The sequence below is a fragment of the Psychrobacillus sp. NPDC096389 genome (assembly GCF_044762855.1).
GTDB lineage: Bacteria > Bacillota > Bacilli > Bacillales_A > Planococcaceae > Psychrobacillus.
The window spans coordinates 1-115,343 of sequence record NZ_JBIWFB010000001.1; the positions used below are offsets into that span (position 1 = coordinate 1).

Genomic DNA, 115,343 nt, shown 5'->3' on the forward strand with positions numbered 1-115,343 from the left:
CTCAAAGACGATGAGGTAGATAGGTTCGGGGTGGAAGCGTGGCGACACGTGCAGCTGACGAATACTAATCGATCGAGGACTTAACCAAAATGTATGTATTGTAGTAAATGTCTGTTTATCCAGTTTTGAGTGAACAAGCACTCATCGTCTAGTGATGATGGCAAAGAGGTCACACCCGTTCCCATACCGAACACGGAAGTTAAGCTCTTTTGCGCCGATGGTAGTTGGGGGTTTCCCCCTGTGAGAGTAGGACGTCGCTGGGCACAATAAAAAAGTCGTTACCGAGTAATCGGTAGCGACTTTTATTATCTATTGAAAAAGATGACTATGGGTAGCTTATAGGTTTTTTTGCCAGAAACTTCATATCTTCATTGTATTTTTAATAAATTTTATAACTCAGTATTGACATATTGATAATAATAGAGTAATATTATTCGAGTCGCCAAAAGAACAAATAGTTTGGCTGACAAACATGAACATTAAATTGTCTAGTGATGATGGCGAAGAGGTCACACCCGTTCCCATACCGAACACGGAAGTTAAGCTCTTCAGCGCCGATGGTAGTTGGGAGTTTCCCCCTGCGAGAGTAGGACGTCGCTGGGCTTGTAATAAATACATATAATAAATCAAAAAAAGTTCAAATTAACAATGAATTGAATTAAAAAATCGATGTAGAAATACTTTACTTATTATGATTTATTATTTACCCAGGAGGATTAGCTCAGCTGGGAGAGCATCTGCCTTACAAGCAGAGGGTCGGCGGTTCGAGCCCGTCATCCTCCACCATAATTCTATAATTGCCGGAATAGCTCAACTGGTAGAGCAACTGACTTGTAATCAGTAGGTTGAGGGTTCAAGTCCTTTTTCCGGCACCATTTTTCGAGCCATTAGCTCAGTTGGTAGAGCATCTGACTTTTAATCAGAGGGTCGTAGGTTCGAATCCTACATGGCTCATCACTTGTTAAGTAAGTAATATAAATGCGGGTGTGGCGGAACTGGCAGACGCACAGCACTTAAAATCCTGGGGTAGGTGACTACAGTACCGGTTCTATTCCGGTCCTCAGCACCATTTTTTAAAAAAATATATGCGCTCGTAGCTCAATTGGATAGAGCACTTGACTACGAATCAAGAGGTTGCAGGTTCGAGTCCTGCCGAGCGCACCATAATATATGACGGGAAGTAGCTCAGCTTGGTAGAGCACTTGGTTTGGGACCAAGGGGTCGCAGGTTCGAATCCTGTCTTCCCGACCAGTTATTTATTTGGGGCCTTAGCTCAGCTGGCTAGAGCATTCGGTTCATACCCCGAAGGTCACAGGTTCAAATCCCGCAACCAAAACGGTCCCGTGGTGTAGCGGTTAACATGTCTGCCTGTCACGCAGAAGATCGCCGGTTCGATCCCGGTCGGGACCGCCATTTTATTTATTAGTTCGAAATTTGAGATAAGCGAGAGATTCGTAGCTTAGCACAAATCAAAGTTGGCTCAGTAGCTCAGTCGGTAGAGCAAAGGACTGAAAATCCTTGTGTCGGCGGTTCGATTCCGTCCTGAGCCACCATAGTAATGCGGGTGTAGTTTAGTGGTAAAACCTCAGCCTTCCAAGCTGATGATGAGAGTTCGATTCTCTTCACCCGCTTCCAATAGTGGGCCTATAGCTCAGCTGGTTAGAGCGCACGCCTGATAAGCGTGAGGTCGATGGTTCGAGTCCATTTAGGCCCACCACTATTCCGAAGTAGCTCAGTGGTAGAGCAATCGACTGTTAATCGATTGGTCGTAGGTTCGAGTCCTACCTTCGGAGCCATATAAAGGCCCCTTGGTCAAGCGGTTAAGACACCGCCCTTTCACGGCGGTAACACGGGTTCGAATCCCGTAGGGGTCATAATAAACTTTAAAGAAAAAAAGACAATCATTCATTTGATTGTCTTTTTTTAGTGCGCCAGGCATGCACATGAACTATAGGGTGCGAGTCCCGAACCCCGAAGACAGCAGTAACAATAAATGATTTTGTCATCCTTATCGATACTTAGAAAATGTTAGTTATTATACTAAATGATTAGAGTTCTTCTATTAAAAAAAATACAATTACAGGCTTTCTTCATATTCACTGACTAGTTTATAAAAAGTTGTATTTTTTACTCCAATTTCTTGCTTTGCTTTCACTTCTCTTATATCTCCTGACTTCCACTGAGCATACGCAACTTAAAACTCAGTAACCTTTGGTCGACCCAAAACTGTGCCATTTTGCAAAGCTACATCAATTCCTTCGTGTTGAAATCTAAATATAGCGATAATAGACGTTATAAAAACATACTAATAAACACCATTAAAACAATGATTATTAAATGATTTACAATATTTTCTATAACGTTTGAGAAGTGGTGGTTTAAAAGTTTCTTATTTAAAGTACGGCAAAGGCGGCTTATTTAAAAAGCTTATGATAGCAAGGTTTATAGAGCACTCCTTCCAGAAATGGTTGGGGTGTTTTTTTGAGGAATAAGATCTATTTGATTTTCTTAAAATAAGTCGAACATTCCTGACTATCCAATATTTCATTTATGAAAACGAGCTAAAAATAAAAAATTGTCGAAAAGTCAATCTTCGACAATTTTTTATATATTACAGTATGCAGAGTATAGAAATAAACAGTTATCAACTTACTCTAATTTAGTTTTCAAATAGTGAATGATTGTATCAGTGACTTCTTTTGTAGTAGCTTGACCTTTTAAATCACGAGTTTTGGTGCCTTGTACTAGGCTATATTCTATTGCTTCAAGTAAATGATCTCCTAGTCTAGCATAGCCTAGATAATCTAACATTAGTTTTCCGGTCCAAATTTGACCTAATGGGTTAGCGACTCCTAAACCTGCGATATCAGGAGCAGAACCGTGCACTGGTTCAAACATGGAAGGGAATTCATTAGTTACGTTAAGATTGGCTGCTGGCGCAATGCCGATACTCCCCATAATTGCTCCACCGATATCTGTCAAAATATCACCGAACAAATTGGAAGCTACGATCACATCAAACTCAGAAGGCTTCATAATCATATACGCTGCCATAGCATCGATATGAACACTGTTTTGATCTAGCTGCGGATAGTTAGCTACGATATCATGGAAAACATCATCCCAAAAAGGCATACTATGAGAAAGGCCGTTTGATTTTGTAGCGCTCGTCACTTTTTTACTTCTTTGATTAGATAAGTCACATGCGTAACGCATTGCTCTTTCTGTGCCTTTTCGAGTGAAAATAGCATTTTGAATGGCAATTTCATCCTCATCTGAGTGAATTCTACCACCGCTATCCGAGTATTCCCCTTCAGAATTTTCACGTACAACAATAATATCGAATTCTCCAGGGCTTTTTAATGGTGAATCAAGTCCTTTTAATAATTTAGCAGGGCGGATATTAATAGTTTGTTTAAGACCTCTTCTAATTTTTATGAGCAAGCCCCATAGTGAAATATGATCAGGAACTAGTTCAGGCATACCTACTGACCCCAGAAAAATTTGGTCGAAATTTTTTAGAATTTCGAGACCATTTTCAGGCATCATCTCGCCATTTTTTAAATAGTAATCACAACCCCAAGATAGTATTTCCCATTCAAATTTTAAATTACCATCTAATTCCGCTAAAGTATCCAGTACTCGCATTGCTTCAGGTACTACTTCTTTTCCAATACCATCACCTGGTATTGTAGCGATTTTATAAGTTTTCATTTAAAAACCTCTTCCCTTTAATGGAGATTGATAATTTCATAATGAACGCCCATCTTTAGGTAGATGAGGGTATACAATAACCTTTATCGTATCTAACTGCGTTTCACAAGCCTTTTCCATCGCAACACTAATATCATCAAGAACATAAGTAGATGTAATAATATTTCCAATAACATCTTTTAATTCAGTTAATATATTTATGGCTAACGGAAATGTATTGGCATATCTATATACAGTTAACAAATCGATTTCCTTTTGTAACATAGTCGTTAAATCTAACGTAACGTTTTGGTGGTGTGGAAACCCAATGCTAACTAATTTACCGCCTTTTTTAAGAGAGTTAATAGCTGTGGCTAGCGCTTGTTCTGCTCCTGAAGTTTCAAGTACTAGATCAAAATAGTTTTCAGCAATTTCTTGTTTTGCTACTTCAAACGTTTGAGTAGCCCCCAAACTTTTTGCTACTTCTAGTTTATGTTTGACAATATCTGTTACTGCTATTTCTTCTGCATTAAAATAACTTGTCGCTGCAACTGCCATTAAACCAACTGGTCCCATACCCATTATTAAGACTTTCATTCCAGGTTTTAAGTTTGCACGATTTAAGGCGTGAATACCTACAGAGAGAGGTTCAGCTAAAGTAGCCTCCTCAAAAGTTAAAGAATCGGGTATCAAAAATACATAATCTTCTGGATGGCTAATATATTGTCGCAATGCTCCTTTATAAGGAGGAGTAGATAAAAATATTACTTTATCACAAAGGTTATATTTCCCACTTCTGCATTTTTCGCATATTCGACATGGGACACCTGGTTCCACAGCGACTCTATCACCAATCGAAAACTTAGTTACATCGCTACCAATTTTGACAATAGTTCCTGCACATTCATGACCTTGAATGTGGGGGTATTGTACGGTTCTTTTTCCGATATGCCCATGTTTATAATAATGAATATCAGATCCGCAAACACCAACGGCATTTATCTTTATTAATACTTCATTAGGAGAGATAGAAGGGATTTCTTCATAACCGACTTCCACTTTAGAGATTTCTACTAAATTTGCGACTTTCATTTCTAATGTGTTCAATTCGTATCACCCCAATATTGGTTGATTTTCATATTTAAGTAGAACTTTACCGCATTTTTTATCTTCACATAGTTGGAATGCAGAATCCCATTCTTCTAAAAGCATCGTATGCGTAATAATTGGTTTCAAATTAATTTTATTTTGCTCGTATAATTTTATTACTCTTTCCCATGTTTCATAGGAATGTGCGAGAGAACCATATACTTGTAATTGTTTGTATAAGATAACATCGTAATCCATCGTAAAGGGTTGGCCTGCTATCCCAACCTGGATATGTTTTCCCCGATTTTTTAGTTGTTTAAAGCATTCATTGATCGCTACAGGTACACCCGTGCAATCTACCGTAATGTCTACTCCTAAACCATTTGTTTCTAATGCAACAATCTCTGATAAATTTTCTTGTTGAACATTAATAACTCTATCTGCGCCTAATTCCTGCGCAATTTCTAGACGTTGTACATCAACATCTGTACCTGTAACAAGTATCTTGCAACCCTTCAAAGCCAATAAAGACAGACAAATAAGCCCAATTGGACCAGGTCCCGATAATAAGACAACATCACCGCTCTTAATATCTGTAAGTTCTTCAATTGCTTGGACACCGCAAGCTAAAGGCTCCGCTAATGCCCCTTCTTGAAGAGATACATGGTCAGGTAATTTATAGACAACATGTTCTTCTATTGTTAAATATTTGGTAAAACTCCCATTTACGCCATGTCCCATGCCACGGCGGTGTTCACAAAACATATAGTAACCCGTTTTACAATGAATACATGTTCCACAAGTAAGCTGAGTGGATCCCAACACCGCAACGCGATCGCCAACAGTTACATTAGTTACTTCGGGACCAGTTTCAACTACTACTCCCGAACATTCATGACCTAAAACGACTGGTGGGTAGCTTTTAAATGTATCATGGAATATATGCAAATCTGTTCCACAAATTCCGGTATAAGCCACTTCTATTTTCACTTGGTCAGCTTTACATACAGGTTCTTCAATGGTCACAATTTCAATATTTCCAACACCAGGTTTTGTTTTTTGTAGCGCTTTAATATAGATCCACTCCTCGTAAAATGTTTTTTAATTATTCCATTCCAATTGAAATGAATTTCACTTCTAAAAATTCCTCAATCCCCCAAAGTCCACCTTCACGACCTAATCCACTTTCTTTAAATCCACCAAATGGGGCTTGTGCTGTCGAAGGCACACCATCATTTAGACCAACAATTCCATATTCCAATTTCTCAGAAATATGAATTGCTTCTGAAAGCCTTTCAGAAAATACATAGGCAGCTAAACCAAATGGCGTATCATTTGCTCGGCTAATCACTTCTTCTACTGTTTTATATGTTGTAATTGGTGCGAGGGGTCCAAATGTTTCTTCATACATACATTCCATATCGTCGGTTACATTAACCAGGACAGTTGGTGTTAAGAAGAAACCGTTCGAATTTGTAATTTCTTCGCCCCCAGTAATAATTTTAGCGCCTTTATTCACAGCATCTTCTAATTGGGATTTCACTTTATCAACTGCATGTTGGTCAATTAAAGGTCCAATATGAATACCCTCTTCCAGACCATTACCGACTTTTAGTTTCTGTACTTCATCTTTAAATATATTAGTAAATTCCTGTTCAACACTTTCATGAACATAAATACGATTAGCACATACGCATGTTTGACCAGCATTTCGAAACTTCGATTTTATTAAACGTTCAGCAGCTAATTGCAAATTTGCATTTTCTGTAATGATAAAAGGTGCATGCCCGCCAAGCTCTAGTGATAATTTTTTTACATTATAAGAAGCTTGAGCCATTAACTTTTTTCCAACTTCTGTAGAACCGGTAAATGTAATTTTTCGAATTCTACTATCATTCATCCATTCTCCAACGATTGCACTTGAGTTACCAGTTACTAGATTAAGTACACCTTTTGGAATCCCTGCTTCATGGGCTAACTCAATTAATTTTATGGCAGTTAACGGTGTTAAAGAGGCTGGTTTTATTACTGCTGTACATCCTGCTGCTAGTGCCGGTGCTACTTTACGTGTAATCATTGCAGCTGGGAAATTCCATGGTGTAATAGCTGCAATCACTCCAACTGGATGTTTTGTAACGAGTAAGCGCTTAACCACGCTAGAAGAAGGGAGTGTTTGACCATAAATGCGTTTTCCTTCCTCAGCGTACCAGGAAATAAAGCTATTTGCATAATCAACTTCACCAATGGCTTCTGCTAATGGTTTACCTTGTTCTTTCGTCATAATTTCCCCAATAATTTCCTTGTTCTGATCAACTAAATGAAACCATTTATATAATAAATCAGAACGTTGACTAGCAGTTAATGCAGACCATGATTCCAATGCTGCAAAGGCAGCGTCCGTAGCCAATAGGGCCTCTTTTTCGTTGCCGTTTGGTATGCTACCAATCGTTTCTTGTGTAGCTGGGTTTATAACGTCAATTTGATCAATGGTTGTAACTGTTTCACCATTAATAATCATATGTCCTTTAATAATCATGAATAGTTCCTCCTTTGAATATTTAAAATATATTGATTAATTAAGATTATAGATAGCCAAAAGAAAAAAAGTCAATGTGAAAATATTTTCAGTAATAAAATTTTAATAAGATTGACTTGTATAATATGCTATTATGGCTAAATATTAGAGATGGAACCTATTCTACGTAGTTTATGGGAGAGAAATTATTTACGTTTACTCATCAAACGAACTAAACTGTGGAACTAAGGGTAAAAGTGTTAAAACTAATCTATGAGGAGAATTATTATGAAAGTCAATATTTACGATGTTGCTAAGGCAGCCAATGTTTCTATTGCTACGGTGTCAAAAGTTATTAATAATACCGGTCGAATAAGCGATAAGACTAAAAAAAAGGTGAATGATATCATTAGAGAATTGGATTACAAACCAAGTTTAATTGCCTCTGCTTTAATGGGGAAAAATACTCGAACGATAGGGTTTATCCTTCCAGATTTAGCAAACCCGTTCTTTTCGGAGTTGGCTAGATACATAGAAGATAAAGCCAATGAATATGATTATAATGTTGTAATTTGTAGTACAGATTATTTAAAGGAAAAAGAGGATATGTATATTTCCTTATTGATGCAAAAAAATGTGGATGGCTTTATTTTAGCTTCTGGTTTTGAACATTTTGAAACAGTTCAAAAATTAATGGATGAGGAAGTACCGGTCGTAATTGTAGCTAGAAATTATCCCGAGGTACCAGTCAATTTAGTAGCTATTCATGATTATGAAGCAGGGTATCAAGCAACTTCATACTTAATTCAACAAGGACATAAAAGAATTTCGATTATTGCTAGAGATATTTGGAGTAATAGAGAAAGGTTTAGAGGTTACTCTGATGCAATGAAAGATCATCAATTACCCATTCCATCGGAAATTTATTACGCAAAAGAATCTACTATTCAAGCAGGACATGATAGCTTGCAACAAATAATGCAAGAATCAAAAATAGCTCCCACAGCCATTTTTGCTTGTAATGATATGATGGCGGTAGGAGCTATTAAAGCGAGTCAAAAAATGGGGTTAGTTGTTCCAGATGATATATCTGTGATGGGCTTTGATGATACACTCATAGCTCAAATTATTAATCCGGCTTTAACAACTATTGCTCAACCTAAAAAAAAGATAGCTAATGAAGCAGTAGATTTACTTATGAGTGCAATAGATGGGGATACTAAAAACCACACGATTATTCTAAAAACGGAGTTAATTGAAAGGGAAAGTGTAAAAAAAATTTAAATTTATAGTTGAAAATTCCGAAAAATTGATTTATATTAATTTGCAAGAAGGTTAAGCGCTTAACTTTTAGTGGAGGTGATTATTATTTTAAATGGAAATGCTATTATCATCCAATCTGGAGGACCGACAGCTGTTATAAACAGTTCTTTGGTGGGGATTGTAGAGGCAATTTTGGAATTTAATAACCCAAATATAAAAATTTTCGGGGCAAAGGGTGGAGTGAAAGGATTACTGAATAACTCTTTAGTGCGATTGGATACTTTGTCAAAAGAAAAACTCCGGTCAATTAAATACACTCCCGGTGCTGTGCTTGGAACATGTCGTTTAAAAATAGAGGAATTTCATCTGCAAGAAATAATCAGAATATTTAAAGTGTACAATATAACCCATTGTTTTTATATTGGTGGAAATGGATCTATGTATGTTGCGGAGCAAATTAGTATCTACGCGAAGGAACTAAATTATCCACTTTGTACTATTGGTGTTCCTAAATCAATAGATAATGATTTGGCTGGAATTGACCATTCTCCTGGATATGCGAGTGCCGCTAAATTTTTAGTAGCATGTACGGAAGATATAACACTGGATATCGTCAGTTATGAGACGCCTAAAAAGGTAACCATTATGGAAACGATGGGACGTAATACAGGATGGCTTGCAGGTTCATGCTCGCTAGCGGAACAGAAATCTTCAAATTGCAAACAATTAATATATATTCCAGAGAGCCCGTTTAGCTTGAGTAATTGTCTTGAAGCTATTGAGCATAATTATAATAATAATTATCATACTTTACTAATTGTTTCAGAGGGAATAAGAGATGAGCAGGATGAGCTCATTATATCAAATACATTACAATTTGATAGTTTAAATAGACCAAAGTTGGGCGGGGTATCTTGGTTTTTAAAAGATGAAATTGAGAACAATTTAAATATTGGAACTCGCTGTATAGACACAAGTATTTGGCAAAGAAGCAGTTCTAGATACATTTCTTTAACTGATGTGAACGAAGCATATAATTTAGGGTATAAAGCATGGCAATTAGCACTAAATAGTAGAAACAATGTAATGGTTACACTTTCTAGATTAAATATACCAGAATATAACGTTGTATATAGTTCAGTTCTTTTAAGTAAAGTCGTTGGAATCGAGAAAAAAGTTCCGATGCATTGGTATGATGAGCAAAAAAAGGTAATGAAAGAAGAGTTTCTAGATTATATTAAACCATTAGTAAAAGGCGATATCGTTCATCCGAAATTTGACTTAGAAGAGCAGCATATTAGTATTTTATAATATTTGGTTGTGATTTGAGAGTGAGTTTAAAAACGAATAGGGTGTAAATAAAATCACCGTGTAATAGAATTTTTTTAAAAAATTTGGTTAAGCGCTTTCTTTAGAGATGATGAGGAGGATTTATATGTCAAGTAACAATACATTACTAAAAGAAAAATCGAAAGCTGCTCGAAAAAGTTTATTAAAAGTTGTTCACCATGCGGGGGCTGGTCACATAGGAGGTCCACTATCGGCAATTGATGTATTAACAGCTCTTTACTTTCAAGAAATGAATGTTGAACCTTCTAATCCATATAAAGTGGATCGTGATCGCTTTGTTTTGTCAAAGGGGCATTCAGCTATAGGGTTATATGCCGTATTGGCAGAAAAAGGTTATCTTGATCAAAAGGAACTGTACACTTTTGACTCATTAGATTCAAGGCTACAAGGTCATCCAGATATGAAAATATTACCTGGTATTGAAATGTCGACTGGATCTCTAGGTCAAGGTATATCGGCTGCGGTTGGAATGGCACTAGGTGCGAAAGTGCAAGGTCAATCATTTAGAACTTATTGCATGATTGGTGATGGCGAGTCCCAAGAAGGGCAAGTATGGGAAGCCGCGTTTATAGCTTCAAAATATGAGTTAGACAATCTCGTAGTTATTCTAGATTACAATAAACTTCAACAATATGGTTGGGTAGGAACAAATACCGAGCGAGCTGTTCCAAATGACTTGGTAGAAGAAAAATGGGGGGCCTTTGGATGGAATGTTATTCGAATAGATGGGCACTCATTTGAAGAAATTTTAGAAGGCTTTAGACAGGCGAAGTTAGTAAAACAAAAACCGACGATCCTTATTGCAGATACAGTAAAGGGTAAAGGAATTAGTTTTATGGAAAATAATTATTTATGGCATTCTAGAATTCCTACAGACGAAGAATTATCAGTGGCATTAAAAGAATTAGACGAAAGTGGTGACTTATAATGCAAGCTTCCCAACTTAAAACGGCATCAATGCGTGACAGTTTTAGTGAAACACTTTACCAGTTAGCTGTAAACGATCCTAGAGTTTTTGTATTGGACGGAGATTTAGCTACTTCAACTAAAATTGAAAAGGTAGCGAAAGAACGTCCACAAAAGTTTTTACAAATGGGGATAGCTGAACAAAATATGTTAAGTGTTGCTGCCGGTTTAGCAACAACTGGACTTCAGCCATGGGCAGTAACCTTTGCCGCATTCATGTCAAAGCGTGCTTTAGACCAGATTCAAGTGCAAATCGCACAACCTAAGTTAAATGTAAAAATGATTGGTGCTTATAGCGGATTGTTGACAGGGGTTACAGGAAAAACACATCAGGCGTTAGAGGATATCGCAATCTTTAGAAGTTTAGCTAATATGACGGTTCTAGCACCAGCAGATTCAGTTGAAACAGCCAAAATGATGGAATGGGCTAATCAATATGACGGACCAGTATATATTCGATTGGCTCGAGATAATTATCCTATCTTATTCGATGATTCGTACGTTTTCAAACCAAATAAAGGAGTTGTCCTAAAAGAGGGGACGGACTTAACTATTATCTCTACTGGAACTGCGACAAGTCGCGCTCTTGAGGCTACCAAAATATTAAAACAAAAAAATATATCATCTGCGGTAGTTCATTTACCTTCCATAAAACCAATCGATCAAGAACTAATTATCGAAATGGCTGTAAAAACGAAAGCAATTGTTACTGTAGAAGAACATAGCATTTATGGAGGGTTAGGTGGTGCGATAGCAGAAATATTAGCAGCAAATGTACCAACCCCTATTGAATTTGTAGGTGTGAAAGATCGTAATTCAGAATCTGCTAGTAACGAAGCATTGTTGGAGAAATACGAAATTTCGACAAAGTTTATTGTTGAAGCAGCACAACGAATTAACTTGAGAAAAAAATAGTGAGTCTATTTGATACATTGAAATAAATATAGTCGAGAATTTCATTGATTATGTTGAAATGAAAGGCTTCCAAGTTCATCATTTCATTATGTAAGAGTTTCCATTAATAAACGGTTCAGTTCTTTCGAACAGTATGTGTTCAATTATAAAAAAAAGTGCTATAAACGTAAAATTGAAGTCCAAGAAGATATTTTAAGGCAGATTTATCTGTTTGAAGATATAAATTTTATTTCACAAATATGGGGGGATATGGATGAAGAAGTTTTTAGTTTTACTAGTCGTCCTAATGGGCAGTTTTATGGCTGGTTGTAGTTCTGAAGAGGGAGAAGCAAAGGGACAGGGCAAAGGGGATGCCGGGAACAATGGTGATCAATTAATATTAGATTTAAGTATTCCAGAACCTGAAGATGCAAAATTTGGGCTAACGGCTACGGCATTTAAGGAAGAATTAGAAGCACTTACAGATAATAAAATGACTGTAAAAATACACGGTAATAACTCCCTTGGCGGTGAAAGGGAAGTGTTTGAACTGATGGGTCTAGGTTCAGTAGATATGGCAATTCAATCCGCGGGGCCTATGGGGAATTGGGTTCCAGAGTTTAATATTTTTGACTTGCCATTTCTATTTGATAATACGGATCACGTTTACAGTGTGTTAGATGGTTCGATTGGTGAAGAATTAAATGAAAAGTTCGAAACTGCAACGAATGTAAAAATATTAGGTTGGGTTGAAAACGGTTTCGTAGCAACTACATCAAATAATATTATCAATAGAGTAGAAGATGTTAAGAAAATGAAAATTCGTGTTCAAGAAAATGAAATTCAAATTGATACGTGGAAAGCTTATGGAGCTGAGCCAACTCCAATGGCTTGGACAGAAGTATTTACAGGTTTACAGCAAGGTGTAATAGATGGACATTCGAACTCTGCCGCTACTATTAAATCTTCTAAAATTTACGAAGTACAAGACTATGTAGCGGAAATAGAAGATCGTTTTAGTGCAGCACCAATTTCTATAAGTACAGCAACATTCGATCGTTTAACTGAAGAGCAACAAAATGCGGTATTAAAGGCGGCGGAAGTAGCAGAAGTAAAAGGTAGAGAATTTAACAAGCAAAAAGTTGAAGAGGCCTTAGAATTTTTAAAATCAGAAGGAATTACAATTACTTCTCCAGATAAAGAGTCATTTAAAGCGAGTGCAGAGAGTGTTTATACTAAGTGGGCACCGAAGCTTGGCGAAGAGCTTATCGATAAAATCCGAAATACATCATATTAAAACGAATTTACCGAAGCGAGTTCATTTTTTTGATCTCGCTTCGGTAAAGTAATAAGACCTTTAGAAATATCTATTTTACACACCATTGAAAGCATTTTCATTTTGGAGGAAGACATTTTCCAAAGTTTATTTGAGAAAATTGTATTTTAAATAATAAATTAGCAACGAATAAGATCTTTTTATAAATACATAAGGGGTGTGAAGAAATTTGGAATCCATTTTAAGGACTTACTTACGTTTTATTGATCGATTAAATAAAGTAATGGGCTACATATTAACTCTTCTATTAGCTATAATGACAGCAATTATTTTTTGGCAAGTGTTCTCTCGTTTCGTAGTAGGTTCTTCTTTATCCTGGTCAGAAGAACTATCTAGATTTTTGATGATTTTCATGATTTTAATTGGTTCCTCAATTGCTCTAAGAAACAATGAATTAATTGCAATAGAGATTTTATTAGAAAAAGTAGAAAATTTATCAAAAAAGATTGTTGTAATTACCATTCACGTTATATCACTGGTATTTTTTGTAATTTTAATCAAATACGGTTATTCTATGGCCCAAAGTTTTACTAATCAAATGGCACCGGGATTAGGTATCTCAATGAAATATATTTATTTAGCATTACCACTTGGTGGTGTATTACTTCTATTAAATTCATTAGCTTGTATAGTTGAAGAAATCATTGGGAAGGGGGAAAATAAATGTTAATCATATTCTTTATTTCATTATTTGTACTCATGTTTTTAGGAGTGCCAATAGCGATATCACTAGGTTTGTCAACCGTTTTAGGGATATCTCTTCATGAAACCCTTCCAATGGAAATTGTTCCTCAAAGAATTTTTGTTTCACTAAATTCATTTCCGCTAATGGCTATTCCTTTTTTTATATTAGCCGGGAATATTATGGGTATTGGTAGTATGTCTAAAAGACTTGTTAATTTTGCTAGTTCACTAGTAGGTCACTTCTCAGGTGGACTTGCTATGGTTGCAATTGTAACGTCCATGTTTTTTGCTGCAATTTCTGGCTCGGGGGCTGCAACTACTGCTGCGATTGGTTCCATCTTAATACCGGCAATGGTCGCTAAAGGCTATAAAATTGAGTATGCCGCAGCCAATCAAGCAGTAGCTGGTGCTTTAGGGATTATTATACCGCCGAGTATCGCGATGATTCTTTATGGTGTTGCAGCAGAGGTATCCATAGGCGATCTATTTATTGCTGGAATTATTCCAGGGTTGCTAATTACTTTTTCTTTATTAGTTAGTGCAATTATTATTGCAAAAAGAAATGGTTATGTAGGGGAAGAAAAACAGAGTTTCCCTAGTGTACTGAAATCTTTTAAGGAAGCGATATTGGCAATCTTAATGCCACTCATTGTATTGGGTGGGATTTACACGGGTGTCTTCACTCCAACGGAAGCTTCAGTAGTAGCTGTTGTGTATTCGCTAGTTGTAGGTATGTTTATATATAGGGATATTACACCGCAACAACTAGGAAAAGTGTTAAAGGATAGTGCAGTAAATAGTTCCGTTATTATGTTTGTAATTGGTGGAGCTGGCTTATTTGGATTTTTTATTGGTATTAATAGCGTTCCTGATATGATCTACGAATCGATTTCATCATTAGTTTCAAGCAAATATGCGTTCTTATTCCTTGTTAACATCATATTATTTGTTGCAGGTATGTTTTTAGAGGGTGGCGCAGCAATTCTAATTTTAGTTCCATTATTGCTAGGCACCGCGATTAACTTAGGGATTGATCCTGTCCATTTCGGGGTTATTATGGTGTGTAACTTGGCTATCGGATTAGTGACACCTCCTGTTGGAATAGATTTATTTGTAGTTTCCAAATTAACTAATGTTAGTATTATGCGAATTGCCAAGTATGCAATCCCACTAATTTTAATACTGATTTTAGATGTACTCATTATTACTTATGTTCCGATTTTATCTACTTGGTTACCGTCATTATTGAAATAAAGAGATGGTTTTATAATGGGATGAATGAAGGAAGTGTATGCTATTAATAGATTAGCAGTTATTGGTGCTGAAACGATGGGATTGGATATTGCCAAGTTTTTCATTACGAAAGAATGCCAAGTGGTTTTGTTTGATAAAGAGCAAGGTATCCTTGAAAAAAATTTAGTTGTTTGTAAAATAAAACTGGACAGAGGAAGAATGTTCAAGATTAGTAATGCAACAGATCTTCAACGATTAAATGACGTTTCACTTATTGTAGAAGCCATTCATGAAAATGAGCGAAAAAAAGGAACTATACAAAGAATTGGAAGCGCTGTTATCTAGTAAAGTGGTTATAGCAACCAATACCTCAGGAATACCAATTAATCAGTTGTACAGTGAATTGAAATATCCTAATCGATTTATCATGTCTATATGACAGATAATCGGACGGTACTGTCGAAACTACTCCAAGAAAAAGTGGCTGGTGGAGACTTAGGTGTCAAAACTGGCAAAGGATTTTATGAGTGGGCACTGCCTTCTAAAGAAATTCGAAAGCAAAATAGTCAAGACTTAGAATCACTAGTTCAATGGATTGAAAGAATCTAATTGTATTTAAGCATTCAAAAAGGAAGGAAGGCTAATTTGGAACTCCACACGTCTAATTTTAATAGTTTATTAGCAACAAATCTAATTTTCGGTGAAGATTGCGTTAATAAGAACCTACCACTTATTTTGCAAGAACAAGGTTATTCGAAGATTTTTATTGCTACTGATCCAGGTATTGTGTCTTCCGGTATCTTAAATAAAGTGATTGATATACTGGAGGGTAATAACATTACATATGAGATATTTTCAGATGTAGAGACGAACCCGCTAGACTTCACTGTTATGGAAGGTATGGGGGTTTATGTAAAGGGTAATTGTGAACTCATTATCGCATTAGGTGGAGGAAGTGCGATGGATTTTGCTAAAGGGGTGAGTGCAGTAGTCGGTAATGGCGGACATATTTTAGATTATAGGAGAGGAAAAGAAACGTTATATCAGAAGTGTCCAACTATTATTGCAGTCCCAACGACTGTTGGGACGGGATCTGAAGTTACTCCTGTGTCTGTGATTACCGATCCGCAAGCAAAAAGAAAATACATTATCGCTTCCCCATATATTCAACCAAGATATGCAATGGTGGATCCAACTTTCACATATACATTACCACCACATATTGTTGCTTCTACTGGTATGGACGCACTAGTTCATGCAATAGAATCCTATACATCGAATGTGGCAAATCCTTTTTCTGAAAGTTTTTCTGTGCAAGCAATGAAAATGTTAGTAAACAATTTACCACCTAGCTTTAGGAACATTGAAGATCGTGAGGCACGTGCACAAGTACATCTAGCAAGTACGTTAGCTGGTTTTGCCTTTAACTACGGGAAGTTAGGTATCGTGCATTCTTGCTCGCATCCGATGTCAGCTAGATATGGTGTTCCACATGGCGTAGCAAATGCTGTTATTTTACCTTACGTTTTAGAATTTAACAAAGTAACTAATATAGAGAAGTTTGCCGAAATAGCTAGACTTTTTGATCCAACTCTTATAGCTACTGATGATAAAGAAGCAGCAAGTCAAGTTTCAAATGTTGTTCATAGATTCAATGCAGAACTGAATATTCCTTCCAACTTCAAGTATTTAAACATCGATTTTACGCAACAAATGATTGAAGAGCTAGCAAAAGATGCGATGGATGATGTAGGGACTTTTCCGTTTAATCCAAGACAAGCGAACGAGGATGATATCGTTTCAATATATCAGAAAGTATTAATTTAGTATAAAGTTGGTTCGCGATATGTATGTTTATTAGCTTAACTATCGAATATAGGCGAAAACGAAAGCGAAGGGCTATGAAACCCTTCGCTTTCGCTTATTTCAACCCAATATTCGCTTTGACATCCACTTCCGCATATTTTTTCAAATCTGCACGTGCTCCTACTAAAGATCCTATCCAACCAGCGACAAAACCAGCGGGAACGGAAATTATTGCAGGGTTCGTTAATGGGAATATTGCTTCTCCTGTAAAGAATAAGGAGCCATCGGAAGCCCATACGTTTGGACTTAATAATACGAGAACAAGTGCAGTAACAAGACCTGTAACAATCGCAGATAAAGCACCTGTTGTATTAAAGTTTTTCCAATAGATCGTATAAATAATTACTGGTAAATTTGCACTTGCTGCAATACAGAAAGCGAGTGAAACTAAGAATGCAACGTTCATCGTTTGTGCACCTAATGCTAAAAGAATAGAGAATACAGAAACCCCAACGGAAGCAAGGCGAGCTGCGTTCATTTGCTCTTTTTCAGTTGCTTTTCCTTTTTTAATAATTTGCCCATATAAATCATGCGCAAATGCAGAAGCACCTGATAACACTAGTCCAGCTACAACAGCTAGGATTGTTGCAAATGCAACTGCTGAAACGAATGACATAAGCAAGTCTCCACCTAAAGCTTGTGCGAGGAGAGGGGCTGCCATATTACCAGCGGGATTTGCTGCAATAATTGTTTCGGAGCCTACGAATGCAGCTGCACCAAACCCGAGGAAAATAGTTAGTATATAGAAAGCACCTACAATCCATGTTGCAAACACAACAGAACTACGGGCAGTCTTTGCATCTTTTACCGTGAAGAAACGCATTAAAATATGTGGTAAACCGGCCGTACCTAATACCAATGCGATCATCATGGAGATGGTATCTAAACCATTCGTATATTTTACACCAGGGTGTAAATATGCTTCCCCATGGGCTGTTACTGATTTCATTTCTGTGAACATACCAAAAATATTAAAGTTGAATTTCCACAATACAAGGAATGAAATAATGACAGTACCAACCATTAATAACACAGCTTTAATAATTTGTACCCAACTCGTCGCAGCCATTCCACCCCATAATACATAGATGGTCATCATAATACCAACGAGTAATACAGCGATCCAATAATCGATTCCTAATAAAAGTTGAATAAGTGCACCTGCACCTACAAGCTGTGCAATCATGTAAAATAAAACAATTGTTAACGTACTAACAGCAGCAGCGGCACGAATCTTCTTTTGGTCAAAACGAGCCATAATCATATCTGCTAATGTATAACGACCTAAGTTTCGAAGTGGTTCTGCAACAATATATAGCACAACTAAGTAAGCTACTAAATAACCGATACTATAAAAGAATCCATCAAATCCAAAAAGTGCAATAGCTCCAGCTATCCCTAAAAATGATGCGGCAGATAAATAATCTCCCGCAATAGCAATTCCGTTTTGCCAACCCGATAAACCGCCACCAGCTGTATAAAACTCACTTGCCGAGTTTGTTCGTTTAGAAGCGATATATGTTACGAATAATGTTAGTGCGACAATTCCTACAAAGAATGATAATCCTAGTGCATTCACTCATAGCCACCAGCCTTTTCTTTTTCGAAAATCTCATCTGCCTCTCGGTCAAATCCGTTTGCCTTGCGGACATAAATCATACATAATGCCCATGTCATGATGAATAGGGCGATGGAGTATACCCATACCCATGCCACATCCCCAAATGCATTTGTATTTAAGATCGTTGTGTAAGAAGTCAAAATAGGTAAGGAGATATAACATAATAGAAAAAAGATTGCGATTGGTAATATAAATTTTCTTTTTTTCGTTTTTAAAGATTTAAACTCTGGACTTTCTGCAATTGCTACATAATTCGGTGATGCAGATATTTTGGGATGAGTATGTACTCGTTCACCCTTTGAAAGTGTTTTATCTTGCTGATTGAAAACGCTTTCGATTTTTTTCGCCAATTCCATTCCCCCTATAAAGTTAGTATTATTTCTGAATATTCCGTTCTATTCTTAGATGTAGATTAATGATATTAGAATATTAATAGGATAGCAACTAAAAATTCACAAAATGTTCAAAATTAAATTGCTCTATTAGTAAATGGTTAAGTGAATTGTTTTAGATTCATTCGTTTTCATAGTATTGTCAGTTCTTTTTTGCTCATTTAGGGGTATAATAAAACATATGCAGAGTACCCGATTTTTTAAAAAATCGAGATGGGTACTCTTTTGTTTTGTTAATCGTCCACCCTTTTGAAAGGAGGCATGTGCATGAGACAAGTGTCAATCCCAGTAACAACAATGCGCTGTAATCTGATGGTGACGAATAAAGCACGTAGTGGAATCAAGGAATGGGCTGTTGATGAACATGCCTTTTTTAGAATGCAACATTCCTTTAAAGTGCATATCGAAAAACGTCCAATGAATGCCCATGGAAATACATCCGTATCACTTTACTTCGATAATGATTCGAACGAGGCTTTGGCGGGAAAACTAGAAGGTAGGGTAGGTGTCATGGAGTGTGTACTTCAAAATGACGGACTACTCGCTACTAACTTTTATGTACGAGGCACGAGAGTTCCAGTAAAGACAAATAGACGTCTTTCCGTAGATTTGGATTTTGTAACTGCCCGTAATAATGGAGCAGGAATGCCGATTCAATTACATACGAGCATACGAGAATTACCCGTAGCAGAAGAAAGATCGGAGTACGTGAAAAAACGAATTTCTAGTTGGGAAGGGTATTTGAAAATACAAGAACGAAATGCCGATATTGCGGATATAACGGCGGATTTTTCAAAATTCATATTCAATGAAGACTTTACAAGACTGACGCTTATTGGAAGTAATGTGAAAGAAAATGAATGGAATAAATTAAAAGGACTTAGCACTTCCATTAAAGGTTTTCAAAACGACATAGGAGAAGTGCTGAAAGTTGATCGAGCGAAGAAAACAATAGAGATTGAGATGAAACCGAGATTTCAAGAAATGGCAAGACGAAATCAGTGGCAACCAAAATGGAAAGAAGCAGTGTTTAGCAACTTTTCTACCTTGAGTCAGATCCGAAGACTTCGAAAAGGATTTGAAGATTTACAAAATGGGCTAGCAGCTAATGCTAATTTAGAAAATATTCTATTTGAAAAACGTCCCACTATACAAGTAAAGAATAAGCAAAAGCATTTAGAATTTCATAATCAGTTAAACGAGTTTCAACAAGAAGCAGTTGTTGGAGCAATGTCAGCAGAAGATTTATATGTCATTCAAGGTCCACCAGGAACAGGGAAAACTACCGTAATTTCTGAAATCTGTCAGCAAAATGCAAAAGCTGGGCTCAGAACGCTAGTTGCTTCCCAATCCAATCTTGCCGTTGATAATGCACTAAGCCGACTACTTTCCAATAAGGACATTCGCATATTACGATTTGGTCGAACGGAAAGCATTGAAGAAGAAGGAAAAAGATTTATCGAAGAAAATGTTGGCGAGTATTGGAAAGACCAAACATTAAATGCTCTGCAAGAAGAAATCAGTAGCCATCCACTAAAAGAAAAACAGTTAACAGAAGAAATTGCCCTTTATAAAGAACAATCCGTTTCTCTTGGGAAGCAAGTAGAATTATTAAAAGAAAAAATCGAACAAAAACAGCTGGCTCAAATCGAATTCGAAGAAAGAATGAAGGAAATTAAAGAGCTGAAAAAACGTTTAATCCTGCTAAAGAAAGAACGGGAAGAACTAGAAAAGAATTATCATCATTTGAAACAAATTACGGATGAACGCTCCAACGAAGTCGAACAGATGGAACAATTTATCGCGGATAACCCTACAAGTGAAGAGTTAATAAAAAAGATAGAACGACTTAGAATGGAAATTGCCCAAACTACACATCAAATAATCTACCAACAAACATTACAAGAGAGCAGGAATGTGGAAGGGTTATTAATAGAAACGAGAAATGCCTATCAAGTTGCCCAATCTAAAGTCAATCGATTGGAGCAATTTTCAAGTGAACTACATTCCATTTCTAAAATTGATTCGCTCAAAGTTCGTATGAGTGATTATGAAATCTCTCCTTCTTATATGCTCGAGCAGCAAATCATCAATTTGGACAAGCTTATTGAAACTATTATCTCTTTCACCGAGTGGGAAGACTTAAATAAACGACTGCTATCTGCAATTGGATACATAGAAGGTTTATTAACAAAGAATAATGTTTCCCTCGAGAATGTAAAAAGCCATGTAAATAGTAGTGGGGTAATATTTGATTCAACCTATTCTGTCAAAGAAATTCATCAGTTCATCGACAGTATGAAACGGCTATTAACTTCGGGTTCAGCGAATATTGAGCGTTTAGAAGTCTATTTAGAAGGCTTAAATGTAAGAAAGAAATTCGTTTGGAAGCAAGGGGCAATTTTTCAAAAAGCGAAATCGGATTCTGCTAATTTATTCATCTCGATAAAAGCAGAACTTACAGAACAAGTAAAGCAAGATATACGAATAACCGAACAAACGAAAAACGAGTGGAAAAACAAAGGAATTATTCAAAATGAAGAACTGCAACAGCTGCAAGGGAAAGTTGCGGAACTACATAGCCAAATAGGTAGTTCTGATAATATTCCCGATTTACAACAGCTACAACTACAATTGCAAGAAAAAGAAAACAGTCTTCTTGAGTGGGATAAAGTAAAAGCTACACTTGCACAAAATAATTCTCAACTTGAAGAGAAAAAGCATGCACTCAAAGTTTCAACAGAAAAGCTAGATGGAGTCTTTAAGCAATTAGAACAAAATAAGCAAGAAACGAAACAAGTGAATTCGGAAGGACTAGAGCAAGAAAAACAATTAAAGGTCTTAGAAGAGTTGTTGCGGCAAAATCCAGAAGAAGAACGTGCAAATGCCTTATTAAAAATAGAAGAGTTGAAAGAAAAAATAACCATTACACAGCAAGCAAAAGATCGTTTACCAATAACTCAGTCCCTTCAAAGTGAATGGTTTACGATGCTGACTGAAGCAAATGAACATGACTTAGATGAGATACGTAAATTGTATGTACGACATGCAAACGTTATTGGAACAACATGTGTAGCATCTGCACGAAAAGAGTTCATGGACAATTATCCAACTTTTGACGTCGTTATTATCGACGAAGTATCAAAAGCTACTCCACCAGAGCTATTACTCCCTATGTTAAAAGGTAAGAAAATCATTTTAGTTGGAGATCATCATCAACTGCCACCACTTGTAGGGGAAGATACACTGGAAGAAACCCTTCAAGCTATTTTAGAGGAAAGTGACAGTTTTGAAGAAAAAGATGAATTGAAGAAGCTTTTGAAAGAGTCATTGTTTGAACGATTATTTAAAAATTTACCTAAGACAAATAAAACAATGCTTGCTATTCAATATCGAATGCATGCAAACATCATGGAAACAATTACACCATTTTATGAAGAAGAAAATTATCGCCTGCAATGTGGCTTAACAGATTCCGATGCGATGCGTGATCATTCACTCGATTCCCATTATGTAAAAAGACAAGACCATCTGTTATGGCTAGATATGCCAAATGAAAAGCAGTATTTTGAAGAGCGAATGAAAAACGGGAAAAGCCGTTTTAACCAGGCAGAACTTAATACAATTAGGGAAGTATTAATTGACTTAAACCGAGCTACTGAGATTGCTAAAAAGGAAGGTAGATTAGCAAAAGAGGAACGAAAAAGTATCGGGGTCATTAGTTTTTACGGAGAACAAGTGAAACGAATTGACCGTTTAATACAGCAAGAAACAAACTTTCAACATTTACACTTCCGAACCGGAACGGTAGATAAGTTCCAAGGAATGGAAATGGACGTTATCATATTGAGTATGGTTCGCAACAATCAAGATAAGAGCGGAGATATTGGATTCGCCAATGACTATCGACGACTGAATGTCGCACTATCCCGTGCAAGAGAATTGCTTGTTCTAGTCGGAAGTGCCAATATGTTCACTACACGTGCCAAGCATAAAGATTCTAGAGAGATGTATAGTCGATTACTTCATACCGTCAAAAAACAGAATGGTTACCGAGATCAGCATGGTCAAAAGAAAAAGTAGTATAGAGGTATATATGATATGCAAAATTTAGAAAAACGCTTAAAAAATGAACTACAACAAAATAATAAAGTGAAAATAGTACATGCTGCTAGATGGAGTTTGCCAATTCATTCTATTGAAGTCGAGTACAAACCTGTGAAACGGACAAAAATGGATGTTCTGATGAAAATGATGCTCATTGCATTTCAAAAAGCAGAGATTGCGGGAGCAGATCAACTAAGTGAGTTATTACTAGTGGAGCAACTTTTTGTAGAAGATTTAATTAACATCATGGGTAGAACTGGATTAATAGAGAAAAAAGGTGATTTTTTTGCCTTAACTTCTAAAGGAAATCAACAGCTGGAAAATGGAGTTTTTGAAGAGGAACAAGAGATGGAATCACAGATTGTCCTATATAGCACTAGTCACGAAGCATTTTTATCCGGAGATATTAAACCTGCGATGGACGGGGAGGGTGAGCTTGCAATCTTTCGATATGTAAAAGAAGGTTATTTGGATGCCGAGCTTTCATTTGAGGCTGAGCAAGTGATTGATGCTCTTCAAACTAAAGTTGTGGAAACGGATATGAAAGATATACAACTAGTTATATCAGAAATACAGAAGACGACAGAACTGTATGTCGATGATATTCCATGTTTTGAATTTATTCTTCATAATAAAGAGGAGGATATTTTCTACGCTCGTGTTTGGAATACATTACTCGAAAGATGGGATGAAGTATTGGAAAACATGTTGAATGAAAAAGAGCGTTTAGCTTGGCGAGAAAAATATTTGTCCTAGTAAATAAATGCGCAGGTAGAAAATGAATCGTTTTCTACCTGCGTATTATCTATTCCAAAGAAGTATTTTCCTTGTAATACTCCTCAATCGGCACAAAAAGACCAACTTTTCCATGCTTTTTATGATCCATGGTGGCAAATACGACGCCAACTACTCGACCTTCATTATCTAAAACAGGACTACCACTATTTCCACGATAAACTGGTGCTTCTATCATCATAACAGGTACATCCCAATCACTTAGCCGATAGTAATCAATAATTTTCCCTTCGTTTGCTATGCCTGTAAAGCTTAAAGGGTTCCCGATAAATATAATAGGATCTCCATCCTTATAAGTCGGCTGTTCGGCAAGATCAAGATAAGGTAAATTTTCCCCATCTATTTCTAATACTGCAAGGTCTATGGATGGATATGTATGTACAACGTTTGCTTTAAAACGACCATCCTCCGGGAAACCAACAGTTACTGTATCATTTCCTTCGACGACATGATAGTTAGTTAAAATTGTCCCATCGCTCGCTATGGAAAATCCCGTTCCTTTGCTATCATCCGTTAATACGATGACAACTGATTTTTTATATAGTGCAATATCTTCTTGGGCCGATAATCTTGCAGAAGTCTTTATAAATTCAATTGCTGGTATGGAGTAAATTTGAAAGATCACTGCAAATGTATTGACGAATAATACAGTTGCCATTATCCAAAAGATCCATCTAGGAAAGCGATGCTTTGGTTTAGGATTGTTTTTATTTTGTGCTTCTTTAGCCAGTGCTTCTTGTTGTGCCTCTAAGACAAATTCGAGGAATTCTTCATCTACTTCTTCTTCCAAATTTCGTTCAGTTGAATTCATTCGATCACACTCCCATCGTTACATGTATTATACACAACTAAAAGAGTCCTAGGTTAAGTGGAATGCTAATGATAAGGGTTCTTTTTCACGCCTTACTAGGTAATTAGGAATCATTGATCCATGCTTTGATTCCTAATTATCTAAATCGTAAATAATTATTTATAATCAAATAATCATTTCAATAATAATAGTAAGAAATACTTATAATTAATCAAAGTTAAAGTGTAAAGTCTCTTATAATAGTATAAATTCAACAAATATATAGTCTTAAATAATCGGTTTATTAAATAGAAATTGAATAGACAATTGACCCTTATCTAGTTTAATAGGATTAATTCATTATTTTTCAAAAAAGTAACAAATTATAACTCGCTGTATGTAAAACTGTATTTATTTACGAAATGAGTAATACCAGTATTTTGTGTTCTTTTTACTAACTCTGTTTTTGGAATTAGAACGACTTTTTACCTAACTCGAAAAATGATAGGAATAGTAAATAACTATTAATTTAGAATATTCTTATATTTTTCGACTGAATTAGACAAAAACTGCAGTTCATTTCATCTATAGTGGTAATAACAACTAGAGATCCACGGATGACACCATTGATTCTGTTTACCTAAATGATTATTTGGGAAAGGAGGCGAAGGTGTTTTTGTATGGTCTTTTTTAGAGTATCAAAAAGGCTATCAGATTTTCGCTAGGTACTAAAATCGTTGGAAAATTCAAAGGAGGAAAGAAAATGGGGAGGAAAAGTAGTTCAAACAAAGCACTAAGTATTGCTGCAAGTTTACTAATGACGTTTACACTAGTTGCACCCAATGTTGTTAGTGCAGAAACAACGAACAAGCTTCACCAATCTTTCAGAGAAGCTAGCTCACAAACAATTTCTGTGACAGAAAAGTTGAGTAGTCGACTACTGGAAAATTTCAAAGAAGATGAAAAGGTAACATTCCTTATCAAATTCAAAGAAAAAACGGATGTAGAAGCAATAGCGGTTGAAGCTCGCAAAAGTGCGGCCGATGCAAATTTATCTGCGCATAATACGAAGCTCATTCAGCGGTCTGCTGTTGTATCCGAATTAAAGACGACTTCTCTTGAATCACAACAATCAGTAAAACAATTCTTAGATCAGGAAGCAGCAAAAGGGAATGCTAAAGATATAACTTCGTATTACATTGTTAATGGAATGGCGGTAACCGCTACGAAAGAAGTTGCTGAAAAAATTGCTACATTCCCTGAGGTTGAAAAGGTTTTACCGAATGAAACCCGTCAATTATTTACGACAAAAACAGAAAATGCCGTTGTTCCTAAAGCAGAAACAGCAAACATTGAGTGGAATGTGGAGCGTGTTAAAGCACCAGATGTCTGGGCAATGGGCGTTGACGGAGCGGGAACAGTTGTAGCAAGCATTGATACTGGTGTTCAGTGGGATCACCCAGCTTTAAAAGAAAAATATCGAGGCTACAATAAATCGACTGGACAAGTTTCCCACGATTTTAACTGGTTCGATGCGACAACAGCTGGACGGGCTACCCCGTATGATGATATTGATCACGGAACGCATGTAACAGGAACAATGGTTGGTAGCGAACCAAATGATACGAATCAAATTGGTGTTGCTCCTGGTGCTAAATATATTGCGGTAAAAGCATTCACTGCAAACGGTGGAACAGACACTGACTTATTAGAAGCGGCACAATGGATTTTAGCACCGACCGACGCGAACGGAAATGCGCGTGTTGACATGGCTCCGGATGTTGTAAATAACTCTTGGGGTGGCGGTCCTGGTCTTGATGAGTGGTACCGTGAAGTTGTCACTAACTGGCGTGCTGCAGAAATTTTCCCTGAGTTCTCGGCAGGAAACACAACGCTTACAAACCCAGGGGGAGCAGGATCTGTTGCGGCACCAGCAAATTACCCTGAGTCATTTGCAACTGGTGCAACTGATATCAATAACAAAGTAGGCGGTTTCTCTCTTCGTGGTCCTTCTCCATATGCAGAGATTAAACCGGATATCTCCGCACCTGGTGTGAACATTCGTTCATCCGTACCGGGCGGTAATTATGAAGGTGGCTGGAACGGTACATCTATGGCAGGTCCTGCTGTTTCGGGAGTAGCGGCACTTCTTCGCCAAGTGAACGCTAACTTGACAGTTGATGAAATGGAAGAAATTCTTCTTAATACAGCAAACCCATTGACTGACACACAATATCCAACGACTCCTAATCATGGCTATGGATATGGCTTAGTCGATGCTTATGAAGCTGTATCTTCCATCGCTACTGGACTTGGGACACTAAAAGGTCAAGTAACGCAACAAGGTGACGATAACGAAGCACCAGTATTCGAACATTCAGCGCCTAGAGAAACGTATGCTGGAATGGATTTAGATTTGACGGTTGCAGTTAGTGATAATATCAGTGTTTCATCAGTTGTATTAAACTATAAAGATGCAAATGGTACTTGGCATGCAATCGAAGCCGGACATAAATCTGGTGATTATAAATCCGGAGAGTATGGCGTCGTAATTCCAGGTGACATTATTACGGGTGACGCATTTACTTACAAATGGACTATCAATGATTTCGGAAATAATGAAGTGAGCAGTGAAGAATATGTTGTAGCAGTGAAGCCGGGAATTACAGTTGGTTATTCTGAAGACTTTGAAGGACAACCTGTTGGCTGGTATTCTTTTGGGGATGCTAACAGCTGGGAATGGGGGGCACCAACATCAGGACCTGGAAATGCGGCATCTGGTGAAAAGGTGTATGCTACAAACTTGGCGGGCAATTATGATAGTAGAATGAACGCTACATTAGTGATGCCTCCAGTTGATTTGCCAGAAGGGAACTCTTATTTACAGTTCAAACAATGGCATAACTTTGAGGAATCTTCAACCGGAAGAGCTTGGGATTATGGTCATGTCTTTGTTTCAACCGATCAAGTAGAGTGGACACAATTACTGATGGTTCAAGGTGCATCAAATGGTTGGATCGATGCAGAAGTAGACTTGTCAGCTTATGCTGGAGAGCGCATCTATATCGGTTTTAATGCCTTTTCTGATGGAAGCGTTGTAAGAGAAGGATGGTATATCGATGATGTTGTACTTGCTGATGTTGCACAAACCGGCAAAGTGGCTAAAGGAATAGATAACAATATAAATAAAATAAATAGCGTTAACAATAATAAGGCAATTAACAAATTGATTATCGGAGATGGCCAAGATAAACTAGCTAAAAAAGAAGATATTGATCCAACGACAATCCGACCTGTATTACCAATTAAAGAAGCACCACCAGTGGTAGAAAAAGTTGTAAATCCTACACTATTACCATTAGGTGCTCAAGTAAGTGTACTGGAATCGGGACGTTCGGTTTATACAAACCCAGCTGACGGTTCTTATTCACTGACGCATGGTGCAGGAACATTCACGGTGAAGGCGGAAGCATATGGATTTACTTCTGAAGAACAGTCAGTTTCCATTGAAGCAGATGGAACAGCAACAGCAAACTTCACTTTAGATGAAGTTGCACAAAATATAGTAAGCGGTACGATTACGGATCAAGCGACAGGTGAAGGTGTATCTGGGGCAACTCTATTACTCGTAGAAGATGCGAATATCACACCGGTAGCAACAGATGCTGCTGGTAATTATTCACTTACAGCTTATGAAGGCGATTACACATTAAAAGTAATCGCACGTGGTTATCACAGTCAAGAAGTAAATATTACGATTGGTTCAGAAGCAATCACTCAAAACATTGCACTTGAGCCGTTCTACACATACCCAGGTGGCGAAATTGGCTACGACGACGGTAGTGCTGAAAATGCACGTGCTTTCAACGCAGCTGGTAATGCTTGGGCAGTGAAAATGTCTCTACCAGAAGGAAAAGAAAACGGTATCGTAACAGACGGGGTATTCCGTTTCTGGGATACTGAATGGCCGGTACCTGGTGGAACTGCATTTGCTGTAGAAGTATGGGATGCAACAGGTGCTGATGGGGCTCCAGGTAAAATGCTTGCTGGTCCAATTGATGCAACAGCTAAACGTAATGGTGACTGGACGGTTGTAGATTTAACCGAGCACAATATTATTGTGAATGGTGACTTCTTTATGGTATATCGCCAAACATTCGCAAATCCAAATACTCCAGGTCTTGCGACAGATGAGAATGGAACGAATGCAGGCAGAAGCTACCAAGGAGTTTCTGGCGCATGGTCACCATCACCAACCGCTGAAGGGAACTACATGATTCGTGCTCGTGTCAGCTATGAAGTAAATGGTCCAATTATAACTGCACCGGTAGCTGATACTGTGACAAACGAAAAATCGATTACGGTAGAAGGAACTGCATCACCGACAACTACTATTGAGTTAAAACAAAATGGTGAAGTTGCAAGTTCAGTTGTCGTAGGAGAAGATGGCAAATTTGCAATTCCAGCCGAATTAACAGAAGGTATAAATGAATTTACAGCAGTTTCTAATCTTGATGGACGCGTAACAGGTGAATCTACTCCGGTTTCCGTTATTCTAGATACATTGAAACCTAAACTTACAATCGATAGCCCGAAAGATGGGGAGAAAACAAATCGTGAGTCAGTAACTGTAGAAGGAACTATTGAAGATGCAAACCTTGACACTGTTAAAGTTAATGGGCAAAATGCATCTGTAGTTAATGGCAAGTATTCTAAACGAGTTCTTCTAGAGAATGGCGCCAATGAAATTAAAGTAGTCGCTAAAGATAAAGCAAATAATAGTGTAACTCAAAAAATTACGGTAACAGCACAATACGACGCACCTGCCATTGAAAACTTATTACCAGTTGAAGACTTATATTTAGCTACAGGTAAAAGTGTGAAGATTGAATTTGATAGTGCACCTGGAATGAAAGCAACATTTGTCATCCATATGCCACTAACGAATTTAGGCGGTCAAGTTCAAAATGCGACTGAATTACCAATGATGGAACAAGGAGACGGACATTATGTTGGCTATTGGACGGTGCCAGCAGAAACTGTAGCGAATGGTGCAGTTCTTGAAGTTAAAGTTGTAGACAGCTTTAATAACGAGACACGCCAAAAAGCGGCAGGTAAACTGTACATCAATGTACCGGCACCATCTGAACAACCATCAGTCGAAGAAACACCTGAAACATCCGAAGAGTTACCAGTAGAAAAAACTTTAGAATCATTTTAAAGTGAGATGAACTAGATGCTAAAGAGAATATTTCTCTTTGGCATCTTTTTTTGTATGAAATGAGCATCTAACAGAAACTTTACAAAATATGATTAAAACGTACGTTTACCCGCATATGATATTAATAATGAATGTAAATGGGGGGTACAATGGGCGATTATATAAATACGCTACAGAACTTTTTGCCGCTTGGGGCAACCATTCTAGAATTACAACAACCCCAAAAGAGAGCGGCTATATTGCTTGCAGATATTGATGGGGATCAAATGGATGAATTAATTGGTGCATATAGGTATGAACAACAGAACTATATTATATTGTTAAAAAAACATGATAATCAGTGGTTACCTTTAAAACATATTGATGGAAAAGGAAACGGTATTTCTGACTTAAGAGTAGCACCAATTACGGAAAACTGGGTGAATACATTAATTATCGGTTGGCGGATAGACAACATGCAGTCGCAACTAGACTTGTTACAATGGACAAACGGTGGAATTATAAGGTTACCTACAAATAATGTTATTTACAGTAAATTGGAAGTAGAAGATATGCCTGATTACTACGGAAAAGATGGTCAGTACGAACTTGCTATATGGGTACATGATACCGGAGATGCTTATAAAGTGGACGTTTACCGTTTTAGTGAAGGGGAACTAGTACGAGCAAAAGATGTGTATCCATATTATTTTAAAAAAGTGGCAGCTTACTATGAAAAATTATTGCAAACAAATGACTTTTCCTATTACTGGTATTACTTATCCGACGCTCAAAGGAAAGCAGGAAACTTGGAGCAGAATCTGACTTCCATTGATAAAGCGCTATCGTTCCGTTCACCCTACCCATCGAAGGAACAGTTATTAGATAAAAAACAGCAAGTATTAAGTCGTTTAACGCATGCTAGAACGAACGGTCAAACGGTAATCGATAAAAAAAGAGGAGATATTACCGGCGATAGTTTTAGGGAAACTGTTTACTTAACAGGAAGTATGACGGAGAAAAGTTCTTACTGGGAAGATATTACCTTAAATATTTTAAATAAGAAAGTAGATTTGTATGAAGGATTTTATTTAAAAGAAACTGTTGGATATAATCCGCGCTTATTCCTTGGAGATTTTACTGGTAATCAACTGGATGACATTTTAGTTTTGATAGATACAGGCGAAAATGAAAGCACGATAAAGGCATATTTGTTTTCTTTTTTAGAAGGGGAAATGCGACAAATTTTTGATTCGGAAGAATATAATGATACGACGGATTATAAAATCAACTATCAAGATCAATTTAAGGTGACAATAGTCAGCTCTGATCCCAAAAAGAAATATACGCTAGATTTAATGTATAAAGGGAAAGAATATTTAACGGAAATCTATGATGAAAATGGAGCTTTGAAAGAGCCGATTGAAAGTTGGGTAGAACCAATTAGTGGGCTATATCCAATTGACTATGCAGGAGACGATGTGTATGGACTAGTTGCGCTGCAAGAAATAGCAGGAAGATACCAGGCGGAAGTCTTAGGATATGTGCAAAATATGTTGAGATGGAATGGACGAGAATTTATAACTGAACGACAAAGTGTCATTATTTTTGGAGAAAATATAGAGTCGGAGTGAGTTGAAAGAAGAACTGCTACAAAGTCATTTGGCAGAGAAGCAGTTCTTTTTCATATGCAATATAGGGAAAATGTGTTGTAGTGAGTTTAATTAGGAGACCGCTATACCGCCGCCGGACGAGCGACGAGCCACTACGTCGCTAACGCTCTTGCACGAAGATTCTCAAACCTTCGTGCAAAATTCCAAAGAATGGCTAAGGGCACTCAAAAAGCTATTGAAAGCAACTAATTTTAGTACGAAAGCAACTAGAATTAGCATGAGAGCAACTAAAATGTCGATGAAAGCAACTAATTTGTTACAATAACAAGTTTGCTAGGATTGAGACGACCAAGATTTATACATATTATAGGAATAATATGTATAAAATTCCGCTGAACTTGTCTAACCGGCATCTGCACGACTATTTTGTTGTGTTCACAGTGTATATTGTCTCGTTCAATCACTTATTTTTATTTCGGACATTGGTAAGTAAGCAATCTCCAATGGATTTTCGCAGCAGGGCGGCGACTCCGAAGGAGGCCAACAGGATGTTGGTCACAAAGGCGTTGCCACACGATGTGGCGTTCTTAGCCTTTGTTCCTCTGTTTGAGTAAGATGAGACTTCACAACGTACGCGCGTAGGCGCGGCGGTGAAGGCTCATCACTCACCCCACGGAAAGCGTCCGCCCTGCTGCGAAAATCCCTGCGGACACTTCATGCAACTCACTACGACAAACTTTCCCTATATTACGAAAGAAAACAAACGCTTCCTTACATGTGTCAAGAAAAAAATGTGGCTAAAAAACAAAATTTGTTTGACAATATTGTGAACAAGATGAATAATATATATAAAGAGAGGATGAGTGAAATGGAATCAAACGTGAAAATGTTTCATGCTACAAAATACGTAGGAGCAACAGTGCTTGCTATTGGAATTGCCATTTTCTTATACGGTATTTTTGTAAGCGAATACAGTACAATGATGGGAATCGGTATTGGAACAGTAATGGGGGCTGTTTTTACTTTCCTAATAGGTATGTTTTTAGTAGCATCTGAAGAAATGATTGCGAACTCTAGAAAATGTAAAAAAGAGAGCGCCTAAAAAGACGCTCTCTTTAAAATGCTTATTTACATATCCCAAACTAGTATTAATAGTGTTCCAAAAATGGTGACAAGCGCAATGATTAAACCGTAATATACGTTTGTATAAATGGATTTTTTGTCATTAGTCTCACCAGCATGCATGAATACAACTAGTTGAAGACCAGCTTGTATAAATGCAGTTACTAGAAGAATTGTCATCCCAATAGTAAATGACATATCCGTAAAGTAAACCATTAGTGCCACTACTGTAAGGACCAACGAAAAGACAAAGCCCATTACTTGTTTTACAGGGAATAATTCTTTCATGTTACATCATTCCTTTCAAGTAGATGAAGCTAAAGATGAAGATCCAGATTACATCTAAGAAATGCCAATAAAGCGAAAAGATGAAAGATTTATTTGTTGTCTCAGGAGTTAATCCACGCTTTTTAACTTGAATAAGGATAGCTAATCCCCAAAACAAACCAAATGTTACGTGCAATCCATGTGTTCCTAATGTAGTTAACAGAGCGGCAGTGAATGCACTAGTTTGTAGTGCTGCACCTACATGAACATAGTGAATGAATTCAAATATTTCAAAGCCTAAAAATCCAGCACCAAGTAGTAGGGTGATTGAAAAGAAGACCATCATTGCCTTTTTGTTACCTAAACGCATAGCATGAATCCCAAGTCCGATAACAAAACTACTTGTTAAAAGTAAAATTGTTTCAACTAATACTGGTGTAATTTCAAAGATTTCTGCACCAGATGGTCCATGGCCAATACGATTTTCTAAAGTGAAATACATAGTGAACAGTGTTGCGAAAAGCATTATTTCGGCACCTAGGAAGATCCAAAAACCTAAAATTTTCAAGTTATTTTCTTCCGTACTATATTCAAGCGGAAGCGAGTTATCTATCTTCATTTTTTTACACCTCGCAATTTTGCTTCAGTTTCTTCAATTTCCTCAACGGAGATATATCGACCATGGTCTTTCTCAAACGAACGATAAACTAGGCAAACTAAAATACCGATTAACGTGATGATAGCAAGTGGCCATATGCTAAATACCATCGCAAATCCAAAGACGAAGAAAATACAGCCTAGGATAAATGGCCAACCACTGTTATTTGGCATATGAATTTTTTCGATTTTACCTTTAAATAATTCATGTCCATTTTTCTTCGCATCCCAAAATCCTTGTGTGGATGCAACTTGTGGTGTAATAGCAAAGTTATATTCTGGTACTGGAGTATGAGTAGCCCATTCAAGTGAACGTGCATCCCATGGGTCACTACTAATATCTCTTGAAGCATAACGAATACTATAGTAAATATTGTAGACAAGTAAAGCAAAACTTACTGCCATAATTCCTGCACCGATAAATGCGACCATGTTTAACATACTAAAACCAGTAGATTCAGAGTATGTGTACATACGGCGTGCTTGCCCATCTAATCCAGTAATATACATTGGAATAAAGGCTAAAACGAACCCAACTGACATCAACCATGCAGTCCATTTACCAATTCTCTCATTTAACATGAAACCAAACATTTTTGGCCAATAGAAAGTAAGACCTGCAATCATAGCGTAAACTACTCCTGGAATAATTACGTTATGGAAGTGAGCAACTAAGAACATCGTATTATGATATTGGTAATCAGCAGCTGACATCGCAAGCATAACTCCAGTAACTCCGCCTAATGTAAACAGTGGAATAAAGAGCATGGAGTATAACATTGGCGTCGTAAATACAATTTTCCCTTTCCAAAGCGTGAATAACCAGTTAAATATTTTAACTCCGGTCGGAATAGCTATCGCCATTGTTGTGATCGAGAAAATACTATTTGTTAATGGACCTTGACCCATTGTAAAGAAGTGGTGAGTCCATACTAAAAATGAAAATACTGAAATGATTACCATCGAGAAAACCATTGACTTATAACCATAAAGATTACGGCGTGCAAAGGTAGAGATTATTTCACTATAAAGACCGAATGCCGGCAAGATTAAGATATATACTTCAGGATGTCCCCAAACCCAGAACAAGTTAGCCCAAAGCATATCCATACCGCCATTGCCAGTTGTAAAGAAGTTTGTTCCAAATAATCGATCCATAGTCCCCATTGCAAGAAGTACTGTTAATACAGGGAAGGCAAAAACAACGATTACGTTTGCGATAAATGCAGACCATGTGAACATAGGCATTTTCATTAACTTCATACCTGGTGCTCTCATTTTAAGAATAGTCGTTATAAAGTTAATACCAGATATTAATGTACCCATACCTGCTATTTGAATAGCGATCATATAATAATTGGTCCCTACAGATGGACTGAATTCATTGTTCGCAAGTGGGAAATAAGAAGTCCAACCTGCATCAGGTGATCCACCTATGATGAATGAGATGTTGAATAATCCCATACCCATAAAGAATAACCAAAAACTTAGTGCATTTAAGCGCGGGAATGCTACATCACGAGCTCCGATTTGCAACGGAATAAGGTAGTTAAAGAAAAATGTGATGAAAGGCATCGCCATAAATAGGATCATAACAACCCCATGTGTTGTGAAAACTTCATTATAATGTTGTGATTCTAGAAATTTGTTATCAGGCATTGAAAGCTGATAACGCATCATTATTGCGTCTACTCCTCCACGGAATAGCATAAGTAAAGCGACTAGTAAATACATAATACCAATTCGTTTATGATCTACTGTTGTAATCCATTCGCGCCAAAGGTATCCCCATTTTTTAAAATAGGTAATACCTAAAACGATTGCAACCATTGTTAGACCGATACCGACCATGGACGCGTATATTAAAAAGCTTGGATGTGGGACTGCAAAACGATCAAAGAAATCCATACTTTTGTAACTCCTTTCGAAAATCTATTGTTTGTTACGATACTGAAATTATTTTATCAATGATGAGAATGCTCTGATTCTTCATCAGAATGGTTAGAATCATGTTGTTCATGTTCTGAGTGATCTACTCCAGGCTCAGTGGAACCATGGTTATGTTCAGGAGCTGGTGCGAATTCTAAATGTGTTCCTGTATAAGTAGAACGTCCAAGATGCCCTGGTTCTATTAACTCTTCAAACTTTTCTTCTGTAAGAGGTTTAGCTGTTTCATGAACTTCTTTTACCCATTCGTCAAAATCAGTTTGAGACATCGCTGTAACTTCAAATGTATTTTCAGCAAATCCTGCACCACTGAAGTTTGCGTTTCTTCCCATGAATTCACCTGGATTGTCTGCTGCTAAGTGTAAAGTTGTGACCATGTCAGCCATCGCATATTTTTGACCACCTAGTTGCGGTATCCAAAAACTTGTAATAGGCCCATACGAATATAGTTTAAATTCAATGGCACGACCTGCTGGTATATATACGTAATTAACTGTCTCAATATCCTCTTCCGGATAACTGAAATGCCATTTCCAATTGGAAGAAGAAGCATAAACAACTAACGGTTTTGTATCCTCATACCCTGCTGGAGTTGCCTCTACCTCGTAATTACTTTTAACCGAAACGAAAGAAAGGAAAATGACGATAATAATTGGAATACCAATACATATTGCTTCCACAAGTGGACTTCCTTCAATATGAGGAGGCTCGTAATCTTCCTTTTGGTTGGAAGCACGATATTTTACTAACACGAATACTAATATTGCAAGTACCGCAATTACAATACCTGACATAAGCAAGATGGATAACATAATATCATCAGCTTGCGTTTTTGCTTGAGGACCTTTTGGATCTAAAACTAATAATGGTTCACAACCAGTTAGCACAGTGGCTATAGTGAAAATCATCGTAAGTAAAGCCCATTTCACTTTTAATTTCATAGTTGTACCCCTTTCGATTATTTGAGTGTAATAAACATGTACGAAGTTATTCGTATTCCGTTGCCTCTATCATATTTACAAGCTGCGCTAAACACAATGGCAAAAAGTCGCCTTCACAAAACGTTCATTTAGATTTCTATTTTATTTCGATATTTGTTAACAAAGTTGTAACGAACGTCAATAATTTGTCAATCTTATGGACAGATATGTAAAAAGAAAAAGAGCTTGGAAACAGTTCCAAGCTCTTTTTCTTGTTAAAACATATAAGGGAATTGCATGATGATTGCATGCGAAATCATATCGGACATTTCCAAAACTTCTGCTTCAATTTGGTCAAATACTTTAATATCCTCTTTGTAATTTTTTTGAATCATTAATACCGCTTCTTGTTTTGTTAATGCCAAATGCGTGTAGAACATCTTTTGTACTTCTGCTTTTCTTAAGTATGGGTTAATACTACTTAAAAAGATTGCGATATCATCTGCATTACGGTACCATTCTTTTTCTTTTTCCTCTGCTTTTTTCATATCACCTTTTACCGCCGCTGTTACTAATTCTGCTGCTAATACTAAGTGTTCTTTTATGAGTTCAGCGTATCTGTCTGCGATTTGATCGCCATAAAAAGGACGAATACAATTTCCTAAGTCGGTTGCGTTTTGCAGAAGCCGTTCTTGCACAGATGGTAGATCGGGTAAATTGAATACAATACTTGTAATGGTCATTCTGGTCCAATTAACATGCTCCAGCCAAAGAAGTCGGTTCATGCTTTCGAAGTCAACAGCTGCTTTACTTATATAATAGTGTTGGTTATAAGTAGATGATTTGTTTAAAATGTATCTAACGGGTGCGGTATATTGAGAGTATGGCATTTTATAAACAGCATTATGGGGACGAGAGGAAAATTCATTTGAGTGAAAGTGCATACTGAGACCACTCCTTTTTCCCCTAGTTTACGTTTGTTCTTTCGTTCGTGTGAAGGATTCATACAAAAATAAAATGAGCGCACCTTACTGCGCTCATTTTATTCAAATATATCCGTTTATACGTGATTTAGCTTCTGCAAGTATTTCCGCACGTAAGCCATCGATACTTTCTTCTCGGCGTTCATTTTTCTTTTTAATAGCAGTAAGTTCTTCACCTTCTGCAAATTCCATTGCCATTTCTGCCGCTTCTTTATTACGAATAGTTTTCTTCAATCTTTCAACGTTTTTAGCCGAATCATTTGGACCAGGTTCGTGTATAGACATTATTTTACCCTCCTTGATCTTCATAATAACTTTCATATTTTATTGTTCCCAAAATCATCGATATTATTGAAGCTTTTTAATTCAAAATGAATAATACTGGCGTGGTTTTGCCATAGTAAAGACGTATTGGTTACGAAGAAAAGTGAAGGAGGAATTTACATTGGAAGATCACACACAAATGAGTTGGAAAGAAGATAATGTTATTGGCCAATTACACAATTCGGTGGACAATGTTACATTAGCCGTAGGACAGGCGCTTACAAATCCCTCTGAACAATCCATTCAAAATGCAAAAAACATGATTGAACGTGCGGATCGTTCCGTCACCATGGCTCTTGAAAGTAGAGGAGATTTGGGGCCAATTAATATGCTTCAGGAACAATTGAAACAGGACAAGGAGAAATTAAACAACATACATTAAGTTGTGAAACAATATAAAGCACTTTCGATAATGGTACACTAAGAAAAGTACTAAGATCGGAGGTGTTTTTGCATGAGCAAAGACGTAGAAATTTCAAATGTAAAAGAAATAGAGCTCGATAATAAAATCATTAAAGTGAATCATTATAAAAAAGAAAAAGTAAATGATTTACACCTAATTTATGTTGATTTTTATGTGACAAGTGAAGAATATCATGATATTGCGACATTGTTGTATAAAGGCATGTTCGACGTGAAAGTACCAGCGCAAGGTTTAGCATTTAAAGGGACCATTCATCAATATTCCACTTCGATCACAAATTTATACGAAAAAGGGCAAGTTGGAGAGTATAAGCTGAGTCTATTGGAAGTGCAAAGTTAAGGAGGGAGGTAAGAAGAGATGAAGTTAAGTATATTGGATCAATCCCCGATTTCCTTCAATCAAACTGCGAAAGAGGCATTAAATGAGTCGATGGAGTTAGCAAAGCTTGGCGAATCGTTAGGCTATACTCGCTATTGGATTACAGAACACCACGACTTAGCGGGACTCGCCAGTTCAGCTCCCGAAGTGATGCTAGCGTACATTGGGGCGAATACTAATACAATCCGTATTGGCTCAGGAGCTGTATTGTTGCCTCACTATAAACCATTCAAAGTGGCAGAAGTTTATAACACACTCGCTACTTTATTTCCTGATCGTGTGGATGTGGGGCTAGGACGAGCCCCGGGTGGATCTGCGGAAGCTACGAATGCATTGTCGGATAATTTCTTGCAAAACGTATATAAGATGCCTAGTTTGGTGAAAGAATTTCTTCATTTTCTAAATGGGGATTTCCCTAATGATCATGAGTTTTCGAAAGTTTCTGCTGCCCCAGTTCCAGATGTATTGCCAGCGCCATGGCTTCTAGGAACAGGAAAAAAGAGTGCTTTGCTTGCTGCGCAAAATGGACTTTCTTATGCATTCGGTCAATTTATGAGTGAGGTGGATGGGGCGGCTATTATTCAAGCATATTTGGATGCTTTTAAGCCTGGAAAACAAGGACAAAAACCCGAAGTAATTGTAACAGTTTCGGTTATTTGTGCGGAAACGACTGAGAAGGCGAATGAGGTAGCGAACAGTGCGCTTGTATGGTCCATACAAAAGGCAAAAGGGGAGGGAAAGGAAGGAGTTCCTTCTATTAAAGATGCACAACAGTATATATTAAACAATGTAGAGAAAGAAACATTGGAAAATATGAAAAAGAAATTTATTATTGGTAGTCCCACAGATGTGAAAAAGAAGCTGATGGAAATGCAAGCTTACTATAAAGCGACTGAAATCATGTTAAATACGATCACCTATTCTGCGAAAGATCGGTTTAATTCGTATAGATTAATAGCTGCGGCAATGCTGTAGATTGGTTAAAGTACTTCCATTTCTTTAAGAACCGTACGGATTTCATTTTCTGCTAATTTATCCGATATTTCATCTTTCAAGTGTTGAATGAAGGCTTCTTCGAAGTCTTCTGAATCTACTTCAAATTTATCTAATTCAATTTGAACATCTTGGCTAACATCTGAACTTACTTCTACTAGTTCAGTGAAGAAGAGCCAAAACTTATTTTCTTTAAATAGTTTTCCATTAATATGGACAATGGTGGAGGATATTTTGGAAGATGGAACAGAGTAGTTATTTTTTATGCGAATGAAAGTTTCATCATTATTTGCAGCAAATATCATTTCTGGATATCCAATATCAAAAGCTTTTTTGAAATCTACCTTATTCAAAATGTTCCCTCCAAACTAACTTCATGTTTAAGTATATAAATAGGAAAGAAAGATTATGACTAAGTATTTTGAGATTTAAAAAAGAGAGTCAAGAATCTGACTCTCTTTCAAATGTTAAATTGCTTTTTTAGTGGAGAATTGACTGTTATATAGGTCGGCGTAGAAGCCGTTTTCTTTAATAAGCTCCTCATGTGATCCTTGTTCAATTACCTTACCTTGATTCATCACCAATATTAAATCTGCATCTCTAATAGTAGAAAGTCGATGGGCAATTACAAAGCTAGTTCTTCCTTCCATTAAGCGATTCATGGCCTGTTGGATCAGTAGCTCGGTCCGTGTGTCTACACTGGATGTCGCTTCATCTAAAATCATAATAGGTGGATTTGCAAGAACAGCACGAGCGATTGTTATAAGTTGTTTTTGTCCTTGCGAAATATTAGATGCTTCTTCATTTAAAATCGTCTCGTAACCATCTGGCAAAGTACGAATAAAATGATCGGCACGCGCTGTTTTAGCCGCTGCGAATATCTCTTCGTCTGTCGCTTCGTCTTTTCCGAATGTGATATTATCTTTAATGGATCCATTAAAGAGCCATGTATCTTGAAGTACCATACCAAATGTTGTGCGGAGATCTGTTCGTGACATTTTTCTAGTATCATGTCCATCGATGGTGATTTTCCCATTGTTTAATTCATAAAATCGCATCAATAAATTGATTAAGGTTGTTTTACCAGCACCAGTAGGTCCTACTATTGCTACCGTTTGACCTGGTAACACGTCAATATTCATATCCTCGATTAAAAGTTCATCTCCGTATCCAAAGTCTACATGTTCAAATGTAACTGCACCTGCTGCTTTGGATAAACTTTCTGTTGTCACTTCTTTTTCTTCTTCCTCTTCGTCCAGTAATTCAAAAACCCGTTCAGCAGCTGCAATAGTCGATTGGATTATATTAGCGATATTTGCTGTTTGCATAACTGGCTGTGTGAACTGACGAGTGTACGTAATAAAAGCTTGAATGTCACCGATTGAAATGGCGCGTTGGGTAACTAATATCCCACCAACAACACTAATCACTACATAGCTTAAATTCCCGATAAAAGACATCATCGGCATAATAATCCCTGATATAAATTGTGCTCTGCGACCGGCATCATATAATTGTTCATTTACTTCATCGAATTCAGCGACCGCTTTTTTCTCATGACCAAACACTTTAACTACTTGATGGCCTGTATACATTTCTTCAATATGACCATTTAATTCGCCAAGTGTTCGTTGTTGATCGGCAAAATGTTTTTGCGATCTTTTCAAAATGGGTTGAATGACAAACATCGACACCGGAAGACTAACAATAGATATTAACGTTAATAGTGGGCTAATCGTTAACATCATGATAATAATACCTACAATGGTCACTACCGATGTAATAAATTGTGTTAAGCTTTGTTGAAGTGTATTTCCGATCGTATCGATGTCATTCGTCACACGGCTTAACGTTTCCCCATTAGGTCGACCGTCATAGTATTTAAGTGGAAGTTTTTCTAGTTTCCCATTTACCTCTTCTCTTAAATCATACACTGTTTTTTGTGCGACGCTCGACATAATATATTGCTGGATATACGTAAACAAACTGCTTATTAGATACAAAGCTGCTAGTAGAAGGAGAAGTTTCCCAACCGCATCAAAATCAATTGCTGCGCCAGGAACACCAGTCATTTTGGCATAAGCACCTTCGAATAGTTCTGTAATGGCGTTCCCCATAATTTTAGGTCCGACAATAGCGAATATAGTACTTAATATAGCGGCGATAAACACGGCGATTAATTGATTGCTGCGAGGTTTCAAGTAAGTAAGAAGGCGCCATAAAGTACCTTTAAAGTTTTTCGCTTTTTGTCCGCCCATCATCATCATGTTTCCTCCGCCTGGTCCTGCTGGATGTCCGCCACCGGACTGCGATTTTTTTGGCTTACTCATGCGATTTCCTCCTCTCCTAGCTGAGATTCAACGATTTCTCTGTATACATCATTATTTTCTAAAAGTTCTTTGTGCGTACCAATTCCTGCTATTTCTCCTTTATCTAATACGATAATTTGATCTGCATCGACTACGGTACTAACCCGTTGTGCAACAATGACGGTAGTTGCATTTTTTGTCTCTTCTTTTAGTGCTTCACGTAAACTTGCGTCTGTTTTGAAATCAAGAGCTGAAAAACTATCATCAAAAATATAAATATCCGGTTTTCGAACGAGCGCCCTTGCAATAGAAAGACGTTGCTTCTGTCCTCCAGATACATTCGAACCGCCTTGTGAAATAACGGAATCATATCCTTCATCCATTTTGACTATAAAATCTTCCGCTTGCGCAATGCGAACAGCATGCTCTATTTCTTCGTTGGTTGCATCCTCTTTCCCAAAACGAATATTTTCTTTTATCGTCCCAGAAAAGAGAAGTGCTTTTTGAGGGACGAAGCCAATTTTTGAGCGAACTTCATCTTGGGAAGATTCGCGAATATCGACGCCATTCACACGAATCGTTCCACTGGTCACATCATAAAACCGCGGTATCAAATTCACAAGTGTTGATTTACCAGCTCCGGTTCCTCCGATAATTGCCGTAATCTCCCCAGCCTTTGCTTGGAATGTAATATTGGATAATGCAGACTCTTCTGCACCAGGGTAGCTAAAAGATACATGATCAAATTCAAGTGTACCTCGTTCTTTATTAGCTAATTTTGTTCCTTCGTTTAAAGAGGTCGGTTTTGTATTCAGTACTTCATTGATACGGTTTGCAGATACTGCCGCACGAGGTACCATAATGAACATCATGGAAGCCATTACAAGTGCGAACATAATTTGCATTACATACTGGATAAATGCCATTAAATCACCGATTTGCATCGACCCACCATCGATACGGATTCCACCAAACCAAATGATTAATACAACGGTAATGTTCATAACGAGCATCATGACGGGCATTAAAAAGGCCATTACTTTATTCACTTTAATAGAAACATCGGTCAAGTCTTTATTAGCTTTTTGAAGTCTAACCTTTTCTTGTTTTTCACGATTAAAAGCGCGGATAACTCGAATTCCTGTTAAATTTTCACGTAATACAAGGTTTAATTGGTCCAATTTCGTTTGTACTGTTGTGAAAAGCGGAACACCTTTATACATGATTAATAAAACAGCCCCAACTAAAACAGGCATTGTAAGTACGATGACAAGTGATAGTTTGGCGTCTTTTGATACGGCCATAATAATACCGCCGACAAACATGATAGGTGCACTCACCACCATACGCAACATCATGATGGTTACTTGTTGCACTTGCGTTATGTCATTGGTCGTTCTTGTAATAAGAGATGCAGTACCAAATTCATCAAAATCTTGAAGGGAAAATTGCTCTACATGTTTGAATACTTTACGACGAATATCACGACCAAAGCCCATTGCAGCTTTGGATGAATAGAAGCTTGCAGCGATTGATGCGACCGCCCCGAATGCAGCAACTAAAAGCATTAATCCTCCAATTTTCCAAATATATGGAGTATCTCCAACTACTACACCTTTATCGATGATATCAGCCATAAGTGTTGGCAAATATAGGTCAGCCATCGATTGGATAAAAACTAATCCTAAAATGGAGAGGATAATCCATTTATATACAGTTAAGTTTTTCAGGAGTTTAATCATTTTGGGTATCCTCCTTTGAAATAGTTTCATTTTCTAAAGAGCTAGCGATATGAAGCAGAGTGGCTTGAAATTCATCAAATTGTTTTTCGGTAATTGTGTCCATAATGGACTCGATTGTTCGATGAATGCTTCCTTTTTGTTGACTTATTTTGTCAAACAAGTTATTTCCTTTTTCACTGAGTATTAATTGCATTTCTCTTCGGTTGTCGGGAACAGGTTGTCTATGGAGCCATTCGGTTTGTACAAGTCCATCCACTGCCGTGCTTAAAGTACTTTTAGGTATTTGTAATACTTCTCCTAATTGTTTTTGCGTCATTTCTTTACGTGGCGCAATGGTCATTAGAACAGAATACTGTGGAATAGATAGTTCATTTTCTAGCGCGGTCTTATGTATAAACCGCATCATATTCCTATTTACACGCCAAAAAGTATGCAAGAATTTTGAAGATCTACTATCAGGGTGATTGTTACAATGCACTGTTATCACTCCGTTCTTTTTAGGATAGTTCATTTATGAACAGTTTATTATGCTTTATTAATTTACTCCTTCTTTTGGTGAATGTCAACTTTTTGTCCCTGTGCAACAAACAATTCTAAATTGTTTGTTGCACAGGGGCAAAAAAGAGCTAGCCATACAAAGATGGCTAGCTCGTCGGTTTTCTATTAGATCATTTTCAAAAGTGCTTCTTTACCAATCATTCCCTTGGTGATTCCACGTTCTTCTGCTTCGAAAGTGATGGATTCCAGAGGTGCATTAAGAAGTTGTTCGATTGTTTTCACGCCTACAGCTCTTCCAGCCAGCACTTTCCGGTCTTTTAGTTTCTCATTTAACAATGCAACATCCAGTGCCCCACACATGATATACCCATTGTCGTTCGATACGACAAGTAAATTTGTTTTTGGTAACTCGACAGAAATCGATAAAAATATGTGTCCTTCGATATTGATAGGTTCCAAATTAATCATCGGTTATCATTCCTCCTTTTCATCTATCTATAAGTTATGTAAGGGAAAGAAAAAGGGTTTCTTCTTGTTGAATAAGGGAAAGATATGTTTAAAGTGTATTAAGTTGAAGAGGTGTTTATTAGTGAATAAAATATTTGCTATTGTTGTCTTTGTAGGAGTTCCTTTCGTGCTTCTAGGAGCATTTTTGAATTGGTCTGCCATGATTATGTTTTTTCTTTGTTGTGTGAGTATTATTGGACTTTCCGGATACATTGGAAGGGCAACGGAAAGTTTGGCAATCGTAAGTGGTCCTAGAGTCGGAGGCTTGTTGAATGCGACTTTTGGTAATGCGGTTGAGCTTATTATTTCGATATTCACATTAAAAGCTGGGATGGTTGGGATCGTTTTAGCGTCGCTAACTGGGTCAGTTCTCGGTAACTTGTTACTTGTACTTGGATTGTCTTTCTTTGCTGGGGGTATAAAATTTAAGCGCCAAAAATTCAGTGTTCACAGCGCGAGATACAATTCAGGGTTGCTTATTTTTGCCGTTATTGTAGCGTTTGTTATTCCAGAAGTTTTTTCAATGACCATGAATACAGAGAAGACGTTGAGCTTAAGTATTGGGATTGCCATCATATTAATTGCTTTATATCTTGCGGGATTATTTTTCAAGCTTGTCACGCATCGAGGTGTATTCTCGTCTACAGATGAACTAGAAGCGGAAGCTGAAAAAGAAGTGCCGGAATGGACAAAAGGAAAATCTATTCTGATCCTTTTGTTGGCGACGGTAGTAGTCGCTTTCGTTTCAGAGCAATTAGTGCATACATTTGAAATGCTTGGGGCCAAGTTTGGTTGGAGCGAGTTGTTTATAGGTGTCATTATTGTAGCAATTGTAGGGAATGCTGCTGAGCATGTTTCCGCTATTACGATGGCTGTCAAAAATAAAATGGATGTGTCGGTTGAAATTGCAGTTGGTTCTACATTACAAGTGGCTATGTTTGTAGCACCGATACTTGTGCTTATTTCTTTATTCATGCCACAGTCGATGGCGCTCGTTTTCACTTGGCCGGAGCTTGTCGCGATGGTTACTGCTGCACTTTTAGTTATTAATGTTTCCAATGATGGTGAATCGAACTGGTTTGAAGGGTTAACGCTGTTTGCTGCTTATTTGATCATGGGAATAGGTTTTTATCTTCTTTAATTTTACAGGATGATAATGATAAGATAGAAAGTATATTATCTGAATGTTCAATAGATAAAACCATGACTTAGGGGGAATATGTAGTGCAAGAGACAAAACCAATCCAGTTAAACGAAAGAATGCATCTAATCGATGGGCATGATTTAGGGATCAAGGAACGAACGGGTATATATGTCATTCAAGAAGAGGAAATAACCATTGTAGAAACGAGCGCAAGTCCTTCTATCAAGCATGTAAAAGAAGGGTTAAAAGCTTTAGGAATTTCTTTAGATGAAGTTAAATATATAATCGTTACACATATCCATTTAGATCATGCTGGAGGTGCGGGATTACTAATCCAGGAATGTCCGAACGCAAAAGTAGTAGTACATCCAAAAGGGGCAAGGCATTTAGCAGATCCGTCTAGACTTATAGCTGGTGCAAAGGCGGTATATGGTGATAAATTTTCGGCGCTATTTGAACCAATCCTTCCTATTGATGAGGATCGTCTTCTTGTGAAAGGGGAAGGGGATAAACTAACAATTGGTCCAAATTGCCAATTGGAGTTTTTAGATACACCTGGCCATGCCAACCATCATTTCAGCATTTATGATCCAATTAGTAACGGCATGTTCACAGGGGATACAGTTGGGGTACGTTATGAACAATTAATACCAGATGGAGTACAGTTATTTCTACCATCGACTTCTCCAAATCAGTTCAATCCAGAGGCGATGCAAAGAGCGATTGACCGTTTTAAAGAAATGCAGCTTGATGCGATTTACTTTGGTCATTACGGGATGGCAAAAGAACCGAATGAGGTATATCACCAAGTTTCTAATTGGTTGGAAATTTACGTAAATGAAGCGAAAAGAGTCTACGCAGAACAAAAAGGCTACGAAGTTCTTGCAGAGCGTTTAGAAAGTTTAGTGAGGGAACATCTAAGAGGGCAAGGTATTTCAGATGACCATGAGGTGTATAACATCTTACAGTTAGATATAGAAGTCAGTTCAATGGGATTGTTAGATTATTTGTCGAAATAAACTTATAAAAGACCTGCTGTTCAAATATACACGGAAAGTGTGCATTTGAGGAGCGGGTCTTTTTTTGCCTCGTATTAAAAATTGTTACGGGTGTATTACGGGTGCCAGGCACCCGTAATACACCCGTAACATTTCTATAAGAGTTTATAAATATATTTGATAATAAAAATGAATCTTTCAGAATACACTTTATGAAAGGGGTTAACTTGTCTTATTCAAATATAGGACAAGTGTTTAATAGATTCCTTCGCACGCCTATTTATAGGGAAAAATAAAGGGGGAAGAGCGTTGAAGAAGTACTTTGTTTTATTTGTTATAACTTTTTTTGTCATTAGTATGGTGGCAGGTTGTAGTTCCGGGGGTGGGGAAGTGTGGAAACGTATTGAAAAAACTAAAGTCTTAAATGTTGCCTTTGAAGGCACATATCCACCTTTTAACTTTATGAATGATAGTAATGAATTTCAGGGTTTTGACGTAGATATCTCCAATGAAATTGCTAAGAGATTAGGTGTGGAAGCTAATTTTATCGCGACAAAATGGGATGGTTTAATAGGAGGTTTAAAGGCTAATAAATTCGATATCATTATTGGTCAGATGACTGTAACGGAAGAACGGAAAAAGAGTGTTGATTTTACTGACCCTTATGTTGTAACAGGGTCTGTTTTAGTAACGCGCGAGGAAACGAATGATATTTCTAAGCTTGAAGATATAAAAGGAAAAAAAGTTGGCGTAGGCGGGGGAACAACTTTTGAAGAGGTTGCAAATAGTGTAGATGGTGCAGAAGTTAAACTATATAAATCAGTAAGTGATTACCTTGAAGATCTTAAGAATGAACGATTAGATGTCATTATTAATGATCAGCTATTAATAAGTTACAACATTAAAGAAAATAATCTCCCGATAAAAATTGCAAGCGATATTGTCAATAAAGACGAAATTGGAATGGCTATTAATAAAGGCAACGAAGATTTTGTTAAGAAGGTAAATACAGCGTTAAGCGACATGAAAGCAGATGGGACGTATAACGAAATTTATAAAAAATGGTTTGGTACTGATCCAATAGAAAACTAATGATACGCGGAAATAATCTAAAAAGGATAAAGGGAGGAAATATAATTTGCATATCGTTGTATTAGGAACAGGCATGATTGGAACGACTGTAGTTAGTGAAGTTGCTAAATTTAATGAAATTGATGTGATTACTGCTGTTGATGTAAGACAACAAAGTATTGATAAATGTTTGGAAATCGCAAATAACCCTAAAGTGGTTGGACAAGTAGCGTCATTAGAGACGGAAGAAGATATTGCCAAAGTACTCAAAGGGGCGGATGTAGCGGTTGCTTGTCTCCCACATTCCTTAAGTCTCGTCGCCATAAAAGCCGCAATCGAATCAAAATGCCATTTAGTAGATCTTGTTGGATCAAAGTTCAGTGAAAAAATAGCCTTGTATAAAGAAGCACAAGAAGCAGGGGTATTGATAATACCTGGATGTGGGGTTGCACCGGGAATAACCAACTTCTTAGCGGCGCAAGGGATTGAAATGTTAGAGGAAGCAGAGGAAGCGGTAATGATTTGCGGAGGGATTCCTAGACATCCTGTTCCTCCCCTTTGGTATCAGGTCGTTTTCCGACTCGAGAGTGTGTTAGGACTTTATACAAAGCCAGCAGTAGCAGTGGAAAATGGAGAACTAGTAGAGTTGCCTCCTTTATCGGGATTAGAAAAAATCACTTTTCCGGAGCCAGTAGGTAACTGCGAGGCTGTAATTACAGATGCACATAGCACTGCGTACATTTTAAAAGATAAAGTGAAAAACTTATATGAAAAAACAGTACGATATCCAGGACACTGGGAGAAAATGAATGTATTAGGGGAACTAGGATTTCTCGACGATCAACCTACTAAGGTAGGGGAAATCACAACAACTCCACGAGCATTTGCAGAAAAAATTCTTGCACCTAAAATGATTGGTGCTTCTAATGAAGACATCACGGTGCTTCGGGTGGAAGTAAGTGGAATGAAAGAAGGGAAATCAACCAAACATATTTGGGAAATGGTTGATTTATACGATCATGAGCGTCGAATCACTTCTATGGCTAAAACAACTGCGATTCCGGCTGCGATAACAGCTAAGTGGATCGCAACCAACAAAATTACTGAGACAGGTGTCGTTCCCATAGAAAGCATTATTATTAGGGAGAGATTCCAACCATTTGTAGAGGAGTTAAATAGATTAGGAGTAAATATTAACTATAAAGAAGAAGCTTTAGTATGAATAGACAATTAATTATGTAATTAGTCTAAAGAGGAGGAGGATGTATGGACTTCACTATCATTATTGATTCATTGCCATCCCTACTTAAAGCAACTTTAATGACTATTTCTTTAGCAGGAATCTCCATTGTAATCGCGCTTGTAATTGGTTTTTTCACTGCAATAATAAGAATAGTAAAAGTGAGAGTTTTAAATAGAATTGCTACCATATATGTTTCCATTATTCGTGGAACCCCGTTATTAGTACAAATTTTCGTCATTTACTATGGTTTACCTCAAATAGGCATTTCTTTAGATCCTATCTCTTCAGGAATACTTGCTTTAAGTTTAAATGCAGGGGCGTATCTTTCTGAATCTTTTCGAGCATCCATACTTGCTGTAGATAATGGACAAATGGAAGCATCTTTATCAATGGGAATGACCTATTCACAAGCTTTAAGGCGAATCATTTTGCCTCAAAGTCTTCGAATTGCTATTCCTACATTGTCCAATTCATTTATTGTGCTTATTAAAGATACCTCATTAGTTTCTGTAATCACCGTAACGGAGCTATTACAAATGTCTAGTTTGATAATTGCCAAAACATTTGAACCACTGACGATCTATTTAATAGCCGCCGCTATATATTGGGTATTGATAACTTTCTTTACAACTATATTAGATAAATTAGAAGTGAGAACTTCCAAATACTTGGTTCGATAAGTACTCTATTTGAAATAAGAATGAAAGGAGTCGGCCATGGGGATTATTCAAGTCAATAATTTAAAAAAGAACTTTGGCTCAAATGAAGTATTAAAAGGAATCGACCTCACTATTGCTAAAAGTGAAGTAGTCGTCATAATGGGACCAAGTGGCTCTGGGAAGTCAACTTTACTACGGTGTTTAAATTTTTTAGAGGAGCCATCAGGCGGAATCATTAAAATTGGTGAGTTTCAAGTAGATGCTGAAAAGAAAATAGATAGTAAACGAAAAAAAGTAATTAGAGAGTTAAGGAAGATAACAGGTTTTGTCTTTCAATCATTCAATCTATTTCCGCATAAAACAGCTTTGGAGAATGTAATGGAAGGACCTATTATTATTCACGGGACTCAGTTGGATGAGGCTCGAAAGATTGCAGAAAATCTTCTTATAAAAGTTGGTCTTGGGGATCGTTGTGATCATTATCCGGCTCAATTGTCAGGCGGTCAACAACAACGAGTAGCGATAGCTAGGTCACTTGCGTTAAATCCGGTGGTGATGCTTTATGATGAGCCAACCTCGGCTCTAGATCCTGAACTTGTCAAAGAAGTTTTACAGGTTATCAAAGATTTAGCTAAAGAAGGAATGACAATGATTATAGTTACGCATGAGATGAATTTTGCTAAAGAGGTTGCGGACAGAGTCATTTTTATGGACAATGGCGTAATTGTAGAGCAAGGTACATCAGAAGAAATTTTTCATAAGCCAAAGGAAGCAAGGACAAGACAATTTTTGTCGATAGTCGAATAAGCATGATAAAAGTATAGGAAGTTAAAGGGGTAATTATTACAGGTGCCAGGCACCCGTAATAATTACCCCTTTTATTGGAATTTGAATAAGAAATTCAAAGTTAACACAAGGTTAAAGTACTTGGATGAATTACTTCTTTTATAAGTACCGAAACGGTTAGCATTTGTATTTCGTTAAAAACAGTTTTACACTTATTACATAGTACATATAGAAAGGAGATACGTGATGGAATTTTTAATGATTATCTTACTTTTGCTAGCCATCATTGGGCTTTCTAATTTTATCAATCATTTTTTGCCATACATACCTGTCCCACTTATTCAAATCGCACTTGGCGTCTTACTTGCAGCATTACCGCTAGGCATACATATGCCCATGGAGCCAGAACTATTTTTCATCCTATTCATTGCGCCATTATTATTTTATGATGGAAAAAACGTTTCAAGACACGAACTTTGGAAATTAAAGAAGCCAATTTTATTATTGGCGCTTGGACTCGTGTTTTTAACGGTCGTTGTCATTGGATATTTAATCCATTGGCTTATCCCTTCCATTCCAATATCTGCAGCGTTTGCACTTGCCGCAATTTTATCTCCTACAGATGTTGTAGCGGTAGGAGCAATTTCGAGTAGGGTGAAGATGCCAAAGACAATTATGCATATACTTGAAGGCGAGGGGCTGATGAATGATGCCTCCGGATTAGTTGCTTTTAAATTTGCTGTAGCGGCAACTGTTACAGGTGTATTTTCACTTGCAGAAGCTAGTTGGAGTTTTATATTGATTGCACTTGGAGGATTTTTGGGAGGAGCATTACTTGCTTATTTCATCATACGACTGAAATTATTAATCCGTCGATTAGGTATGGAAGATGTAACACTACATATGCTTATCCAGTTATTAACTCCCTTTATCATTTTTTATATAATTGAACATTTTCACCTTTCTGGGATTTTATCTGTTGTTGCTGCCGGTATTGTTCATGCCATTTATCGAGATCGGGAGCAGTCACCGAATGTTCAATTGCAAGTTGTTTCGAAGAGTACATGGACAATACTTATTTATATTTTGAATGGGCTTGTATTTGTGCTGTTAGGTTTACAAATTCCAAGTGTTTCCCAAGAGATTATAGAAAGTCCGTTGTTTAATAACTTTGAAGTGATTACTTATATACTGATCATTACCGCCTCGCTTTTGGCATTACGTTTCCTGTGGATTTTTGCAGGATGGTGGGGAGGATGGCTACTGAAAATGGAAAGACTCCCCAAGCCATCGATGCGATATATAAGCATTACGACGATCTCAGGGGTGCGAGGTGCAGTGACACTTGCAGGTGCGTTTACAATCCCTTTCTTTTTAGCAAATGGAGATGTGTTCCCTGAGCGTTCTTTAATTATTTTTATCGCAGCGGGTGTCATTTTAGTAACACTTGTTTTAGCTAGTATTTTCCTTCCAATTATTGCGAAAACGGAAAAAGGAAGTACGGAAGAGTTAAAAGAAGAAATGGAAAGAAAGGCGATACTTAGTTCGATGGATGCAGCGATTCGAACGATGCGTGAGCTGACTACAGATAAAAATCGAGAAGCGGCCGTTTCGATTATTGCTCATTATAATCAAATTCGAAATCACTTCGTTAACGTAACGGAAGAAGAAAGTGCTCGAAAGAAGGAAATGGAAACCGAAACTCGCTTGAAAGCATTAGAAGTAGAAATACATTATATTGAAAAGCTACAAACAAATGAACAAATTGACCGAGAGTCGCTGTATTTATTAGAAGAGCATATTCATCGGATGCGCGTTGCTGTAACGAACCATTTACAATATCGAGGGTTATTCATTTGGACAATTGTAAAGCGAGGAATTTTGAATATAGCAAGCTTGTTCAAGTCGAGAAAGCATAGCTCCTTGAAAGCTCGTTTTGAGAAAAAGAAAAAAGTGGCAAGGATTAAAATGGAAATGGCGCAAGAAGCAATCACATATTTGAGAGAATCGATGACTCCTGAAAATGAGGGCATTAATGTATTAATCATTGGAGAGTACAATGATATGATCATGAAATTTAAGTTAGCACGAAAAGGTGCAGACTCAAGTCGATATATTCGAGAACAACGAGAGTTGAGAGATAAAGCCTTTCAAGCTGAGCGAGATGAGATTCAAAGCCTATATGAAACAGGCGAAGTTTCCATGGATATTATGAGAAAAATTCGCCGACAGATTAATATTAGGGAAGCATATTGGATGGAAGAAAACAGTGTGCAATCCCATTAATAAAAAGACATACCGCCGTACTTGAATGTATGGCGGTATGCCTTTTTTATTTGTTTTTACAGTTTTGGCTGACCTGAGAAGCTAACTTGGCTTAAGCTTCTTGTGACATCATCATCCGACATAAAATAAACAGGTTCATGCACTAGTTGTAGTTGAAAGTTCTCTTTTTTTAGTATAAAAGGTGTAAGATCACGTCCTACAAGTGGATGTACTTCGATATGATCTTGACGCAGTTCGTTTGCTATTTTATCCACATTAATATTAGCAAGTCCAAGTAATGTAGGATGAATATCCACATAGCTTGTTAACATATTCGCAGTACTACGTTCTGAAAATAATTTTGGACTATGAATGAGGAAAGGTACATGAATCGTTTCTTCATCCTCTCGGTATGAAGACAAGCTCGTGACTTCAGTCATGAGTTGTTGACTATCTACTTGTTTTGCAATGAAAAATTATCACCTCTTAAAAAGACCGTTTCTATATTTTACGTAATAATTTAATAATTGTTTGGGAGTTTCTTTGCTTAATTTGAAAAGTAAAAAGAACGATTACCACGGCATTAGATTCCGGATAATCGTCCTTTGAGTATTTTAATATTTAAATCGAGAAATTAGCTCTTTTAATTCTTCCGCCATATGAGAAAGAGATTGAGCAGATGCAGTGATTTCTTCCATTGAAGCTAATTGTTCTTCTGCCGAAGCAGCTACCTCTTCAGAAGTTGCCGCATTACTTTGTGCAATCATCGCTACTTCATTTGTTGTTGCAGTCGTTTCTTGAACAGCTGCGGCTACTTGTTCTGCCGTTGCAGAAACTTCCTCCATTTGAGGTGTGATTTCTTTCATACTTTGAATAATTGCCTTAAACTTCTCGATAGTATCGTTCGATAATTGCACGCCTGTTTGTACATCGTTTTTAACTAATGCCATAATCTGTACGGAACTGTCCGTGTCTGTTTGAATACGTGCTACAATCTCTTGAATCTCTTTTACAGATTGCTGTGATTGTTCTGCCAGTTTTCTAACTTCATCTGCTACTACTGCAAATCCTTTTCCATGTTCGCCAGCTCTTGCTGCTTCAATTGCTGCGTTCAATGCTAAAAGGTTCGTTTGTTCCGCAATTCCTGTTATTACTTCTAATATGGATCGAACTTCTTTTGAGCGTTCTGATAGCGAATTTATTTTCTCGTTGGATTCATTTACAGAAGTATGTATAGACTCCATTTGCATGACCGTTTTTGTCACTGCTTGTCCGCCTATTTCAGCTTGCGTTGTTGCTTGGTGAGATAGCTCAGAAACTTTGGAAGAGTAATCCGCAATTCGAGTAACACCAATAGAAATTTCAGCTAATGATTGAGCACTTGTATCTACACCAACTGTTTGTGTTTCGGCACTTCTTGCTACTTCTTGAATAGAAGAGGCGACCATCTCAGTTGCGGCACTCGTCTGATCAGCGCTTGCAGATAGCTCTTCAGAGGAAGCGGCTACTAACTCTGCGTTTTCATTCACACTTCGAATCAAGTTTATAAGACTAGCTTGCATCTCATGGAATGCTTTTCCTAAAGCTCCTATCTCGTCATTAGATTTTAGAGTAATCTGTTCTGTTAAGTCTCCACGACTAATGGTAATTGCTTTTTCTTTTAAATAATTAATCGGACGAATAACGGAACGAACGATGAAGACTACAGCTACTAAACCTATGATAATAGAGATAATAATAACGATGACTGTCATCTTGAGAATTGGAGCAGCAGCAGTATTAACGTCCGAATAATAAAAGTTACCAGCTATTTTCCAACCGGTTAAATCGTTAGTTGTAAGGCTCATTACTTTCAAATCATCGCCTAGTCCATATTTGATGCTACCTGATTCTTTTGCATATAATTCTGCATACTCACTATCTACTGTACTTCCTATCTCTTCAGTAGGGTGGTAGATAAACTTATTGGTACTATCTAAGATGACTACATATCCAGAACTTCCTATTTGTAATTGATCTGCTAGTTTTTGTATGTATGTCAAATCGAGATCAACAGCAACAACACCAGAACCATCCGCTAAAGTTTGAGATACTGTCACTACTATTTGGTTTGTACTAGCGGAAATATAAGGTTGCGAAATAGTTGCTTCCCCTTTTTTATTCATAGCATCTTTATACCAGTCTCTTTGTCTCGGATCATAGTCAGAAGGCATCGCTACATCAGGGCTTTGTATAAATAAACCAGTTTCAGTCCCCACATAAACAAGTTCGACTTCAGGATGCTGTGCTTTATACTGTGAAAATTGATTATTCACTCCAGAGTTTTCTTCTTGCTTCCAATTTACACTTGTTGAAAATACTTCCACGTCATGTACTTTAGTTTGTATTAAGTTATCCACAGAACTGTTTAATAGATTTAAATTTTCTTCTACACCAGCTAGTAATTCTTTCTCAACAGAGTCTTTAGCGGTTACAAAGGATAGTATGCCAATTAACACTGCCGGAATAATTAGTATAAGTAAGAAAGAGATATAAAGTTTAAATTTCAAATTTATACCTTTTGTTCTACTTTTTTTCATGCGAAATCTCCTCGTATTCATCACTAAAACATATTTGTGATGAAATTATAATATATTTTGTTGATTTATAAGATAAATGTACTAAGAATTATCTTCTAATTCTTTATCGGCCGGACATAAAGTTAGTTGAGAAAGAATTATTATTTTATTGCTAAGAGGATTTTTAACCGAGACAAACACACATATTTCTAATCGGACATAAAGTATAAAAAGGGTAAGGGGGTTGTTCGGTTGGAGAAAAATCAAGGAACAGGCTTTAAGTTGAAAGGCGCACGTTCGAAATGGTATCCAATTGAGGTTGTTGGTATATTGTTAATAATTGCTTCGTTATCAATCCTATTATTTAATCCTAGTTCACTCTCTGATTTTTTTAATGCGATTATTACCGAAGTAAAGCCTATCGTAGTCGATGTGTTTTTAACAAGTGAAATTGGAATTGCCATCATTATTAGTGTAATTTTTGGTCGTATGATAGAACGTTTGGGATTCACAGACGGTTTAATTCGAATTTTTGTTCCAATTATGAAATGGTTAAAAATTAACCCTTCTGTCATTGTGCCAAGCGTTTACAATATTCTTGGGGATATTAACGCTGCTGGAAAAATTGCAGGTCCTGTACTTGTGAAGGCGAAAGCTACGAAAGCGGAACAAAAAATCGCAGTTGCAACGATGATTCAATCACCCCAATCTTTTGCAACATTAGTGCTAGGCCTCATTGCGCTTGCTGCATTTAATATTAATGCCTTTCCTTTAATCATCCTCTCTATTTTTCTGCCAATCGTGGTCGTTCCATGGCTATTATCCATTACTATTTACCGTGATACAAAAAAGGTCGATTTAGAAAATTTGCCTCGTTTTACACCGAAAACAAAATTTCTTGAAACTTTCTTTTCTTCTGCAAAAGAAGGTGCTGAGCTTCTATTTCTAATCATTATTCCTGCGGTTGCGGCTGTATTTTTCGCAATTGGAGCGCTTCGATTCTTTGGAGCCTGGGATGTAATTGAATCAAGCTTATCGAGTGTTTTAACATTTTTAAGTATTGAGCCAGCGACGGGCATCGTATCGATTCTTGCTGCTCCTACGCTTGCTGTCGCACAACTTGCTGAACTATCTGCTTCAATCGATCCACGATTAGTAGTTGGTTCTTTCGTTTTAGCAAATTCAGGTTTACCGTTATCGGTTATTTTAGGACAAATTCCTGCAACTTGGGCAGGAGTTTCTGATTTAAATGAAAGAGAGGCGTTAGTGGCATCGATTGTGGGGCTGATTATTAGAATTGTAACTGCATGTTTACTTGCGTATTTCTTAACGCCATTTTTAGTAGGATAAATAATGGATATTTATATGGTTCGTGCTAAAAAGATTGTAACAGTAAGCAATGCTGGAACGATTAAAGATGGTGCAATGCTAATCGAAAATGAAAAAATAGTAGAAATAGGAACATGGGAAATTCTGCGGAAACAATATTCCTCTATTCAAGTAATCGACTATACAAATTATGTAATAACACCTTCTTTAGTTGATTGCCATACGCATCTACTTGAATTTGCCCCCACATCTCTTTATCCAGTTACTCCACAAACACATTTTATAGCCGGAAAAGCGATTCTTTTTCATGCTTTATCATCTGGAATTACAGCACTTGGAGAACAAATTTGCGGTCATCCACTTTGCGATTTTCGGGTAGAGGATTACCGAAAAGCAATACATGGAATACCACTAAATGTATCATTTGCAACGACTAGTATATCCATTGGCTTCGAAAACATTGCGCATTTTAGTTCAATAACTCAGTCGGTGGCTGTCCATAAAAAGGATTTAATTGATCCGTTCTTAGTTAAGCAAATTGCAAAAGAAAGTGACTACCCAGGTGAAAATATATTCATCAATGCGACCCCTGCAAATTTCACTATTAATGAGGTCCCAAAAGCTGGAGAAATTATTTACTCAATAGAAGAAATGAAAGAAATCGTAGATATTTACCATCAACTAGGAAAGAAAATTGGCGTTCATGTCGCGGGTAAAGAAGGAATAAAAATGGCACTGGCAGCAGGTGTGGATGTCTTGCATCATGCACATGGTATAACAGATGAACTAATAGAAAGAGCTTCGATACTGGGTATACAAATAGTTGCTACACCAATGGGAGGAACACATTTAACTCCAAATTCACCCATGGAAATACTGCGATTTGTGAATCAAAACATTTCTGTTTCGATTTCAACAGATGCTTATTTGCCACCGTATCCAGAAGTATCATGGCTTCCGTTTAAAGACCAATCATTAAAAGGACCAGACCAATTAATGTTAATAGCATATCCGTCCATGCAGCTTTTAAAAGAAAATAATTATGATGAAAATGCAATTTTGGCTTTACTTACTAATAACCCAGCGACGATATTAGGCAAGGAAAATCAATTCGGTCGCTTAGAAAAGGGCTTAGATGCAAACTTTTTAGTCGCAGAAGGAATTCCAGGGTTAGAAATAACGGAACCGGAGAAAATAAAAAGAGTTTATTACCAAGGGAAAATGGTTATTGATCGGACTTAAAATAAAATGACTAAAGAAATGACTTATTTTAAAGTACAGTATAGGGAAAGTGTGTCGTAGTGACCTCAATAAGGAGGCCGCTATATTTCCGCCGGAAAAGTGACGAGCCACTACGTCGCTAACGCTCTTGCAGGGTCTCACGCCTTCGAGCAAAATTCCAAAGAATGGCTAAGGGCAATCAAATAGCTGTTGAAAGCAACTAATTTTAATATCAAAGCAATTAAAATCAGTACGAGAGCAACTAAATTGCCAATGAAAGCAACTAATTTCTCGCAATAATAAGTTTACTTGGATTGAGACAACGATGATTTGGTAATTATAGGAATAATATGGATAAAAGCCCGCCCAACTATCCTTGTCGGCATCCGCTCACCCTACGGAAAGCGTCCACCCTGCTGCGAAAATCCCTGCGGACACTTCATACAACTCACTAAGACACATTATCTATATATTGCACAAACTATCCTATATAAGGGTAGTTTTTTTATTTCTAAATAAATGAAATTGAACCTAAAACATAACACTTCAATTACGGATTTTCTAATCGTTTGAGGGAAATGCTAAGTGTGTATTAAAAAAGGAGGTTTTAGGATAAATGACGATAAATAAAGAACTTGAAGCATTAAAAGCGTATAGCTGTACAGATCGTTGTGTGTTAAGTGTTTATCTAAATACAAATCCTGCAGACCCGGATACGCTTAAAGGTGCTTGGAAGATTCACTTGAAAAGCGGTTTAAAACGTATTGGTGAATATTTAGAGGCGTCGGATGATGCGCAAGAAATAAAAGCATTTGAACAAATAAAGAAAAAAATAATGAACGAAATTGAAGAAAATGCACACGATTTGCGTAAAGGAATCGTTATCTTCGCTACTGCCAATGAAGATTTATGGTCTGTTTATTATGCGCAAGTACCGGTGAAAACAAATTTCTATTGGGAAAACCATGCGATGACTGAACAATTAGAGTATATGTATAAAGCATATCCAGAAGCGGGAATAATCATGCCAAGCTTTGGAGAAGTTCGTATTTTGGATACGGCGATGGGGTTTGTTAGAGACGATTTAACGTTCAAATTTGACCCAGTTTCTGAAGAGTGGAGAGAAAAGAAAAAAACAGATGCCAAGGGAAGACGTGCTATTGCAGATAGCAGAACAGCCATATTAGAACCAGGATACAAAGTAAATGCTACAACCTTCTTCAAAGGAATGAATACAACCATTGAACAGTTAAAGAAAAAGCGAGGTTGGCGAGAGCTTCATGTAGCAGGGGAGGCAGAGATGGCAAAAGCATTTACGGACAGTATAAGGGAGTTGCCGGAAAGCTGCATCCATAAAAACTTAAATAACAGTAAATCATACGAAATAATTCATCAAATTTTCGAGAAGTAATAGAAAAGATGGAGCCAGATAGTTTATTTTACTTGGCTCCATCTTCAAAAAAAAATTGCAAAATTCATCTTTTCTTTTTTGTATAAACGAGTCATTATTGCACAATCTAATTTCACAAGGAGGTGAACAACATGGCTAATCGTAATTCAAATCAACTTCTAGTACCAGGAGTACAACAAGCTCTTGACCAAATGAAATATGAAATTGCACAAGAATTTGGTGTAAACCTTGGTGGAGATTCTACAGCGCGTGCTAACGGTTCCGTTGGCGGAGAAATTACTAAGCGTTTAGTAGCCCAAGCCCAAGCGCAAATGAGTGGACAACCAAATAACCAACAATAACAAATTAGACCGGTGGCGAAATTGCCACCGGTTTTCAATGTTAATGGACAGCTGCAATTATGCCTTCTTCATCATCTAGAATTAATTCGATTCCTGTTGAGTTAGGGTCCAGATTCAAAAATTCTTGGATGGACATGCGCAGTGCCTCTATTAAATTTAATGTACTTAGAAATTGCTGTTGTCCGTTTACAAATGCCTCTGCAGTAAATCCAGTATCGTCATCGTACATAAGCTCTACTTCCACTTCTTCTGGTATCACATGTTTTTGGCGAGCGATATATACACAAACGGCATTAATGATATTTTGTTCTGGGATGATTAACTTCTCCATGAGTTAGCATCCTCTTTTTTCTTTTCTTTGAACATGTGAAAAATTTTACGAATAATTACTACGATTAGAATAATCGCTGCAGCATTAATTGCGAAGCCTAAAATAGATCCGAGTATACCCATATTAGCGAACATACTTCCGAATATTAAACCAGCCAGTCCACCTACAAACAGACCTTTCATGAGGCCGCCAGATGTAAATCCGCCTTTCTTATTTGTGTTAGTAGTGGATTTACTTGTTGCGGTTGTAGAATCTTCTTTTTTCTTCTCGATATTTGAATTGTTGTTCGTTGTGTTGTTATTTGTATTGAAACTTTTCTTGCCCGATTTATATTTTTTCGCTTCAGCTGTGATTGGATTGTCGTTAAATACTAAGTTACCGACCGATGAAAATACGAGCGTTGCGGTTAACAAAAATACTACTAATTTTTTCATTTTAAATGCCCCCATTATTAACTATGTAAGTGTACTATTTTAGACTATACTATTTACGCACCAATGAAAAGAAAGTAGTACTTTAAATGTGATCAATTAAAGTGTTAAGTTACCCACATGTTTGTGGATAAACTGTTATTAACTTAATTAGTGTAGATGATATTTTAAATTATCATTGATTTTGTATTGTGTATAACTTTATCCACAAATACACAAAAGAAGAATAATGTCGAATTACATTCGAGGAGGAAACCTGTTGTTATAAATGTTTAAAGGAAAAACAAAATAAAAAAAAGACACTCTTTCATTCAACTGAATTGGAGGTGTCTTGTAGAAAAGATTTAATAGGTTATTTTTCTCAAAAGATTGGCTAAACTACTTAGAGAGATTAGGCATAAACAATCAATGAGCGACGACAAATTTCATTTTCCAAGAGAATTATAAAATCAGTTGAGAGTTTTAGCTCTTTAGCTCTTTCATAAGACTCTAATAACAATTCATCTGACATTTTACTCATCCTATTGACACCTCCTGATTGAAAAATTCTACTAAAAGTTTTGAGAAAAATAAAAATGAATCGTATATTTCTATAATTCAAATCTAACAAAAATCTAGTTTAAGAACAACTGTTCTCTTATCCACAGATAAGAGTGGATAACCTGTTAGCAATTGTTAATAAGTATCCCAAATGGTTTGTATAGCAGTCGGGATTTTGTGAATAACTTTATCCACAAAAATTGATAACTCGAATTTTGTCGAAACATTTTTATAGAAATAGACTAAATATTAGATTCTAAATGAATTTTATCGTGCATAAAATGTATCGCTCTTGACGTACATTATCTTTTTTCATAAGTATATCTTATACTAATGAAAGTAAATGTAATTGCGAATAACTTATCCACAAGAAATTATACATCCTTACATGTTATTCACGATTTTTATCCGTTACCTCCTCATCAGCATCTTCTACATTTTCTTTATCTACGGTTGTATCTTCTGGTCCTTCATCGTCGTTATCAACATCCACATTTAAATCTACATCTTCTCCTGGTTCATTTATATCGTTATCATCCGGATCGTCACCGCAAGCTGCTAGTAATGCTATCGAAAGAAAAGTTGCTGCGCCGATTTTCCCCCATTTGCGTTCCGTGATTGAATTCGTTGTCATCTTAAATTCCTCCCATTATAGCTTTTTGTTCTGTTGATCTATTTGTTATGTACCCCTTATTAACCGAAATATAAACATGTCCAATATACCTTTTGCGAAACAGTATAAAATTTACAGTTAAAAATTGATTGATTATATGATAGTTCGGTTATCGATTATATTAGCGGTATTTATATGGGAATGAAATGTTTTTTTTGTTAAAATCCGAATAATATCTTGTGGAATTGATAAATAGTATGTATAATTTTGATTTATAAATGAGATTGGTGGTGATCCTAATCAATTCATTAGACGTCAATGAAACGAAGAAAAAGCTTTCGCATCTTTACAATGATGTATCGAAGGAACTTTTTGGGTTTGGTACTTCGCTGTTGAAGGTGACGATAGAGAATAATGTGATCACGTTTCAAGCCAAGCATCGACGTGCCCCTAGGTCAGCTGCTTTAGAAGGGGAAGTTCCTAGCTTGAAGCAGGAGGTCGATTTTCATATGTCGCTTTTGTTTAAAAAGAAATTGAAACAGAAGTTAGAGGAAGAAATGGATTGGCAAATTGAAGCTGTACTCAGAGACTATGATTCTCCGACGCAACTGGCATTTACCAATATTGTAATAAAGGATTAAATTTTGGTTTTCATACTCGGATTTATCTGAGAGAATGCCAAGAAATATAACTATAGGGATACATTTCTCTTTGTTTACAAAGAAAAGATGATCTTAGGTAGACTTTGATGTTCTATTTAAGATTGTCTTTTTTTATTTTGTAGCACATACTACACATAAAAATGGAGGTTTTACAAATGAAAAAGGTATTGAAAAGTATTTTAGTAATGTCTGCTTTATCGTTAGTTCTTGCAGCTTGTTCTTCAAAGGAAGGTTCTAAAGAGAAAAAGGAAGCGGAACTTATTGTATCAACTTGGGGGTTTTCGGAGGATTTCTTCCGTGAAAACGTGTATGCACCATTTGAAAAAGAGCATAATGTCAAAATCGTTCTCGACACAGGGAACAATGCAGATCGTTTGAATAAAGTTCGTCAAGGAAACTCGAATGTGGATGTCATTTTCTTATCTGATTATTATGCACAGCAAGGTGTTACAGAGGATCTATTTGAAAAAATTGATAGTAGCAAAATTAAGAACTTAGATAAAATTTATGATGTGGCTAAAGCGCCACTTGGTGAAGGCTTTGGACCAGCTTATACAATTGCACAATTCGGGATTGCTTATAATGCAGATGAAGTTAAACAACCGATTACTTCATGGAAAGATCTTTGGAATAGTGAGTTAAAAAATAGTATTACAATTCCTAGCATAACGTCTACGACAGGACCTATGTTCTTGGACGCTGCTTCGAAGGTTAGTGGAAATGAAGAATTTAATGAAGATCAAGCATTTTCCGAAATGAAGAAAGTTATGCCAAACGTTGTAAAAGAATACGGACAAACTTCTGAATTCGTAAATATGTTCTCTCAAGGTGAAATTGTAGCAGGACCTATTATGGGAATGTACTTCGGAAGTTTACAAGAAGCAGTACCGAATGCAAAATTTGTTACACCGGCTGAAGGTGGATATGCGGTTATGAACACGGTGAATGTTGTGAAAGATAGTGATCAAAAAGAACTAGCACAAAGCTTCATCAACTTTATGCTGAGCAAAGAAATACAGGAAAAATCTGCGAAAGCGAAAATCGATTCTCCAGTAAATACAGAAGTTGTATTGACAGACGAGGAAGCTACAAATATGACATATGGAGAAGAGCTGGTTAATAGCTTGATCACACTTGATATGAAATTTGTAAATGAGAAATCAAAAACTTGGATTGATCGCTGGAATAGAGAGCTTGTTCAGTAAGAAAAGGGGTGTTCGATTATGAAACAAAAAATAATCCTTGATGTAGATACTGGAGTGGATGATGCAATTGGCATCATCCTTGCTGTAAAAAGTCGACAATTTGATGTGCTTGGCATCACAACGGTAAATGGGAATGTGTCACTTGAAACGGCTACACGTAATACATGTAAAATTTTAGATTTGCTAGATGAAGAACACATTCCAGTAATTAAAGGGATGAACACTCCACTTGTTAGAGATACTTTTTTTGAGCATGCGGTACATGGAGAAGACGGATTAGGTGGGGCATTGAGGAATGTTGAACCTAAAAAAATACCAGATGAAGGGTTTGCACCCGATTTTATCATCCATTCAGTTTTAGGATTTCCCGGAGAAGTAACCCTGATTATGACGGGCCCATTAACGAACTTGGCGCTTGCTATTAAGAAATGTCCAGAAATGGTGAAGCATGTGAAAGAGGTTATTTTCATGGGTGGCGTAATCCAAGGACCCGGAAATGTTACACCTACAGCTGAATATAACACATACGTTGACCCGGAAGCAGCACGGATCGTATTAAAAGCTGGTTTTGAATCTATTACGCAAGTCGGACTGGATGTAACGAGGAAAGTGCTTTTGAAGGATGAACATATTGATGAACTTGAAAATACAGTGCTTGCTTCATATATAAAAGAAAGTACGGCTGATTATCGCAAAAGATACTTCGCGCGTAATAACATATCTGGCTGTGCGATGCATGATCCGTTAGCAGTAGGAGTGGCGATACAAAAAAACTTAGTTATGACAGAAAGTTATTTTGTTGATGTTGAAACGAAAAGTGAGCTCTGCGATGGACAGTTAGTTTGTGATTTTCAGAATAGGCTACAACAGCCTGCCAATTTAAGCGTGTGCGTCGATGTGGATGAACAAGCATTCTTTGATTTGTTTATTCGTATCATTAATTCGTAAAATCAACGACCAGGGGGTTTATTATGTCAAAAAGGTATATATATTTACTCCTTTTACCAGGTGTTCTATTTTTAACGCTATTTATGCTCGTTCCCATATTTATGACAATGGGGACAACTTTTTTTAGAGAAGACGGATTTACGGTAGAAGGCTATTTGCAATTTTTCAAGGATCCTTATTTCATGGGAATCTTGTTTACAACGCTCCGTGTTAGTGTTATTACAACTATTATCAGTATTTTTCTTGGTTTTCCGGTAGCTTATTTTGTCTCTAAGATGGGCCCCCGAAAAAAAGCGTTTCTTCTTTTATTAACGATTTTCCCACTATTAACAAGTCCGGTTGTGCGTTCTTTTAGCTGGATGATTATTATTGGTAAAAATGGCGTGCTGAATAATGTGTTAACTGGGATCGGTTTAATAGAAGAGCCACTTTCTATCTTGTACACACCGACGGCCATTATTATAGGGCTTGTCCATTTATTCCTTCCGCTCATCATTATTACACTTGTTGGGGTAATGGAAAATATCGAACCTGATTTGTTAACAGCTGCGGAAAGCCTAGGTGCTTCTAAAATAGGTGTATTTGCAAAAGTGGTCGTGCCTCTTTGCGTACCGGGACTTGTCATCGGAAGTATTCTTGTATTCGTCGGAAGCTTTACTGCTTATACAACTCCAGCTCTTCTAGGAGGCAAGCAGCGTGTAATTTCGACTTTTCTATACCAAAACGCTATCACGTTGAATGACTGGCAAGTGGCGTCTATTGTCGCAGTCATCATGATTGTAGTGACAGTTTTAGTTATTTCACTCATGAATGTACTAGCAAAAAAATTAAATCCGAGGGGGTAGAAGTGTATGCAGGAGAAAAGTAGAGGATTGGCCCTGTTTACATTCCTAGTATTTTTGTTTTTATTGGGGCCCTTGCTTATCATATCAATCACATCATTTGAAGGCGGCAATATATTAAAGTTTCCACCAGAAGAATTTTCATTTAGATGGTACGAAAATATCTTTAAAGTAAAAATGTTCTTTATAACATTTAAGACTTCTATTTTCGTATCACTTGCGGGTAATTTACTTGCACTTGTACTTGGAATACCAGCAGCCTATGCGCTAAGTAGATACGATTTTAGAGGGAAAAATGTGTTGAATTTAATATTCGTTTCGCCGATTTTAATTCCAGGAATTGTTCTCGGTTTTGCCTTATTACGTTATGTTGTAGTTGCTTACGAGTTTTCAATTTACACAAGTCTATTCATTGGTCATACAATTATTATGATTCCATTTGTTGTTCGAGTTATATCATCGAGTTTATCGAACTTTGACTTCTCGATCGAGGAAGCGGCCCAAAGCCTTGGATTAAGTAAGATAGGGGCATTTTTTAAGGTCGTTCTCCCAAATATTAAATCAGGAATTATAGCGGCTGTCATGATCGCATTTCTAGAGTCTTTTAATAATGTTGATATTTCCGTCTTTATGACAGGACCTGGGGTAAGTACGCTACCGATCCAAATGCTTACATATGTTGAAAATTATTTTGATCCGACGATTGCAGCAATTTCCGTTTTACTCATGATTATTACAGCAATTTTCATGTTTGCGGTTGAACGGTTGATGGGTCTGTCTTACTTCACAAAACGATAAAGGAGGGCGATGAGTGATGTCTTTATTCACTTTAGAAAATATAGCAGTTTCTTATAATAAACAGCATGTATTAAAAGATTTTAATTTGGAAATTGAAAAAGGAAAGCTAGTTTCTCTTCTTGGGCCAAGTGGCTGTGGGAAAACAACGACACTTCGCTTAATTGCTGGTTTTTTGCACTCAGATGAAGGGAAGTTTTTATTCCAAGAGAAAGATTATACAAAAGTGCCGGTAAACAAACGAAATTTCGGCTTCGTATTTCAAAACTATGCTTTGTTTCCGCATTTAACGATATTCGATAATGTTGCTTTCGGGCTTAAATTGAGAAAAGTAGGGAAAGTGGAAATTGAAAAGCGCGTTATGAATGTACTTGATATCGTAAATCTTCAAGGTTTTGAGAAAAGGTACCCTAAAGAGCTATCAGGTGGTCAAAAGCAGCGTGTAGCAATTGCGCGTGCACTTGTAATTGAACCAGATCTACTATTATTTGACGAGCCGCTAAGTAACTTGGATGCAAATTTAAGAGAAAGTATGCGAGTGGAAATCCGTCGTATTCAACAAGAACTAGGAATTACTACTGTGTATGTATCACATGACCAGGAAGAATGTTTTTCTATTTCCGATCAGGTTGCCATCATGAATAAAGGTGTTATCGAACAACTAAGTGATCCAGCTACAATTTACAAGTATCCATCAACAAAATTCGTTGCCGATTTTATAGGTTTCAAAAACTTCATCGATTTTGACATAGTAGCAGAACGAGAAGGTCAAATAGAGCTTAAAAAGGGCGACTATACCTTTGTTATCCAAAAGGATGGGAAAATGAAAAACACATCCGGGAAAACGGGCGCAATACGACCAGATAACTTGAAAATTCGTGCGAAAAATCCTACAGATTCATTACCTCCAAATGGTCTTTTTGGTCAAGTTAACGTGACGACTTTCCTTGGTAGAAGTTATCAATATGTTGTTGAAACAGCTATCGGTAACTTTGTTGTCAATCAGGAAATGGCTCAGCCATTAAGTATGGGCCAGGAAGTGATACTGGAATTCCCTAAAGAAGAAATGGTGTTAGTCGACTAAGTGAGGAGATGTTTGCGTGAAAATTGATTTACTTATTACAGATGTACACGTGTATAACAGCGCATTTAAAAAGTTTATTAAAGGCAATGTAGCTATTATAGATAAGAAGTTTTTATATATTGGCGAGCGAGCGCTTGAGACATTCGAAGCTGCACAAATAGTTGAAGGGAAAGGGAAATATATGATTCCTGGACTCATTGACATTCATTTGCATATTGAGAGTACGATGGTGACACCTTCTACTTTTTCTCATGGACTGATTAAGAATGGTGTAACGACAATTGTTCCAGAACCTCACGAGATGGCAAATGTATTTGGTTTACTAGGTGTTCAGGAAATGATTAAGGCTAGTAAAGATTGTGTTGCAGATATGTTATATGCAATTCCGAGCTCTGTTCCTGCAACTTCTATGGAAACAACAGGTGGTTCTATTGAAATAGAAGATATGGATGAGCTACTGCAGACGGAGAACATTGCATGTCTCGGTGAAATCATGAACTTTTATGATGTCATTTCGAAGCCTGAAAGTAAAACAAACCTTATACTTACTCACATTCGCAAGCAATATCCAGATCTTATTATCGAAGGCCATGTACCGAAATTACTTGACCTTGAATTGCAGAGAATTATATTTGCTGGTGTAAATTCTGATCATACGCACCAAACTGTTGAAGGGATGGAGCAGAGAATTGCGGCTGGCATGTTCGTTGAAATTCAAGAAAAATCGATGACTCGTGAGGTGGTTGACTACTTGATAAAAATGCAAGTAGATGAGCATTTCTGCTTTATTACCGATGATATTATGACCGATGATTTCCGGACTAGAGGTCAGTTGAATAATATCCTTAAAAAGGCTATTAGCATGGGGATGCCTCCTGAGAAAGCAATTTACGCATGTACATACACACCTGCAAAAAGGATGAAATTAAATGATCGTGGCTCCATTGCGCCAGGAAAAATTGCAGACTTCCTCCTTGTGTCTGATGTAGAGAGCTTAACAATTGATTGTGTTTATAAAAACGGTAAGCTTGTTTTTGATGCTGCTCAGAAATATGAACAGCAAGTGAAAGGTCGCCAATTTCCTTCTTCTTTCTATGAAAGTGTAAAGCTAAAGCAGTTAGAAGCGTCCGACTTTGATGTGGAGGTAAGAGTGGAAGATGGTCTACATAAATTCAGAGTGATGAAGGTTCAGAATGGATCGACGTTTACGGAAGAGCTTCACGAGGAGCTAGACGTTCGAAGTGAATTGCTTCTTTGGGAAGAAAGTTCTCATGCTATGATTGCTACTTTCGAGCGGTATGGAAAGAACGGCAATCGCTCACATGGTCTCATTACAGGGGATGTATTAAAAAAAGGTGCAGTCGCTACGACTTATTCGCATGATAACCACAATCTTCTCGTTGTCGGTCGAAATAAGACGGATATGCTCATTGCTGCTAATGAAGTTATCAGAGGTCAAGGTGGGATGTGTTGTGTCCTAGATGGCGAAGTTCTTTCATCGGTACCGCTTCCTGTAGGAGGTATCTTATCCGAAGCACCGCTTGAAGTAATTGCAGATGAAGTGGAACACTTTACAAAAAATCTTAAATCTTTAGGTTACGATCATTACAACGTTATCATGTCGTTAAGCACGCTATCGCTTCCAGTTAGCCCAGCATTGAAGATTACAGATCAAGGATTAATCCAAGTGAATGAGGGAAAGATAGTGCCATTTATGGTCGAAGAATAATAGCCGAACAGAACATAGCCGATTCAGCATTTATTGTTGAATCGGCCATTTTATATGAAGCAATTCCGTATTTATGATAAAACCTGCTTCCCTTTCTTGTTTACAGTTTCTTCCTTCAAATAAATATTCAATTTTTCCACATCCACGCTAAAGATGCGGTCTTCCGTGATAGAAGGAATAAATGCACGCATACTGTGCCATTTTTCCAAAAGGGTAGGGGACATAAGGTCTATCCCTCGATATTCCACTCCTTGCATGGCACAAAAAACTTCGATCGCAAGCACCCTGCGTGCATTTTGAATAATTAGAGAGGCGTGTCTTGCGCCAATTGTCCCCATGCTGACGTGATCTTCTTGGTTTGCAGAAGAAGGAATGGAGTCAACGGAGGCGGGGTGGGCAAGTGTTTTATTTTCCGACACTAAGCTAGCTGCGGCATACTGTAAAATCATAGCACCAGATTGAAGGCCAGGTTGCGGACTTAAAAAAGGCGGAAGTCCTTCATTTAATTGAGGATTCACCAGTCTTTCGATTCTTCTCTCAGAAACGTTGGCAAGCTCTGCGATGCCGATTTTTAAGAAATCCATAGCAAAGGCGATCGGTTGTCCGTGGAAGTTTCCACCTGAAATAACGAGTTCTCCATTTTCTACTATTAAGGGATTATCGGTTGCAGCGTTCATTTCAATTTCTAGTTTTTCTTTCACATAGTCTAATACTTGCCAACTAGCACCATGTATTTGAGGGATACAGCGTAAAGAATAAGCATCCTGTACGCGTTTTTCACCTTGCTTAGTTACAAGTTTGCTTCCTTCAAGCCATTTGAGTACACGGAGTGCTACCTCTACCTGCTGTGGGTAACCTCGAGCTTCATGAACTGCAGGATGGAAAGCGTCAGTAATCCCATGCAGCGCCTCCATTGTCATGGCGGCAATCCATTCGCTTTGATAGGCAAGTGTTGCCGATTCTAACCAGTTAATAACTCCTTGGGCTGTCATCGCTTGTGTTCCATTAATAAGGGCAAGACCTTCTTTTGCTTCCAGAATAATTGGTTGTAAGTGATGTTTTTTCCATATTTCACGGGATGGAATATGTTTTTCCTCTTGCCAGACGAAGCCCTCGCCGATAAGAACTAAAGCTAAATGGGCGAGGGGTGCTAAATCACCTGAAGCCCCTAAAGATCCTTGCTCGGGTATGACTGGGTGGATTCGATTATTTACCATATATGCAAGCCGCTCGAGAACTTCTAAGCGAATACCAGAAAAACCTTTCAACAAGGCATTCAGTCGTAATACAATCATTGCACGTGATACTATTTCATCAAATGGCTCACCAACACCACAGGCATGTGAGCGAATAAGATACAGTTGTAATGCACGAGTGTCTGCTTCTTCAATACTAACATCACTAAATTTCCCGAAACCTGTATTAATACCATAAACGGTGCGCTGATCTTTTACTATTTTCTCTACTGCTTTTCTACTGTTGACGACCTTTTCAATCGCATGTTCATCGAGACAAACTTGTTCGTTCTGATATATAATGGCCCGCATATTCTCGAGCGTCAGTCCATTGCCTGTTAAATTAATCAATTCTCTTCACGTTCTTTCTTTATAAAATTTCCGCATTATCCAACGACTTTTACTCCTTTTTTCCACACTGTTTTTACGTGATTCACCCCAAATAAATATTGCAGCTGTTGATAACTTTGGACATTCCAAAGAACGACATCTGCTTGCTTTCCGACTTCTAAAGAACCTACCTTATCTTCCATTTGAATGGCACATGCGGCATTATAAGTAGCAGCGCATAAGCTTTCAGCAGGTGTGAGTCGCATGGAAATACAAGCTAAATTCATTACTAGTGGCATAGAGGTCGTAGGTGAGGAACCTGGATTGCAGTCCGTAGAAATGGCAACAGGCACTCCTGCATCAATCATTACTCTTCCTTTTGCAGCTGTTTCTCTTAAGTACAATGCCGTAGCTGGTAGTAAGCAAGCGATAACCCCTTGTTCTGCCATCGCCTGAATACCAGTACTGGAAGCTTTTAATAAATGCTCTGCAGAAATCGCCCCAACTCTTGCTGCCAGCTCTGCACCTTCATATGGTTCAATTTCATCCGCATGGATTTTCGGAGTTAGCCCTAAAGATTTACCTGCTTCTAAAATACGTTCGGACTGTTCAGGTGTAAACACGCCAACCTCACAAAAAACATCATTGAATTTTGCTAGCTTTTCTTTTGCAACTACCGGCAACATCTCATTTATAATAAGATCTACATATTCCTCTTCCCGTCCTTTATATTCGGTAGGGACGGCATGTGCTCCCATAAAGGTCGGGACAATATCAACTGGATGTTCTTCTTGCAATCGTTTCATGACCCGCAGTTGTTTTAATTCTGTTTCTAAATCTAGACCATAGCCACTTTTTCCTTCAATAGTAGTAACTCCGTGTGCTAAAAATGAGTCTAGTCTTTTAGATGTTTGGTCAACAAGTGCATCTTCTGTTGCCTCACGAGTCATTTTGGTTGTCGCATGAATTCCACCACCAGCATTCATAATTTGCATATACGTAGCACCTTCTAAACGCATTTCGAATTCTCGTTCACGGCTTCCACCAAATGCTACATGCGTATGTGGATCTACGAGACCTGGTGTGAGGAGATGCCCAGTTGCATCAATTATTTCTGCCTCTATCTCACGCTCTTTATACAAAGTTTCCAATTGTTCCGTCGTTCCAACTGCTTGAATAATCCCGTTTTCGAGCCAAATGCTTCCGTTTTCAATAATCGATAATTCGTTCATTGCGTCTTTTATGCGGGGGCCAGGTACTTTGTTCGCTAATGTAACAAGTTGCGATGCATGTTTAATCCAAACAGCTTTTATCATTGCTTCTTCAGTCCTCCTGTTTCATCATCGGAATGCGAATTCCTTTTTCTTGAGCGGTTTTTTCGGCAAGCTTGTAACCAGCGTCAAAATGGCGAACAATTCCCATTCCTGGATCTGTCGTTAATACCCGTTCTAATCTTGCTTCTGCTGCTTCCGTACCATCTGCAACAATGACCATTCCAGCATGGATGGAATATCCCATTCCAACACCGCCCCCGTGGTGAACGGATACCCATGTAGCACCGCCAACTGCATTTATCATGGCATTTAAAATCGGCCAATCTGCAACCGCATCTGACCCATCTTTCATAGCTTCCGTTTCTCGGTTCGGGGAAGCGACTGAACCTGAATCTAGATGATCTCGACCAATGACAATCGGTGCCTTTAACTCACCAGATGCAACCATATCATTAATGATTTTGCCAAAGCGTGCACGTTCGCCGTAGCCTAACCAACAAATACGAGAGGGAAGACCTTGAAACTGGATTTTTTCACGTGCCATTCTAATCCAGTTGCACAAATGAGTGTTATAGCTAAACTCGCGTAAAATCACTTCATCTGTTTTATAAATATCTTCAGGATCCCCGGATAATGCAACCCATCTGAAGGGACCTTTTCCTTCACAAAATTGTGGGCGAATATAGGCAGGGACAAATCCTGGGAAGTCAAATGCACGTGCGAATCCTTGGTCCTTTGCAACTTGCCGAATATTGTTGCCGTAATCGAAAGTTACTGCACCTTTATCCATCATTTGAACCATAGACTCTACGTGCTTTGTCATCGATGCTTTAGAGCGTTTAACATATTCAGTAGGATTGTTTTTCCGTAATGCGCTGGCTTCTTCCAAAGACATACGAGAAGGAATGTAACCATTTAAAGGATCATGGGCAGATGTTTGATCGGTTAATACATCAGGTATAAAGCCTCGTGCGATCATTTCCGGTAAAATATCAGCTGCATTTCCTACAAGGCCAATGGAAAGAGCTTTACCATTTTGTTTTGCTTCTTCTGCTAATTGAATAGCTTCGTCTAATGAATGCGTTTTCAAATCTGTATAGCGTGTTTCGATACGGCGGTCAATACGTGATTCATCCACATCTATCCCGATGCACACGCCTCCATTCATCGTAACTGCAAGTGGTTGTGCTCCTCCCATACCTCCAAGACCAGCAGTAAGTGTAATGGTGTGTTTTAAAGTTCCGTTAAAATGTTGTTTTGCTAATTCCGCAAATGTTTCATATGTTCCTTGAACGATTCCTTGTGAACCGATGTAAATCCAACTGCCAGCGGTCATTTGTCCGTACATCATAAGTCCTTTCTTATCAAGTTCATGGAAATGCTCCCATGTGGCGTAAGCAGGAACTAAGTTAGAGTTTGCAATGAGAACGCGTGGTGCATCTTGATGGGATTTAAATACGGCAACTGGCTTCCCAGATTGTACGAGCAGTGTTTCATCATTTTCTAGCTCTTTTAAGGAGTGAACAATTGCATCAAAAGCATCCCAATTTCGAGCTGCTTTTCCAATTCCACCGTATACAACTAGTTCATCTGGGTGTTCTGCTACTTCTGCATCTAAATTGTTCATCAGCATCCGAAGTGCAGCTTCTTGGAGCCAACCTTTTGTATTTAAATTTGTTCCTCTATAGCGGATCACTTTTTCATTTGCTTTTCCCATATAAAACCCTCCTTTTATTCTTATATCCATTCTATCTAAAACTTCTGATAATTTAAGTGTTTTAAAGAAAAAAGTAAAAATTTCTCATCTGCTAATCGAATGTTTCATTAGCATAGTAGAATGATGAAACGAAATTTTCTGTCTTTTTGTAACTCTTTTTTTTAGCAACCGTCTGTTTATATATAGATAAGGGGGTAAGTAAAAATGAAGAAAATGCTTTTTTATATTCTACTACTGGCACTTTTCGGTTTACTACTCGGAGCCTGCAGTGCAATGGAAGAGAAATCAAGTGTTTCTGAAATGGACGTGGCAAATGATTCTACCAGCTACGCAGAAAAAGAGGAAAGTCTTCAGACAGAAGCTGAGGAAATAAATGGAGAAGCACCTGCTGAAACGAATAATCAACGTATGATTATTCATAATGCGACCATCCGAACGAATGTAAAAGAACTTGCAAAAGCACAAAGTAACATCGAGCAGAAGGTAAAGGAATATGGTGGTTATATTGTCGAGTCCAATGTGTACAAGGAAGATGATCAAACGAGTAGCGGTCATATGATTGTACGAATTCCGGAGAAGCATTTTGATACATTTTTGAATGAAGCGGAAGAGGAAGCGTCAAAAGTATTGGAACGTCATGTTACTGGCCAAGACGTAACGGAGCAATATGTAGATTTGTCATCCCGATTAAAGTCCAAAAGAGTTGTGGAAGAGCGCTTAATCACGTTTATGGAAGGTGCGGAGAAAACAGAAGACTTGTTGAAAATTTCTTCGGATTTAGCGACTGTTCAAGAAGAGATAGAGGTAATCTTAGGTAAGATGAAATATCTTGAAAACCAAGTCTCTTTTTCTACGATAGAGCTTACGATGATTGAAAACCGAGTTATTATTCCAGGTATAGAAAATAATGATTTAAACACTTGGGAAAAGACGAAGAAACAGTTTGTTACAAGCACGAACGGATTACTTGCTGCTGGATCAGCTATTGTAGTCTTTTTCATCGGTAATCTACCAGTCTTTCTAATATTAGGTGTCATTGCTTTTGTTGTGTATTGGATTATCAAAAGAAGACGACTTGATCAGAAACAATAGATAAAGTGAAGACTCGAATATTGGGGAGTTTTTCTACATACTAGCATGTCCTGTGCGTTAGAAAGACCTTCTTATTTTAGAAAGGTCTTTTTATCTACTCCTAATTATTTTGGATTTTCCGTTTTCTGAAGACCAACCAAGTGATAAGAAAGAGAGTAAATGCAACTACTTCCATAGATAATATATACCAGGGGTAGGGTCCTATGAAATCTAGTAAACTACCATTAATCGGTTTTTCCCTTAAAAACATATAATTGCCTTGAATAAGGATATTCAGTACAAAAATGAAAGGAAAAACGATGTTTAAGATAACCATTGTTTTAATAAGACCTTTAAAAGTAGGTTTATAGCCTTTTACCCAAAGAATATAAAATGCAGTCAAAATAATTCCAATATGCACATAAAAAAACTGGATGAACTTAAAATCAGGAAAGTTTACTAGTATAGAAGGAGTTAATATGGCTTGAAGAGCTCCTCCCATTCCCGCATAAAAAACAAAATCATAGAAACGTTTGTTTCCAGTCCATAAGAGAATGATGGAACAAAGTAAAGTTAAACTGCATAAATGAAGGGGTAAGGACTCGCTTAAACTCCATGTCTTCTCTTGAACTAATACAAGATGATAGGCAACTTCCATCACAAGTAAAGAAACGGCAAAGACACGTTCGACAAGAAGGGTATTGTTAAGTGGACGAACCAATACCTTTTTTAAGAGAAATAAGATCAATACACAAAGGAACAGCACAGAAATGGCAGCCAGATGTTCAGATGAAAATAAGACGAACGTATTCAAAGTATTCTCGTTCATATTCTATTCCTCTTTTCGTCTATGAAGCTTATTTGTGAATATAGACATTGGTACTCGTTGGAACCATGGAAGAAAGTTCAAGGACGTCCTCATTATGCATCCGAATACAGCCATGTGAAACTTCTTTTCCGATGGATGATGGGTCGTTAGTTCCGTGAATTCCGTAATGCGGCTTGGATAGACCCATCCACAAGGCTCCAAAAGGTCCACCGGGGTCCAGCTCCTTGTTAATGATAATGTAATTCCCAGTTGGGGTAGGTGTCAATATTTTTCCAACTGCAATCGGATACGTTTTTAATAATACGCTAGCATCATACAACTTTAATTGCCGCTTACTAACAGATACATCGATCCAGAGGACCATGAAATCATCTCCTGAAAAAGTCTTTCTTTATATATATGGAAAAAGAGGTGGTAGTGACAGTTATTGAAAGGTTTAAAACAGCCTTTCTTTAACTTGGGGAAAAAAAGTTCCTAATGCAGGAATTGGACAAGCAGTAATCTCCATATACTTTATTAATCAACTAAAGGAGTGAATGAATGACAAAGCAAAAATGTAAAAAATGCAATAAAACGGGTGCTGGTACTTGTAAATGTAAATAATATGGATATATAATCTGTTATCCATATTATGTATATTTTAAAATGAAAATTAATCCATACAAACAAGCCATTCTCTAGGTGAAGAGAATGGCTTGTTTAAATAGCGATAAAATATTTGGCACTTTAACGTATCAAGGAAATAGTTCACCTTTTTCAATTGGTCGCCAAACGTTGAACCAGCCTGAATAGCGGATATAAATTACGCTATTTCTTAAAAGTATTATGTATCATAAACTCTATTCTTTCATACTATGTATAAAATAGAGCCCTGAATGGAGGGAATGGATGGATATTTTAAGTAAGGTGAAGAGCTACCGCGAAGAAGAAAATCAATTGAAGTGGGAAGGCACGTTCGAGGAATTTTTAGACATGGTGAAAGTTAGACCAGAAATTGCCCAAACTGCTCATTCACGTGTTTATAGCATGATTAAAAGCTCCGGTTTAACAGAAAGAGATGGGCAAAGAATGTATCACTTTTTTGGGAAAGAAATTTTTGGGCTTGAAACAGCACTTGAACGACTTGTGGAAGAATATTTTCATCCTGCTGCCAAGAGACTAGATGTTCGTAAGCGAATTCTTTTACTTATGGGACCTGTTAGTGGAGGGAAATCGTCCATTGTAACATTGTTAAAACGTGGTCTTGAACAATATTCAAGAACCGATGAAGGCGCTGTCTATGCGATTAAAGGTTGCCCGATGCATGAAGATCCCCTGCATCTAATTCCGCAACATTTACGTGAGGACTTTGCAGAAGAGTTTGGGATCCGCATTGAAGGTAGCTTATCTCCACTTAATACAATGCGACTGGAAAAGGAATATGATGGACGTATTGAAAATGTTTTAGTAGAACGAATCTTTTTCTCAGAGGATAAACGAGTTGGGATCGGAACGTTTACACCGTCTGATCCAAAATCACAAGATATCGCAGATTTGACTGGAAGTATTGATTTCTCCACAATTGCTGAGTTCGGGTCGGAATCTGATCCACGGGCATATCGTTTTGATGGAGAACTAAATAAAGCAAACCGTGGAATTATGGAATTTCAAGAAATGTTGAAACTGGATGAAAAATTTCTATGGCATTTATTGTCTCTGACACAGGAAGGTAATTTCAAGGCAGGAAGGTTCGCATTAATAAGTGCGGATGAGTTAATCGTGGCACATACAAACGAGACGGAGTACCGTTCGTTTATTTCCAATAAAAAGAATGAAGCGCTTCACTCCAGAATTATTGTGATGCCAATTCCTTATAATTTAAAAGTAAGCCAAGAAGAACGTATTTATGAAAAAATGATTAAAGAAAGTGATATGACCCATGTCCATATAGCACCGCATGCACTGAGAGCAGCTGCTATTTTCTCGATATTAACAAGGTTGGAAGTGCCTAAAAAACAAGGCGTTGATATTGTGAAGAAGATGCGACTGTATGACGGAGAAAGTGTAGAAGGATTTAACGAAATCGATCTGGAAGAATTAAAGAAAGAATCGTTAAATGAAGGTATGAATGGAATCGATCCACGTTATGTGATTAATCGAATTTCATCCGCCATTATTCGTAAAGAAATTCCATCGATCAATGCATTAGATGTATTGCGAGCATTAAAAGAAGGTCTTGATCAGCATGCATCTATTTCACAAGAAGACCGAGAGAAATACATGAACTACATTGCAATTGCACGAAAAGAGTACGATGAAATTGCGAAAAAAGAAGTACAAAAAGCGTTTGTTTATTCGTATGAAGAGTCGGCTATTACATTAATGAATAATTATCTCGACAACGTTGAAGCATTTTGTAATAAAAACAAAATGAGAGATCCGTTAACGGGAGAAGAGATGAATCCAGATGAAAAGCTAATGCGTTCGATAGAAGAACAAATAGGTATTTCTGAAAATGCGAAAAAAGCATTCAGAGAGGAAATCTTAATCCGACTTTCTGCATATGCACGAAAAGGAAAACGTTTTGAATATAACTCTCATGAACGTTTACGAGAAGCGATTCAAAAGAAACTATTTGCGGATTTAAAAGACGTCGTAAAAATTACGACATCTTCTCAAACGCCGGATGAAACGCATTTGAAGAAAGTCAATGAAGTCATTGCAAGGCTCGTAGATGAGCATGGATATAATACAACTTCAGCAAATGAATTACTGCGTTATGTAGGTAGTCTGCTCAATAGATAAATGCTAAAAAACAAGACTGATGGTAGTTATTAGTCTTGTTTTTTTATACACATTGGCAATAACTTTGGCCCCCTAGCATAAGATAAAAAATAGGTAGGTGTTGATGAGAGTGAGTGAGAAAGAAGAAAAACAATTTGTTATCTCTCAGGAAAATTGGTCTCTCCATCGAAAAGGGCATCAAGATCAACAAAGGCATATGGATAAAGTAAAAGAAGCTATTAAGGATAATTTACCAGATTTAATAAGTGAAGAAAGTATTATTATGTCAAATGGACGAGATGTGATTAAAATACCAATCCGCTCTTTGGACGAATATAAAATTCGTTACAACTATGATAAAACAAAACATGTTGGTCAAGGAGACGGAGACAGTCAAGTCGGGGATGTAATTGCAAAAGGATCCGGTGAAGAAAAAGACGGGCAAGGAAAAGGGAAGCAAGCAGGAGACCAGGCTGGAAAAGATTATTACGAAGCAGAAGTAACCATTGAAGAACTAGAAACAGCTCTATTTAAAGAAATGGAGCTTCCTAACTTACAGCAAAAAGAACAAATGGATATCGTCACCGACAAAGTAGAATTTAATGATATCCGGAAAAAAGGACTTATGGGGAACATCGATAAAAAACGGACAATTATTACAGCGATTAAACGGAATGCGATGAAAGGAAAAGCTGAAATTACCCCAATCCATAACGATGACTTACGTTTCAAAACATGGGATGAGGTAGTCAAACCAGAATCCAAAGCGGTCGTACTTGCAATGATGGATACGAGTGGTTCTATGGGGTCTTTTGAAAAATATTGTGCAAGAAGTTTCTTTTTCTGGATGGCCAGATTTTTACGCACCAAATATGAAACGGTAGAAATCGAGTTCATTGCACATCATACAGAAGCTAAAGTCGTATCAGAAGAAGCGTTCTTTTCCAAAGGGGAAAGTGGGGGAACTATTTGTTCTTCGGCATATTTAAAGGCATTAGAACTTATAAATCTGAAGTATAATCCTGCGCGTTTTAATATTTACCCGGTTCACTTTTCTGACGGTGAAAATATGACAAGCGATAATGAAAAATGTATAAAATTGGTCAATGAACTAATGGATATATCTAGCATGTTCGGCTATGGGGAAGTAAATGCACATAGTAGATATTCAACGCTTATGAATACGTATAAGAAAATTGAAAATCCAAAGTTTCGTCATTATGTTCTAAAGGAAAATCGGGATGTTTACCAAGCACTTAAAAGTTTATTTCGTAAATATGAAGCATCACTTTGAAATGTAAGGGGGTCATTAATTGGATACAAAGCTTCATCATGCAATCGCTGAAATAACAGAGATAGCATCTGGTTTTGGACTAGATTATTTCCCGATGCGTTATGAAATTTGCCCTGCCGATATTATTTATACATTCGGCGCCTATGGAATGCCAACTCGTTTTGCACATTGGAGTTTTGGTAAGCAATTTCACAAAATGAAAATACAGTATGACTTTGGATTGAGCCAAATATACGAGCTCGTTATTAACTCCAATCCTTGTTACGCATTTTTGCTCGACACCAATAGCTTGATCCAAAATAAGCTAATCATAGCCCACGTACTTGCACATTGTGATTTCTTTAAAAATAATGTTCGCTTTTCTAATACTCGACGAGACATGGTAGAAAGTATGACCGCGACTGCCGAGCGAATTGCAGATTATGAAATGACCTATGGCAAAGAAGAGGTAGAAAGCTTTTTAGATGCCATCCTTGCCATTCAGGAACATATCGATCCTTCCATCATCCGGCCGAAATTACCTGACTATAACTTGGATGAGGAAGAAGTAGAGGCTATAAGAAAAACTCCATATGATGATTTATGGAAGATGGATGAACCAACGAATACTAGACTTTTATCAATTCCAAAAAGAAAAAAGTTCCCGCCTCAGCCTGAAAAAGATTTATTGCTATTTATTCAAGAATATAGTCGAGAATTAGAAGACTGGCAACGCGACATTTTAACGATGATGCGAGAGGAAATGCTTTATTTCTGGCCACAACTAGAAACAAAAATCATGAATGAAGGCTGGGCATCCTACTGGCATCAAAGAATTTTAAGAGAAATGGATTTAACGACCGATGAGACAATCGAATTCGCAAAACTAAATGCCAATGTTGTGCAGCCTTCTTCAACAAGTATTAATCCATACTATTTAGGGTTGAAAATTTTTGAAGACATTGAAGATAGATATAATAATCCAACAGAAGAAATGAAACAATCAGGGATAAAGCCTAACTCTGGTAGAGAAAAAATATTCGAGGTACGGGAAATTGAATCAGATATTTCGTTTATACGAAATTATTTAACAAAAGAGCTAGTGAAAAAAGAAGATCTGTACTTGTTTGAAAAAAAGAAAGGGAATTACGAAATCACCGATAAAGACTATGAAAATGTCCGAGATCAGCTAGTTTCAATGCGAACGAATGGAAGTTTTCCTTATATCGTAGTGGAAGATGGAGACTATTCGAGAAATGGAGAGCTGTATTTAAAGCACGGCTATGAAGGAACAGAGCTAGACCCTCATTATTTAGAAAATGTACTTCCTTATATTTATCAATTATGGGGTAAAAACGTGCATATGGAAACGGTCGTGGATGATAAGCTGACTGTCTATGCATATGATGGAAAAAAAGTATCCCGGAAAGCCGTTTAACTGAATACAATAAAAAAACGAGATCCTGATTTATTGGGATCTCGTTTTTTAATGAATACGGTTGTTTAGGGGCACTTTATAGGGAAAGTGCGTCTAAGCAAGTTCAATAAGGAGGCCGCTATATTTCCGCCGGATAATTGACGAGCCACTACGTCGCTAACGCTCTTGCAGAGTCTCACACATTCGAACAAAATTCCAAAGAATGGCTAAGGGCAATCAAATAGCTATTGAAAGCAACTAATTTCAGTACGAAAGCAATTAAAATAAGCAGGAAAGCAACTAAATTGCCGATGAGAGCAACTAATTTAATACAATAGCAAGTTTACTTGGATTGAGACGATCATGATTTAGGCGGATTATAAGAATAATATGCCTAAAAGCCCATCGAACTCGCCTAGTCGGCATCTGCTCGTCTATTTTGTCGAGTTAGCAATCTACATTGTTTCATTCAACCATTTATTGTTAATTCTCGACACTAATAAGTTAGTATTTTCCATTGATTTTCGCTGCAGGGCGGCGACCATGTACGTCAACTTAAGACTTTATCATCCTTTTTGATCCCTTAAAACGACCAGATTTCCGGAAAAATAGGATTCCATAAATAAAAAAGGTTTCGAATTTGATGAGGGGGGTATAGTAATACAACTACTCCTAAACTTGTAGGCATGACAAATAAACATTCTTTTTCCCTCCTAAAAAAAGGGTTACTTTTCTGTTTACACTAACCACCCAATCGGTCCCGGTTCTTTTACATTTTTTCGGCCGGTAACCATCAGGGTTTTTTCTATCTTTTGAAGGGTGTTTTCCCATTCCGTATCATCACGGGCTCGCCAAAGCACCCTTATTTTTTTGGCTACTTCCCTTATGGTTATCTGTTCGCTTAGGATGATGTGCTTGTCATGCCAAAAATACGCTCGCAACTGAAAGGTGATTAAGGTGCTAAGTATCAGTACAATTAGCTCCGCATACAAGTGACATTCCCACCGTTCCAATTTCATCTCTCGATAGTAATCCACTTTCAAATCGCTTTTCCAAGACTTAAAGATAATCTCTATCTGCCAGCGATAACGGTACAAGGAAACCACTTCCTTTACAGGAACTTCAGACGGGAGGTTCGTTATAAAGGTAGATATACCTGCCAAGTCTCTGGATTTCTGTTTGATTTGCCTCGATTTTGTTTGGCTGCGTCGTTTGATTCGGTGTTCTTGACGTCTCTGTTCCTCCTCGGTCATGCGATAGATAATGAGACGGGACGGCAACTTCTCTTGCTTCCCCAGATACACCACTGGATATTCTCGTGTTTGGCCTCGCTTTAAATTCTGCCATTCTTGTTCCAGAAGAAGTCGCTCATATGCATAGGTCTTCATAATTTCTCCGTTTTCATGATAGCGAGGACTCGGATGATCGACATAGAACATCGTGTCTGATTTGGCCCGCGAAACATAGAAGGCGCCTTTCTTCGCGATATTTTTCAGGATGTCAAATTGGAAATATCCAAGGTCTTGTAAGATCAAATCGTTCTTTTCCACATTATGCAGGCGTTCCATTCCGGATGGGCAGTCCCCTGCTTTACCTGGCTGAATTTCGATGTACTGGAAGCGACCCGTCAGATAATCAAATTCAATCTGGTATTTCATACCCGCACCAACACTGCTGGGATAGATTGCACTGCAGGATTTGGGGAGGGTAATAGTTGTACCATCGAGAATTCGAATACACCTGAATGGGATGCTTGTCGCAAGCCGAATCCCCTCAAAAACTTGATGCGCCTGTTGATCGAACAAACGAAGAAAGATCTCTTTTAAAAATTGGACTGTCTTTTCATTCAACCGTTTGTTCAGTGCTTCTTTAGATAGATAGACATGGTGGTCGGCCAGATCAGAACAGAGTTCTGTTAGAGAGGACTCCGAAAGGGCTCCCTGTTTATGGAAAATAAGCTCCATGAATGAGATGACCGTAAGCTTACGTTCCCGTTGTATAAACTTTGTTTTCTTCGCAAGGCTAGTCAATTCTTTTGGGTGAAAGAAACAGGAACAACCGTTTCAGTTGGTAAACAGTAGGATTTAGTTTCATCATCGATCCCTCCTTATATGATAGTACTCTTTCTATACCACCAATTAGAGAAAGTTAATCGTTAAAAATCCTTAAGTTGACGTACATGGGGCGGCGACTCCGAAGGGATTAAGTGAGTAAGATGAGACTTCACAACGTACGCCTAAGCGGCGGTGAAGGCTCATCACTCACCCCCCGGAAAGCGTCCGTCCTGCAGCTAAAATCACAGTGGATCCTAATAGGGCAATATAAAACGCATTATCCCTAAGATGCATAGTAATTAGTTTTTTAGCTTGTCATTTAAAATGCTATCTTCTAAAACAGAAAACTTATCTCCATATACTTTCGTAATATGAACTTCTCCCCATGCACATAATGCATCTAATATGCCTCTTAAGCTTAAGCCATATTCACTTAATTCATATTCTACTTTTGGGGGAACTTGGTTGTAAGCGATTCGGTTAATAACTCCATCTGCTTCTAATTCCCTTAATTGTTGTGTTAGCATTTTTTGTGTGATGTCAGGCATAAGCCGTTTCAACTCACTTGTTCGTTTTTTTCCATGAGTTAAATGGCAGAGAATCACACATTTCCACTTTCCACCGATTACTTCTAAAGTTGCTTCAACCGATATATTATATTTCTTTTTTGTCATATTTTTCTCCTTCTTAATAGGAACTAATAAGTACCTATATAACTTTTTAGTTCCTATATTACTTAAAAGTGCGTACTTTTCTTTTGAAACCTTATGATTCATACTAACATTTGCTGGTGGATTTACACTAGTTTTAATGAATACTTCCTAACAACACATGGGAAAGAAAGGTTGAGAAAAAATGACTGTAAATAAAAAGAGAAGTATGTTTGCACTACTTGCTTTAGCTGTAAGTGCATTCGCAATTGGAACGACTGAATTTGTTAGCGTGGGACTTTTACCGTTAATTTCTCATGATTTAGATATATCGCTTACGACAGCTGGTCTTACTGTTTCGTTATATGCATTAGGTGTAATGTTCGGAGCACCAATTTTAACATCACTTACATCCAAAATGCCACGCAAGACATTGTTATTATGGATAATGGTAGTCTTTATCATAGGGAACGGTATTGCAGCAAGTGCTACAAGTGTGACAGTTTTACTAGTTGCCCGTGTCATTTCGGCATTTTCGCATGGAGTATTTATGTCGATTGGATCGACTATAGCTGCAGACTTAGTTCCGGAAAATCGGAGAGCAAGTGCCATTTCCATTATGTTTACGGGACTGACGGTTGCAACGATTACAGGTGTTCCATTTGGTACATTTATTGGTCAACAGTTTGGCTGGCGTTTTGCTTTTGTGGCAATTGTCATCATTGGCCTAATAGGGTTTATCGCTAATAGCATACTTGTTCCGGCTGATTTAAGAAAAGGTAATCCAACGTCTATGCGAGACCAAGTGAAGCTTATAACAAATAGTCGAATACTATTGCTCTTGAGTATTACAGCGCTTGGTTACGGAGGAACATTTGTCGTCTTCACATATTTATCCCCATTACTTCAGACGATAACTGGATTTAAGCAAGAGTCGATTGCAATTATTTTACTCGTTTACGGAGTTGCCATTGCAATCGGCAATATGATAGGTGGGAAGCTTTCGAATAAAAATCCAATCGGCTCGCTATTTTATATGTTTATTGTACAGGCGATCGTATTATTTATTTTAGTATTTACTGTCCCATTTAAAGTGGCTGGCTTAATCACAATTATTTTCATGGGATTATTTGCATTTATGAATGTTCCCGGGCTTCAAGTATATGTAGTAATGCTCGCAGAACGCTTTGTTCCAAGTGCAGTTGATGTGGCCTCGGCTATGAATATTGCTGCGTTCAATGCAGGAATTGCAATTGGTTCCTATTTAGGGGGCATTGTAGCAGAATCTATGGGACTTATCCATACTACATGGATTGGGGCATTAATGGTCGTACTTGCAGTAATATTAACGGGTATAAGTCGAATGCTCGAAAGAAAAGATAAACAACATATAATGAAATTGGAGGAAGTCTAAATGATGAAAAATTTACAATCTACAACAACATTAAATAATGGCATAGAAATGCCTTGGTTAGGACTAGGTGTATTTAAAGTAGAAGAAGGGCAAGAACTAGTAGATGCGGTGAAAGCTGCTATTAAGCATGGTTATCGAAGTATTGACACTGCCGCTATTTATGGCAATGAAGTTGGAGTAGGGCAAGGTATTCGTGAAGCAATGGAAGAGGCAGATATTGCAAGAGAGGATTTATTTATCACATCTAAAGTTTGGAATTCAGAATTAGGTTATGAAAAAACAATAGCCGCTTACGAAGAAAGTTTATCTAAACTTGGCTTGGAGTACTTAGATTTGTATCTCATACATTGGCCGGTAGAAGGTAAATACAGTGACGCATGGAGAGCACTTGAAACGCTTTATAAAGAAGGTCGAGTGAAAGCAATCGGCGTAAGTAATTTTCAAATTCATCACTTAGAAAACTTAATGAAAGATGCGAAGATTAAACCAATGATAAACCAAGTGGAATATCATCCACGTTTGACGCAAAAAGATTTGAAATCATTTTGTAAAGAGAACAACATTCAGTTAGAAGCATGGTCTCCACTTATGCAAGGACAATTGCTTGAAAACGTAGAACTACAAGAAATTGCAAATAAATACGGTAAATCTGTAGCACAAGTCATTTTACGCTGGGACTTACAAAACGGGGTAATTACGATTCCTAAATCAACAAAAGCTCATCGAATTGCTGAAAATGCAGATGTATTTGATTTTGAATTAACAGAGGAAGATATGAAACATATCGAGAGCTTAAATCAGAATCATCGCGTAGGACCAGATCCAGACAACTTTGATTTTTAAAATGTCCCTGTGCAGCAAACGATTCTGAATTGTTTGCTGCACAGGGACAAAAAAATCCTCCTCATCTATCACAGCAACTGCATAAAAAATTGGCATTTAGCTATTAGTAAGTTAACATAAAAGGATGGGAAAACGATAGGAGGATGAATATGAAACGTCGAGTGGTTGTAACTGGATATGGAGTCATATCACCATTAGGAAATGATGTGGCTACGTTATGGAAAAACATAAAAGAAGGTAAATCTGGTATCAAAAAAATTGAATCAGACGATTTTAAAGAAATTAATACACAAATAGCTGGGATAATAGATGATTTTCCAGCGGAAGAATACTTAGATAAGAAAGATTTAGGGAAATATGATTTATATACACAATACGCATATGCGGCAACAAAGCAAGCCTTAGATCAATCGCAACTAGACTTGGAATCTGTTAATAAAGAACGGATCGGCGTTTATATTGGCTCAGGGATAGGGGGCATTAATACAACGCTAGAGAACCATAAATTGCTGTTAGAAAAAGGTCCAAGAAGGGTATCTCCATTTATGGTGCCAATGATGATCAGCAATATGGCAACTGGTATTATTGCCATTAAATACGGTTTTAAAGGGCCAAGTTTTTCACCGGTTTCAGCTTGTGCAACGGCAAATCATGCTATTGGTGAGGCGTATTTAAATATATTACATGGATATTCAGATGTGATCGTGGCAGGTGGAGCAGAGGCATCTATCAACCCATTATCTTTTGCTGCTTTTTCAAGAATGCGGGCCATGTCTACTTTAAATGACACTCCGGAAAAAGCGAGTCGTCCTTTTGATAGAGATCGTGATGGATTTGTTATGTCGGAAGGGTCAGGTATTTTAGTATTAGAGGAGTATGAACATGCTAAAAAACGTGGAGCTACGATTTTAGGAGAACTGGTTGGTTACGGTTCCACAACGGATGCATTCCATATTACCTCACCTGATTTCGATGGAGCAGCTAGAGCGATGAAGTTAGCTATTGAGATGGCACAAATTAATCCTACAGAAATTGATTATATTAATGCGCATGGGACAAGTACTCCTGAAGGTGATAAATCTGAAACAAACGCCATTAAAGCTGTTTTTGGTGAGCATGCATATGAATTGAAAGTAAGTTCTACAAAATCCATGACTGGTCACTTATTTGGCGCTGCAGGTGGCATTGAGGCAATAATAACACTTAAAAGTATCTCAGAAGACATTGCACCAGCTACCATCAATCAAGAAACTCCAGATGAAGAGTGTGATTTAAATTATGTGCCAAATGAAGCAGTAGAGACAGAAATAAACTATGCGCTTTCCAATGGTTTTGGTTTTGGTGGGCATAATGCTGTACTTGCTTTCAAAAAAGTCGTTGAATAAATATAACTAAATAAAAAAAGAAGCTTTCTGCACCCAATGCAAAAAGCTTCTTTTTTTCATAATTATTTTATGAACTGACAAAGTCTCCACCATCGACATGAATTGTTTGTCCTGACATGTAACTGGAATCGGCAGAAGCTAAGAGAACATAGGCAGGGGCTAGTTCAGCAGGTTGACCACGTCTACCTATCGGAGTATTAGCTCCGTGTTGCTCGACTTTCTGCTTATCGAAAGTAGCAGGTATCAGCGGTGTCCAAATAGGACCAGGCGCTACGGCATTTACCCGAATACCTTTTTCTATTAAATGTAGGGCAAGAGAGCGGGTAAAGGCAGTGATTGCACCTTTTGTGGCAGAGTAATCAATAAGTTCTGGTGAACCATTATAGGCCGTGATAGAAGAAGTGTTTACAATCGTATCTCCTTTGGCCATATGAGGCAATGCTGCCTGTGTTAAATAAAACATCGAATAAATATTCGTGGAAAATGTTTCTTGCAATTGATCAGGAGTAATTTTCAAAAAGTCATCTGTAGGAAATTGCTTACCGGCGTTATTCACTAATATATTAAGCTGGCCAAATTGTTGAATTACTTCATCGACTGTGTTTTGACAGTTTTCATCATCGCTTAAATCTGTTTTAATTTTCATCGCTTTGACTCCATATTTTTCTATTGCTTGGACTGTTTCTTCAGCATCTTTTTCTTCATTATCATCCAAATATACGATAGCAACATTGGCACCTTCTTTGGCAAATGCTACGGCCACAGCTCTTCCAATTCCACTGTCACCGCCTGTAATAAGTGCTACTTTACCGGACAATTTCTCAGAGCCTTTATAATTTGGATCATCATATATTGGTTGGGGATTCATTTCCGTTTCTGCACCCGGTTGCGTGTTTTGGGTTTGCCCTGAGACCTCTTGATCGATTTTTGTATATTTATCTGTTGTCATGTAAATCCTCCTTTTAAGTGGTTGATTTTATTATTCCCTCCTTAGAAAAAAACAAACTTATGAATGTGTTTTAACGGAATAGTAAGTTTCGTTTTTCTTCTAAAAGAATGGGGTATATCTATATACATAATTGGAGAATGGAGAATTTATATGAAACCACTTATTGGAATAACAGCTGAAGTGAAAGAGGACGGTAATTATTTCATGCCTCCCGTATATGGAAAAGCGATCATACAAGCTGGAGGAATTCCGGTATTAATTCCGCTTATACCAGATGAAGATATTGATGCACTAGCGAAACAAATAGATGGACTCTTTGTAACAGGAGGGGAAGATATCGATCCAGCATATTACTATGCGGAACCACATATCCATCTTGGCAGAATTACACCGCATTTAGATCAGATGGAGTTTTCACTTGTACAAAAAATGCTTGAATTGGATAAACCATATATAGGTGTTTGTCGAGGACTACATATGTTAAATATCGTTACCGGAGGAACACTTTATCAATCTATTCACTCGCAGCGCAAGGAACCGGTGATGCAACATTTACAAAAGGCGATTCGTACACATAGATCACACCCAGTAATAGTAGAAAGAGACAGTCATCTATTTGAATTATTACAAGAAGATGAATTTAAAGTAAACTCATTTCACCATCAAGCCGTGAATAAAGTAGGAGAAAATTTGCGGGTTGTCGCGAGAGCTACCGATGGAATCATCGAATGTGTAGAAAGTACAAAGCATACTTTTGCTTTTGGTTTTCAATGGCATCCAGAGGAATTTGCACTAGACGATGACGATGCTTCAAAGCGTGTATTTAAAGCCTATATACATGCTGCTTTAAAGCGGAAAAACAAATAAAAACAGTACACTTTTCGATTGTTAGAGTTCAATAATTATTGTAGATTAAAATTATTGCAATTATTCAAAATAGGACTGGAGACAATAAAATGAATGAAACAAAATTACTGTACGAAGTATTTAAGCAAACTAAATATCAAGTATCAGGACACGGAAAGAGAGATATACAAGTGTTGAAGAATGCCTTGCAAACGGTGGATGGCACGCAGGAAAGTGATGTTTACGGTAATGGAGGAATTATCGAAGAATTTCAAACAAAGATGGCAGAATATCTTGGAAAAGACAAAGCAGTTTTCTTCCCAAGTGGAACAATGGCTCAGCAGATTGCATTACGAATATGGTGTGATGAAAAAGGCTCGAAAAAGGTTGCATATCATCCACTTTGCCATTTAGAAATACATGAGGAAGATGGGCTAAAGGAATTGCATCATATCCAGTCTATTTTGTTAGCAGACAAAGATAGATTAATAGGGTTGGATGATGTAGTGAATATGGATAAAGAGGTTTCTTGTGTATTACTTGAATTGCCTCAACGGGAAATTGGCGGTCAATTGCCGGACTATGAAACAATTGAGAAAATTTCTAAGTATTGCCGCGATCAAGGAATTAGACTACATTTGGATGGTGCACGACTTTTTGAAATACTACCTTATTATGAAAAGACAGCTGCTGAAGTATGTAGTCTCTTTGACAGTGTGTATATATCCTTTTATAAAGGAATTGGAGGAGTGGCCGGAGCTATTCTTGCAGGCGACAAAGCGTTTACGGATGAATCGAAAATATGGAAAAGACGACATGGTGGGGACCTAATCAGTTTATACCCATATATCGTCAGTGCTAATTATTATTTCGATGAAAATGAAAAGAGGATGAGCCAGTTTTACCATGACGCTTTAGAGCTTGCAGTCTTTTTTAATTCATGTGAGAGCGTTTCAACTATCCCACTAATACCTGTTTCCAATATGTTTCATGTCCATTTCCAAGCATCCAGAGAAGAAGTAGAACCTATATTAGCAGAATTATATGAGGAAACGAGTTTTGGATTAACAAGCTATTTAAAAGAAGTGACGCAAAAAACATGTGGTTTTGAAGTGAATATAGGTAATCAGTATGCAACTCTACCAAAAGAAAAATTAAAGCAAGTATTTCAATTACTGGATGAAAAACTAAGAAAATCTCTAAGTTAAGTTTTAATTATGCAATTCTGAATAAGTTTACAGTTGTGAAATGTATATAAGTAATTGGCTACACATGCATAAAAGTTGCCCAAATGCACAAATTATTTGTCATGGAGGTGAGAATGCATGACAAAAGGTAAAAATCCTAGAAAATCTGTAGATCGTGAAGAATACGGGTTTGGATATGATGTAAGTCCAGATGATCTAGATGTAAGAGGTCAAAATAACGCAGCTAAGAAAAAGAATGATAATGAAAACAAAAGTAAACCTTCTAATAAAGACAATCCTTCTAGATTAAATATTTGATAAATAAAACGGTGAGAGTAATATGCTTTCACCGTTTTGTTTATCAATTAATACATAACGGACCTACTGAAGATAAAATCTATAACTCCATGAATATATAAAATAATATCGAATATTGTTCTAATTTCTCTCTTTTTCTCTTACATTGTTATAACGACATGAAAAGGGAGTAGGTCATGTATGTTAATAGATGGAGTATTTTCGGGTGGGGGTATGAAAGGTATTGCCCTAGTTGGGGCTTTTCAAGTATTAGAAGAAAAGGGATATACGTTTAAACGGGTTGCGGGAACGAGTGCTGGTGCTATTTTAGCGTGTTTTATAGCCGCGGGATATACTGGAAAAGAAATTGAAGAAATAATGGTGGAACAGGATTTTCAATCTCTTCTCGATCCACGTAAAATGGTACTTCCTATCCCATTTATGAAATGGCTGAATTTATATTGGGGGTTAGGTTTATATCAAGGAAAGGCTTTAGAAAATTGGTTTTTAGAGAAGTTAGCAGTGAAAGGAATCTATTCATTTTCCGATTTGCCAGAAGGGTCTTTGAAACTGGTTGCGTCAGATTTAACGAATGGCAAAATGATGGTACTTCCCGATGATTTGGAACGCTACGGGGTGTCTCCTAATAGCTTTCCCGTTGCTAGAGCTCTGCGCATGAGCTGTGGCATCCCATTTTTCTTTGAACCAGTAAAAATGAGGGTGGGTTCGGGAGACACGATTGTTGTAGACGGAGGAGTATTAAGCAATTTTCCGATGTGGATTTTTGATAATGGAAACAAGGAGCGTCCAATCATTGGTTTGAAGCTAAGCAGTAGCTCCGAGGAGATGCAGCCTCATAAAATAAAAAACGGTTTGCAGCTATTCGAAGCACTTTTTTCCACGATGAAAAATGCACATGATGAACGTTATATTTCTCGAAAACTTGAAAAGAATGTTATTTTTATCCCAGTTGAAGAATATAGTGCTACGCAGTTTGATTTGGATAAAGAAATGAAGGCGAATTTATTGGAAAAAGGAAGAAACCGGGCGACTCAATTTTTAAAAATGTGGTAATTTAACTTTATTCATTAGAAGAGTAATTAGCGTTAGAAAAGGAATAATAAGAATGAAAGTCAGTAAAAGGAGAGATTTATTCATGGCAAAAAACGCGAAAGAGATTGCACAAAAGATCTTGCAAAATAGTTTGATTGGTACAATGGCGACGATTGAACAAAATAAACCACATTCTCGTTATATGACCTTCTTTAACGATGATTTCATTCTGTACACAGCGACAAGTAAAAAGACACACAAAGTAGAAGAAATCCAAAAGAACCCGAATACGCATATTCTTTTAGGATATGAAGGGAAAGGTTTAGGTGATGCCTTCTTAGAAATTGAAGGAACGGTGGAAGAACATGATGATGAGAGTATGAAGAAAAAAGTATGGAATAACGCTTTAAAAGGTTGGTTTGAAGGACCTGAAGATCCGGATCTAATCATTTTGAAAATTACCCCAAAGCAAATTCGAGTAATGAACACAAAGGGGGAAGAACCTCAAATTATAGAAATTTAAACAACAAGAAGCCCCTTCATTCCAGAAGAGGCTTCTTTCGTATTGTTTGTATGTTATTACTTCAAATGACATTTCAATTCATCGTGTTTTATCTCTGCAGTTTCCACTTGAATGGTCGCATGCTCTAAGTGGAATGTTAACTTCAATTTATCAAGGGCTTGCTGAAGAATATATTGTCCATTTTTCTCGTCTTCAATGACAAGATGGCAGCTTAAAGAATCTAACCCAGATGTAATTGTCCATATATGAAGGTCGTGAACATCAAGCACTCCTTCGATTTGTTCTAAAGATGCCTTTACTTCCTTTTGATCGATTGACATAGGGGTTCCTTCCATTAAAATATGGATGGAATGCTTGATAAGTCCCCAAGCACTTTTCAAAATTAATAAAGCGACAAGGACTGAAATAATGGGATCGGCTACGTACCAATCAAATAATAGCATAAGAATTCCTGCTACTATTGCACCGATAGATCCTAAAGCATCTCCAAGTACATGTAAATAAGCACCTCGTAAATTTACATTATTCTTGACGTCACCTTTCCGTATTAAAGCCCAGGCACTTAATAAATTTGCTAACAAACCAATTGCTGCTATGAGCATCATTGTCCCACTTGCAACTGTTTGAGGTTCTAAAAATCGACCAAATGCTTCCCAGACGATAAATCCAGCAATCACAAATAACGTGACACCATTGAATAATGCTGCTAATATCTCGAAGCGATATCCTCCAAATGTTCTAACGGATGAAGGGGGTCTAGAAGAAAACCAGATAGCTACTAAGCTTAATAGCAAAGCACTAGCATCGCTTAGCATATGACCAGAATCAGATAATAAGGCCAAGCTATTTGTAAATAACCCTCCAAAAAACTCTAAAAACATAATCCCTGTTGTAATAAGTAAAGCAATTAGTAACCCTTTTTTATTCCCTTGCCGAGCCTCCTCAAAGTGATTGTGAGAGTGCCCATGATGGTCGTGCCCATGATGATGGTGATGACCCATAAATTTCCCTCCTTATTTACATTCAACATGTGAAATGACTTGATTTAAAATAGTAATGACATGTTCATCGTCGTACGTGTAATAAAAGGTGTTTCCGTCTCGTCTGTACTTAACAAGTCTCAAATTTCTAAGTAAACTTAGTTGGTGCGAAACGGCAGATTGTGTCATATTCAATACTTCCTTAATATGAGTTACGGAACATTCTTCTTGAGAAAGCAAATATAATATTTTAATCCGAGTTGGATCGGCCAATGCTTTGAAAATACGCGAAGCATCATCGACCGTATTTGGAGATAAAAATGCATGTTCTTGTTTATCCATTATAAAACCCCTCTTAACTATGTATATGAACATATGCTCATATACATATTATACGCGATAACTAGAAAAATGGTCAATGATTTAACGGCAATTTAGAAAGTAGTAGTTGATTTGAAAAGCAAAAAAGCCCCTATAGAGGCTTTTTGAGTATGAGGAAACTATAAAAAGTTTATTTGGCTATTGTGCGGGATATAGGGATAAAGCGTCTTAGCAAATTCAATAAGGGAGCAGCTATATTCCCGCTGGGCAAGTGACGAGCGGCTACGTGGCTAATGCTCTTGCAGGGTCTCACCACACCGTCGGCCAAAATTCCAAAATTATGTATTTATTAATTAATAAATTCCAAAGAATGGCTAAGGGCAACCAAATAGCTATTGAAAGCAACTAATTTCAGTACGGAAGCAACTAAAATAAACGTAAGAGCAACTAAATTGCCGATGAAAGCAACTAATTCTTAAAACAACAAGTATACTTGGAATGAGATAAAGATGATTATGACTCTTCTTTGTCAACGTTGCGCAAATGTCCAATAATGTTGCGAGTAATGACTAGAACGTTGCGCTTTTTTATGAGCAATCTTCTCAGATATATGGCTCTGATATATTTGCCGTAGCGTGCCTGGCCGCATGAATCACAGTCATGAGCCCTCGTGTGCAACACGAGTTGGCTCATGCAAGATTGCGGCTAGCGGGTCACCTTATAAGACGCACTTTCCCTATCATGTTCAACATGTTCATTCCATATATCGAGATTGGAATAAATAGGTTAGTGCTTTTTTTGCTTGTTCTTTTTCTTTGGAGTATTTTCTTTGAGCTCTGCAAACTCCGCAGCAAATTCTTCTTGCACATTGTTCGGTTTTATTTTCTGGTTTTTAGGTGTTTGTGGAAGGGTGTCCTTGTTCTTGCTTTTCCCTTGCTTATTATCTCGTCCGATGTTAATTCTCCTTTCTATATTTCGTTCTAAATTAATATGGCACTGAACACTTATTTTAATCATAGAAAATAAAAACACTGAGAATAAATATTCTCAGTGCGAGTTATTTTACTTTGTTAAAGAAAGCAACTAATTGTTTTGGAGTTGGAGCTTGGATTTTATAAGTTAGCTCACGATCCCCGTTATTTTCTATACGTGGAATGATGGATTCAACCACATTGAATTTCCAAAAAGAAGGTTTACTTTTTGTACTCTTTTCCGTATCGGCAGTCATCATTTTTCTTTGAAAAGGATGAAGCTTTGCCATTAAGAACTTTTCTTTTATACGGATGAGTAAATATCCTTCATCGGTTTCGGGATCATATTTTTTCATAAGTGATTCACCCAGTTCAAATGTGTTCGATTTGTTTTGAACGGATGGTGAAATAACTAAAATATTTCCCTTTCGAAACAGGGCGGTATTTGATACTTGTCGAAGGCCCAAATCATTTATTAAAAAATCTAGGTTTACTTGAGATGCTTCACTAGCAACTGACATATTCATACCTCCTTTTCACTTTTTTACGTTCTATAGTAATAGTATATCCTATTTGAGGCATAATAAATTCATTTTTGGGAATATCCTCTTAAGTTAAAGTGAAGAAATGAATGAAAAGCAGAAAAATTTCTTTATTTTTCAAGAAAAATGTCGTTATTTGTATGATTTTCAATTCTCTCGATAATCCTTCTTTTTCGGAATAGCATTTGGCCAGCTTCTCCAATATCGTTTATAGCAGACCGGTTAATGAATGCCCCAAATACAAGACCAGCAATTGGAATCATTTGAAATAGTTTTTTCCACCCAAATTGATCACGGTAGGAAAACATTACTTCACGCCAACCTTGTAACTCCGATAGAATTTCTCTTTTTGCATGTTCATCTTGTTGATCAAACGTAGATAGCTGGGCAAGAATTGTCTGCTTTCCAACTATATCGGCTGAGACAAATTGAAGACATTTAATAATAAATAAGCGCTCTTTTTTGTCGTTTGGATCGTACCCATAGCAAATAGCGATATCTTGTAATGTTTTTAGCTGCAAACCTAACAGGAGAGGAATATCAATTGATAATGTAAAAACACCACCGATACCTGTACTTGCTCCTTGTATAGTTGCTAAATTCTTTCTGTTACCTGTAAGCTTTTCTGCGGCGTTATCCATATGGGAAACTGGTAATTTGTTTACATCTTCTAATGTTTGTACTTCTATATCTGGAAAATAGGAAGGGATTTTGGATGTCGAGCTTAAATAACTACCACCCGTCTGAACGTATTGACCAAGTTCATCGACAAGGATGCCAATTTTGTTCTGAATAAATGAGGGAGTCCATTTATCGATTAGTTTAAAAGGTAGGCGACCAAGTTTCTCCCAAAACCATAAGTCACTTTGGTCTTTCTCCCATTTTTCCACATGTATTAACTCATCAGTTAGCCATTTTTTCGAATCATGCACAGTTAGTTTCGCCTCTTTCTTTGTATACTCTTCTTACGAATTTGCGAGTAGAAAGTTTCGATTTGAATTTCGAAATATGCTAAAAGTACAAATGCTAATTTTTAAAATGCCAGTGTCTGAGCGACTAAACAATGAACAAAACGAGTAACTGTTATAATAAATATTATAACAGAAATCCATCTTCAACATAAAGGCGGTAACAAAATGATAAAAATTATAACAGATAGCTCATCAGATTTGTCGAGAGAAATAATAGAAAAATATGATATTACGGTCGTGCCATTGAAAGTTAATATAGAGGGTAAGGACTACTTAGAGGGTATTGATCTAACGCCAAAAGAGTTCTTTATGAAGCTGTTTTCTTCGGAAAATCTACCAAAAATATCTCAGCCGTCCCCAGCGGAATTTGCTGAAAGTTTCTCCAAATTCACGGAAGAAGATGAATTATTATGCCTTACTATTTCTTCCGGCTTAAGTGGAACTTATCAATCGGCATGTATGGGAAAAGAACTTTCCGGTACTAATGTTACCGTGTTTGATACACTAGCTGGTTCACTTGCCCATGGTTTTCAAATTGTCCATGCCGCAGAACTTGCGCAAAAAGGATATTCTATTGAAAAGATTGTTACTGTACTGGAAAAGAATAGAGAAGAAATGAATATACTTATCCTTTTAGATGCGTTGGAAAACATTGTAAAGGGTGGTCGGCTAAGTAAATTCCAAGGATCAATAGCTAAGATTCTGAATATTAAAGTGATATTAGAAGGAGTTAATGGCAAGGTAGAAGTTTTAGAAAAGTTCCAAGGGAAGAAAAGGTTTCAAAAAAAGACATTGGAAGTTATCCAAAATAAAAAAGAAGACTTTTCTCAGACTATTTTTGGAATTACCCACACCGGAAACATAGAAGAAGCAGAAGTGCTCAAAGCGGAACTTATTCGCCGATTTCAGCCAAAAGACGTCATTGTTCGTTATATGGGTGCAACAATGGGGACATATGCAGGAAAAGGTGGAATGATTGTTTCATTCTAAAAAACTGCAGCAATTCGTATTTCTACGAGCATTGCTACAGTTTTTAATTTGCTAATCTATTTCTATTACATAATTAACTCGTATTAACGGTAAGTCCAGACTCCACTGATGGAGGTTTCACTTTATATCAAGTCAGTTGCCACCGGTGTTTTTGGAGTATCCGAATTTCCCCCAGTAGCTGGAGTGTCACCATCGTTACTAGGTTGTTCAGTAGCTGGAGTGTCACCATCGTTACTAGGTTGTTCAGTAGCTGGAGTATCTTCATCATTACCAGGTTCTTCAGTAGCATCAGATGAATCTAGGAATTTCCAGTTTCCATCTTTGTCTTTTTCTAGAAGGTAAATAGTAATATGTTCAAGTGAATCTGTTGTATTGAACATAGATTTTTGGTGATGAATTACTGATGCTGTGTTGTCCATAATGTAATGAACTTCTAAATCTAAAGTCTCGTATCTTACATTATAATCTTTGAAAGTTGCTTCTAAATTCTCTTTAAGTGATGCATAGCCAGGAAAATCTTTGCTGTACAAGCTTAATGTTTCATCAAGTTTTTCGGCATTTGCATACTCAGTAGCTTTTTGGAAGAAGTCAGTAATTTCTTTTTCTTGTGCCACGAAGTTTTCATCTTCTCTAATGCTATCGTAGTAAGCATCATAAAGGTCCATAATAATTGCATCATCTTCAATTGCATCTAATGACTCAAGGAATGTAGAAACTTGTGCTTCAACTGCTTTTTGACCTGCTTTTTTAGTGATCAAATCGTCTAGTTTGTCTAACTCCATTTTTGCTGTAATTACATATTTGGATGACTGAAGTGCTTTTTCGCCAGGAGTTTTGTATTTCGTTAAAATTGCCTCACGAGTTGATTTTCCGTATACGCGGTAAAGTAAGATTGCTTGTTTACGAATTTCGCTCGATAATTCGTGATAACTTTTTTCAGTTACATCTGAAGTTGGATTATCCGCATATAGTTTGTTAAATTGGTTAGCTTTCTCTACAATTTTCTTCCCAGAAGTGATTGCATCAATGTATCCCATCGCGCGAGTATAGTGGATACCAGCGTTATCTTCTAGACGCTTTTCTAACTTTGCTTTATCTTTAGCACTTACTTTTTCAATCTCTTTTTTCGCATTTAAGTAAGCGTCTTTTGTTAAGTTGAAAATTTTCATATCTGGATATTTAATCTCTTTTGTAAGTTCAACTGAAATTTGCCATTTTAAAGCTCCAGCATGTTGCTCTGCTGCTTTTACTAAAGATTCCGCTTTAGTGATAGAGGCTGCTTCAACATTAGTAAAAGGTGTAAAAATACTAGCCCCTGCAACTCCAGTCGCTAATACGATAGATAATAATTTCTTCATTTCTATTCTCCTACACAATAATTAGTCTTATTTAATATAAATTTCATAAGCCTTACTAAGAATATGATACTTTGAGAATTTCTACTAGTATTATATTGTGGATAAACATCCATATAAAGGAATACTTTTCGAGTGAACTAGTTAAATGAATACTGTTTCTTCATAGTGGACATGCTATTCATATAATTATTAATGAAAAGGATTAAATTACCATATGTAGAGATGAGAGGTTTGTGGTATTTGTGAAGTTTAAAAAGTTCATGCGCTCCACAAAAAGTGAGGATAACAAAAAGACATCGCAAAATGAAAAAAATGATGTAAACATTGAAGTTAAGCAAACGATTGAATTGATACAGAAGCATACGGATCATATTAGCGATGTGATTTTTAAAAAAATACCTACAGAAGAAGGAATTGTTACACTAATTTATGTCAATTCACTTATAGAGAAAATGACGATGCAAGTAATGGTATTTATCCCTTTAGCCAATCATTTGCATCAAATCCATCAAGTATCGGAACCGGTAAGTATATCCGATAATGCTGAAATAGTATCAAAGCTCATGGGCGGGCAAACGCTTTTGTATTTCCATGAAGCCAACTTATTAGAAAGTATCGATACGTACAGCGCATCAACCCGTTCCATTACAAATACTGAAACTGAATCAACGGTTATAGGTCCTCAAGATGCCTTTACAGAATCATTGGAAACAAATATTTCACTAGTGAAAAGACGTATTAAAAATACGAATTTAAAAAATGAAGATCATACTCTAGGATATGAAACGAATACGAAAATTTCTATTTTATATGTCGAAGGTATTGTAAATGAAGAAAACCTAGAAACTTTAAAGAGTCGAATAGATAAGATTAACTATCCTTCTTTTACGGATATTTCAATATTAAAGCAGTTAATTGAAGACAATCCTTTATCTCCATTTCCTCAATACTATATGTCCGTGCGGCCGGACAGTATTGTTCATTATTTATTAAATGGAAGAATTGTTATTTTTATGGATAACAGTCAAGCGGCAATCGTGTGTCCAACATCCTTTTTGGAAATGTTTATTTCCGTTGAAGATTATTATAATCGGTGGACAACTGCTTCTTTACTTCGAATGCTTCGTTTTTTTGGTTTTTTCTTAACAATAATGATAACTCCGATGTATATTTCAGCATTAACGTTCCACCCAGAAATTTTACCTTATGAACTTTTGTTAAACTTACAGGAGTCTAGAAGCAGAGTGCCTTTTCCGCCACTTATTGAAGTATTGTTCATTGAACTAATTATTGAGGTCTTAAGGGAAGCGGGATCTCGAATGCCTGCAAAAGTAGGACAAACGATTGGTATCGTAGGAGGTATTGTAATTGGAACAGCAGCTGTTGAAGCGGGCCTTATTAGTAATATATTAATCGTTTTAGTCGCAACTTCTGCATTACTTTCTTTCTTACCACCTATTTTTTTGATGAGTAACACGAGTAGATTTATTCGATATATTTTTATTCTTTCTGCTGGGCTATTTGGACTGTTCGGACAAATGCTGGCATTTGCTTGGCTTATTACACATTTATTAAGATTAAATTCTTTAGGCACTCCGTTTATGACACCAGTTATTCCTCGGAAGGCAGGGGACTTAATGGATAATATTATTCGGTTTCCAACCGCCTTTTTAAAAGGAAAAACAGGAATTTCGAGATCACCGAAAAAGTAGACGTTGTTTGGGGGAGGTAGGTTAGGTTGAGTACTCATAAGAAAAGGCCTTTGAATGGATATCATGTCATTTTTTTAATACAAAGTGCAATGATAGGTACAGGAATCCTCTCTCTCCCACAAAAACTTAGTTCTCTAGGTTATAGCCAAGCGTTTGTCCCACTATTGTTTGGGGTAATTGCCAGCCTAACTTTATGGCCGATGATTTGGCTTAATTCGAAGTACAAAAACGATAACTTGTTTAAGATAAATGAAAAGTTACTAGGGAAATGGGTAGGGAAAGGCATTAACATAATCATAGTTCTGAACTTTATTATCTTTTTAGCGGGAGTTATTAGTAACTATATGGATCTAATACAAATTACTGCACTTCCCGAACAGACTATTACAATTCCTGCTCTCTTTTTTTTACTCCTATTAATTTACATCGTAAGTGGAGGAATAAAAGCAATCGCAAGGTTTTGCATAATCACTTTCTTTTTGACTATCCCGATTTTTTACTTTTTAAGATGGGCCATAGAGAAAGGTGATATTAGTCATGTTCTACCTTTGTTTAATTTCAATGGAACAGAATTTTTAAATGCTTTGAAAGAAGGATACTTATCTATTTTAGGGTATGAGTTAATCATGTTTTTCTATCCGTATATAGAGAACCAAAAGAAAGCGTTCAAACATGTTTTAATCGGAGTTTGGATAAGTATTATTCTTTGTTTAATAACGACTTTAGTAAGTGTTATGTATTTCTCGGAGTGGCAACTGAAAAATATTGAGTTCTCGGTATTACATTTGTTTAAAGCTGGTGAACTTACATTTATAGAAAGAATTGATATTTTTGGAATTACATTATGGGTATTTCTTATTTTATCAACAGTTGCAGGGTATCTATGGAGCGCTAAGAAAGGGTTGGATTCGATTCGATCAAAAGAAAAGAAATCTCATGATTACATCATTACGATGCTCATCATTTTGTTGATAATGCTTCCAATTTCTATTGAATTTAAAGAAAGATTATTTAAATTTAGTAATTATGTTGTATATGTACTGATCATTTGGCCAATGTTTTTGAGCATTATCCATTTACTTAGGAAAAAGCAGGTGCAACAGTGAAGGAAAAACTTATCTTAGTTGTCATTGTATTTGTGAGTATATATCTTGCTGGTTGTACGGCAAAGGAATTGAAAGTGCCCTTGGAAGATGTAGGAATGGTTGGGGTAATGGCATTCGACTATATTGATGAAGACAACTTGAAGCTGACGGTAGCCATTCCTCAATATTCACCTGAGGCAAAAGAACATACGCAAATTTTCTCCGTTTCCACGGATTTAATTTCTAAAGGAATTGTTGACATTGAATCTCTATCAGATAAAAAGGTTGTATTAAATCAACTGCGGGTTGTGCTTATCAATGAAGAATTTGCACGGCATGGAAAAGTTGAAAAATCAATTCGGCATCTCTACAGAAATTCAGAAGTTGGTAATAAAGTGCTGATTGCAGTAGTTAAAGGAAATGGAGAAGAGATATTAAAAGGAGAATACCCAGATAAACCGAATATTAACTTCTATTTAAATGATTTATTACAACCAAGTATTAATACAGCATTCAATCCAAACACTAATATCCATGACTACATATATACACAAACTAATCCAGTATTTGACGCAATCGTTCCAATACTAGAGAAAAAAGATAACAAAATAGAAGTAGAAGGAGTTGCTTTATTTAAAGGAAAAAACATGCTGCATAGTTTACCGAAGGATGAGGCACTAATCATTCAGGCATTACAAGGACGTAAAAAACTTGCACCAATGGATCTTACGCTAAATAGTCACGGAGAAAGGTTGTTGATGGACTTAATTAATAGTAGCGTGAAGATAAAAAGCAACAAAAATTTTGAGAATCCAAAAATCACTATTACCCTAAACATTGAAGGTACGCTGGTCGAATTTAAAGGTGAGAGAGAAAATGGTTTAAAGACAGCAGAAAGTATAGCAAAGTTGGAAAATGAAATTAGTGAAGAATTAGAAGAAGGTATAAGTGATTTTTTGAAGAAATTACAAGAGTTTGAGGCAGATCCGATTGGCTTAACAGAGAGTTTTCGAATGTATTACAAAGGAGAATGGAAGGAAGAAAACAAGCAAGAAATACTTAGCAAATTACAGTGGGATATTCATGTTAATACGAGCATTTTGAGCACCGGTACATTACAGTAACATGTACAAAATTAAGGGGTTACTACTTAATTATTTGCAATATAGGAGTAATGTGCAACTATTACTAGGGATAGCAACTGCTTAGTCCATTTTATGGGCCTATTTTATCCAGTAAATGGCTTAGAGCAACCAAGCATTCATTGAAAGCAACCAATTCCAGTCTGAAAGCAACCAAATCATCATGAGAGCAATCAAATAGCCGATGAAAGAAACTAAATTCATAAATCATCTCTTTACTTAAGGTGAGACGCTACTTATTATTGGAACAATACGTTATAATGCCGTCTGAGCACGCAAGCTAGTATCGGATAGACAGGGCTTATTGTGTTCAGCTACCGTGTTTTCTTTTTCGGGGTGTGCATTGTAATGTTCGGAGTTGTGATTGTCGCGTTCAACTATTTATTGTTAGTTTTTCCTATTGATTTTCGCTGTAGGTGCGACTCTAAAGGAGGCCTACAGGATGTTGGTCACAACATTCGAAATTCTTTTTACTGAATCGGGGCAGAAACAGGCGCATGCGCTTTAGTTCTAGCCTTATCGTGCAGGAGCCAACTCGGTTTACGCCTGAGTTGGCCTTATGACTTCGGCTCATGCAACCCGACACGCTCCAGTAAAGAGTCTCCGCTCTATTTATCTGGGTAAAATTGTTAAATAGGAAATTAGTACTCTCATTTGAACATCATGTTTTCCAATTCGATCATACTCCCTAAATAAATTAAGTATTTGTACTGTCAATTCCCTTAGATTCTTCTTAATTTCCTCTCTTGTTCAAGGTATACTAAACTAAATGTCGAGATGAATCGAATAATTTCGAAAAGTTGAAAACATATGTTTATATTATTGTATAATATCTTTAGTAGCTTTGATGCTCTTTAAATAGACTTTAAGCTTAGTATGCGACTTTAACTAATTGAGTTTATACATTATTGATAGAAGGTAGGCTCTTTATTTGATGAAAAAAAATAGAAAAATTGGTATTCGCACTAAAATTATGTCTGGCTATTTATTGGTTATAGTGATGGTTATTTTTGCATTCTTCCTTGTGAATAATCAATTTACTTCTGTACAAGCGGATAAAGATTATATAATGGGACATGATTTTGAAGTGGTAACATTATCCCATCAAATAGAAAAGTATGTGCTTGATATGGTGAGGGGACAAAGAGGCTATGTGATTACGGGAGAGGAAAGTTATCTCCAACCGTATTATACAGGGCAGAGAGAATGGCAACATAACTTTGATCAAATATATAGGTTAGTGGATGACCCAAGCCAGCAAGCTAAACTAATGGCTATTAAAGAAAATATTATTAAATGGGAAGACACGGTTGGCGAGCCGATGATTAATCAAAAGAAACAAGAAAGTAATGGGATTACTTCGAGTTATTTGGAAAACGATCAAGGTGGAGCGACGATAGATTTGATACGTAGCCAGTTTGATAGTTTTAGGGAAGTAGAACTTGAATTCAGAGAACAAAGATCGGATAAATTAAATCAAAATATTGACACGTTAATCCAGGGGCTAATCACATTAGGTTTACTTGTATTTATCGTAGCAATTGTTCTGTCTACGTTAGTATCACGTTCCATTGTGAAAACGATGAATGAAGTAATAGCGACGATAAAAGACATTGCGACTTTCACTAATACAAAAGAGCTAGACTTATCGAGGAGAATTAAACTCAGATCACGGGATGAGATTAGAGAGCTAGGTAGTGCAACAAATGAATTGCTGACAAATTTAGAACTAAGAGAAATGCATCAACAACGTATTAACCATACATTTAATTCCTACCAAGGTATTACGTCTATAGCTGCTTTATGTAAAGCATTTATCTCCGTAATCTCGGAAGAAACAAACTCTTCTTATGGAAGCATCTATGTAAGAGATTTTCGAAGTGAAAGGCATCGTTATGTAAAAAGTGCGACGTTTGCAGATGAATTTAAAACAGTAGGAAGAGATCATTTCGAATTAGGACAAGGCTTGATCGGAGAATACGCACTTAAAAAACGTATGCATGTTTTAAGTGATTTGGATGAGTTCCAACTTATTCCTTCCGCATTAGGGACGATTCATCCGAAAGGAATGATTATTGCACCCATTCTTTATGAAGGGGAGGTAATAGCGGTAATAGAAATACTTAGTTTGTCTAATTATTCTTCATCAAATCAACAACTAATAGTAGATGTTATAGACAATTTTGGTATTACGTTAAATAGCGCGAAGGACCGAGAAGAAATAGAGCGTCTACTTACGGAATCTCAGACAATGACAGAGGAATTACGTGTCCAATCGGATGATTTACAAACGCAATCAGAAGAGTTACAAATGCAATCAGAGGAATTACAAACAATTAATGAAAAGCTAGAAGAACGTTCCAAAGAAGCGGAGCTAAAATCAGCAGCTCTAAATCAGGCGAAAATTGAATTAGAACAACAAGCAGAACAGCTTGTTTTAAGTTCTAAATATAAATCAGAATTCCTTGCGAATATGTCACATGAACTTCGTACGCCTTTAAATAGTATATTGATCCTTTCTGAGTTGATCGCTGAAAATGCACAAGTGCATTCGAGAGAAGAGGAAGAAAAATTCGCCAAAGTAATCCATACATCAGGTAAAGATCTCTTGTCTTTAATCGATGATATTCTTGATTTATCAAAAGTAGAAGCTGGTAAAATGGAAATTATTTTTAGCGAAATGAATATTAATGATCTGCCGAATTATTTGGAAATGAACTTTAACCATGTAGCAGAGAAAAAAAATCTTTCGTTTAGTATTCTAAAGGGTTCAAACATTCCTAATATTTTTTTTACAGATGAAAAAATGATGCTTCAGATATTAAAAAATCTCCTTTCCAATGCGTTTAAATATACAGAAAAAGGTAATGTTTTAATAGAGATTAATAATGTTCCTAAGAAAGACTTACATCCTACATTCGTTAACAAAGAGGCAGACTATTGGATATCATTCTCTATCAAGGATACAGGAATTGGTATTCCAAAAGGGAAGCATCAATTAATATTCGAAGCATTTCAACAAGCAGATGGTGCCACTATGAGAAAATATGGTGGAACTGGTCTTGGCTTATCAATTTGCCAAGAATACACGAAACATTTAGGTGGTTATATTACGCTAGAAAGCGAAGAGGGAGTCGGCAGTACATTTACATTGTATCTTCCAAGTTTGTCAAAGGAAATGGTAAAAGAAGATATAGATCAAACTTCAATTGAGGAAGTTGCTGCATCGACAATAGAAGAAGTAATTCTGATAGATGAAACTCCGAAAATGAACTTGCTAGAAGTTAAAAAGCAAAATGTTCTACAAGGCAAGAACGTATTGATTGTAGACGATGATTTACGCAATATTTTTGCTTTAGAAGCAGCTTTGAAACAAGAAGGTATGATTGTCTGTTCCGTAAATAATGGATTAGAGTGTCTGGAGATTCTGAAAGAGCAACCTTCTCTATTTGATATTATCCTGATGGATATTATGATGCCGAATATGGATGGGTATGAGACAATGCAGAGAATACGTGCTAATGACGACCTGACAGATATACCTATTATTGCCCTTACTGCTAAAGCGATGGAAAGAGATCGCAAGAAGTGTTTAGAGACAGGGGCTTCTGATTATGTTAGTAAACCTTTAGATTTAGAGCAATTATTATCTGTTATACGGGTCTGGGTTTCTAATAAATAGAAATGGATGATTAAATGTACAGTCAAGACGAAAACTATAAAAAAGAACTTGAAGTAGACTTGCTATTGGAAACAATCCACCGTTTAACGGGCTATGATTTTAAACAATATGTACGTGCTTCTATCATACGGAGAATTGAAAATAGAAGAAGTATAGAGAACGCTCCGAATATTACATCGCTCATTGAAAGGGCGTTTCATGAACCTGGTTTTCTAGAAAAAATCATTGAAGGCTTTTCTGTCCCCGTTACAGAGATGTTCCGAGATCCTTCTTTTTTTAAAGAATTTAGAACGAGTATTATTCCTATCCTTCGTAATTATAAAGAAATCCGGATTTGGCATGCTGGCTGTGCAACCGGTGAAGAAGTGCTTTCCATGGCAATTTTACTGGAAGAAGAAGGACTATTGGACCAAACAACCATATACGCGACAGATATGAGTAAACTAGCTATAGAACAAGCAAGGCAAGGAATTGCTCCGCTGAATAAAATGCAAAGCTATACGAAGAATTATCTTAAAGCAGGTGGGACTAAAGAGTTTTCTATGTATTATAAGACAAATTCACAAAATGTCTTTTTCTCGGAAAGACTTTTGAAGAATGTTATTTTTGCACAGCATAACTTAGTGACGGATCAATCGTTTAATGAGTTCCATGTAATTTTCTGCAGGAATGTATTAATCTATTTCAATCCTACACTTCAAAACAAAGTGCATGAATTATTTATCCAAAGTCTGTCTCCAGATGGATTTCTTGGTTTAGGGAATAAAGAATCGTTAAGAATTAGCCAATATGCGGACGCTTATGAAGAGTTTTCAACAGAAGAACCGCTATATCGAAAAAAATAAAAGCAGTTTCCTCCAATTATTGGGGAAGCTGCTTTTTCTAGTTGCCTAGGAAACTAGAAAAATTTTGGCATGTGGATAACTTTTCATAAAATATTAGATTAAGATTTATAATTTTGAGCGTGGTATAGGGATAATGCATCGTGAGAAGGCTTTATAAGGAGACCGCTATATTTTCACCAGAGAGTGATGGGCCGATACGTCGCGAACGCTCTTGCAGGGTCTCACACATTCGAGCAAAGTTCGTACTAGTAATACGTTGATACTAGATAGAAAAGGAACGCTTCCTTTCAATCAAAAAGGTGAAAATACGATAGAGAAGGACTGAGCAGCCAAAATTGTATCTTTGGCTGCTTTTATCTAGATAGGAAAGTGGCTATTCTTTTGTTCTCAAAAGCTTTAGCACTTTGATTACTTATGCTTTTGGAGTGTGACGGACGAACGCATCCCTACACATAAAGAAATCTCGGATAATGGTGTAGAACTCACTTTCGTTCAAAGCACTACAAAAGCATTTAAACATAGAGTGCTCTGAGTCACCATAATCATAGTATTCAATTTATTGGATAATTTTATCTAATTAACAGGCGTGTTTGTTTTAATCATTAATAAGCAGATATCATCTTTTTGATTGGACTGATTAATATCGCTGAGAATCGTTTCGAATAGACATTCATCATCTTTCCATTCTTGCAAAGTGATTGATTGTAACTTATCAATGGTTTCCATTTCATCAATGGCTTCTGACTCGAGTATACCGTCTGTGTAAAGTAATAGTTGGATATCATTTTTGTAAGAAACGAAAGACTTCTTTACATGAATATCGTCAAACAAACCAACTGCACAAGCTCCTCTTTCCATCGTATGAAGTGTTCCATCAATACGTAGGAATCCCGGTGGATGCCCTGCATTTACATATTCTATTTCTTGTTTTTCCGTATCAATAATTAGATAGATTGCGGTGAAATAATAATTAAGATTGTTTTTATTATGTAAAGATGTCATATAACGATTTAATTCTTTAATGACAAGTATTGGATCTTCTAAGTTTTTTATCGCATCTCTTAAAACAGAAGAGATGAACATACTAACAAGAGAAGCACTAATACCGTGCCCCATCATATCAAAAAGAATAATACCATATCTCTGATCACTGAATTTATGCCAGTGGTACATATCTCCGGAAAGGTTATCAGAAGGACAATGAGATACTTGAATGCTTAAATGCTTATCAATAATAGAGTCATTTAAGAGACTGCCTTGCACTTGCATGGCAAGTAATAAGTCTTCCTGCATCTTCGCTTCTTGCTCGTTATTTCGGTCTTTTTCAAATTTCAGTCTTAAAGCGAGTCGAATTCTTGCTAAAAACTCTAATTTATCAATTGGTTTAGTAACATAATCAGTTCCTCCGACGTCAAATGCTTCTACTAGATGTTTAGAGTCATTTAAAGCGGTAAGGAAAATAATGGGTATCTCTTTTAATCTATCAATTTGTTGAATACGTCGACAGGCTTCGATGCCATCAATTTTTGGCATCATTATATCTAATAGTATAAGGTCAACCTTTGGGACAGGTGCTGCTGGCTCATCCATTCTTAAGTACTGGAAAAGTTCTTCTGCTGAATTCAAAGGATGACAATTTTCATAACCTGATTTTTTAAGGATACTTTCAATTACAAATAAATTTACTGAATTATCATCTACCATTAGAATTGTCATCTCTAAATATCCTCTTTTCATATAAATCTTTATTCTTTATATGATAGAACATAATGAGGAGAACAATCAACTAAGTAGACTGAAAAGAGTTTATTTACTGAATAATCGCGACGCCTCGAGTTAGTCATTAACTTTCCATTTTCACAGGAGCGGGGTACTTCAAAGCATTTTTTATCATCTTTTGTTGCGCAGCTTCTTTTAAATCAACACCTAATACGTTGGCAAGTTGTAGTAAATAAATAAAAACATCCGCCGCTTCATCTACAATTGCTTGCTTGTCTTTTTTTATTGCCTCTTCTGGTGACAGCCATTGAAAATGTTCTAGTAGTTCACTAGCTTCTAAAGAGACTGATATGGCAAGGCTCCGTGCATCATGGTTTCTACCCCAGCCCCGTTCCTCACAAAACATGAGTATTTCTTCTGTTAGTTCTTTCATATTTTTATCCTCACTTCGCTAAAAATGTATATGTAGACATCGATTTAACACATTCTTCGTTCCCATTTTTTAATTTTCTTCAATATATCATATAACTCTTCTGATGATTTCAAATACCAAGAGCAATGAGAAAGCACGATGAAATCAAAAGAGTTTTCGGGAAAATCGACTTCAGGCGAGAGAACATTCGTCTCAAAATCTACTTTGATACGATTCCCTAATTCTGATTTCTTTATAAAATCAATTGAATCACCTAAAGTAACAGGACTTCCATACGAAGGTGGAGCAATATCTATGCCGTGAACAAAACCAGCATCTCCAACTAAATAAGCCAGAGTTGCAGTTGTATCCCCTTGTCCACAGCCAATCTCTAACACTCTGCTTCCAAATTTGATATTCCAAAACCTTGCTAATTTCAATCTATGTTCTATTTGTACTCTTTGAATAGTTGTATCGATTTGATTTGTTGGCATACATTTAGCAATACTTTCTATAGTATGAGCATTCATTCCATCACCCCTAATTACTGTATTTTCACTTATGGAGCAGTCGTTCCTAAAGGACTTAGTTGATAATAATAAAATTATATGTGTATGAATTATTGTTGTAAATATTTGAATATTTCAGAAACAAAATTGACTTTGAAAAGGGTTTCATTTAAGCTTTTTACTAAACCGGTTTATTTAATTCGTATAAACGGTTAATAGATTTGGATACATAGAAGAATAGGAGAAAGGGGATTACATGAATACTATTTCAACCGTTCTAACAGAAATGAAGGAAGTTTTTACTAAAGTAAACGATAAAGAATATAGGCAATTAATAGATTTGTTTAAAAAGGATATTCGCTTTTTTTTCACTGGCGAAGGTAGATCTGGGCTTATTGCCAAAGTAATTGCCATGAGATTAATGCATAGCGGTAAAACTGTATTTGTTATTGGAGAAACAACTACTCCCGCAATTACGGAAAGGGACGCACTTATAGTCCTTTCAGGTTCGGGAAAGACGGCAAATACGTTAAATGTTTTAGAAAGTGCTTCAAAAGTAGGTGCACAAATCTTTATGATAACGACAAATACAGAAGTACTCGCTCAGTACAATGGATTATACATTCCAGCAGCAACAAAATACCGTTTACCAAATGAACCAGAAACGATTCAACCTTTAGGCAATCAATTCGACCAAGCTGCCCATCTCATTTTAGATGCAGCCATTATCGATAGCCTTGATAGTTTGCAAACAAATGACATTTTGAAAAACAAACATAGCAATTTAGAATAGGAGATTGATTATGTCCACAATTACAATAAATCATGAAGAAGCAAAGCAATATGCTATCAACAAATTAGTTGCAGCAGGTCTAATGGAATCCCACGCAGAAAAAGTAGCGGAAATTTTGATTCATGCTGATTTGAGAAACGTTAACTCTCATGGAGTACTAAGAACAGAACATTATGTGAATCGCTTAAAGGCTGGAGGCATAAATCCAAACGCAAACATTACATTCAATCAAACAGCACCTTCAACTGGTATAGTAGATGGTGACAATGGCTTTGGACATGTCATCGGTGATTTTGCAATAGAAAAGGCAATACAAATGGCGAAGGAAAATGGTATTGGTATGGTTACAGTAATGAATAGTAGTCATTGTGGTGCACTAAGCTATTTCGTGCAAAAAGCAGCTGAAGCTAATTTAATAGGAATTGCCATGTCTCACACAGATAAAATTGTAGTTCCTTTTGGTGGAAAAAACTCTTTTTTAGGAACGAATCCAATTGCATATGGCATTCCCGCAAAGAAACATAAACCGTTCATCTTGGATATGGCAACGTCAACAGTAGCACTCGGAAAAGTGTTGCAACATAAGGAAGAAGGGAAATCTATTCCGGAAGGGTGGGGTGTCGATGAAAATGGACAAGCAGTAACAGATCCGGATAAAGTAGTTTCGCTAACACCTTTTGGAGGACCAAAAGGATATGGATTATCACTTATAGTAGATATATTTTCAGGGTTGCTTGCAGGGGCAGCATTCGGTCCGCATATCGGAAAAATGTATGAAGATTTAGATAAAAAACGCCATTTAGGGCATTATTTTTGTGTTTTCAATCCAACAAACTTTATAGACTTAGAAACATTCTTAGCTAGAATGGATCAAATGATAGACGAATTGCATGAATCGGAGCCTGCTCCGGGATTTTCCAAAGTATACATACCAGGTGAAATCGAACAGCAAAATGAAGAGAACAATCTAGTGAACGGAATTACAATTGCCAAGAGTGTTTATGATTATTTAACTGAATAATTAATAGAGTAATATAATAATTACCACTGGATAGTAGGGGATGGAGGTGTCGAATGAGTAATGTCAAAATTCAATTGGCTTTAGATCGTATGACGATAGAAGACTGTATAAACCTTGTTGATAAAACCAAGGATTATATCAACTGGATTGAAATTGGAACGGGTGTTATAAAAGAATACGGGATGACTGCTGTCCGCAAAATGAGGGAACGTTTTCCTGAAAAAACAATTGTTGCTGACATGAAAACATGTGATGCTGGACGACACGAAAGTTTACAAGCTTTCAACTCAGGTGCTAATGTTACGACGGTTATGGGCTTTTCTCCAAATGCCACCATAAAACAGTGCTTGGAAGTTGCTACTGAGCAAAATGGAGAAGTAATGATAGATTTACTCGGAATAGAAAACGCTGAGCGAGTAAGAGAAATTCACTCGCTTGGAGCTCGGCTTTTCTGTTTGCATGTCGGTAAAGACATGCAACAAGACGGAGTACTTGCGACGTCTTCATTATTAAAACTTGTTGAAGGATTGGATAATATTCAGATTGCAGTTGCTGGCGGAGTAAATGACGTAATCATGCCTAGCCTGATTAAAGCAGGCGTGGAAGTTATTATTGTTGGAAGTTTTATTACAGGTAGTACAAATCCAAAGATTAGCTCAACACTACTGTCTAATATTATTGATGAATACAAGCAGAGATAATTTTCGAAGCCATTACTCAGTGAATTGAGTAATGGCTTTTGTTGTTCTAGCAGAGTGGAAAATTTAATACAAAAAAATTCACTCTTCTACTCCCATAAATTAGTATAATAAGATTTGTTGTAAGCGAGATATTTTAAAAGGACATAGGCAGGGATAAAGATGAATTTACGATGGATTTTATTACTTATTTTTTTATTTCAGACAATCGTTAATGCGACAAGACCAGTTATTACATTATCAGCAGATGCATTTGGAGCATCTTTTGTTATTATAGGTATTTTAACGTCATCATTCGCATTTTTACCATTGATTTTTTCCATACATGCAGGAAAAATTATCGATAAATTCGGAGATCGAATGCCAGTAGTTTTTGGTTTTACAGCTTCTATTGCAGGGATGATTGTTCCGGCGATATTTACAACTATATGGGCCTTATTTGCAAGCCAATTATTACTTGGGCTCGCCAATATATGTATTCCTATAGCTTTGCAAAATTTGTTAGGTCACCAATCCACCGCTAGAAATAGAGATTATTTTTTTAGTATGTTTAGTCTATGCGTAGCTTTAGGAGCAGTAATTGGTCCTTTAGTAGGGGGTTATTTATCAGAACATATATCCTTTCAAATGGTTTACATTTTTTGTATAGTCATTGGTGTAATTTCTATTGTATTTTCCTTCCGAATTCCAAGGGCAGGTGAGAAGGTTGACAGACCACCTACTAAGTTAGTTGATTCGTTTAAACTTTTTGAAAATCCACTTGTAAGAAAAGCGTTGTTTTCCAGTGCACTTGTTTTATATTCGAAAGATATTTTTGTCGCGTATTTCCCATTGTTAGGAAAGCAAATGCATTTATCCACTTCTGCAATTGGTTGGATTATCGCATTGCAAGGACTCGCTACGATGTTTGTTCGCTTCATATTGCCGAAGCTCTTGGAAACGTATAAACGTGATACTGTGTTGTTCATGTCGATTTTAGTTGCTGGCATAGCATTTCTTTTATTGCCATTTAGTCATTCGGTATACTTGATTGCTATATTTGCTATTGTGATGGGGCTTGGATTAGGCTGTGGTCAACCGATTTCCATGACGACTACCTATAATGCATCCCCGCCTGATCGAACTGGGGAGGTATTAGGACTGCGCATTGCGACGAATCGTTTTTCTCAGTTAATCGCCCCAACGTTTTTTGGGTTGATTGGTGGTTCGATAGGAATGGTGGGAATCTTTCTATTTAGTGGAGTGTTTTTAGTAGGAGGATCTTTGTTTTTTAGAAAACATCAGAATAATGAATAGTTTATTGCAGATTAAAGAAGGTGACTTTTCATTCAAAGTAGAATGAAGAATCGCATTGTAGGGATAATTTGTAGTATAAGGTGACCCTGCTAGCCTCATGACTGCGACTCATGTGACCCGGCACGCTAAGGCAAATATATCAAAGCATATATATGAGAAGATTGCTCATTAAAAAAGCGCAACGCTCTAGTGATTACTCGCAACATTCCCATTCAAACACGCAACATTGTACGCCATTTGCGCAACGTTGACAAAGATGGGCTATAATCATCTTTGTCTCAATCCAAGTAAACTTGCTATTGTAAGAAATTAGTTGCTTTCATCGGCAATTTAGTTGCTCTCGTGTTGATTTTAATTGCTTTCGTACTGAAATTAGTTGCTTTCAATACCTATTTGATTGCCCTTAGCCATTCTTTGGAATTTATTAATTAATAACTACATAATTTTGGAATTTTGCACGAAGGTTTGAGAACCTGCAAGAGCGTTAGCGACGTAGTGGCTCATCGCTCACCCGGCGGAAAGCGTACGACTGCAGGGAAAATCACAGCGGTCACTACGACGCACTTTCCCTATAACACGTCATTGTTATTTTCGCTTCACTTAAAGTAAATTTGTTATTATGAAAAATAAGTGTTTTCAATGTCGGGTTTGTTTCCCTAAAGCAAAAGAGTTACTCTGAAAATAATTACTTTATGAATAAAAAAACCAGCACTTCCGCTTAGGAAGGCTGGTTTATTCTTATTTCAATCCTTATCAAAAAATGCATACCGATCTGTTTGTACAAAACTACATACTGCGCCATGTGAAGGGGCATGAAGAGCACCAAATTTATCTAAGGCCTTGTTGAGGTTTATTAACTCCTCTTCCTCCATTTTATACTCCAAAACATATTGATACACATTAGGTTTAGCTTCTGTTACCGAAACAATCGTACCAGCAAACTTTACAATCTGGCTGAGAATCATTGTTTTTAACTCTAAAATAATCGAATGATTGACTGCTAGCTTAGTATTAGATAAAAACTTCAATCTTTTTGTACAAATTTCTTCGATAAGAACATCCATTGTTCCTAATTCTACTTTATTATCCCGAATTTGTGTTAAAGTCATTGCCGCTTTTAAAGGATTGACTAGTATTGTTTTGAAATCTTTTCCGTAATTTTCAGATCCATCTTGACTTGTATTCATTTCTTCAGGCACCAATTTTCCTTTACGCAGTAGTTTTTCAAAAATTGCTGCTGGTACCGGTTTAGAAAATAAATAACCTTGAATCGTATCGCAGTTATAATTGTTTAACACTTCCAGTTGATCAGTAGTCTCCACACCTTCTGCAACAACAGACATCTGCAATTGTTGGGATAACTGAATGATCATATTCGCTATAAAGTTGGAATCGGCTGTATCATGCGGTGTTAAATCATTAATAAATGTCCGGTCAATTTTTAGAATTTCGATTAGTCCTTTGAAACGTTTTAAGGAAGAAAGGGAAGAGTAACCTGTTCCAAAATCATCTAGTGCAACTTTGACTCCTAAGCGTTTCAATCCTTCTAAAACAGAAAACACAATTTTTTCATTCTCCAGTAAAGAGGATTCCGTAATTTCTATTTCAAAGTATTTGGATTCCAATTTTGTTTCTTCTAAAACATCCATTACACTAGTTATTAAACTCCGTTCTAAAAAGCGATTTGCTGAAAGGTTAATAGAAATGGGTATTTTAGGTAAGTTGGCGTCTTGCCATTTTTTATTTTGTATACAAGCAGTTCGCTTAACCCAATGGCCAATTTCAGTAATAAGTCCGGTCTCCTCGGCTAATGGGATAAACTCGTCCGGCGACACGATTCCCCATTCAGGATGATTCCAACGAATGAGTGCCTCGGCACCAACAATCTCATAGGTGTTTGGACAAACTTTTGGTTGATAATACAATTCTAATTGACCCAGTTCAATTGCATGACGAAGACTGGATTCTAAAGAAAAAATCTTATACGTTTGGACATTTAACGAAGATGAAAATACTTGGAAATTATTTTTCCCTAATTCTTTTGCTTTATAGAGAGCTGAATCGGCATTTTTCATTAATGTAAGTGAGTCATTCCCGTCATGTGGGTAAATACTTATTCCAATACTCGTTGTCACGAAAAGATTATAATTTTCTATAAGAAATGGTTTATCTAATGCTTCAATTATACTTTTCGATCGTTCTTTTGCTTGTTGCATATAAAAATTCGATAATAGTATACCGAATTCATCTCCCCCCAGACGAGCTACAATAGCATTCTCCCCAAGGCAATATTTTAGCCTCTTTGCAATTTCTATAAGTAATTTATCTCCAAGTGTATGACCCAGCGTATCATTAATATATTTGAAACGGTCTAAGTCTAAATACATAACGGCTACTTTTTGGTTTAACGTATTTCCGATGATAATTGCTTGTTCGAGTTTTTCTCGAAATAGTTTCCTATTGGGTAATCTAGTTAATGGATCATAATTTGCTAAATAGGTA

Annotated in this window: 98 protein-coding genes, 12 tRNA genes, 3 rRNA genes and 2 pseudogenes (1 of these 115 running past the window's edge); 73 read left to right on the forward strand and 42 right to left on the reverse strand. The window is 36.9% G+C overall.

Translation table 11 applies throughout. The annotated features are described in order from the left end of the window. The 15 genes from ACIQ38_RS00005 to ACIQ38_RS00075 all read left to right on the forward strand — a co-directional run. Positions 1 to 88: ribosomal RNA gene (locus tag ACIQ38_RS00005) — 23S ribosomal RNA — on the forward strand; the annotation flags it as partial. A gap of 59 nt (positions 89 to 147) precedes the next feature. Then, positions 148 to 263: ribosomal RNA gene (gene rrf / locus ACIQ38_RS00010) — 5S ribosomal RNA — on the forward strand. A gap of 224 nt (positions 264 to 487) precedes the next feature. Next, a 5S ribosomal RNA gene (gene rrf, locus ACIQ38_RS00015) occupies positions 488 to 603 on the forward strand. Between the two features lie 107 nt (positions 604 to 710). After that, positions 711 to 786, forward strand: a tRNA-Val gene (locus tag ACIQ38_RS00020). A gap of 13 nt (positions 787 to 799) precedes the next feature. After that, positions 800 to 875 (forward strand) — tRNA-Thr (locus ACIQ38_RS00025). A gap of 6 nt (positions 876 to 881) precedes the next feature. Beyond that, positions 882 to 954: transfer RNA gene (locus ACIQ38_RS00030), tRNA-Lys, on the forward strand. A 32-nt stretch (positions 955 to 986) separates the two neighbouring features. Further along, positions 987 to 1,069: transfer RNA gene (locus tag ACIQ38_RS00035), tRNA-Leu, on the forward strand. 18 nt (positions 1,070 to 1,087) lie between these two features. Then, positions 1,088 to 1,164 (forward strand) — tRNA-Arg (locus ACIQ38_RS00040). Between the two features lie 10 nt (positions 1,165 to 1,174). Continuing rightward, positions 1,175 to 1,251: transfer RNA gene (locus ACIQ38_RS00045), tRNA-Pro, on the forward strand. Between the two features lie 86 nt (positions 1,252 to 1,337). After that, positions 1,338 to 1,413, forward strand: a tRNA-Asp gene (locus ACIQ38_RS00050). A gap of 64 nt (positions 1,414 to 1,477) precedes the next feature. Continuing rightward, a tRNA-Phe gene (locus ACIQ38_RS00055) sits at positions 1,478 to 1,553 on the forward strand. 7 nt (positions 1,554 to 1,560) lie between these two features. Next, positions 1,561 to 1,631 (forward strand) — tRNA-Gly (locus tag ACIQ38_RS00060). Positions 1,632 to 1,640: 9 nt separating this feature from the next. Next, a tRNA-Ile gene (locus ACIQ38_RS00065) sits at positions 1,641 to 1,717 on the forward strand. Positions 1,718 to 1,721: 4 nt separating this feature from the next. Continuing rightward, a tRNA-Asn gene (locus ACIQ38_RS00070) sits at positions 1,722 to 1,796 on the forward strand. A 6-nt stretch (positions 1,797 to 1,802) separates the two neighbouring features. Beyond that, positions 1,803 to 1,874: transfer RNA gene (locus ACIQ38_RS00075), tRNA-Glu, on the forward strand. A 775-nt stretch (positions 1,875 to 2,649) separates the two neighbouring features. Here the strand turns inward: ACIQ38_RS00075 and ACIQ38_RS00080 are convergent. The 4 genes from ACIQ38_RS00080 to ACIQ38_RS00095 form a co-directional block, all read right to left on the reverse strand. Then, positions 2,650 to 3,714, reverse strand: a complete 1,065-nt coding sequence (locus ACIQ38_RS00080; RefSeq protein ID WP_402816596.1) for a tartrate dehydrogenase — start codon at positions 3,712 to 3,714, stop codon at positions 2,650 to 2,652. Between the two features lie 36 nt (positions 3,715 to 3,750). Further along, on the reverse strand, positions 3,751 to 4,800 hold the full coding sequence (locus tag ACIQ38_RS00085; RefSeq protein ID WP_402816598.1) for an NAD(P)-dependent alcohol dehydrogenase: 1,050 nt from the start codon (positions 4,798 to 4,800) through the stop codon (positions 3,751 to 3,753). 6 nt (positions 4,801 to 4,806) lie between these two features. After that, positions 4,807 to 5,808: a zinc-dependent alcohol dehydrogenase gene (locus ACIQ38_RS00090; protein ID WP_402816600.1), complete on the reverse strand. Its 1,002-nt coding sequence runs from the start codon at positions 5,806 to 5,808 to the stop codon at positions 4,807 to 4,809. A 79-nt stretch (positions 5,809 to 5,887) separates the two neighbouring features. Next, complete coding sequence (locus tag ACIQ38_RS00095) at positions 5,888 to 7,315, reverse strand: NAD-dependent succinate-semialdehyde dehydrogenase (protein WP_402819505.1); 1,428 nt, start codon at positions 7,313 to 7,315, stop codon at positions 5,888 to 5,890. Positions 7,316 to 7,585: 270 nt separating this feature from the next. Between ACIQ38_RS00095 and ACIQ38_RS00100 the strand changes: the two genes are divergently transcribed. From ACIQ38_RS00100 to ACIQ38_RS00145, 10 genes and pseudogenes are all read left to right on the forward strand, one after another. Next, positions 7,586 to 8,581 carry a LacI family DNA-binding transcriptional regulator gene (locus ACIQ38_RS00100; protein WP_402816602.1) on the forward strand — a complete coding sequence of 332 codons (996 nt, stop codon included), beginning with the start codon at positions 7,586 to 7,588 and terminating at the stop codon, positions 8,579 to 8,581. Positions 8,582 to 8,656: 75 nt separating this feature from the next. Next, positions 8,657 to 9,871, forward strand: a complete 1,215-nt coding sequence (locus ACIQ38_RS00105) for a diphosphate--fructose-6-phosphate 1-phosphotransferase (protein WP_402816604.1) — start codon at positions 8,657 to 8,659, stop codon at positions 9,869 to 9,871. A gap of 124 nt (positions 9,872 to 9,995) precedes the next feature. Then, positions 9,996 to 10,838, forward strand: a complete 843-nt coding sequence (locus ACIQ38_RS00110; protein ID WP_402816606.1) for a transketolase — start codon at positions 9,996 to 9,998, stop codon at positions 10,836 to 10,838. Continuing rightward, on the forward strand, positions 10,838 to 11,791 hold the full coding sequence (locus ACIQ38_RS00115; protein WP_402816608.1) for a transketolase family protein: 954 nt from the start codon (positions 10,838 to 10,840) through the stop codon (positions 11,789 to 11,791). Before ACIQ38_RS00110 ends, ACIQ38_RS00115 begins: the two co-directional genes overlap by 1 nt. A gap of 253 nt (positions 11,792 to 12,044) precedes the next feature. Beyond that, positions 12,045 to 13,067, forward strand: a complete 1,023-nt coding sequence (locus tag ACIQ38_RS00120) for a TRAP transporter substrate-binding protein (protein WP_402816610.1) — start codon at positions 12,045 to 12,047, stop codon at positions 13,065 to 13,067. Positions 13,068 to 13,275: 208 nt separating this feature from the next. Then, on the forward strand, positions 13,276 to 13,776 hold the full coding sequence (locus ACIQ38_RS00125; RefSeq protein WP_402816612.1) for a TRAP transporter small permease: 501 nt from the start codon (positions 13,276 to 13,278) through the stop codon (positions 13,774 to 13,776). Then, positions 13,770 to 15,044: a TRAP transporter large permease gene (locus ACIQ38_RS00130; RefSeq protein WP_402816614.1), complete on the forward strand. Its 1,275-nt coding sequence runs from the start codon at positions 13,770 to 13,772 to the stop codon at positions 15,042 to 15,044. The genes ACIQ38_RS00125 and ACIQ38_RS00130 overlap by 7 nt, the downstream gene beginning before the upstream one ends. A 75-nt stretch (positions 15,045 to 15,119) precedes the next feature. After that, positions 15,120 to 15,462 (forward strand): annotated as a pseudogene (locus tag ACIQ38_RS00135) (3-hydroxyacyl-CoA dehydrogenase NAD-binding domain-containing protein). Further along, positions 15,459 to 15,632 (forward strand): hypothetical protein, encoded by a 174-nt coding sequence (locus ACIQ38_RS00140; RefSeq protein WP_402816616.1) that lies wholly within the window; start codon positions 15,459 to 15,461, stop codon positions 15,630 to 15,632. Before ACIQ38_RS00135 ends, ACIQ38_RS00140 begins: the two are co-directional and overlap by 4 nt. Positions 15,633 to 15,668: 36 nt before the next feature. After that, positions 15,669 to 16,850, forward strand: coding sequence for an iron-containing alcohol dehydrogenase (locus ACIQ38_RS00145; RefSeq protein WP_402816618.1), 1,182 nt, complete (start codon positions 15,669 to 15,671; stop codon positions 16,848 to 16,850). 94 nt (positions 16,851 to 16,944) lie between these two features. Here ACIQ38_RS00145 and ACIQ38_RS00150 read toward each other — a convergent pair whose 3' ends face one another. Both ACIQ38_RS00150 and ACIQ38_RS00155 read right to left on the reverse strand, forming a co-directional pair. After that, entirely contained in the window at positions 16,945 to 18,468 is a 1,524-nt protein-coding gene (locus tag ACIQ38_RS00150) for a solute symporter family protein (protein WP_402816620.1), read from the reverse strand. Continuing rightward, positions 18,465 to 18,860: a DUF485 domain-containing protein gene (locus tag ACIQ38_RS00155; RefSeq protein ID WP_402816622.1), complete on the reverse strand. Its 396-nt coding sequence runs from the start codon at positions 18,858 to 18,860 to the stop codon at positions 18,465 to 18,467. The genes ACIQ38_RS00150 and ACIQ38_RS00155 overlap by 4 nt, the downstream gene beginning before the upstream one ends. Positions 18,861 to 19,169: 309 nt before the next feature. Between ACIQ38_RS00155 and ACIQ38_RS00160 the strand changes: the two genes are divergently transcribed. Together ACIQ38_RS00160 and ACIQ38_RS00165 are read left to right on the forward strand one after the other, a co-directional pair. After that, positions 19,170 to 22,985 (forward strand): DEAD/DEAH box helicase, encoded by a 3,816-nt coding sequence (locus tag ACIQ38_RS00160; protein ID WP_402816624.1) that lies wholly within the window; start codon positions 19,170 to 19,172, stop codon positions 22,983 to 22,985. Between the two features lie 18 nt (positions 22,986 to 23,003). Further along, complete coding sequence (locus ACIQ38_RS00165; RefSeq protein WP_402816626.1) at positions 23,004 to 23,765, forward strand: hypothetical protein; 762 nt, start codon at positions 23,004 to 23,006, stop codon at positions 23,763 to 23,765. A 49-nt stretch (positions 23,766 to 23,814) separates the two neighbouring features. Here the strand turns inward: ACIQ38_RS00165 and ACIQ38_RS00170 are convergent, their stop codons facing one another. Next, complete coding sequence (locus tag ACIQ38_RS00170; RefSeq protein WP_402816628.1) at positions 23,815 to 24,615, reverse strand: S1C family serine protease; 801 nt, start codon at positions 24,613 to 24,615, stop codon at positions 23,815 to 23,817. Between the two features lie 742 nt (positions 24,616 to 25,357). Here ACIQ38_RS00170 and ACIQ38_RS00175 point away from each other — a divergent pair. The 3 genes from ACIQ38_RS00175 (at position 25,358) to ACIQ38_RS00185 (ending at position 32,509) form a co-directional block, all read left to right on the forward strand. Continuing rightward, positions 25,358 to 29,815: a S8 family serine peptidase gene (locus ACIQ38_RS00175; RefSeq protein WP_402816630.1), complete on the forward strand. Its 4,458-nt coding sequence runs from the start codon at positions 25,358 to 25,360 to the stop codon at positions 29,813 to 29,815. A gap of 149 nt (positions 29,816 to 29,964) precedes the next feature. Then, entirely contained in the window at positions 29,965 to 31,428 is a 1,464-nt protein-coding gene (locus ACIQ38_RS00180) for a hypothetical protein (RefSeq protein WP_402816632.1), read from the forward strand. An 847-nt stretch (positions 31,429 to 32,275) separates the two neighbouring features. Beyond that, a complete protein-coding gene (locus tag ACIQ38_RS00185) occupies positions 32,276 to 32,509 on the forward strand; it encodes a hypothetical protein (protein ID WP_402816634.1) in 234 nt (77 codons plus the stop codon). A 26-nt stretch (positions 32,510 to 32,535) separates the two neighbouring features. Here the strand turns inward: ACIQ38_RS00185 and qoxD are convergent, their stop codons facing one another. The 6 genes from qoxD to ACIQ38_RS00215 all read right to left on the reverse strand — a co-directional run bounded on the left by qoxD (position 32,536) and on the right by ACIQ38_RS00215 (position 37,588). Further along, complete coding sequence (gene qoxD, locus ACIQ38_RS00190; protein WP_402816636.1) at positions 32,536 to 32,817, reverse strand: cytochrome aa3 quinol oxidase subunit IV; 282 nt, start codon at positions 32,815 to 32,817, stop codon at positions 32,536 to 32,538. A 1-nt stretch (position 32,818) separates the two neighbouring features. Then, positions 32,819 to 33,415: a cytochrome aa3 quinol oxidase subunit III gene (gene qoxC / locus ACIQ38_RS00195; protein WP_402816638.1), complete on the reverse strand. Its 597-nt coding sequence runs from the start codon at positions 33,413 to 33,415 to the stop codon at positions 32,819 to 32,821. After that, positions 33,412 to 35,361, reverse strand: a complete 1,950-nt coding sequence (gene qoxB, locus ACIQ38_RS00200; RefSeq protein WP_402816640.1) for a cytochrome aa3 quinol oxidase subunit I — start codon at positions 35,359 to 35,361, stop codon at positions 33,412 to 33,414. The genes qoxC and qoxB overlap by 4 nt, the downstream gene beginning before the upstream one ends. A 56-nt stretch (positions 35,362 to 35,417) precedes the next feature. Next, a complete protein-coding gene (gene qoxA, locus ACIQ38_RS00205) occupies positions 35,418 to 36,341 on the reverse strand; it encodes a cytochrome aa3 quinol oxidase subunit II (protein ID WP_402816642.1) in 924 nt (307 codons plus the stop codon). A gap of 254 nt (positions 36,342 to 36,595) precedes the next feature. Beyond that, entirely contained in the window at positions 36,596 to 37,264 is a 669-nt protein-coding gene (locus tag ACIQ38_RS00210; RefSeq protein WP_402816644.1) for a hypothetical protein, read from the reverse strand. Between the two features lie 102 nt (positions 37,265 to 37,366). Continuing rightward, positions 37,367 to 37,588 carry a small, acid-soluble spore protein tlp gene (locus ACIQ38_RS00215; protein WP_402816646.1) on the reverse strand — a complete coding sequence of 74 codons (222 nt, stop codon included), beginning with the start codon at positions 37,586 to 37,588 and terminating at the stop codon, positions 37,367 to 37,369. Between the two features lie 160 nt (positions 37,589 to 37,748). On the opposite strand from ACIQ38_RS00215, the gene ACIQ38_RS00220 reads away from it, so the two are divergent. The 3 genes from ACIQ38_RS00220 to ACIQ38_RS00230 all read left to right on the forward strand — a co-directional run bounded on the left by ACIQ38_RS00220 (position 37,749) and on the right by ACIQ38_RS00230 (position 39,404). After that, positions 37,749 to 38,009: a hypothetical protein gene (locus ACIQ38_RS00220; RefSeq protein WP_402816647.1), complete on the forward strand. Its 261-nt coding sequence runs from the start codon at positions 37,749 to 37,751 to the stop codon at positions 38,007 to 38,009. Between the two features lie 72 nt (positions 38,010 to 38,081). Beyond that, complete coding sequence (locus tag ACIQ38_RS00225) at positions 38,082 to 38,390, forward strand: DUF3219 family protein (RefSeq protein WP_402816649.1); 309 nt, start codon at positions 38,082 to 38,084, stop codon at positions 38,388 to 38,390. An 18-nt stretch (positions 38,391 to 38,408) separates the two neighbouring features. Continuing rightward, a complete protein-coding gene (locus tag ACIQ38_RS00230; protein ID WP_402816651.1) occupies positions 38,409 to 39,404 on the forward strand; it encodes an LLM class flavin-dependent oxidoreductase in 996 nt (331 codons plus the stop codon). Positions 39,405 to 39,409: 5 nt separating this feature from the next. Here the strand turns inward: ACIQ38_RS00230 and ACIQ38_RS00235 are convergent, their stop codons facing one another. From ACIQ38_RS00235 to ACIQ38_RS00255, 5 genes are all read right to left on the reverse strand, one after another. After that, positions 39,410 to 39,775: a hypothetical protein gene (locus ACIQ38_RS00235; RefSeq protein ID WP_402816653.1), complete on the reverse strand. Its 366-nt coding sequence runs from the start codon at positions 39,773 to 39,775 to the stop codon at positions 39,410 to 39,412. A 114-nt stretch (positions 39,776 to 39,889) separates the two neighbouring features. Then, the gene (locus ACIQ38_RS00240; RefSeq protein ID WP_402816655.1) at positions 39,890 to 41,752 is read right to left on the reverse strand and encodes an ABC transporter ATP-binding protein; all 1,863 of its coding nucleotides are present in this window, start codon (positions 41,750 to 41,752) and stop codon (positions 39,890 to 39,892) included. Next, a complete protein-coding gene (locus ACIQ38_RS00245; protein WP_402816657.1) occupies positions 41,749 to 43,473 on the reverse strand; it encodes an ABC transporter ATP-binding protein in 1,725 nt (574 codons plus the stop codon). Before ACIQ38_RS00245 ends, ACIQ38_RS00240 begins: the two co-directional genes overlap by 4 nt. Then, on the reverse strand, positions 43,466 to 43,876 hold the full coding sequence (locus ACIQ38_RS00250) for a MarR family winged helix-turn-helix transcriptional regulator (RefSeq protein WP_402816659.1): 411 nt from the start codon (positions 43,874 to 43,876) through the stop codon (positions 43,466 to 43,468). The genes ACIQ38_RS00245 and ACIQ38_RS00250 overlap by 8 nt, the downstream gene beginning before the upstream one ends. 260 nt (positions 43,877 to 44,136) lie before the next feature. Then, entirely contained in the window at positions 44,137 to 44,439 is a 303-nt protein-coding gene (locus tag ACIQ38_RS00255; protein WP_402816661.1) for a YunC family protein, read from the reverse strand. 121 nt (positions 44,440 to 44,560) lie between these two features. Between ACIQ38_RS00255 and cax the strand changes: the two genes are divergently transcribed. The 7 genes from cax to ACIQ38_RS00290 all read left to right on the forward strand — a co-directional run bounded on the left by cax (position 44,561) and on the right by ACIQ38_RS00290 (position 52,665). Beyond that, complete coding sequence (gene cax / locus ACIQ38_RS00260) at positions 44,561 to 45,619, forward strand: calcium/proton exchanger (RefSeq protein ID WP_402816663.1); 1,059 nt, start codon at positions 44,561 to 44,563, stop codon at positions 45,617 to 45,619. 83 nt (positions 45,620 to 45,702) lie between these two features. Further along, entirely contained in the window at positions 45,703 to 46,641 is a 939-nt protein-coding gene (locus ACIQ38_RS00265; protein WP_402816665.1) for an MBL fold metallo-hydrolase, read from the forward strand. A gap of 288 nt (positions 46,642 to 46,929) precedes the next feature. Beyond that, positions 46,930 to 47,712 (forward strand): transporter substrate-binding domain-containing protein, encoded by a 783-nt coding sequence (locus ACIQ38_RS00270; RefSeq protein WP_402816667.1) that lies wholly within the window; start codon positions 46,930 to 46,932, stop codon positions 47,710 to 47,712. A 46-nt stretch (positions 47,713 to 47,758) separates the two neighbouring features. Continuing rightward, positions 47,759 to 48,913: a saccharopine dehydrogenase family protein gene (locus tag ACIQ38_RS00275; RefSeq protein ID WP_402816669.1), complete on the forward strand. Its 1,155-nt coding sequence runs from the start codon at positions 47,759 to 47,761 to the stop codon at positions 48,911 to 48,913. Between the two features lie 44 nt (positions 48,914 to 48,957). Continuing rightward, positions 48,958 to 49,614 (forward strand): amino acid ABC transporter permease, encoded by a 657-nt coding sequence (locus ACIQ38_RS00280; protein WP_402816671.1) that lies wholly within the window; start codon positions 48,958 to 48,960, stop codon positions 49,612 to 49,614. A 36-nt stretch (positions 49,615 to 49,650) separates the two neighbouring features. After that, positions 49,651 to 50,400, forward strand: a complete 750-nt coding sequence (locus tag ACIQ38_RS00285) for an amino acid ABC transporter ATP-binding protein (protein ID WP_402816673.1) — start codon at positions 49,651 to 49,653, stop codon at positions 50,398 to 50,400. 225 nt (positions 50,401 to 50,625) lie between these two features. Further along, positions 50,626 to 52,665, forward strand: a complete 2,040-nt coding sequence (locus ACIQ38_RS00290) for a Na+/H+ antiporter (protein WP_402816675.1) — start codon at positions 50,626 to 50,628, stop codon at positions 52,663 to 52,665. 56 nt (positions 52,666 to 52,721) lie between these two features. On the opposite strand, the gene ACIQ38_RS00295 is transcribed toward ACIQ38_RS00290, so the two are convergent. Beyond that, positions 52,722 to 53,084, reverse strand: coding sequence for an alkaline phosphatase family protein (locus ACIQ38_RS00295; RefSeq protein ID WP_402816677.1), 363 nt, complete (start codon positions 53,082 to 53,084; stop codon positions 52,722 to 52,724). A 174-nt stretch (positions 53,085 to 53,258) separates the two neighbouring features. Then, positions 53,259 to 55,223, reverse strand: coding sequence for a methyl-accepting chemotaxis protein (locus ACIQ38_RS00300; RefSeq protein ID WP_402816679.1), 1,965 nt, complete (start codon positions 55,221 to 55,223; stop codon positions 53,259 to 53,261). Positions 55,224 to 55,454: 231 nt separating this feature from the next. On the opposite strand from ACIQ38_RS00300, the gene ACIQ38_RS00305 reads away from it, so the two are divergent. The 4 genes from ACIQ38_RS00305 (at position 55,455) to ACIQ38_RS00320 (ending at position 59,504) form a co-directional block, all read left to right on the forward strand. Further along, a complete protein-coding gene (locus ACIQ38_RS00305) occupies positions 55,455 to 56,552 on the forward strand; it encodes a hypothetical protein (protein WP_402816681.1) in 1,098 nt (365 codons plus the stop codon). A 3-nt stretch (positions 56,553 to 56,555) separates the two neighbouring features. Continuing rightward, the gene (locus tag ACIQ38_RS00310) at positions 56,556 to 57,773 is read left to right on the forward strand and encodes an amidohydrolase family protein (RefSeq protein WP_402816683.1); all 1,218 of its coding nucleotides are present in this window, start codon (positions 56,556 to 56,558) and stop codon (positions 57,771 to 57,773) included. Between the two features lie 595 nt (positions 57,774 to 58,368). Further along, positions 58,369 to 59,163, forward strand: coding sequence for a VLRF1 family aeRF1-type release factor (locus ACIQ38_RS00315; protein WP_402816685.1), 795 nt, complete (start codon positions 58,369 to 58,371; stop codon positions 59,161 to 59,163). A gap of 131 nt (positions 59,164 to 59,294) precedes the next feature. Next, positions 59,295 to 59,504, forward strand: a complete 210-nt coding sequence (locus ACIQ38_RS00320) for an alpha/beta-type small acid-soluble spore protein (RefSeq protein WP_402816687.1) — start codon at positions 59,295 to 59,297, stop codon at positions 59,502 to 59,504. A gap of 40 nt (positions 59,505 to 59,544) precedes the next feature. On the opposite strand, the gene ACIQ38_RS00325 is transcribed toward ACIQ38_RS00320, so the two are convergent. The 4 genes from ACIQ38_RS00325 to ACIQ38_RS00340 form a co-directional block, all read right to left on the reverse strand. Beyond that, on the reverse strand, positions 59,545 to 59,835 hold the full coding sequence (locus ACIQ38_RS00325; protein WP_402816689.1) for a YxcD family protein: 291 nt from the start codon (positions 59,833 to 59,835) through the stop codon (positions 59,545 to 59,547). Next, positions 59,823 to 60,269, reverse strand: coding sequence for a hypothetical protein (locus ACIQ38_RS00330; protein ID WP_402816691.1), 447 nt, complete (start codon positions 60,267 to 60,269; stop codon positions 59,823 to 59,825). Before ACIQ38_RS00330 ends, ACIQ38_RS00325 begins: the two co-directional genes overlap by 13 nt. 388 nt (positions 60,270 to 60,657) lie before the next feature. Continuing rightward, positions 60,658 to 60,786 carry a sporulation histidine kinase inhibitor Sda gene (locus tag ACIQ38_RS00335; RefSeq protein WP_402816693.1) on the reverse strand — a complete coding sequence of 43 codons (129 nt, stop codon included), beginning with the start codon at positions 60,784 to 60,786 and terminating at the stop codon, positions 60,658 to 60,660. Positions 60,787 to 61,197: 411 nt separating this feature from the next. Continuing rightward, a complete protein-coding gene (locus tag ACIQ38_RS00340; protein WP_402816695.1) occupies positions 61,198 to 61,440 on the reverse strand; it encodes a hypothetical protein in 243 nt (80 codons plus the stop codon). Positions 61,441 to 61,718: 278 nt separating this feature from the next. On the opposite strand from ACIQ38_RS00340, the gene ACIQ38_RS00345 reads away from it, so the two are divergent. The 7 genes from ACIQ38_RS00345 (at position 61,719) to ACIQ38_RS00375 (ending at position 68,684) form a co-directional block, all read left to right on the forward strand. After that, positions 61,719 to 62,060, forward strand: coding sequence for a DUF2294 domain-containing protein (locus ACIQ38_RS00345; RefSeq protein ID WP_402819508.1), 342 nt, complete (start codon positions 61,719 to 61,721; stop codon positions 62,058 to 62,060). A gap of 176 nt (positions 62,061 to 62,236) precedes the next feature. Continuing rightward, entirely contained in the window at positions 62,237 to 63,286 is a 1,050-nt protein-coding gene (locus ACIQ38_RS00350; protein WP_402816697.1) for an ABC transporter substrate-binding protein, read from the forward strand. Between the two features lie 18 nt (positions 63,287 to 63,304). Then, positions 63,305 to 64,234: a nucleoside hydrolase gene (locus ACIQ38_RS00355; RefSeq protein WP_402816699.1), complete on the forward strand. Its 930-nt coding sequence runs from the start codon at positions 63,305 to 63,307 to the stop codon at positions 64,232 to 64,234. A gap of 23 nt (positions 64,235 to 64,257) precedes the next feature. Beyond that, positions 64,258 to 65,079 (forward strand): ABC transporter permease, encoded by an 822-nt coding sequence (locus tag ACIQ38_RS00360; protein WP_402816701.1) that lies wholly within the window; start codon positions 64,258 to 64,260, stop codon positions 65,077 to 65,079. A 6-nt stretch (positions 65,080 to 65,085) separates the two neighbouring features. Then, positions 65,086 to 65,874, forward strand: coding sequence for an ABC transporter permease (locus tag ACIQ38_RS00365; RefSeq protein WP_402816703.1), 789 nt, complete (start codon positions 65,086 to 65,088; stop codon positions 65,872 to 65,874). Positions 65,875 to 65,890: 16 nt separating this feature from the next. Continuing rightward, entirely contained in the window at positions 65,891 to 66,955 is a 1,065-nt protein-coding gene (locus tag ACIQ38_RS00370; protein ID WP_402819511.1) for an ABC transporter ATP-binding protein, read from the forward strand. Positions 66,956 to 66,971: 16 nt separating this feature from the next. Then, the gene (locus tag ACIQ38_RS00375; protein WP_402816705.1) at positions 66,972 to 68,684 is read left to right on the forward strand and encodes an adenine deaminase C-terminal domain-containing protein; all 1,713 of its coding nucleotides are present in this window, start codon (positions 66,972 to 66,974) and stop codon (positions 68,682 to 68,684) included. Positions 68,685 to 68,755: 71 nt separating this feature from the next. Here the strand turns inward: ACIQ38_RS00375 and hutH are convergent, their stop codons facing one another. The 3 genes from hutH to hutU are packed head-to-tail and all read right to left on the reverse strand — an operon-like array spanning position 68,756 to position 73,240. Next, on the reverse strand, positions 68,756 to 70,270 hold the full coding sequence (gene hutH / locus ACIQ38_RS00380) for a histidine ammonia-lyase (RefSeq protein ID WP_402816707.1): 1,515 nt from the start codon (positions 70,268 to 70,270) through the stop codon (positions 68,756 to 68,758). A gap of 35 nt (positions 70,271 to 70,305) precedes the next feature. Beyond that, positions 70,306 to 71,565, reverse strand: coding sequence for an imidazolonepropionase (gene hutI, locus ACIQ38_RS00385; RefSeq protein WP_402816709.1), 1,260 nt, complete (start codon positions 71,563 to 71,565; stop codon positions 70,306 to 70,308). Between the two features lie 7 nt (positions 71,566 to 71,572). Next, positions 71,573 to 73,240: a urocanate hydratase gene (gene hutU / locus ACIQ38_RS00390; protein WP_402816711.1), complete on the reverse strand. Its 1,668-nt coding sequence runs from the start codon at positions 73,238 to 73,240 to the stop codon at positions 71,573 to 71,575. Positions 73,241 to 73,444: 204 nt separating this feature from the next. Here hutU and ACIQ38_RS00395 point away from each other — a divergent pair, with 204 nt between their 5' ends. Further along, the gene (locus ACIQ38_RS00395) at positions 73,445 to 74,332 is read left to right on the forward strand and encodes a DUF4349 domain-containing protein (RefSeq protein ID WP_402816713.1); all 888 of its coding nucleotides are present in this window, start codon (positions 73,445 to 73,447) and stop codon (positions 74,330 to 74,332) included. Positions 74,333 to 74,432: 100 nt separating this feature from the next. Here the strand turns inward: ACIQ38_RS00395 and ACIQ38_RS00400 are convergent, their stop codons facing one another. Then, positions 74,433 to 75,140, reverse strand: a complete 708-nt coding sequence (locus ACIQ38_RS00400; RefSeq protein WP_402816715.1) for a YwaF family protein — start codon at positions 75,138 to 75,140, stop codon at positions 74,433 to 74,435. Between the two features lie 28 nt (positions 75,141 to 75,168). Continuing rightward, positions 75,169 to 75,504 carry a L,D-transpeptidase gene (locus ACIQ38_RS00405; RefSeq protein ID WP_402816717.1) on the reverse strand — a complete coding sequence of 112 codons (336 nt, stop codon included), beginning with the start codon at positions 75,502 to 75,504 and terminating at the stop codon, positions 75,169 to 75,171. A 524-nt stretch (positions 75,505 to 76,028) separates the two neighbouring features. Here ACIQ38_RS00405 and ACIQ38_RS00410 point away from each other — a divergent pair. The 3 genes from ACIQ38_RS00410 (at position 76,029) to ACIQ38_RS00420 (ending at position 80,614) form a co-directional block, all read left to right on the forward strand. After that, complete coding sequence (locus ACIQ38_RS00410) at positions 76,029 to 77,924, forward strand: PrkA family serine protein kinase (protein WP_402816719.1); 1,896 nt, start codon at positions 76,029 to 76,031, stop codon at positions 77,922 to 77,924. 109 nt (positions 77,925 to 78,033) lie between these two features. Next, positions 78,034 to 79,197, forward strand: coding sequence for a sporulation protein YhbH (yhbH, locus tag ACIQ38_RS00415; protein ID WP_402816721.1), 1,164 nt, complete (start codon positions 78,034 to 78,036; stop codon positions 79,195 to 79,197). Between the two features lie 19 nt (positions 79,198 to 79,216). Next, a complete protein-coding gene (locus ACIQ38_RS00420) occupies positions 79,217 to 80,614 on the forward strand; it encodes a SpoVR family protein (protein WP_402816723.1) in 1,398 nt (465 codons plus the stop codon). Positions 80,615 to 81,330: 716 nt separating this feature from the next. Here ACIQ38_RS00420 and ACIQ38_RS00425 read toward each other — a convergent pair. Together ACIQ38_RS00425 and ACIQ38_RS00430 are read right to left on the reverse strand one after the other, a co-directional pair. Next, positions 81,331 to 82,629: pseudogene (locus tag ACIQ38_RS00425) on the reverse strand (IS4 family transposase); the annotation flags it as partial. 317 nt (positions 82,630 to 82,946) lie between these two features. After that, positions 82,947 to 83,321, reverse strand: a complete 375-nt coding sequence (locus tag ACIQ38_RS00430) for a winged helix-turn-helix transcriptional regulator (protein WP_402816725.1) — start codon at positions 83,319 to 83,321, stop codon at positions 82,947 to 82,949. 181 nt (positions 83,322 to 83,502) lie between these two features. On the opposite strand from ACIQ38_RS00430, the gene ACIQ38_RS00435 reads away from it, so the two are divergent. The 3 genes from ACIQ38_RS00435 to fabF all read left to right on the forward strand — a co-directional run bounded on the left by ACIQ38_RS00435 (position 83,503) and on the right by fabF (position 86,939). Continuing rightward, on the forward strand, positions 83,503 to 84,711 hold the full coding sequence (locus ACIQ38_RS00435; RefSeq protein ID WP_402816727.1) for an MFS transporter: 1,209 nt from the start codon (positions 83,503 to 83,505) through the stop codon (positions 84,709 to 84,711). After that, a complete protein-coding gene (locus tag ACIQ38_RS00440; protein ID WP_402816729.1) occupies positions 84,712 to 85,554 on the forward strand; it encodes an aldo/keto reductase in 843 nt (280 codons plus the stop codon). It abuts the gene before it with no gap. A gap of 149 nt (positions 85,555 to 85,703) precedes the next feature. Beyond that, the gene (gene fabF, locus ACIQ38_RS00445) at positions 85,704 to 86,939 is read left to right on the forward strand and encodes a beta-ketoacyl-ACP synthase II (RefSeq protein ID WP_402816731.1); all 1,236 of its coding nucleotides are present in this window, start codon (positions 85,704 to 85,706) and stop codon (positions 86,937 to 86,939) included. A gap of 67 nt (positions 86,940 to 87,006) precedes the next feature. On the opposite strand, the gene ACIQ38_RS00450 is transcribed toward fabF, so the two are convergent. Then, the gene (locus tag ACIQ38_RS00450; RefSeq protein ID WP_402816733.1) at positions 87,007 to 87,888 is read right to left on the reverse strand and encodes an SDR family oxidoreductase; all 882 of its coding nucleotides are present in this window, start codon (positions 87,886 to 87,888) and stop codon (positions 87,007 to 87,009) included. 150 nt (positions 87,889 to 88,038) lie between these two features. Here ACIQ38_RS00450 and ACIQ38_RS00455 point away from each other — a divergent pair, with 150 nt between their 5' ends. The 5 genes from ACIQ38_RS00455 (at position 88,039) to ACIQ38_RS00475 (ending at position 91,794) form a co-directional block, all read left to right on the forward strand. After that, the gene (locus ACIQ38_RS00455) at positions 88,039 to 88,755 is read left to right on the forward strand and encodes a gamma-glutamyl-gamma-aminobutyrate hydrolase family protein (RefSeq protein ID WP_402816735.1); all 717 of its coding nucleotides are present in this window, start codon (positions 88,039 to 88,041) and stop codon (positions 88,753 to 88,755) included. 89 nt (positions 88,756 to 88,844) lie between these two features. Further along, the gene (locus tag ACIQ38_RS00460; RefSeq protein WP_402816737.1) at positions 88,845 to 89,942 is read left to right on the forward strand and encodes a threonine aldolase family protein; all 1,098 of its coding nucleotides are present in this window, start codon (positions 88,845 to 88,847) and stop codon (positions 89,940 to 89,942) included. A gap of 117 nt (positions 89,943 to 90,059) precedes the next feature. Continuing rightward, the gene (locus ACIQ38_RS00465) at positions 90,060 to 90,239 is read left to right on the forward strand and encodes a hypothetical protein (RefSeq protein WP_402816739.1); all 180 of its coding nucleotides are present in this window, start codon (positions 90,060 to 90,062) and stop codon (positions 90,237 to 90,239) included. A 180-nt stretch (positions 90,240 to 90,419) separates the two neighbouring features. After that, positions 90,420 to 91,292 carry a patatin-like phospholipase family protein gene (locus tag ACIQ38_RS00470; RefSeq protein ID WP_402816741.1) on the forward strand — a complete coding sequence of 291 codons (873 nt, stop codon included), beginning with the start codon at positions 90,420 to 90,422 and terminating at the stop codon, positions 91,290 to 91,292. 82 nt (positions 91,293 to 91,374) lie between these two features. Then, entirely contained in the window at positions 91,375 to 91,794 is a 420-nt protein-coding gene (locus ACIQ38_RS00475; protein WP_402816743.1) for a pyridoxamine 5'-phosphate oxidase family protein, read from the forward strand. Between the two features lie 56 nt (positions 91,795 to 91,850). On the opposite strand, the gene ACIQ38_RS00480 is transcribed toward ACIQ38_RS00475, so the two are convergent. From ACIQ38_RS00480 to ACIQ38_RS00500, 5 genes are all read right to left on the reverse strand, one after another. After that, positions 91,851 to 92,795, reverse strand: coding sequence for a cation diffusion facilitator family transporter (locus ACIQ38_RS00480; RefSeq protein ID WP_402816745.1), 945 nt, complete (start codon positions 92,793 to 92,795; stop codon positions 91,851 to 91,853). 12 nt (positions 92,796 to 92,807) lie between these two features. After that, positions 92,808 to 93,116 (reverse strand): ArsR/SmtB family transcription factor, encoded by a 309-nt coding sequence (locus tag ACIQ38_RS00485; protein ID WP_402816747.1) that lies wholly within the window; start codon positions 93,114 to 93,116, stop codon positions 92,808 to 92,810. Positions 93,117 to 93,881: 765 nt separating this feature from the next. Continuing rightward, positions 93,882 to 94,112 carry a YfhD family protein gene (locus ACIQ38_RS00490; RefSeq protein ID WP_402816749.1) on the reverse strand — a complete coding sequence of 77 codons (231 nt, stop codon included), beginning with the start codon at positions 94,110 to 94,112 and terminating at the stop codon, positions 93,882 to 93,884. A 40-nt stretch (positions 94,113 to 94,152) separates the two neighbouring features. Further along, complete coding sequence (locus tag ACIQ38_RS00495; protein ID WP_402816751.1) at positions 94,153 to 94,587, reverse strand: hypothetical protein; 435 nt, start codon at positions 94,585 to 94,587, stop codon at positions 94,153 to 94,155. A gap of 131 nt (positions 94,588 to 94,718) precedes the next feature. Then, positions 94,719 to 95,540, reverse strand: a complete 822-nt coding sequence (locus ACIQ38_RS00500) for an EcsC family protein (protein WP_402816753.1) — start codon at positions 95,538 to 95,540, stop codon at positions 94,719 to 94,721. A gap of 204 nt (positions 95,541 to 95,744) precedes the next feature. Here ACIQ38_RS00500 and ACIQ38_RS00505 point away from each other — a divergent pair, with 204 nt between their 5' ends. Beyond that, positions 95,745 to 96,569 carry a DegV family protein gene (locus tag ACIQ38_RS00505; protein WP_402816755.1) on the forward strand — a complete coding sequence of 275 codons (825 nt, stop codon included), beginning with the start codon at positions 95,745 to 95,747 and terminating at the stop codon, positions 96,567 to 96,569. A 122-nt stretch (positions 96,570 to 96,691) separates the two neighbouring features. Here ACIQ38_RS00505 and ACIQ38_RS00510 read toward each other — a convergent pair whose 3' ends face one another. After that, positions 96,692 to 97,927 (reverse strand): hypothetical protein, encoded by a 1,236-nt coding sequence (locus tag ACIQ38_RS00510; protein WP_402816757.1) that lies wholly within the window; start codon positions 97,925 to 97,927, stop codon positions 96,692 to 96,694. 242 nt (positions 97,928 to 98,169) lie between these two features. Here ACIQ38_RS00510 and ACIQ38_RS00515 point away from each other — a divergent pair, with 242 nt between their 5' ends. From ACIQ38_RS00515 to ACIQ38_RS00535, 5 genes are all read left to right on the forward strand, one after another. Then, positions 98,170 to 99,639: a spore germination protein gene (locus ACIQ38_RS00515; RefSeq protein ID WP_402816759.1), complete on the forward strand. Its 1,470-nt coding sequence runs from the start codon at positions 98,170 to 98,172 to the stop codon at positions 99,637 to 99,639. Between the two features lie 26 nt (positions 99,640 to 99,665). Continuing rightward, complete coding sequence (locus tag ACIQ38_RS00520; RefSeq protein WP_402816761.1) at positions 99,666 to 100,745, forward strand: GerAB/ArcD/ProY family transporter; 1,080 nt, start codon at positions 99,666 to 99,668, stop codon at positions 100,743 to 100,745. Beyond that, a complete protein-coding gene (locus ACIQ38_RS00525) occupies positions 100,742 to 101,848 on the forward strand; it encodes a Ger(x)C family spore germination protein (protein ID WP_402816763.1) in 1,107 nt (368 codons plus the stop codon). Before ACIQ38_RS00520 ends, ACIQ38_RS00525 begins: the two co-directional genes overlap by 4 nt. Before the next feature lie 952 nt (positions 101,849 to 102,800). Then, complete coding sequence (locus tag ACIQ38_RS00530; RefSeq protein WP_402819514.1) at positions 102,801 to 105,548, forward strand: response regulator; 2,748 nt, start codon at positions 102,801 to 102,803, stop codon at positions 105,546 to 105,548. 14 nt (positions 105,549 to 105,562) lie between these two features. Continuing rightward, positions 105,563 to 106,393: a CheR family methyltransferase gene (locus ACIQ38_RS00535; RefSeq protein ID WP_402816765.1), complete on the forward strand. Its 831-nt coding sequence runs from the start codon at positions 105,563 to 105,565 to the stop codon at positions 106,391 to 106,393. A gap of 573 nt (positions 106,394 to 106,966) precedes the next feature. Here ACIQ38_RS00535 and ACIQ38_RS00540 read toward each other — a convergent pair. The 3 genes from ACIQ38_RS00540 to ACIQ38_RS00550 all read right to left on the reverse strand — a co-directional run bounded on the left by ACIQ38_RS00540 (position 106,967) and on the right by ACIQ38_RS00550 (position 109,054). Next, a complete protein-coding gene (locus tag ACIQ38_RS00540) occupies positions 106,967 to 108,109 on the reverse strand; it encodes a SpoIIE family protein phosphatase (protein WP_402816767.1) in 1,143 nt (380 codons plus the stop codon). A gap of 127 nt (positions 108,110 to 108,236) precedes the next feature. After that, entirely contained in the window at positions 108,237 to 108,545 is a 309-nt protein-coding gene (locus tag ACIQ38_RS00545; RefSeq protein ID WP_402816769.1) for a nucleotide pyrophosphohydrolase, read from the reverse strand. A 44-nt stretch (positions 108,546 to 108,589) separates the two neighbouring features. Further along, the gene (locus ACIQ38_RS00550) at positions 108,590 to 109,054 is read right to left on the reverse strand and encodes a class I SAM-dependent methyltransferase (RefSeq protein ID WP_402816771.1); all 465 of its coding nucleotides are present in this window, start codon (positions 109,052 to 109,054) and stop codon (positions 108,590 to 108,592) included. A 235-nt stretch (positions 109,055 to 109,289) separates the two neighbouring features. Here ACIQ38_RS00550 and hxlB point away from each other — a divergent pair, with 235 nt between their 5' ends. From hxlB to ACIQ38_RS00570, 4 genes are all read left to right on the forward strand, one after another. Next, positions 109,290 to 109,826, forward strand: a complete 537-nt coding sequence (gene hxlB, locus ACIQ38_RS00555) for a 6-phospho-3-hexuloisomerase (protein WP_402816773.1) — start codon at positions 109,290 to 109,292, stop codon at positions 109,824 to 109,826. Between the two features lie 10 nt (positions 109,827 to 109,836). After that, positions 109,837 to 110,847: an ureidoglycolate dehydrogenase gene (gene allD / locus ACIQ38_RS00560; protein WP_402816775.1), complete on the forward strand. Its 1,011-nt coding sequence runs from the start codon at positions 109,837 to 109,839 to the stop codon at positions 110,845 to 110,847. 53 nt (positions 110,848 to 110,900) lie between these two features. After that, entirely contained in the window at positions 110,901 to 111,548 is a 648-nt protein-coding gene (gene hxlA, locus ACIQ38_RS00565; RefSeq protein ID WP_402816777.1) for a 3-hexulose-6-phosphate synthase, read from the forward strand. 159 nt (positions 111,549 to 111,707) lie between these two features. After that, a complete protein-coding gene (locus ACIQ38_RS00570) occupies positions 111,708 to 112,841 on the forward strand; it encodes an MFS transporter (RefSeq protein WP_402816779.1) in 1,134 nt (377 codons plus the stop codon). A 743-nt stretch (positions 112,842 to 113,584) separates the two neighbouring features. On the opposite strand, the gene ACIQ38_RS00575 is transcribed toward ACIQ38_RS00570, so the two are convergent. Further along, positions 113,585 to 115,343, reverse strand: partial view of a sensor domain-containing protein gene (locus tag ACIQ38_RS00575; RefSeq protein WP_402816781.1) — the 3' portion only. Its footprint extends 380 nt past the window's final position; the window shows 1,759 of its 2,139 coding nt (coding positions 381-2,139); the start codon falls outside the window, past its right edge — the gene reads right to left on this strand; its stop codon occupies positions 113,585 to 113,587.

Coding starts and splice junctions, on each gene's coding strand:
- ACIQ38_RS00110 (WP_402816606.1), top strand. CDS start 9,996: ATGTCAAGTAACAATACATTACTAAAAGAAAAATCGAAAGCTGCTCGA.
- allD (WP_402816775.1), top strand. CDS start 109,837: ATGTCCACAATTACAATAAATCATGAAGAAGCAAAGCAATATGCTATC.
- ACIQ38_RS00225 (WP_402816649.1), top strand. CDS start 38,082: ATGAGCAAAGACGTAGAAATTTCAAATGTAAAAGAAATAGAGCTCGAT.
- ACIQ38_RS00360 (WP_402816701.1), top strand. CDS start 64,258: ATGTCAAAAAGGTATATATATTTACTCCTTTTACCAGGTGTTCTATTT.
- fabF (WP_402816731.1), top strand. CDS start 85,704: ATGAAACGTCGAGTGGTTGTAACTGGATATGGAGTCATATCACCATTA.
- ACIQ38_RS00435 (WP_402816727.1), top strand. CDS start 83,503: ATGACTGTAAATAAAAAGAGAAGTATGTTTGCACTACTTGCTTTAGCT.
- ACIQ38_RS00465 (WP_402816739.1), top strand. CDS start 90,060: ATGACAAAAGGTAAAAATCCTAGAAAATCTGTAGATCGTGAAGAATAC.
- ACIQ38_RS00350 (WP_402816697.1), top strand. CDS start 62,237: ATGAAAAAGGTATTGAAAAGTATTTTAGTAATGTCTGCTTTATCGTTA.
- ACIQ38_RS00405 (WP_402816717.1), bottom strand. CDS start 75,504: ATGGTCCTCTGGATCGATGTATCTGTTAGTAAGCGGCAATTAAAGTTG.
- ACIQ38_RS00370 (WP_402819511.1), top strand. CDS start 65,891: ATGTCTTTATTCACTTTAGAAAATATAGCAGTTTCTTATAATAAACAG.
- ACIQ38_RS00545 (WP_402816769.1), bottom strand. CDS start 108,545: ATGAAAGAACTAACAGAAGAAATACTCATGTTTTGTGAGGAACGGGGC.
- ACIQ38_RS00210 (WP_402816644.1), bottom strand. CDS start 37,264: ATGCACTTTCACTCAAATGAATTTTCCTCTCGTCCCCATAATGCTGTT.
- ACIQ38_RS00485 (WP_402816747.1), bottom strand. CDS start 93,116: ATGGATAAACAAGAACATGCATTTTTATCTCCAAATACGGTCGATGAT.
- ACIQ38_RS00315 (WP_402816685.1), top strand. CDS start 58,369: ATGACGATAAATAAAGAACTTGAAGCATTAAAAGCGTATAGCTGTACA.
- ACIQ38_RS00455 (WP_402816735.1), top strand. CDS start 88,039: ATGAAACCACTTATTGGAATAACAGCTGAAGTGAAAGAGGACGGTAAT.
- ACIQ38_RS00475 (WP_402816743.1), top strand. CDS start 91,375: ATGGCAAAAAACGCGAAAGAGATTGCACAAAAGATCTTGCAAAATAGT.
- ACIQ38_RS00215 (WP_402816646.1), bottom strand. CDS start 37,588: ATGTCTATACACGAACCTGGTCCAAATGATTCGGCTAAAAACGTTGAA.
- ACIQ38_RS00505 (WP_402816755.1), top strand. CDS start 95,745: ATGATAAAAATTATAACAGATAGCTCATCAGATTTGTCGAGAGAAATA.
- ACIQ38_RS00170 (WP_402816628.1), bottom strand. CDS start 24,615: ATGAATTCAACTGAACGAAATTTGGAAGAAGAAGTAGATGAAGAATTC.
- hxlB (WP_402816773.1), top strand. CDS start 109,290: ATGAATACTATTTCAACCGTTCTAACAGAAATGAAGGAAGTTTTTACT.
- ACIQ38_RS00130 (WP_402816614.1), top strand. CDS start 13,770: ATGTTAATCATATTCTTTATTTCATTATTTGTACTCATGTTTTTAGGA.
- ACIQ38_RS00470 (WP_402816741.1), top strand. CDS start 90,420: ATGTTAATAGATGGAGTATTTTCGGGTGGGGGTATGAAAGGTATTGCC.
- ACIQ38_RS00285 (WP_402816673.1), top strand. CDS start 49,651: ATGGGGATTATTCAAGTCAATAATTTAAAAAAGAACTTTGGCTCAAAT.
- ACIQ38_RS00310 (WP_402816683.1), top strand. CDS start 56,556: ATGGATATTTATATGGTTCGTGCTAAAAAGATTGTAACAGTAAGCAAT.
- ACIQ38_RS00290 (WP_402816675.1), top strand. CDS start 50,626: ATGGAATTTTTAATGATTATCTTACTTTTGCTAGCCATCATTGGGCTT.
- hutU (WP_402816711.1), bottom strand. CDS start 73,240: ATGGGAAAAGCAAATGAAAAAGTGATCCGCTATAGAGGAACAAATTTA.
- ACIQ38_RS00340 (WP_402816695.1), bottom strand. CDS start 61,440: ATGACAACGAATTCAATCACGGAACGCAAATGGGGGAAAATCGGCGCA.
- ACIQ38_RS00335 (WP_402816693.1), bottom strand. CDS start 60,786: ATGAGTAAAATGTCAGATGAATTGTTATTAGAGTCTTATGAAAGAGCT.
- ACIQ38_RS00400 (WP_402816715.1), bottom strand. CDS start 75,140: ATGAACGAGAATACTTTGAATACGTTCGTCTTATTTTCATCTGAACAT.
- ACIQ38_RS00230 (WP_402816651.1), top strand. CDS start 38,409: ATGAAGTTAAGTATATTGGATCAATCCCCGATTTCCTTCAATCAAACT.
- ACIQ38_RS00530 (WP_402819514.1), top strand. CDS start 102,801: ATGAAAAAAAATAGAAAAATTGGTATTCGCACTAAAATTATGTCTGGC.
- ACIQ38_RS00295 (WP_402816677.1), bottom strand. CDS start 53,084: ATGACTGAAGTCACGAGCTTGTCTTCATACCGAGAGGATGAAGAAACG.
- ACIQ38_RS00440 (WP_402816729.1), top strand. CDS start 84,712: ATGATGAAAAATTTACAATCTACAACAACATTAAATAATGGCATAGAA.
- ACIQ38_RS00550 (WP_402816771.1), bottom strand. CDS start 109,054: ATGAATGCTCATACTATAGAAAGTATTGCTAAATGTATGCCAACAAAT.
- ACIQ38_RS00325 (WP_402816689.1), bottom strand. CDS start 59,835: ATGGAGAAGTTAATCATCCCAGAACAAAATATCATTAATGCCGTTTGT.
- ACIQ38_RS00490 (WP_402816749.1), bottom strand. CDS start 94,112: ATGATTAAAATAAGTGTTCAGTGCCATATTAATTTAGAACGAAATATA.
- ACIQ38_RS00330 (WP_402816691.1), bottom strand. CDS start 60,269: ATGAAAAAATTAGTAGTATTTTTGTTAACCGCAACGCTCGTATTTTCA.
- ACIQ38_RS00395 (WP_402816713.1), top strand. CDS start 73,445: ATGAAGAAAATGCTTTTTTATATTCTACTACTGGCACTTTTCGGTTTA.
- qoxB (WP_402816640.1), bottom strand. CDS start 35,361: ATGGATTTCTTTGATCGTTTTGCAGTCCCACATCCAAGCTTTTTAATA.
- ACIQ38_RS00280 (WP_402816671.1), top strand. CDS start 48,958: ATGGACTTCACTATCATTATTGATTCATTGCCATCCCTACTTAAAGCA.
- qoxD (WP_402816636.1), bottom strand. CDS start 32,817: ATGAAAGAATTATTCCCTGTAAAACAAGTAATGGGCTTTGTCTTTTCG.
- ACIQ38_RS00245 (WP_402816657.1), bottom strand. CDS start 43,473: ATGATTAAACTCCTGAAAAACTTAACTGTATATAAATGGATTATCCTC.
- ACIQ38_RS00540 (WP_402816767.1), bottom strand. CDS start 108,109: ATGACAATTCTAATGGTAGATGATAATTCAGTAAATTTATTTGTAATT.
- ACIQ38_RS00100 (WP_402816602.1), top strand. CDS start 7,586: ATGAAAGTCAATATTTACGATGTTGCTAAGGCAGCCAATGTTTCTATT.
- ACIQ38_RS00300 (WP_402816679.1), bottom strand. CDS start 55,223: ATGAAAAAAAGTAGAACAAAAGGTATAAATTTGAAATTTAAACTTTAT.
- ACIQ38_RS00365 (WP_402816703.1), top strand. CDS start 65,086: ATGCAGGAGAAAAGTAGAGGATTGGCCCTGTTTACATTCCTAGTATTT.
- ACIQ38_RS00570 (WP_402816779.1), top strand. CDS start 111,708: ATGAATTTACGATGGATTTTATTACTTATTTTTTTATTTCAGACAATC.
- ACIQ38_RS00255 (WP_402816661.1), bottom strand. CDS start 44,439: ATGATTAATTTGGAACCTATCAATATCGAAGGACACATATTTTTATCG.
- ACIQ38_RS00240 (WP_402816655.1), bottom strand. CDS start 41,752: ATGAGTAAGCCAAAAAAATCGCAGTCCGGTGGCGGACATCCAGCAGGA.
- ACIQ38_RS00160 (WP_402816624.1), top strand. CDS start 19,170: ATGAGACAAGTGTCAATCCCAGTAACAACAATGCGCTGTAATCTGATG.
- ACIQ38_RS00450 (WP_402816733.1), bottom strand. CDS start 87,888: ATGACAACAGATAAATATACAAAAATCGATCAAGAGGTCTCAGGGCAA.
- ACIQ38_RS00510 (WP_402816757.1), bottom strand. CDS start 97,927: ATGAAGAAATTATTATCTATCGTATTAGCGACTGGAGTTGCAGGGGCT.
- ACIQ38_RS00535 (WP_402816765.1), top strand. CDS start 105,563: ATGTACAGTCAAGACGAAAACTATAAAAAAGAACTTGAAGTAGACTTG.
- ACIQ38_RS00120 (WP_402816610.1), top strand. CDS start 12,045: ATGAAGAAGTTTTTAGTTTTACTAGTCGTCCTAATGGGCAGTTTTATG.
- ACIQ38_RS00355 (WP_402816699.1), top strand. CDS start 63,305: ATGAAACAAAAAATAATCCTTGATGTAGATACTGGAGTGGATGATGCA.
- ACIQ38_RS00410 (WP_402816719.1), top strand. CDS start 76,029: ATGGATATTTTAAGTAAGGTGAAGAGCTACCGCGAAGAAGAAAATCAA.
- qoxC (WP_402816638.1), bottom strand. CDS start 33,415: ATGAAGATAGATAACTCGCTTCCGCTTGAATATAGTACGGAAGAAAAT.
- ACIQ38_RS00250 (WP_402816659.1), bottom strand. CDS start 43,876: ATGCGGTTTATACATAAGACCGCGCTAGAAAATGAACTATCTATTCCA.
- ACIQ38_RS00480 (WP_402816745.1), bottom strand. CDS start 92,795: ATGGGTCATCACCATCATCATGGGCACGACCATCATGGGCACTCTCAC.
- qoxA (WP_402816642.1), bottom strand. CDS start 36,341: ATGAAATTAAAAGTGAAATGGGCTTTACTTACGATGATTTTCACTATA.
- ACIQ38_RS00080 (WP_402816596.1), bottom strand. CDS start 3,714: ATGAAAACTTATAAAATCGCTACAATACCAGGTGATGGTATTGGAAAA.
- ACIQ38_RS00430 (WP_402816725.1), bottom strand. CDS start 83,321: ATGACAAAAAAGAAATATAATATATCGGTTGAAGCAACTTTAGAAGTA.
- ACIQ38_RS00495 (WP_402816751.1), bottom strand. CDS start 94,587: ATGTCAGTTGCTAGTGAAGCATCTCAAGTAAACCTAGATTTTTTAATA.
- ACIQ38_RS00460 (WP_402816737.1), top strand. CDS start 88,845: ATGAATGAAACAAAATTACTGTACGAAGTATTTAAGCAAACTAAATAT.
- ACIQ38_RS00320 (WP_402816687.1), top strand. CDS start 59,295: ATGGCTAATCGTAATTCAAATCAACTTCTAGTACCAGGAGTACAACAA.
- ACIQ38_RS00115 (WP_402816608.1), top strand. CDS start 10,838: ATGCAAGCTTCCCAACTTAAAACGGCATCAATGCGTGACAGTTTTAGT.
- ACIQ38_RS00165 (WP_402816626.1), top strand. CDS start 23,004: ATGCAAAATTTAGAAAAACGCTTAAAAAATGAACTACAACAAAATAAT.
- ACIQ38_RS00175 (WP_402816630.1), top strand. CDS start 25,358: ATGGGGAGGAAAAGTAGTTCAAACAAAGCACTAAGTATTGCTGCAAGT.
- ACIQ38_RS00140 (WP_402816616.1), top strand. CDS start 15,459: ATGACAGATAATCGGACGGTACTGTCGAAACTACTCCAAGAAAAAGTG.
- hxlA (WP_402816777.1), top strand. CDS start 110,901: ATGAGTAATGTCAAAATTCAATTGGCTTTAGATCGTATGACGATAGAA.
- ACIQ38_RS00180 (WP_402816632.1), top strand. CDS start 29,965: ATGGGCGATTATATAAATACGCTACAGAACTTTTTGCCGCTTGGGGCA.
- ACIQ38_RS00185 (WP_402816634.1), top strand. CDS start 32,276: ATGGAATCAAACGTGAAAATGTTTCATGCTACAAAATACGTAGGAGCA.
- hutI (WP_402816709.1), bottom strand. CDS start 71,565: ATGATAAAAGCTGTTTGGATTAAACATGCATCGCAACTTGTTACATTA.